The organism is Actinomadura opuntiae (assembly GCF_030283205.1).
Lineage (GTDB): Bacteria > Actinomycetota > Actinomycetes > Streptosporangiales > Streptosporangiaceae > Spirillospora.
Map to the genome: position 1 here is coordinate 1 of NZ_JASNWF010000015.1, position 115,343 is coordinate 115,343.

General features: G+C 69.3%; 103 protein-coding genes and 2 pseudogenes. 41 read left to right on the top strand and 64 right to left on the bottom strand.

Annotated features, from left to right (window positions below; genetic code table 11):
- From QP089_RS29730 to QP089_RS29760, 7 genes and pseudogenes are all read right to left on the bottom strand, one after another.
- Positions 1-417: pseudogene (locus QP089_RS29730) on the bottom strand (L-rhamnose isomerase); the annotation flags it as partial.
- Positions 418-655: 238 nt separating this feature from the next.
- Positions 656-1,933, bottom strand: a complete 1,278-nt coding sequence (locus QP089_RS29735) for a trehalase family glycosidase (RefSeq protein ID WP_285915911.1) — start codon at positions 1,931-1,933, stop codon at positions 656-658.
- A 68-nt stretch (positions 1,934-2,001) separates the two neighbouring features.
- Positions 2,002-3,039: a glycoside hydrolase family 71/99 protein gene (locus QP089_RS29740; protein WP_285915913.1), complete on the bottom strand. Its 1,038-nt coding sequence runs from the start codon at positions 3,037-3,039 to the stop codon at positions 2,002-2,004.
- A gap of 631 nt (positions 3,040-3,670) precedes the next feature.
- Positions 3,671-6,517 carry an AbfB domain-containing protein gene (locus tag QP089_RS29745; protein ID WP_285915914.1) on the bottom strand — a complete coding sequence of 949 codons (2,847 nt, stop codon included), beginning with the start codon at positions 6,515-6,517 and terminating at the stop codon, positions 3,671-3,673.
- A gap of 61 nt (positions 6,518-6,578) precedes the next feature.
- Positions 6,579-7,691: a galactose-1-phosphate uridylyltransferase gene (gene galT / locus QP089_RS29750; protein WP_285915915.1), complete on the bottom strand. Its 1,113-nt coding sequence runs from the start codon at positions 7,689-7,691 to the stop codon at positions 6,579-6,581.
- Entirely contained in the window at positions 7,688-8,842 is a 1,155-nt protein-coding gene (gene galK / locus QP089_RS29755; RefSeq protein WP_285915917.1) for a galactokinase, read from the bottom strand. Before galK ends, galT begins: the two co-directional genes overlap by 4 nt.
- A complete protein-coding gene (locus QP089_RS29760; RefSeq protein ID WP_285915918.1) occupies positions 8,839-9,015 on the bottom strand; it encodes a hypothetical protein in 177 nt (58 codons plus the stop codon). Before QP089_RS29760 ends, galK begins: the two co-directional genes overlap by 4 nt.
- A 209-nt stretch (positions 9,016-9,224) precedes the next feature.
- Here QP089_RS29760 and QP089_RS29765 point away from each other — a divergent pair, with 209 nt between their 5' ends.
- The 7 genes from QP089_RS29765 (at position 9,225) to QP089_RS29795 (ending at position 17,552) form a co-directional block, all read left to right on the top strand.
- Complete coding sequence (locus QP089_RS29765) at positions 9,225-10,238, top strand: LacI family DNA-binding transcriptional regulator (protein WP_285915919.1); 1,014 nt, start codon at positions 9,225-9,227, stop codon at positions 10,236-10,238.
- A 204-nt stretch (positions 10,239-10,442) separates the two neighbouring features.
- The gene (locus QP089_RS29770; protein ID WP_285915920.1) at positions 10,443-11,486 is read left to right on the top strand and encodes an ABC transporter substrate-binding protein; all 1,044 of its coding nucleotides are present in this window, start codon (positions 10,443-10,445) and stop codon (positions 11,484-11,486) included.
- A gap of 68 nt (positions 11,487-11,554) precedes the next feature.
- Positions 11,555-13,099: a sugar ABC transporter ATP-binding protein gene (locus QP089_RS29775; protein ID WP_285915922.1), complete on the top strand. Its 1,545-nt coding sequence runs from the start codon at positions 11,555-11,557 to the stop codon at positions 13,097-13,099.
- The gene (locus QP089_RS29780) at positions 13,092-14,060 is read left to right on the top strand and encodes an ABC transporter permease (RefSeq protein WP_285915923.1); all 969 of its coding nucleotides are present in this window, start codon (positions 13,092-13,094) and stop codon (positions 14,058-14,060) included. The genes QP089_RS29775 and QP089_RS29780 overlap by 8 nt, the downstream gene beginning before the upstream one ends.
- Entirely contained in the window at positions 14,057-15,067 is a 1,011-nt protein-coding gene (locus QP089_RS29785; protein WP_285915924.1) for an ABC transporter permease, read from the top strand. Before QP089_RS29780 ends, QP089_RS29785 begins: the two co-directional genes overlap by 4 nt.
- Positions 15,068-15,140: 73 nt before the next feature.
- The gene (locus tag QP089_RS29790; protein WP_446474097.1) at positions 15,141-15,947 is read left to right on the top strand and encodes a DeoR/GlpR family DNA-binding transcription regulator; all 807 of its coding nucleotides are present in this window, start codon (positions 15,141-15,143) and stop codon (positions 15,945-15,947) included.
- A gap of 102 nt (positions 15,948-16,049) precedes the next feature.
- Positions 16,050-17,552, top strand: a complete 1,503-nt coding sequence (locus QP089_RS29795) for a sugar ABC transporter ATP-binding protein (protein WP_285915926.1) — start codon at positions 16,050-16,052, stop codon at positions 17,550-17,552.
- A gap of 49 nt (positions 17,553-17,601) precedes the next feature.
- Here the strand turns inward: QP089_RS29795 and QP089_RS29800 are convergent, their stop codons facing one another.
- Together QP089_RS29800 and QP089_RS29805 are read right to left on the bottom strand one after the other, a co-directional pair.
- Positions 17,602-18,648: a LacI family DNA-binding transcriptional regulator gene (locus QP089_RS29800; RefSeq protein ID WP_285915928.1), complete on the bottom strand. Its 1,047-nt coding sequence runs from the start codon at positions 18,646-18,648 to the stop codon at positions 17,602-17,604.
- A 13-nt stretch (positions 18,649-18,661) separates the two neighbouring features.
- The gene (locus tag QP089_RS29805) at positions 18,662-20,989 is read right to left on the bottom strand and encodes a beta-glucosidase family protein (protein ID WP_285915930.1); all 2,328 of its coding nucleotides are present in this window, start codon (positions 20,987-20,989) and stop codon (positions 18,662-18,664) included.
- 451 nt (positions 20,990-21,440) lie between these two features.
- Between QP089_RS29805 and QP089_RS29810 the strand changes: the two genes are divergently transcribed.
- The 9 genes and pseudogenes from QP089_RS29810 to QP089_RS49065 all read left to right on the top strand — a co-directional run bounded on the left by QP089_RS29810 (position 21,441) and on the right by QP089_RS49065 (position 30,093).
- Positions 21,441-22,754 carry a substrate-binding domain-containing protein gene (locus QP089_RS29810; protein ID WP_285915932.1) on the top strand — a complete coding sequence of 438 codons (1,314 nt, stop codon included), beginning with the start codon at positions 21,441-21,443 and terminating at the stop codon, positions 22,752-22,754.
- Positions 22,751-23,677, top strand: a complete 927-nt coding sequence (locus QP089_RS29815; RefSeq protein ID WP_285915933.1) for a carbohydrate ABC transporter permease — start codon at positions 22,751-22,753, stop codon at positions 23,675-23,677. The genes QP089_RS29810 and QP089_RS29815 overlap by 4 nt, the downstream gene beginning before the upstream one ends.
- 43 nt (positions 23,678-23,720) lie before the next feature.
- Positions 23,721-24,572, top strand: a complete 852-nt coding sequence (locus tag QP089_RS29820) for a carbohydrate ABC transporter permease (protein WP_285915935.1) — start codon at positions 23,721-23,723, stop codon at positions 24,570-24,572.
- A 1,013-nt stretch (positions 24,573-25,585) separates the two neighbouring features.
- Entirely contained in the window at positions 25,586-25,771 is a 186-nt protein-coding gene (locus tag QP089_RS29825; protein WP_285915936.1) for a helix-turn-helix domain-containing protein, read from the top strand.
- Positions 25,772-26,063: 292 nt separating this feature from the next.
- Complete coding sequence (locus QP089_RS29830) at positions 26,064-27,548, top strand: glycoside hydrolase family protein (RefSeq protein ID WP_285915938.1); 1,485 nt, start codon at positions 26,064-26,066, stop codon at positions 27,546-27,548.
- Positions 27,549-27,660: 112 nt separating this feature from the next.
- Positions 27,661-27,720 (top strand): twin-arginine translocation signal domain-containing protein, encoded by a 60-nt coding sequence (locus QP089_RS48880; protein WP_353070645.1) that lies wholly within the window; start codon positions 27,661-27,663, stop codon positions 27,718-27,720.
- A gap of 6 nt (positions 27,721-27,726) precedes the next feature.
- Positions 27,727-28,824: a glycoside hydrolase family 95 protein gene (locus tag QP089_RS29835; protein WP_285915940.1), complete on the top strand. Its 1,098-nt coding sequence runs from the start codon at positions 27,727-27,729 to the stop codon at positions 28,822-28,824.
- Positions 28,766-29,724: pseudogene (locus tag QP089_RS29840) on the top strand (glycosyl hydrolase family 95 catalytic domain-containing protein); the annotation flags it as partial. The gene QP089_RS29835 and the pseudogene QP089_RS29840, both read left to right, overlap by 59 nt.
- Positions 29,725-29,778: 54 nt before the next feature.
- Complete coding sequence (locus QP089_RS49065) at positions 29,779-30,093, top strand: glycoside hydrolase family 95-like protein (RefSeq protein WP_446474100.1); 315 nt, start codon at positions 29,779-29,781, stop codon at positions 30,091-30,093.
- Between the two features lie 117 nt (positions 30,094-30,210).
- Here the strand turns inward: QP089_RS49065 and QP089_RS29845 are convergent, their stop codons facing one another.
- The 8 genes from QP089_RS29845 to QP089_RS29880 all read right to left on the bottom strand — a co-directional run bounded on the left by QP089_RS29845 (position 30,211) and on the right by QP089_RS29880 (position 42,324).
- Positions 30,211-32,241, bottom strand: a complete 2,031-nt coding sequence (locus QP089_RS29845; protein ID WP_285915942.1) for a hypothetical protein — start codon at positions 32,239-32,241, stop codon at positions 30,211-30,213.
- 112 nt (positions 32,242-32,353) lie between these two features.
- Positions 32,354-33,985, bottom strand: a complete 1,632-nt coding sequence (locus tag QP089_RS29850; protein ID WP_285915944.1) for a ricin-type beta-trefoil lectin domain protein — start codon at positions 33,983-33,985, stop codon at positions 32,354-32,356.
- Between the two features lie 185 nt (positions 33,986-34,170).
- Positions 34,171-36,030: a family 43 glycosylhydrolase gene (locus QP089_RS29855; protein WP_285915946.1), complete on the bottom strand. Its 1,860-nt coding sequence runs from the start codon at positions 36,028-36,030 to the stop codon at positions 34,171-34,173.
- Between the two features lie 799 nt (positions 36,031-36,829).
- Positions 36,830-37,579 (bottom strand): GntR family transcriptional regulator, encoded by a 750-nt coding sequence (locus QP089_RS29860; protein WP_285915948.1) that lies wholly within the window; start codon positions 37,577-37,579, stop codon positions 36,830-36,832.
- On the bottom strand, positions 37,576-39,180 hold the full coding sequence (locus QP089_RS29865) for a beta-N-acetylhexosaminidase (protein ID WP_285915950.1): 1,605 nt from the start codon (positions 39,178-39,180) through the stop codon (positions 37,576-37,578). The genes QP089_RS29860 and QP089_RS29865 overlap by 4 nt, the downstream gene beginning before the upstream one ends.
- 53 nt (positions 39,181-39,233) lie before the next feature.
- On the bottom strand, positions 39,234-40,067 hold the full coding sequence (locus tag QP089_RS29870; protein WP_285915951.1) for a carbohydrate ABC transporter permease: 834 nt from the start codon (positions 40,065-40,067) through the stop codon (positions 39,234-39,236).
- Positions 40,064-41,035: a carbohydrate ABC transporter permease gene (locus QP089_RS29875; RefSeq protein ID WP_285915952.1), complete on the bottom strand. Its 972-nt coding sequence runs from the start codon at positions 41,033-41,035 to the stop codon at positions 40,064-40,066. Before QP089_RS29875 ends, QP089_RS29870 begins: the two co-directional genes overlap by 4 nt.
- Positions 41,032-42,324 carry an extracellular solute-binding protein gene (locus tag QP089_RS29880; RefSeq protein ID WP_285915954.1) on the bottom strand — a complete coding sequence of 431 codons (1,293 nt, stop codon included), beginning with the start codon at positions 42,322-42,324 and terminating at the stop codon, positions 41,032-41,034. Before QP089_RS29880 ends, QP089_RS29875 begins: the two co-directional genes overlap by 4 nt.
- A 207-nt stretch (positions 42,325-42,531) precedes the next feature.
- Between QP089_RS29880 and QP089_RS29885 the strand changes: the two genes are divergently transcribed.
- Positions 42,532-43,962, top strand: coding sequence for a cellulose binding domain-containing protein (locus QP089_RS29885; protein WP_285915956.1), 1,431 nt, complete (start codon positions 42,532-42,534; stop codon positions 43,960-43,962).
- Positions 43,963-44,348: 386 nt separating this feature from the next.
- Here the strand turns inward: QP089_RS29885 and QP089_RS29890 are convergent, their stop codons facing one another.
- The 4 genes from QP089_RS29890 to QP089_RS29905 form a co-directional block, all read right to left on the bottom strand.
- The gene (locus QP089_RS29890) at positions 44,349-45,224 is read right to left on the bottom strand and encodes an aminoglycoside phosphotransferase family protein (protein ID WP_285915957.1); all 876 of its coding nucleotides are present in this window, start codon (positions 45,222-45,224) and stop codon (positions 44,349-44,351) included.
- A 62-nt stretch (positions 45,225-45,286) separates the two neighbouring features.
- Positions 45,287-46,339 (bottom strand): LacI family DNA-binding transcriptional regulator, encoded by a 1,053-nt coding sequence (locus tag QP089_RS29895; RefSeq protein ID WP_285915958.1) that lies wholly within the window; start codon positions 46,337-46,339, stop codon positions 45,287-45,289.
- Positions 46,340-46,826: 487 nt separating this feature from the next.
- Entirely contained in the window at positions 46,827-48,584 is a 1,758-nt protein-coding gene (locus QP089_RS29900) for a discoidin domain-containing protein (protein ID WP_285915959.1), read from the bottom strand.
- A gap of 51 nt (positions 48,585-48,635) precedes the next feature.
- Positions 48,636-49,760: a DUF1996 domain-containing protein gene (locus tag QP089_RS29905; protein WP_285915960.1), complete on the bottom strand. Its 1,125-nt coding sequence runs from the start codon at positions 49,758-49,760 to the stop codon at positions 48,636-48,638.
- Positions 49,761-50,182: 422 nt separating this feature from the next.
- Between QP089_RS29905 and QP089_RS29910 the strand changes: the two genes are divergently transcribed.
- The 8 genes from QP089_RS29910 to QP089_RS29945 all read left to right on the top strand — a co-directional run bounded on the left by QP089_RS29910 (position 50,183) and on the right by QP089_RS29945 (position 60,341).
- Entirely contained in the window at positions 50,183-51,964 is a 1,782-nt protein-coding gene (locus QP089_RS29910) for a pectate lyase-like domain-containing protein (protein WP_285915961.1), read from the top strand.
- Positions 51,965-52,231: 267 nt separating this feature from the next.
- Positions 52,232-53,536, top strand: coding sequence for an ABC transporter substrate-binding protein (locus QP089_RS29915; RefSeq protein ID WP_285915963.1), 1,305 nt, complete (start codon positions 52,232-52,234; stop codon positions 53,534-53,536).
- Positions 53,537-53,547: 11 nt separating this feature from the next.
- Complete coding sequence (locus QP089_RS29920; protein WP_285915965.1) at positions 53,548-54,549, top strand: carbohydrate ABC transporter permease; 1,002 nt, start codon at positions 53,548-53,550, stop codon at positions 54,547-54,549.
- Positions 54,550-54,703: 154 nt separating this feature from the next.
- Positions 54,704-55,486: a carbohydrate ABC transporter permease gene (locus tag QP089_RS29925; protein WP_285915966.1), complete on the top strand. Its 783-nt coding sequence runs from the start codon at positions 54,704-54,706 to the stop codon at positions 55,484-55,486.
- Between the two features lie 17 nt (positions 55,487-55,503).
- Positions 55,504-56,859 carry a GH1 family beta-glucosidase gene (locus QP089_RS29930; protein ID WP_285915967.1) on the top strand — a complete coding sequence of 452 codons (1,356 nt, stop codon included), beginning with the start codon at positions 55,504-55,506 and terminating at the stop codon, positions 56,857-56,859.
- Between the two features lie 197 nt (positions 56,860-57,056).
- On the top strand, positions 57,057-58,268 hold the full coding sequence (locus QP089_RS29935) for an ROK family transcriptional regulator (RefSeq protein WP_285915969.1): 1,212 nt from the start codon (positions 57,057-57,059) through the stop codon (positions 58,266-58,268).
- A gap of 929 nt (positions 58,269-59,197) precedes the next feature.
- Positions 59,198-59,761 carry a hypothetical protein gene (locus tag QP089_RS29940; protein WP_285915971.1) on the top strand — a complete coding sequence of 188 codons (564 nt, stop codon included), beginning with the start codon at positions 59,198-59,200 and terminating at the stop codon, positions 59,759-59,761.
- 109 nt (positions 59,762-59,870) lie between these two features.
- The gene (locus QP089_RS29945) at positions 59,871-60,341 is read left to right on the top strand and encodes a hypothetical protein (RefSeq protein WP_285915973.1); all 471 of its coding nucleotides are present in this window, start codon (positions 59,871-59,873) and stop codon (positions 60,339-60,341) included.
- Positions 60,342-60,391: 50 nt separating this feature from the next.
- On the opposite strand, the gene QP089_RS29950 is transcribed toward QP089_RS29945, so the two are convergent.
- From QP089_RS29950 to QP089_RS29985, 8 genes are all read right to left on the bottom strand, one after another.
- Positions 60,392-61,969 (bottom strand): FAD-dependent monooxygenase, encoded by a 1,578-nt coding sequence (locus QP089_RS29950; protein ID WP_285915975.1) that lies wholly within the window; start codon positions 61,967-61,969, stop codon positions 60,392-60,394.
- Between the two features lie 2 nt (positions 61,970-61,971).
- Entirely contained in the window at positions 61,972-62,928 is a 957-nt protein-coding gene (locus tag QP089_RS29955; protein ID WP_285915977.1) for an MBL fold metallo-hydrolase, read from the bottom strand.
- 58 nt (positions 62,929-62,986) lie between these two features.
- Positions 62,987-63,850: an alpha/beta fold hydrolase gene (locus tag QP089_RS29960; RefSeq protein ID WP_285915979.1), complete on the bottom strand. Its 864-nt coding sequence runs from the start codon at positions 63,848-63,850 to the stop codon at positions 62,987-62,989.
- Positions 63,851-63,864: 14 nt separating this feature from the next.
- Positions 63,865-64,647 carry an alpha/beta fold hydrolase gene (locus tag QP089_RS29965; RefSeq protein WP_285915981.1) on the bottom strand — a complete coding sequence of 261 codons (783 nt, stop codon included), beginning with the start codon at positions 64,645-64,647 and terminating at the stop codon, positions 63,865-63,867.
- Positions 64,644-65,504: an alpha/beta fold hydrolase gene (locus QP089_RS29970; RefSeq protein WP_285915983.1), complete on the bottom strand. Its 861-nt coding sequence runs from the start codon at positions 65,502-65,504 to the stop codon at positions 64,644-64,646. Before QP089_RS29970 ends, QP089_RS29965 begins: the two co-directional genes overlap by 4 nt.
- Entirely contained in the window at positions 65,501-66,457 is a 957-nt protein-coding gene (locus QP089_RS29975; RefSeq protein ID WP_285915985.1) for a DODA-type extradiol aromatic ring-opening family dioxygenase, read from the bottom strand. Before QP089_RS29975 ends, QP089_RS29970 begins: the two co-directional genes overlap by 4 nt.
- Entirely contained in the window at positions 66,447-67,742 is a 1,296-nt protein-coding gene (locus QP089_RS29980; protein WP_285915987.1) for a peptidase dimerization domain-containing protein, read from the bottom strand. The genes QP089_RS29975 and QP089_RS29980 overlap by 11 nt, the downstream gene beginning before the upstream one ends.
- A gap of 99 nt (positions 67,743-67,841) precedes the next feature.
- Positions 67,842-69,029, bottom strand: coding sequence for a Rieske 2Fe-2S domain-containing protein (locus tag QP089_RS29985; RefSeq protein ID WP_285915989.1), 1,188 nt, complete (start codon positions 69,027-69,029; stop codon positions 67,842-67,844).
- Positions 69,030-69,257: 228 nt separating this feature from the next.
- On the opposite strand from QP089_RS29985, the gene QP089_RS29990 reads away from it, so the two are divergent.
- Complete coding sequence (locus QP089_RS29990) at positions 69,258-69,686, top strand: hypothetical protein (RefSeq protein WP_353070636.1); 429 nt, start codon at positions 69,258-69,260, stop codon at positions 69,684-69,686.
- Between the two features lie 123 nt (positions 69,687-69,809).
- On the opposite strand, the gene QP089_RS29995 is transcribed toward QP089_RS29990, so the two are convergent.
- The 7 genes from QP089_RS29995 to QP089_RS30025 form a co-directional block, all read right to left on the bottom strand.
- On the bottom strand, positions 69,810-71,231 hold the full coding sequence (locus QP089_RS29995) for an amidohydrolase family protein (RefSeq protein ID WP_285915991.1): 1,422 nt from the start codon (positions 71,229-71,231) through the stop codon (positions 69,810-69,812).
- A 25-nt stretch (positions 71,232-71,256) separates the two neighbouring features.
- On the bottom strand, positions 71,257-72,207 hold the full coding sequence (locus QP089_RS30000) for an amidohydrolase family protein (protein ID WP_285915993.1): 951 nt from the start codon (positions 72,205-72,207) through the stop codon (positions 71,257-71,259).
- Complete coding sequence (locus QP089_RS30005) at positions 72,207-72,950, bottom strand: nuclear transport factor 2 family protein (RefSeq protein ID WP_285915995.1); 744 nt, start codon at positions 72,948-72,950, stop codon at positions 72,207-72,209. The genes QP089_RS30000 and QP089_RS30005 overlap by 1 nt, the downstream gene beginning before the upstream one ends.
- Before the next feature lie 51 nt (positions 72,951-73,001).
- Positions 73,002-75,011, bottom strand: coding sequence for an acetoacetate--CoA ligase (locus tag QP089_RS30010; RefSeq protein ID WP_285915997.1), 2,010 nt, complete (start codon positions 75,009-75,011; stop codon positions 73,002-73,004).
- A 29-nt stretch (positions 75,012-75,040) separates the two neighbouring features.
- Positions 75,041-75,958: a VOC family protein gene (locus tag QP089_RS30015; protein WP_285915999.1), complete on the bottom strand. Its 918-nt coding sequence runs from the start codon at positions 75,956-75,958 to the stop codon at positions 75,041-75,043.
- Positions 75,959-75,985: 27 nt separating this feature from the next.
- On the bottom strand, positions 75,986-76,888 hold the full coding sequence (locus QP089_RS30020) for a fumarylacetoacetate hydrolase family protein (RefSeq protein WP_285916001.1): 903 nt from the start codon (positions 76,886-76,888) through the stop codon (positions 75,986-75,988).
- A 62-nt stretch (positions 76,889-76,950) separates the two neighbouring features.
- Positions 76,951-78,156, bottom strand: coding sequence for an acyl-CoA dehydrogenase family protein (locus tag QP089_RS30025; RefSeq protein WP_285916003.1), 1,206 nt, complete (start codon positions 78,154-78,156; stop codon positions 76,951-76,953).
- A 304-nt stretch (positions 78,157-78,460) separates the two neighbouring features.
- On the opposite strand from QP089_RS30025, the gene QP089_RS30030 reads away from it, so the two are divergent.
- On the top strand, positions 78,461-79,012 hold the full coding sequence (locus QP089_RS30030) for a flavin reductase family protein (protein WP_285916005.1): 552 nt from the start codon (positions 78,461-78,463) through the stop codon (positions 79,010-79,012).
- Positions 79,006-80,328, top strand: coding sequence for a PucR family transcriptional regulator (locus QP089_RS30035; RefSeq protein ID WP_285916007.1), 1,323 nt, complete (start codon positions 79,006-79,008; stop codon positions 80,326-80,328). Before QP089_RS30030 ends, QP089_RS30035 begins: the two co-directional genes overlap by 7 nt.
- A gap of 241 nt (positions 80,329-80,569) precedes the next feature.
- Here QP089_RS30035 and QP089_RS30040 read toward each other — a convergent pair whose 3' ends face one another.
- The gene (locus QP089_RS30040; RefSeq protein ID WP_285916009.1) at positions 80,570-81,205 is read right to left on the bottom strand and encodes a TetR/AcrR family transcriptional regulator; all 636 of its coding nucleotides are present in this window, start codon (positions 81,203-81,205) and stop codon (positions 80,570-80,572) included.
- Between the two features lie 654 nt (positions 81,206-81,859).
- On the opposite strand from QP089_RS30040, the gene QP089_RS30045 reads away from it, so the two are divergent.
- The 4 genes from QP089_RS30045 (at position 81,860) to QP089_RS30060 (ending at position 85,165) form a co-directional block, all read left to right on the top strand.
- A complete protein-coding gene (locus QP089_RS30045; protein ID WP_285916310.1) occupies positions 81,860-83,233 on the top strand; it encodes an outer membrane protein assembly factor BamB family protein in 1,374 nt (457 codons plus the stop codon).
- Between the two features lie 130 nt (positions 83,234-83,363).
- Complete coding sequence (locus QP089_RS30050) at positions 83,364-84,638, top strand: PQQ-dependent sugar dehydrogenase (RefSeq protein WP_285916010.1); 1,275 nt, start codon at positions 83,364-83,366, stop codon at positions 84,636-84,638.
- Positions 84,639-84,674: 36 nt separating this feature from the next.
- Positions 84,675-84,959: a dehydroquinate synthase/iron-containing alcohol dehydrogenase family protein gene (locus QP089_RS30055; RefSeq protein ID WP_285916012.1), complete on the top strand. Its 285-nt coding sequence runs from the start codon at positions 84,675-84,677 to the stop codon at positions 84,957-84,959.
- Positions 84,956-85,165 (top strand): 3-dehydroquinate synthase family protein, encoded by a 210-nt coding sequence (locus QP089_RS30060; RefSeq protein WP_285916013.1) that lies wholly within the window; start codon positions 84,956-84,958, stop codon positions 85,163-85,165. The genes QP089_RS30055 and QP089_RS30060 overlap by 4 nt, the downstream gene beginning before the upstream one ends.
- Before the next feature lie 39 nt (positions 85,166-85,204).
- Here the strand turns inward: QP089_RS30060 and QP089_RS30065 are convergent, their stop codons facing one another.
- The 13 genes from QP089_RS30065 to QP089_RS30120 all read right to left on the bottom strand — a co-directional run bounded on the left by QP089_RS30065 (position 85,205) and on the right by QP089_RS30120 (position 95,936).
- Positions 85,205-85,600 (bottom strand): UbiA prenyltransferase family protein, encoded by a 396-nt coding sequence (locus tag QP089_RS30065; protein WP_285916015.1) that lies wholly within the window; start codon positions 85,598-85,600, stop codon positions 85,205-85,207.
- A 105-nt stretch (positions 85,601-85,705) separates the two neighbouring features.
- A complete protein-coding gene (locus QP089_RS48885; protein WP_353070637.1) occupies positions 85,706-86,446 on the bottom strand; it encodes a multicopper oxidase domain-containing protein in 741 nt (246 codons plus the stop codon).
- Positions 86,443-87,261: an IclR family transcriptional regulator gene (locus tag QP089_RS30070; protein ID WP_285916017.1), complete on the bottom strand. Its 819-nt coding sequence runs from the start codon at positions 87,259-87,261 to the stop codon at positions 86,443-86,445. The genes QP089_RS48885 and QP089_RS30070 overlap by 4 nt, the downstream gene beginning before the upstream one ends.
- On the bottom strand, positions 87,258-87,533 hold the full coding sequence (locus tag QP089_RS30075) for a NifU family protein (protein ID WP_285916019.1): 276 nt from the start codon (positions 87,531-87,533) through the stop codon (positions 87,258-87,260). The genes QP089_RS30070 and QP089_RS30075 overlap by 4 nt, the downstream gene beginning before the upstream one ends.
- Positions 87,520-88,533, bottom strand: a complete 1,014-nt coding sequence (locus tag QP089_RS30080; protein ID WP_285916021.1) for an amidohydrolase family protein — start codon at positions 88,531-88,533, stop codon at positions 87,520-87,522. Before QP089_RS30080 ends, QP089_RS30075 begins: the two co-directional genes overlap by 14 nt.
- The gene (locus QP089_RS30085; RefSeq protein WP_285916023.1) at positions 88,523-89,458 is read right to left on the bottom strand and encodes a quinone oxidoreductase family protein; all 936 of its coding nucleotides are present in this window, start codon (positions 89,456-89,458) and stop codon (positions 88,523-88,525) included. Before QP089_RS30085 ends, QP089_RS30080 begins: the two co-directional genes overlap by 11 nt.
- A gap of 5 nt (positions 89,459-89,463) precedes the next feature.
- Entirely contained in the window at positions 89,464-89,925 is a 462-nt protein-coding gene (locus QP089_RS30090) for an ester cyclase (RefSeq protein ID WP_285916025.1), read from the bottom strand.
- Positions 89,922-90,869 carry an LLM class flavin-dependent oxidoreductase gene (locus QP089_RS30095; RefSeq protein WP_285916027.1) on the bottom strand — a complete coding sequence of 316 codons (948 nt, stop codon included), beginning with the start codon at positions 90,867-90,869 and terminating at the stop codon, positions 89,922-89,924. Before QP089_RS30095 ends, QP089_RS30090 begins: the two co-directional genes overlap by 4 nt.
- A 12-nt stretch (positions 90,870-90,881) precedes the next feature.
- On the bottom strand, positions 90,882-91,802 hold the full coding sequence (locus QP089_RS30100) for a 2-hydroxyacid dehydrogenase (protein ID WP_285916029.1): 921 nt from the start codon (positions 91,800-91,802) through the stop codon (positions 90,882-90,884).
- A gap of 4 nt (positions 91,803-91,806) precedes the next feature.
- On the bottom strand, positions 91,807-92,934 hold the full coding sequence (locus QP089_RS30105; protein ID WP_285916030.1) for an LLM class flavin-dependent oxidoreductase: 1,128 nt from the start codon (positions 92,932-92,934) through the stop codon (positions 91,807-91,809).
- Positions 92,931-94,280: an LLM class flavin-dependent oxidoreductase gene (locus tag QP089_RS30110; protein ID WP_285916032.1), complete on the bottom strand. Its 1,350-nt coding sequence runs from the start codon at positions 94,278-94,280 to the stop codon at positions 92,931-92,933. The genes QP089_RS30105 and QP089_RS30110 overlap by 4 nt, the downstream gene beginning before the upstream one ends.
- Positions 94,273-95,091: an alpha/beta fold hydrolase gene (locus QP089_RS30115; RefSeq protein WP_285916034.1), complete on the bottom strand. Its 819-nt coding sequence runs from the start codon at positions 95,089-95,091 to the stop codon at positions 94,273-94,275. Before QP089_RS30115 ends, QP089_RS30110 begins: the two co-directional genes overlap by 8 nt.
- A complete protein-coding gene (locus QP089_RS30120) occupies positions 95,088-95,936 on the bottom strand; it encodes an alpha/beta fold hydrolase (RefSeq protein ID WP_285916036.1) in 849 nt (282 codons plus the stop codon). Before QP089_RS30120 ends, QP089_RS30115 begins: the two co-directional genes overlap by 4 nt.
- Positions 95,937-96,045: 109 nt before the next feature.
- On the opposite strand from QP089_RS30120, the gene QP089_RS30125 reads away from it, so the two are divergent.
- The 3 genes from QP089_RS30125 (at position 96,046) to QP089_RS30130 (ending at position 97,650) form a co-directional block, all read left to right on the top strand.
- Entirely contained in the window at positions 96,046-96,642 is a 597-nt protein-coding gene (locus tag QP089_RS30125) for a flavin reductase family protein (RefSeq protein ID WP_285916038.1), read from the top strand.
- Positions 96,643-96,893: 251 nt separating this feature from the next.
- On the top strand, positions 96,894-97,154 hold the full coding sequence (locus QP089_RS48890) for an AAA family ATPase (RefSeq protein WP_353070638.1): 261 nt from the start codon (positions 96,894-96,896) through the stop codon (positions 97,152-97,154).
- Between the two features lie 118 nt (positions 97,155-97,272).
- Positions 97,273-97,650 (top strand): STAS domain-containing protein, encoded by a 378-nt coding sequence (locus QP089_RS30130; protein ID WP_285916311.1) that lies wholly within the window; start codon positions 97,273-97,275, stop codon positions 97,648-97,650.
- Between the two features lie 125 nt (positions 97,651-97,775).
- On the opposite strand, the gene QP089_RS30135 is transcribed toward QP089_RS30130, so the two are convergent.
- From QP089_RS30135 to QP089_RS30200, 14 genes are all read right to left on the bottom strand, one after another.
- Positions 97,776-98,384, bottom strand: coding sequence for a hypothetical protein (locus tag QP089_RS30135; protein WP_285916040.1), 609 nt, complete (start codon positions 98,382-98,384; stop codon positions 97,776-97,778).
- Positions 98,385-98,429: 45 nt separating this feature from the next.
- Positions 98,430-98,915, bottom strand: a complete 486-nt coding sequence (locus QP089_RS30140) for an RICIN domain-containing protein (protein WP_285916042.1) — start codon at positions 98,913-98,915, stop codon at positions 98,430-98,432.
- Positions 98,916-99,280: 365 nt separating this feature from the next.
- Positions 99,281-101,350: a serine/threonine-protein kinase gene (locus QP089_RS30145; RefSeq protein ID WP_285916044.1), complete on the bottom strand. Its 2,070-nt coding sequence runs from the start codon at positions 101,348-101,350 to the stop codon at positions 99,281-99,283.
- Positions 101,351-101,568: 218 nt separating this feature from the next.
- Positions 101,569-102,144, bottom strand: a complete 576-nt coding sequence (locus tag QP089_RS30150) for a DUF3558 family protein (RefSeq protein ID WP_285916045.1) — start codon at positions 102,142-102,144, stop codon at positions 101,569-101,571.
- Between the two features lie 393 nt (positions 102,145-102,537).
- Entirely contained in the window at positions 102,538-103,026 is a 489-nt protein-coding gene (locus QP089_RS30155; protein WP_285916047.1) for a cupredoxin domain-containing protein, read from the bottom strand.
- 29 nt (positions 103,027-103,055) lie between these two features.
- Complete coding sequence (locus QP089_RS30160) at positions 103,056-103,898, bottom strand: ferritin-like domain-containing protein (protein WP_285916048.1); 843 nt, start codon at positions 103,896-103,898, stop codon at positions 103,056-103,058.
- Positions 103,895-104,686 carry a ferritin-like domain-containing protein gene (locus tag QP089_RS30165; RefSeq protein WP_285916050.1) on the bottom strand — a complete coding sequence of 264 codons (792 nt, stop codon included), beginning with the start codon at positions 104,684-104,686 and terminating at the stop codon, positions 103,895-103,897. The genes QP089_RS30160 and QP089_RS30165 overlap by 4 nt, the downstream gene beginning before the upstream one ends.
- A gap of 270 nt (positions 104,687-104,956) precedes the next feature.
- On the bottom strand, positions 104,957-105,514 hold the full coding sequence (locus QP089_RS30170) for an Asp23/Gls24 family envelope stress response protein (RefSeq protein ID WP_285916052.1): 558 nt from the start codon (positions 105,512-105,514) through the stop codon (positions 104,957-104,959).
- Positions 105,515-105,520: 6 nt separating this feature from the next.
- Positions 105,521-106,252, bottom strand: a complete 732-nt coding sequence (locus tag QP089_RS30175) for a DUF6286 domain-containing protein (RefSeq protein ID WP_285916053.1) — start codon at positions 106,250-106,252, stop codon at positions 105,521-105,523.
- Positions 106,249-106,704, bottom strand: a complete 456-nt coding sequence (locus QP089_RS30180; protein ID WP_285916054.1) for an Asp23/Gls24 family envelope stress response protein — start codon at positions 106,702-106,704, stop codon at positions 106,249-106,251. The genes QP089_RS30175 and QP089_RS30180 overlap by 4 nt, the downstream gene beginning before the upstream one ends.
- Positions 106,701-106,892 (bottom strand): hypothetical protein, encoded by a 192-nt coding sequence (locus QP089_RS30185; protein ID WP_285916056.1) that lies wholly within the window; start codon positions 106,890-106,892, stop codon positions 106,701-106,703. The genes QP089_RS30180 and QP089_RS30185 overlap by 4 nt, the downstream gene beginning before the upstream one ends.
- A gap of 37 nt (positions 106,893-106,929) precedes the next feature.
- Positions 106,930-107,178, bottom strand: coding sequence for a hypothetical protein (locus QP089_RS30190; RefSeq protein WP_285916058.1), 249 nt, complete (start codon positions 107,176-107,178; stop codon positions 106,930-106,932).
- Positions 107,179-107,182: 4 nt separating this feature from the next.
- A complete protein-coding gene (locus QP089_RS30195) occupies positions 107,183-107,476 on the bottom strand; it encodes a hypothetical protein (RefSeq protein WP_285916060.1) in 294 nt (97 codons plus the stop codon).
- Positions 107,473-108,006 (bottom strand): Asp23/Gls24 family envelope stress response protein, encoded by a 534-nt coding sequence (locus QP089_RS30200; RefSeq protein WP_285916062.1) that lies wholly within the window; start codon positions 108,004-108,006, stop codon positions 107,473-107,475. Before QP089_RS30200 ends, QP089_RS30195 begins: the two co-directional genes overlap by 4 nt.
- Before the next feature lie 148 nt (positions 108,007-108,154).
- On the opposite strand from QP089_RS30200, the gene QP089_RS30205 reads away from it, so the two are divergent.
- From QP089_RS30205 to QP089_RS30230, 6 genes are all read left to right on the top strand, one after another.
- On the top strand, positions 108,155-108,700 hold the full coding sequence (locus QP089_RS30205; RefSeq protein ID WP_285916063.1) for an RNA polymerase sigma factor: 546 nt from the start codon (positions 108,155-108,157) through the stop codon (positions 108,698-108,700).
- Entirely contained in the window at positions 108,691-109,239 is a 549-nt protein-coding gene (locus QP089_RS30210) for an Asp23/Gls24 family envelope stress response protein (protein WP_285916064.1), read from the top strand. Before QP089_RS30205 ends, QP089_RS30210 begins: the two co-directional genes overlap by 10 nt.
- A gap of 319 nt (positions 109,240-109,558) precedes the next feature.
- Entirely contained in the window at positions 109,559-110,914 is a 1,356-nt protein-coding gene (locus tag QP089_RS30215) for a tetratricopeptide repeat protein (protein WP_285916066.1), read from the top strand.
- Between the two features lie 95 nt (positions 110,915-111,009).
- Positions 111,010-112,533: a HoxN/HupN/NixA family nickel/cobalt transporter gene (locus tag QP089_RS30220; RefSeq protein WP_285916068.1), complete on the top strand. Its 1,524-nt coding sequence runs from the start codon at positions 111,010-111,012 to the stop codon at positions 112,531-112,533.
- 342 nt (positions 112,534-112,875) lie between these two features.
- Complete coding sequence (locus QP089_RS30225; RefSeq protein ID WP_285916069.1) at positions 112,876-114,456, top strand: DUF4331 domain-containing protein; 1,581 nt, start codon at positions 112,876-112,878, stop codon at positions 114,454-114,456.
- Positions 114,453-115,325, top strand: coding sequence for a class F sortase (locus tag QP089_RS30230; RefSeq protein ID WP_285916072.1), 873 nt, complete (start codon positions 114,453-114,455; stop codon positions 115,323-115,325). The genes QP089_RS30225 and QP089_RS30230 overlap by 4 nt, the downstream gene beginning before the upstream one ends.
- Positions 115,326-115,343: the final 18 nt, after the last annotated feature.

Below are 115,343 nucleotides of genomic sequence, written 5' to 3' on the forward strand. Positions count from 1 at the left end.
CCCGACCGCGTCCATGATGTCGACGCATTCGAGCAGGTGGTCCAGGGCCTTGCGGCGGACCTTCGGGTCGGGGTTGGTGACGCTGCCGAGCTTGTAGTCGTCGTCCTGGAACACGTTGGTGTTCACCGCGCCGATCCGCACGCCGCGCTCCTTGGCGTGCGCGGCCAGCGCGGCGTAGTCGTCCACCTTGTCCCACGGGATGTGGACGGCGACGCTGGGCGCGACGCCGGTGAAGCGGTGCACCTGCGCGGCGTCGTCGATCTTCTCCTGCGGGGTGCGCGGCACCCCCTGCTGGGCGAAGACCTTGAACCGGGTCCCCGAGTTGCCGTACGCCCACGAGGGAGTCTCGATCCGCTGAGCTTTCAGCGAAGCCTTCACCTCAGACAGGTCGGTCAAGGTTCCTCCAGGGGTAGGCATGCGAAAGGCTCTCGAACTCAGATCAGGGTCATCGCCCTGCGCGACCATTCGGGGCCGGCGCGGGCCACCGGACCAAGAGTAATGAATCGATTCACTCTCAAGGATAAGAGTGCGTCTCTGACTACGTCAAGGCGATCACCCGGACCCAAGAGGTACCACCCGTCCTCCGCACAGGCTGCTCAGCGGCCCCAGGTCCTCACCGGGCGCCACTCAAACCGGAGAATTGAAACAATTCATTTCAGTCGTTCTCGCTCGCGAATCTACGCTCTATGCCAGCAAGCAGCTCTTCAATGGGCGCGTCATGGTGGACGCGGCGGCCGAGCAGGACCGCGGCCGCCGATGTCCAGCCGTGCAGCCTGATGGTTCCGTACCGCTCGTTGGGGAGATTCAGGCCACCCGTGACCACGTTGTACTTCTCGTACAGCTCGCCCGTGGCCACGAAGTGACGCACCATCATCTCGACGAAACCCTGTGCCACGGAACGCCCGGCAACGCGCAGACCGTACCTGTCCAACCCCCAGGAGGCGATGATGACGAGTGGCGGCCAGCCCGCAGGATGCATCCATTGGAGATCACCGTCGGCCAGCTCAGGATGCGGATTGTCCAGCATCCGGTCGGTGACCGCCGGCCCATGGGGATGCTGGAACCGCTCCAGAGCGGCGGCCGCCCTGCGCGCCTGCGTTTCCGTGGCCGTGCCCGACCACAACGGCCAGTACCCGCACAAGCTCCAGTACGGCATTCGACGGTCGGCCACGTGGTCGAAATCGAAGAAGAAGCCTTGCTCTTCGTCCCAGCACAGGTCACGGATGAGAGCGCTCCGATCGGCGGCCTCGGCGCGCCACCGCCGCGCGTCGCCCGGCCGCCCGAGGAGATCCGCGAGATCGCCGAGCACCTCCGCATAACGTACGAGCGCACAATTGATGACCAGCGGCGCCACCCGGCGGGCATCACCCGCGTAGATCGGGGTCCAGTCCAGCCCGGTCTCGGCTTCCGCCGCCAAGCGCGGGTCCAGCGAAGGGTCACCGAGGTCTGCGCAGCGGGCGAGCCCGCAAGCGGTGCGGTGGTGATCGTCGTTCCAGTAGCCGGTGTACTCGGTCACCAGCGCCGGGTACGCGCGGTGCAGGAGCGCATCGTCGCCGGTCGCACGGACGTACCGCAGCACGCTGTCCGGGAATACCGGCGTCTGAGAACGGGTGCGCAAAGCAACCTGGTTGGCGTTGGGCATGAAGCCGAAACGCTCCACCATCGACAGATAGTCGACCACATGCGCCCGGACGAGGTCCTTGCGGTCGTGAACGAGCAGGGCAAGGTTGCTGAACCAGGTGTCCCAGGCGAACATCGACCGGTACCAAGCGGGCCCGACCCGGCCTCCGCCGGAGGCATAGGGCTCCGGCAGGAAGAGCACGTTCTCATCGGCGCGGACGCTCGCCTCCTGGGCGGTGACAACGTCCTCGTCCCACCAACCGCGGATGGCTCGATCGAGGCGTTCCCAATGGACGGCAGCGCTGACGTTCATTCTTGCGACGATCCTTCGAAATCCAGGGGCGGCGGGGAGTGCAGCGCCCATCAAGGCGAGGTGATAGGTCACCCTGTGGTCTTGAAGCGGCTGATCTGCTGCTTGAGCAGGTCAAGGTACTGCGTGCCCAGTTCAACACTGGGTTCGATGTCGTTGCTGAACTCCGGGCTCATCTCCTCACCGGGCCTGGCGGGGCATCCGGTCCACTCGTTGAACGACTGCACCAGCACGACCTGGGGCCGGATGGCGACCGCACGGTCCCACTTCGAGACGAAGGTCTGCCCGTTGTTACGACCCTCGCGCTTGTCGGCGCTGGCCCAGCCGTTGGGGTCGCCGCGCACGCCCGCGGTGACCATCATGGCCTCGGGTACGCCGTCGACGACCGGGTAGGTCTGCTCGCCGCGGTCTTCCCAGGACCAGTAGCCGTACTTGCTCACGCGCCCGGCCAGCAGGTTGGGCTGCTCGGAGACGAACCCGGTCATGTGCCGCACGGTGAACCGCCCGTCGTCCCACGGCGGAAGGCCATTGGGGAACAGCGCGGGGGTGCCGGCGTAGTCGACCAGCAACGGCTTGCCGCGGAAGGTCTGATACAGCGCGCCGAATGCCGGGTCGGCAACGAAAGTGCGGTACACCTGGTCGGCCTTGGCCTGGATCCGCCCGTTGCCGTAGTCCTCAGCGTGGGAAGTGCCGATCAGGATGGCGATGTTGGGTCGCGCGGACATCTGCGCGAAGGTGGCGAAGACGGCGGCCGTGGCGTCCTCGATCGCTTTGATATCGGTGCGGGACGGGTCGCCGGGGTAGTCGATGTCGTTCGACCAGTCGATCAGGATGAAGTCGATGCCGGCATCGGCGAGCCAGGCGCCGTGCTGACGGATGGTCGCGGGATCGGCGGAGTCATACGCGCCCAGCTTCGGCGTGCCCCAGGTGCAGCCCCCGTTGCTCGACCAGACGGTCGGGGGGAACCAGGTGGAGTACGTGATGCCCACCAGGCCCCCGGGCGCGGCATGCGCCCGGGACGTTCTGGCCAGGAGACCGGCGGCGCCCAGCGCCGCAGCGGCGCCCCCCGCGAGCACCGATCGCCGGCTCGGAGACGGTACTGCGTTCATTGAACCCCTCTACGAAGAGTGAATCGATTCGGCCGAAATGCAGCGATCCCCCGAGAGGCACGCCAGAGGCTCGGCCGCGCTCTGCTCAAGCCCGGAGGCACTATGAAAGGATTCAGCCTCTGATGACTACAGCACGCACGGCCGGACTTGTCCAGGGGGTGGGTCGTTCAGATGTCTGCGGCGATCGCTCCGACCCGCCGTCGACACCTTGGCTGCAGAGCATTAAGGCAGGTAAAGAGCCTGATGTCAGATCGAGCAAGGATCAGAGAACGAACCCGCAGTACGGCCGTGAACACGAGGAATCAGCGTGAGGACGCGGACATTCGTTGACCGGAATCTGAATCGTTACAATCACCTGCAGGTTGCGAGCGACCGCTCCCTAGGGAGCAAGCTCAACGTCGCCACCAGGCCGGGCGATGAACGGCTCGCCTCCAGATCGCCTGCCAGACTTGGACCGCCCGACGTCGCCGATTCCAACCGCGCCGGCGGCTTTGAACTCCTCGGCGAGTGCGAGCATGCGGGTGCCCGCCCGATGACTACCGTCGCTCTCGCCGGCGATGAAGCCGAGTTCGGCCGCCCGTGGCACCCACTCGGGCGCCACGGACGGCCCGCTCGGCGGGCAGGTAACGGATCAGGGCGTCCAGGGAGCGGCGAGGTGCCAGGTGACATCCGGATCGTAAGACGACGGCGAATCGCAGGGGGACGGCCCGCCGTTGCTCGCGACCCACACCTGCGCCGCGTAGTGCCGGATGTTGTGACCGATCTCGTTGTAGGAGGCGAGCGTCACGTCACCGGAGCCGTAGCGGCCGGGCTGGGCGCAGAATGTCGCATCCTGGTCGAACAGCGCGGAGCCGTCGCGTGGGTCTTTGCGGATGCGGAAGTTCTGGTGCCGCAGGTAGTGGCCGCTGTAGTTGCGGGATTCGAAGGAATAGCAACTGGAGTCGGCGAGACCGGCTCGGATGATGAAGGTGGCGTCGCCCTTGAGCCCGGCGTCGGCTGCGGCGTTGACGACGTCGGTGTAGCCGAGGCCGTCCTTGTGCCTCAAGTAACGATCGGTGTAGCCGGGCGTGACGACCTGCAGCGACTTGGCCTGCCCGGTCGGCAGGTCGGCACCGCTGCGCCACCAGGGTGTGGTGGGCGACCAGGTCGCGTCGGCGGCGAAGCCGGCAGGGGCGTCCCAGGCGTTGGCGCCGCTGTCGTCAGAGATGTAGACCTCGGAGTTGATGTGCCGCAGATAGCGGCCGCGGTAGTTGTACGACTCCAGGGAACTGCCGCCGCCCGACAGCCCGGAACGCACGCAGAAGGTCGCGTCCTGCGCGAACTGCGACGATCCGTCGTTGGCGTCGCGGCGGGCCCGGTAGCCGAAGTGGCGCAGGAACTGGCCGGGCGCGCCACGCGATTCGAGCGAGACGCAGGAGGGGTCGGCCAGGCCCGATCGTACCCAGAAGGTCGCGTCCCGCCGTGCCGCTTCCGAGCTCGCGGTGTTAACGACTGCCGTGATCCCGAGACCACCGGACAGGCTCAGCGATCGGTCGGTGTACCCGGGCGTGGTGACCTTGAACGACGTCAGCGAGCCGATGGGCAAGTACTGGCCCTGAGCGGCGGTTTTGACGGAGTTGTTGACCGCCAGCACCTGCGCGAAGTCCATCTTCTGGACTCTGCGGTCGTAGGTGTAGAACCCGTTGACCTCGTTCTCCACATCGGTGGGCTCGGTGTAGACCGATGCCGACAGACCCCGGGTGGTGATCAGATCGCGCAGTTGCCCGGTGATGGCGACATAGCGCTGGGTGAGCGTCGCCGAGTCCGGCTCCATCTCGTAGCTGAACCCGTTGCCCGGGGACCATTCATGGCCGCTGACACGCAGGCCGAGGCCGCCGTACTCGCCGAGAACGGCGACCCGGCTGGAGGTGGGCAGGTGGGTCTGGCCCGGTCCGACGTAGATGTGGTCGTCGACGACGTCGCCGTTGCCGCCGTCGGTGCCGCAGCAGTTGGAACCCGAGTTGTTGTCCACCAGGCGGCTGGGGTCCCAGCTCTTGACCAGGTCGGCGATACGGGCCGAGTCGTACTCCCCCCAGCCCTCGTTGAAGGGGATCCACTGCACGATCGAGGTGATGCCCTTGAGTTGGTCGACGACGCGGTGCAGTTCGGACTCGAAGTTGGCCCGGTCCGCACTCGACGGGTCCGTGCCGGTGCGCATGGCGGGCATGTCCTGCCACACCATCAGCCCGAGCTTGTCGGCCCAGTAGAACCAGCGGGCAGGCTCGACCTTGATGTGTTTGCGGACCATGTTGAATCCGAGCGCCTTCTCCTGCTGCAGATCGAACTTCAAGGCGTCGTCAGTGGGAGCGGTGTAGATGCCGTCCGGCCAGTACCCCTGATCGAGCGTGCCCATCTGGAAGACGAACTTGCCGTTGATGACCGGCCGCAGGACGCCGCCGACAACGGCCTTGCCGATCGAGCGCATGCCGACGTATCCACCGACCACATCACCGCCGCCGGTGCCGGTGAGACTCACCCGCAGGTCGTAGAGGTAAGGGTCATCGGGGCTCCACAGGTGCGCGTTGGGCACGGGGATCCGCAGGTGCGATCCGGGCGAGCCGTCCGCGGAACCGACCACCTTTCCACCCGCGATCACCTCGGCATGGACGTTCTGGGCGTTGCCGCCGCCGACGTGCGCGACGACGTCCAGCGCCCTGGCCGGAACGTCGGGCGTGGTGTCGAGGCGGGTGATGTGGGCAGGGGTGGTGGGTTCCAGCCAGACGGTCTGCCAGATACCGCTGGAGGCGGTGTAGAAGATGCCGCTGGGGTTCAGTCGCTGCTTGCCGATGGGGTTGCCGGCCGCGTCCACCGGCGAGTAGACGCCGACGATGATTTCGTTGTCGCCGCTGTGCAGCGCATCGGTGATGTCGAAGCTGAACGCGTCGTAACCGCCGCTGTGTGTGCCGACGTCGACGCCGTTGACCCAGACGTTGGCGCGCCAGGTGACGGCGCCGAAATTGAGCTGTATCCGCTTGCCGGACCAGGCGGCCGGGACCGTGAAGGTACGCCGGTACCACATGTTGTTCTCGTGCCGCATGATGCCCGACAACGCCGACTCGATCGGGTACGGCACCAGGACGGTTTCGGCGAGGTTCTGGCCGACCGGAGGGCTGGTGATGGCCTCCGTGGCGGCGAACTGCCACTGCCCGTTGAGACTCTGCCAGTCCGGGCGGGTCAACTGGGGGCGCGGGTACTCGGGGAGCGGGTCGGTCCGGGAGACCTGACTCGTCCAGGGGGTCGTCAACGGCGGCGTCTTGGGAATGTGGTCCGCTTGGGCCGTCGCGGCGCCGACCAGCATGGCCCCGAGCATGATGAGGGCAACGCTAAGGGCCGTCAGGGCTCTGAAGGCCGCGTTGCCGGATTGGGCCCATGCGCCTGAGGCCGTGGCGTGGCCGGGCATGGCACGGCCGGCCATGCCGCGGTGGGGTGGGATGTTCATCGCTCGTCCTCACTAACGGGGGATGGTCGGATGCGAGTGATGGCGGAGCAGGGTGGCGCGATCAGAGGCCCGCATTGATCGGTCGCCGGGCGGACGGCGCCGGGGCGGGCAGGGTCACCGATCGAAGCCGGTGGGCGGCCTCCTCGGGGAGGACGTCGCTGACGAAGGCCCCCATGGCGGCTTCGGAGCCGGCCAGGTACTTCAGCTTTCCGGGGGCGCGGCGGTTGGTGAACAGTTGCAGGTGCAGGTAGCCCAGATCACGGTCGATCCGGGTCGGGGCCTGATGCCAGGCGGAGATGTAGGGGGCCGGCGCGTCGAACAGTGCGTCGAGCCGGGCCAGCATGTCCAGGTACAGGACGGCGAACTCGGCGCGTTCTTCGCTGTCGAGCGCCGCGAGGTCGGGGACCTTGCGGTGCGGGTAGAGGTGGACCTCGTAGGGCCAACGGGCGGCGGCGGGCACGAACGCGGTCCAGTGTCGGCCGCTGGCCACGACCCGATCGCCGGCCTCCCGCTCGGCGGCGAGGTTCTCGGCGAACAGGTCACGGCCGGTGCGGTCGCGGTGGGCACCGGCGGAGGCGAGCATGCGGGAGGTCCGCGGGGTGATGAAGGGATAGGCGTAGATCTGGCCGTGCGGGTGCGACAGGGTGACGCCGATCTCCTCGCCTCGGTTCTCGAAGCAGAAGACCTGCTGGACGTAGGGAAGGGCGGAAAGCTCGGTGGTGCGGTCCGCCCAGGCCTCCATGACGGTCTGAACCCGGGCGGGGGTGAGATCGCGGAAAGACGCGGAGTGGTCGGGGGTGAAGCAGACCACCTCGCAGTGGCCGGGAAGTTGTGAGCCGCCCGACCCGGCTCCGCCGCCGGCGAGGCGGTGGCTGTAGGCGGGGAAGCGGTTGTCGAAGACCACCACCTCGTAGTCCGCCGCGGGGATCTCGGTGTACCTGCCCGGCGAGCTGGGACACAGCGGGCAGCCGTCGGCCGGGGGCAGGTGGGTGCGGTCCTGGCGATGCGCTGCATAGGTGACCCACTCGTCGAGCAACGGATCATGACGGACCTGCGAGCCGGAGGCCGGCGCGGTCGGGTTCCTCCGGTCCGGTGCGCTGCGGTCGGCGTCGTGTCGCTGATCGAAATACCGGAGCGTGCGGCCGTCGGCCAGCCGTATCACGGTGCGCTTCATGCGACTCGCTCCCGCAAGCCGGTCACCCGGTGCGCGCCCGCCGACGGGTCGGCGGCCAGGAAGGCGGGCGCTGCCCACCCCCGCCGCGCGAAATCCGCCTCGACCGCCGCGCGTACGCCCGGAAGACGCCGGTCTTCGACGAGCGCGAGGACCGAGCCGCCGAATCCGCCGCCGAGCATGCGGGCGCCGGCCGCGCCCGCGCGCACCGCCGCGTCGACGGCGGCGTCGGCCTCGGGCCAGGACACCTCGAAGTCGTCACGCAGCGACCGGTGCGACGCGTTCAGCAAGGCGCCCACCTCGGCGCCGCGGTCTGCGGCGAGCAGGTCCACGGCGATGCCGACGCGCTCGTTCTCGGTGACAACGTGGCGGACGAGGCGGCGCAACCCCCGTTCTGCCAGCCGCTCCGCCGCCTTTGCCGGATCCGGCAGGTCCCGGAGCGTACGCACCCCCAGCAACCTCGCGGCCCGTTCGCACTCCGACCGCCGGGAGGCGTAGGCGCCGTCGAGGAGCTCATGTTGCGCGCGAGTGTCGATGACGAGCAGGGTGAGGCCGTTCAGAGCGACCGGGATGTGCACGGCCGTCCAGGTGCGGCAGTCCAGGAGCAGGGCGTTGCCCGCGGTGCAGAGCATGGCCGCCGACTGGTCCAGGACGCCGCACGGGACGCCGACGAACTCGTTCTCGGCCTGCTGCGCGATCCGTACGAGTTCCGTGCGGGTGAGCGGCAATCCGTAAAGATCCCGCAGCGCCAGCGCGATCGCGCACTCGAGCGCGGCAGAGGAGGCCAGCCCGGCGCCCTGCGGAAGATCGGAATCGACCAGCATCGCAGCACCGCCCACAGGATGACCGGCCTTGTGGAATGCCTGCCAGATCCCGGCGCCGTAGGCGGCCCAGCCCGTCACGGCCCGGACTCCGATCTCCGAAAGGTCGACCACGAACGGTGCGTCCGGCACCTGCCGGGAGCGCAGCTCCAGCACGCCCTCCCGCGGCGCCGCCGCGACGCGCACCCCCTGGCCGAGGGCGAACGGCAGGGCTAGCCCGTCGTTGTAGTCGGTGTGCTCGCCTATGAGATTGACCCGGCCGGGCGCGTGCCACACCCCGACGGGCGGCCGCCCGTAGCACCCGGCGAACTCTGCAGTGATCGGGCCTGTCATGTCGCCGGCCACCCGTCGCCTTCCGCGGGAGCGAAGGCGCCGGCGGTGAGCCGGATGCCGGTGTAATGCCGCTGGTCTCCGATCGGGCGGGCACCGACGATGTTCTCCAGTGCCTCCGTCACGGTGACCAGGCTCGGTCTCGGGTTCAGACGGATCAACGGATAACGCAGCACTCGCCTGTCTCCTCGGATTCGCAGTGAAAGGTCGTCATCGGCGGTCCGCGGGAACCGGCCCGATGCGGCTGTCGGGGGTGGGGCTGGAACATGGACCGCCCCTCCGGTCCGGACGCTTGAGGAAGTTTTACAACGTTGGAACAACGTTGTAAATGACTTCGCTCGCTAGGATTCGGGCAACTGGTGGAGACCGCGGAGGGTGGGACACGGTGGCGGCAACGCTCAAGGACGTCGCGGCGCTGGCAGGCGTCTCGGTGAAGACGGTCTCCAACGTGGTCAACGGCTACGCCTTCGTCAAACCGGAGAATCGCCGCCGGGTGGAGGACGCGCTGGCCGCCACCGGCTACCGGCCCAACCTGGGCGCGCGGAACCTGCGCCGCGGCAGGACCGGATTCATCGCTCTGGTGGTGCCCGAGCTGAGCATCCCCTACTTCGGCGAACTCGCGGGGCTGGTCATCACCGCGGCGCGCCGCCATCACTGGAACGTGCTCATCGAGCAGACGCAAGGCGCGCGCGATCGCGAGCGTTCCGCCCTGGCGGCGATGGGCCCGCACATGATCGACGGCGCGATCCTCAGCCCTCAGGCGCTGGCCGCCGAGGACTTCGGCGCATTCGACCTCGCCGTCCCACTGGTCCTGGTGGGCGAGCACTCCGTCGAGGTGCCCTTCGACCGCGTGGCGATCGACAACGTGCAGGCCGCCCAGAGGGCGGTGGCCCATCTGGCCGCCCTCGGCCGCCGGCGGATCGCGGCCATCGGCCAGCACCCGTGGCGTGGCACCGCCGCCCTCCGGATGGAGGGCTACCGGGCGGCCCTGCATTCGGCCGGCCTCCCGGAGACGGGCGAACTGATCGTGCCCGCCCTCGAATACCACCGGCGGGAAGGCGCGCAGGCCATGCGACGGCTGCTCGAACTGCCCCACCCGCCCGATGCGGTGTTCTGTTTCAACGACCTGCTGGCCATAGGCGCGTTGCGCACGGCCGCCGAACACGGCCTGCGCGTCCCGGACGATGTGGCGATAATCGGGTTCGACAACACCGAGGAAAGCGCGTACAGCATCCCGTCCCTGACCACCATCGCGCCCGACAAGGCCGCCATCGCCACGACCGCGGTCGACCTCATTCGCCGCCGGGTGGACGCCAGGGACGCCTTCGCCGTCCAGGACGTGCAGATCCCGTACTCGCTGGAGATTCGGGAGAGCACCGTCGGCCGCGCGGCACAGTGACCTGGACCGATCGAACCTGCGCACTCCAGATCGTTTCCATCCACGATCCCAGCCAACTTCGTCCAGTTCACCGCCTGAATTGCGGGCGTCTGATCGGTATTGACAAAAAGCGATCGCTGGTGGCTCAATTAGGCCACTCGACCCGCCCCGTGGGAGGAACCACCGATGATCGTGCCTGCGAGAAGTCATGCGTATCGAGCCGCGTTGCTCGCGTCACTCGTCCTGGTCATCGCCGGATGCGGCAAGTCCGAGGACTCCGGCTCCGGCTCCGGCTCCGCCGAGAACACGGCGGGTCAGCAGGCGGTCCAGACGCCCACGGGCAACGCCGGCCCGTCATGCACCATCGACAAGTTCGGGGCCACCAAGTTCGATCTGAAGTCCTCGGTCGTCGGTTTCTCCCAGTCGGAGAAGGAGGCCAACCCGTTCCGGATCGCCGAGACAAAGTCGATCAAGGACGAGGCGTCCAAGCTGGGCCTGACCGGCCTGAAGACGACCAATGGCCAGTCGCTGTTCAACAAGCAGATCAGCGACGTCCAGCAGCTCATCGCGCAGGGCGCCAAGGCTCTGGTGATCGCGCCGCTCAACTCCGACGGCTGGGAGCCGGTGCTCCAGCAGGCGACGGCCAAGCACATCCCGATCATCACCGTCGACCGCAAGATCAACGCAACCGCCTGCAAGGACTACCTGACCTTCATCGGGTCGGACTTCACCACTCAGGGCAGGCGCGCGGCCGACCAGATGATCAAGGCGCTGGGCGGCAAGGGGAAGGTGGCGATCCTGCTCGGCGCGTCCGGAAACAACGTCACCACCGAGCGCACCAACGGCTTCAAGCAGGAGATCCAGGCCAAGGCCCCGAATATCCAGATCACCTTCGAGCAGACCGGTGAGTTCACTCGGGAGAAGGGCCAGCAGGTCACCGAGCAGATGATCCAGAGCAACCCCGACGTCAACGCCATCTACGCCGAGAACGACGAGATGGCGCTGGGGGCGGTCACCGCGCTGAAGGGTGCGGGCAAGAAGAAGGGCGACATCAAGATCGTCTCAGTGGACGGGACACGCAACGCGGTCCAGGGCATCGTGGACGGCTGGATCTACGCCGTGGTGGAGTCCAACCCGCGGTTCGGCCCGCTGGCGTTCCAGACCCTGCAGAAGTTCGTCGCCGGTGAGCCCATCCCCGACAAAGTCATCATCTCCGATCGGGAGTACGACGCGTCCAACGCCAAGCAGTCACTGTCCGGCGCGTACTGACCAGGCCCGCGTGCCCGTGCGACCAGGCCGCGACCGGAGGAACCGCACGGCCGTGCGAGAGGAGTTACGTGACCGACAGCGAGCCTCTGCTGGAAGTCCGCGGCGTCGTCAAGCGCTTCCCGGGCGTGGTGGCGCTTGACAACGTCTTCGTGGAAATGATGCCGGGCGAGGTGCACGCTCTCGTAGGGGAGAACGGCGCCGGAAAGTCCACCCTGATCAAGGTGATGACCGGGGTCTACAGGCCGGATGCCGGGACGCTCCGGTTCGCCGGCCGGGACACCGCGTTCGCCTCTCCCGTCGACGCCCAGCACGCCGGCGTCCAGGCCATCCACCAGGAGATCGGGCTGGTGCCGTCCATGAGCGTGGCACGCAACCTGCTGCTGGGCCGGGAACCGCGTACCAGGCTCGGGCTGATCGACCATGGCGCCATGCGGCGGGCCGCCGCCGCGGCGCTCGAGTCCTACGGCGTCGACATCGACGTACGGCGGCCGCTGCGGTCGCTCGGGGTCGGAGCGCAGCAGATGGTCGCGCTGGCCCGGGCCGTCTCGGTCAAGGCCCGGCTCGTGGTGATGGACGAGCCCACCTCCTCGCTGGAGCCCAAGGAGGTGGCCACCCTGTTCGACGTCATCGGGCGCCTCCGCGAGCAGGGCATCGCAGTGATCTACGTCAGCCACAGGTTGGACGAGCTCTACCGGATCTGCGACCGGGTCACCGTTCTGCGGGACGGCCGAGTCGTCCACGGCGGGCCGCTCGCTGGACTGGATCGGTTGAAGCTGGTCTCGCTGATGCTCGGACGCGACATGGCCGAGGTGAAGGCCGAGGGGATGACCAAGTTCTCCGGGGCGCACGATACCGCCGGCGTCCAGCCGGTGGTCGAGGCGCGGGGGCTCAGCCGCCGCCATGTGCTGGACGGAGTGTCGGTGAGCATCCGGCCGGGCGAGGTGGTGGGCCTGGGCGGACTGCTCGGCGCCGGCCGCACCGAGACGGCCAAGGCCATCGCCGGCGCCCTGCCGCTGGACGACGGCCGGATCACCGTGGCGGGAACACCGATCCGGCGTGGCTCCCCCGCCGCCGCGGTCCGGGCGGGCGTCGCCATGCTCCCCGAGGACCGCAAGGCCGAGGGCATCGTCGCGGGGTTGTCGATCAGAGAGAACATCGCACTGGCCGCGCTGCCCCGGCTGTCGCGTGCCGGGGTCGTGTCCGAGGCGCGGATCGACCGCGTCGTCGAGACGTTCATGAAACGGCTGCGCATCAAGGCGACCGGCCCCACCCAGCGCGTCGCCGAACTGTCGGGCGGCAACCAGCAGAAGGTGCTGCTCGCCCGATGGCTGGCGACAGAGCCGAAGGTGCTGCTGCTGGACGAGCCGACCCGGGGCATCGATGTCGGCGCCAAGGCCGAGGTCCAAGCACTGGTCGACGAGCTGGCCGAAGAGGGGCTGGGAGTGTTGCTCATCTCCTCCGATCTGGAGGAGCTGGTCGAAGGGTCGGACCGGGTGACCCTGCTGCGGGACGGCACCGTGGTGGGAGAACTGCGGGGCGACGAGGTCACCGAGCACGGCGTGATGAGCGCCATCGCCGGACAGCATGAAGCCGAGGAGGCAGTCGATGGCTGAGGCCACCGCCGCTGCGGCCCGTAGCATCGATCGCGGCCGAGCCCTGGCCTGGTTGCAGGACTACGGCGTGTACGCCGCGATCGCGCTGCTGGTGGCCGTCAACGCGGTCATCACCCCGCACTTCTTGAGCACCGAGAACCTGCGCACCCAGCTCATCCAGGTGGCGCCGGTGGTCATCGTCTCGCTGGGGATGGCTCTGGTGATCGGGACGGAGGGCGTGGACCTGTCCGTGGGCTCGGTGATGGCGCTCGCGGCGGCGCTGCTGCCGCTGTACCTGGGGTACGGGGCGGTACCGGCCATCGTGGCCGCGCTCGCCGGCGGTCTCGTCGTCGGGCTCGTCAACGGATCGCTGGTCGCGTTCGTCGGTGTGCAGCCGATCGTCGCCACGCTCGCGCTGTTCGTGGGTGGGCGGGGGCTGGCACTGGTGATCGCGGGCGGGCGGCTCAAGGACATCCGCAACCCCGATCTCCTGGGACTGGGCTCCGGCGGCGTGGCCGGTGTCCCGGTACCGGTCCTGATCGCGGCCGTCCTCACCGTCCTGGTGATGGCGACGGTAAGGCGCACCACGTTCGGCCGGAGGGTGGTCGCCGTCGGCGGCAACCGGACGGCCAGCGAGCTGGCCGGCCTGCCGGTCAAGCGGATCCTTCTGCTGGTGTACGTCATCGCCGGGATCCTGGCGGCGGTGGCCGGCACGCTGGCGACGGCCCGCCTGCAGGCCAGCGATCCCTCTTCGCTGGGTCTGCTGATGGAGCTCTCCGCGATCACCGCGGTGGTGGTCGGCGGCACGCCGCTGAGCGGCGGCCAGGTCCGGGTGCTCGGCACCGTCGCCGGGGCGCTGCTCATCCAGCTCGTGCGGGCCACATTGATCAAACATGACATGCCGGACTCGATGGCACAGATGGTTCAGGCGGCGATCATCCTGGTGGCGGTGTACGCCGCCCGGGGACGGGGCGGGCGATGAACGTGACCGTGGCAAGTGCTCCTGAGGCGGCGATCTCGGCCGCCCGTCCGGACCGCCGCGAGCGCGTCTCCGGGCTGATCCAGCGGCACGGCGCGGCCGCCGTCCTGGTCCTGCTGGTGACGGCCGGATCGCTGCTGTTCGACAGTTTCCCCACGCACCAGAACCTCGGGAACATCGCCATCACCTCGGCGTTCCTGGCGATCGTCGCCCTGGGCATGACCTTCGTGATCATTTCGGGCGGCATCGACCTGTCGGTCGGCTCGGTGTTCGCCCTCGGCGGCGTGCTGGCCGCCTACGGTTCGCGCTGGGGGTCGGTGCCCGCGCTGCTCCTGGCTCTGGGGGTCTGCGGCGGGATCGGCCTTCTGCAGGGGGTGCTGATCGCTCGCGCTCGGATGGCGCCCTTCATCGTCACTCTGGCGGGCCTCCTCGGCGCTCGCGGCCTGTTGTTGTCGATCTCGAACGAGGGCGCCAAGACCTACCTCATCCCGCACGGGTCCGTGCTGGCCAAGGTGGGCCAGGGCGAGTTCTTCGGCCTGGGCTACCCGGTGTACGTCATGGCCGGGCTCTTCCTGGCCGGTGGAGTCGTTCTGCAGCGCACCGGGTTCGGCCAGGCGGTGTACGCGATCGGCGGGGCCGAGGACGCGGCCGGGCTGATGGGCGTCCGGGTGGCCCGCACGAAGATGATCGTTTACACCGCGTCCGGGCTGCTCGCCGGGCTCGCCGGGGCGCTGAACGCGGCCCGGTTGTCGTCCGGGGTGACGATCCTCGGCACCGGGATGGAGCTGGACGCGATCGCCGCGGTGGTGATCGGCGGAACCCTGCTGACCGGAGGTGTGGGCTACCTCAGCGGCACCGTGGCCGGTGTCCTGCTGCTCGGCGTGATCCAGAACATCATCAACCAGGTCGGCGACCTGAGCTCCTCCTACCAGCAGGTGGTCAGCGGGGCCTTTCTCGCCGTCGTGGTAGTGCTGCAGACCTATCTGAGCCGGCTCAACCGGTTGCGATGAGGCCGAGGCCGGGGGCGCACACGACCGACTATGATCGGTCATGTCCGGTTGCCGTCGCGTGGGCTGGGGAGACGTGAGCGACGTCCTGGGGTCCGACAGCCGCAAACCGGTCTTCGGCGCCGAGCGCCGCAAGCGGATCCTCGAGCTGCTACAGGCCAACGGCACGCTGTCGCTGCGCGAGCTCGCGGAGGCCGTTCAGTCCTCCGAGGTGACCGTGCGCCGCGACGTCCGCGTGCTGGAGGCCGACGGCCTGCTGGAACGCCATCACGGCGGGGCGTCGCTGCCAGGAGAACTGTCGTCGCGCGAACCCACCTACCTGCAGAAGTCACAGGTAGCCAGGGACGAGAAGACCGCCATTGCGGACCTGGCCGCCGCGCTGGTCCAAGACGGCGATGCCATCGTCATCGGGCCGGGGACCACGGCCCAGGCGCTGGCCCAGCGGCTGACCAACCACGGCGAGCTGGCCGTGGTGACCAACTCGCTGCTGGTGGCCCAGGCCCTGAGCGGCTCGCCGCGCATCGAGGTCGTCCTGACGGGCGGCACGCTGCGCGGCTCGATCCAGGCGCTGGTCGGCAGCGCCGCCGAACACGCCCTCGCCGAACTGCGCGTCCGCAGGGCGTTCATCTCCGGCAACGGGCTGACCGCGGAGCGCGGACTGTCCACCCCCAACCTCCAGGTCGCCAGCATCGACAAGGCGCTCGCGGCGGCCGCCGAGGAGGTGGTCGTGCTCGCCGACCACACCAAGATCGGAGTGGACGCCATGGTGCAGACCGTTCCCCCCGAACGCATCGACCATCTGGTCACCGGGGAGGACGCCTCACCGGAGGAACTCCATGAATTCAGTTCGCGGGGCGTCCGCGTCCACGTCGCGCGCGTATAGGCCCCGGCATGCCTCCCGGCAGCGGCCCGCCATCTGTTACCGACGGCGCCGTCGTGGTATTACCGGTGCGGTGACCGGCTCGGACCCACTGGGAGGTGCGTCGTGACGGAGAAGGTGCTCGACGCCGCCGGGATCGTCAAGTCCTTCGGGGGCACGGTCGCGCTCGACCATGTCTCCATCACGCTCGCCCGCGGCGAGATCCATGCCCTGGTCGGCGAGAACGGATCCGGCAAGTCCACCCTGGTCAAGGTGCTGTCGGGCGTCTTCCCCCCCGACGCCGGACTGCTGCGCAGCGGCGGGCGGCAGATGACGTTCGCCGATCCGTCCGACGCCCAGCGGGCCGGGATTCGCGCCGTCTACCAGGAAGACGACCTGATCGCTTCGCTGAGCCTGTCCCGCAACCTGTTCCTGGGCCGGGCGCCGCGTAACCGCCTCGGCCTGATTCAGCACTCGCGGATGAAGGAACGGGCCGCAGAGATCCTGCCGGCGTTCGGGGTCCACAGCGACGTTCGCCGGCCGCTCGGAGCGCTGGACGACGGCGCGCGCAAGCTGGTCGCGGTCGCCCGCGCGATCATCGCCGGCGCCCAGCTCGTCATCATGGACGAACCGACCGCATCGATGGGGCCCACGGACATCGAGTCGCTGTTCGCCGCGATCGACGCCTACCGCGCCGAGGGCGGCTCGGTGCTGCTCGTAAGTCACCGCCTCCCCGAACTGGAAGAGCTGTCGGACCGGATCACGGTCCTGCGTGAGGGCCGGGTCGCCCACACCGGGCCGGCGGACCGGATCGACCGGCGGACCCTGATCTCGGTCATGCTGGGCCGACGGCCGACGCTGGCCGTCCCAGCCCCGGCCGGCCCTCCGGAAACACCCACCGCCCCGCCGTACCTGCGCGCCATCGGGCTCACCCGGCGGCACGCGCTCAGCGATGTGTCGATCGAGCTGCGTGAGGGCGAGGTCGTCGGGCTCGGGGGGCTCCTCGGAGCGGGCCGCACCGAGACCGCCAAGGCGATCGCCGGCGCGCTCCCCCTGGACTCCGGGGAGGTGACGGTGGCCGGAGCACCGCTGCGGAAACGGTCGATCACCGGTGCCATCCGGGCAGGAGTCGGCCTCCTACCGGAGAACCGGACGGCTGAGGGCATCGTCCCGACACTGTCGGTCCGGGACAACATCGCGCTCGCCGCTCTGCCGCGCCTGTCCACTTTCGGCGTGCTCTCCAACGCCCGGATCGACCAGGTGGTGGACACCTTCATGCGGCGCCTGCAGATCAAGGCGCACTCGCCGCACCAGAAGGCCGGGGAGCTGTCCGGCGGCAACCAGCAGAAGGTGCTGCTCGCCCGCTGGCTGGCCACGCACCCGAAGGTGCTGCTGCTGGACGAGCCCACCCGCGGCGTCGACATCGGCGCCAAAGCCGAGCTCGCGGACCTATTGGACGAGCTGGCGGTCAACGGGCTGGCCATCCTGCTCATCTCCTCCGACCTGGAGGAACTGGTCAACAGCTGCGACCGGGTTGTGGTGCTTCGTGACGGCGCCGTCATCACCGAGCTGATCGGACGCGGAATCACCGAAGAGGGCATCATCTCCGCCATGGTGTCCGCCGGATGACCCTTCGCGGCACCGGGCCCCGGTGGTGAGTCCGCGAAGCCCCAGACCGTCAGAGCCCGGACGGTGGAGGGGCGGTCGAGCGCCGAACGACCAACTCGGTGGCGAGCTCGACGTGGCGGGACTCGAGCTCCTCGCCGGCGGCCAGGCGCAGCGCGGTCCGCAACGCGACACCCCCCATCTCCCGAAGGGGCTGGCGCACCGTGGTCAACGGCGGCGACGCGAGCCGGGCCACCTCGGTGTCGTCGAACCCCACCACACTCAGGTCCTGAGGGATGCGCAGCCCGCGGTCCCGGGCGGCCTCGATGACTCCCGCGGCGGTCTCGTCGCTTCCGGCGAACACGGCTGTCGGAGGTTGCGCCAGGTCGAGGAGTCCGGCTCCATGGGCGATCCCGTCCTGGTATGTGAAGTGCCCCGTTCGCACATAGTCGTCGGGGGCCGGCGCCTCGACCGCCTCCATGGCGGCGCGGTAGCCGTGCATCCGCGCCTGGTTGCATCCTGCGGTCGCCGGTCCGCCTATGTAGGCGATGCGACGGTGGCCGAGGGAGAGCAGGTGCTGCGTCGCGGCCATACCGCCGGCAAAGTTGGTCGACCCGACACTGGTCACACGCATGGGGGGCAGATTGAGCGGATCGATGACGACGAGCGGCAGACGCGCCCGCGCCAGAGCCGCGAGTTCCGCGCTCGTCAGCTCGCTCACCACGGCGATGACCGCTTCGCGGCCGCCCGCAGCCAGATCGCGGGCCCACTCGCGCGGGCGCTCCGCCCCGCCCCGCCCGCTCTCGGAACGCATGCTGACGGCGATCGCCACCCCGGCCCGTGCACCGGATTCCAGAACCCCCTGGAGGATTTCGGTGGCGTAGGCGTTGAGGTCACCGGCGAACATCAGCTCGACCCTCGCTGTCGCCGGGGACCGTCCGGCCGACCGGGGCCGCCGTCGAACGTAGGCGTGCTGCTGGAGGTACGACTCGACGAGCGCCCGGGTCTCCGGCCCCACATCGGCCCGGCCGTTCACCACCTTCGACACCGTGGCCACGGAGACACCCGCGGAGGCGGCGACCGTCGCCAGCGTGGCACGCTCGTCCTTGGGCGGCGGCATACGAACCCCTCTCCTATGCGCCGGCACTGACGGGGGCCGGGACGACGTCCACCGGTGTGACCAGCCGGCGGTCGGAGCCCACCACGCGCAACGGGCCGGTCAGCCGAACTGTACCGCGACAGGGCAGCTCGGCCGCCGAGGTCCCGGCGAGCACCTCCAGCTCTCCTGGCTCGACGACACGCGTGAAATCCCGGCCGGTGAACGCGGTCCGGTCGGCGTGCAGGTGGAACCGCACTCGCACCTCGTCACCGGGATCCAGCCGCACCCGCGTGAAACCCGCCAGCTGCCGTACGGGCCTCACGACCTGGGCAAGGGCATCCCGCAGATAGAGCTGGACGATCTCCTCGCCCGGCCTCGATCCGGTGTTCCGAACCCGCACGGAGATCGTCACCTCGCCGTCGGTGGGCACCTCGGTGTCGCTGATCCACAGATCGTTCACCTCGAAGCTGGTGTAGGAGGCCCCGTGGCCGAACGGGAACAGCGGAGTCGGGTCGAGGGAGCTGATGTCGGTGTTCCCGGCGCCGAGCCGCGGTTGGAGATAGGTCCCCGGCTGGCCTCCCGGGTTCCGAGGGATCTGTACAGGAAGCTTGCCGCTCGGCTGGACACGGCCGGAGAGAACGCCGGCGATCGCGGCACCGCCCTCCTCCCCCGGCATGAACGCCTGGACCAGGCCGGCGGCCCGGGCGTGCACGCCCCCGAGCGCGTAGGGGCGACCGGTCACGACGACGACCACCACCGGCGTTCCTGTTCCCAGCAGCTCGGTGAGCAGATCCTCCTGGACCCCGGGCAGCCGGAGGTCTTCGGCGTCGCAGCCCTCGCCCGATGAGCCCTGTCCGAACAGGCCCGCGAGGTCGCCGACGAAGGCCACGCACAGGTCGGCCGACCGGGCCGTGGCCACGGCCGCTGCGAAGCCGGACCGGTCTGCGCCGCGCACCTGGCAGCCCTGCTCGTAGACGATCTCCGTATCCGGCAGCTCCGCGCGCAGGGCGTCGCTGGCGGTCCGCACCTCGATGCCGAGGCCACGGCCGGGGAAGTGCGGCAGGACGTGGTTGGGGAAGGAATAGCAGCCCATGAACGTCCTCGGGTCCGCTGCACAGGGCCCGATGACGGCCAGGCGGCCGAGAGCGGGACGGTCTGGTCCGGCCAGCGGCAGCGCCGAACCGGCGTCGAGAAGGATTACGGACCGCTCTGCCACCTCCAGGGCAAGAGCACGGTTGGCGGGAGAGTCGAGGTCGGTGCTCGCCGCGCCGGCCACCGAACGCTCCGGCGTCCAGTCCGGATCGAGCAGCCCGAGTCGCGCCTTCTGGGTGAGCAGGCGCCGGGCGGCCCTGTCGACGAGGTCCTCAGGCACCTCACCGCGCCGCACCCTCTCCACCAGCCCGGAACCGTACCCGAGGGTGTCGGGAAGCTCCACGTCGACGCCCGCGGCGAGGGCCTGGGCGGCGGCGGCGTCGAGGTCGGCTGCGGTGCCGTGCATGGTCGCCAGGAAGGGTACGGCCCAGTAGTCGGACACGACCGTCCCGGTGAACCCCCACTCTTCCCGCAGCAACTCGGTGAGCAGCCAGGAGTCCGCGACCGCGGGCACCCCGTCCACGTCGGCATAGGAGTTCATCACCGAGTCGGCACCGGCGACCCGCACGGCCGTCTCGAACGGCGGCAGCACGATGTCCATCAGCTCGCGCCTGCCCATCGACACGGGCCCGTGGTTGCGCGCCGCCCGTGAGGCGGAGTACCCGGCGAAGTGCTTCAGGGTGGCGATCACTCCTGCGCTCTGCAGGCCCTGGACATAGGCCGCACCGAGCATCGAGACCAGGTAGGGGTCCTCGCCCATGGTCTCCTCGACGCGACCCCAGCGGTAGTCACGCACCACGTCCAGTACCGGCGACAGGCCCTGGTGCACGCCCACCGCGGCCATGTCCCGTCCGATCGCGGCGGCCATCCGCTCGATCAGGTCGGGGTCGAACGTCGCCCCCCAGGCGATCGCCGCCGGATACACCGTCGCGCCATAGGTGGTGAAGCCGGTGAGGCATTCCTCGTGCACGATGGCCGGGATGGGCAGACGCGAGCCCTCCAGGACGATCCGCTGCTGCCGGACCAGCTCCGCGGCGCCCCCGGTGACAGTGACCGGAACGCCGCCGTAGACCCGAGTGAGGTGGCCGAGCCCGTGGCGGCTCGCATCCTCCAGCGGGACCGCGCCTGATGCCGCGAAGATGTCCTGCATCGGCGCAACGTTGGCGTCTCGCCCGGTCCCGGTGGCGTCCTCGGTAACGGCGTCGGCGTCCTGCATCTGGTTGCGAACCCACCGGCTGCCGAGCTGGGCCACCTTCTCCTCAAGGGTCATCTGCCGCAGAAGGACTTCGACTCTGTCGGAGATCGGAAGCGCCGTGTCCTGCCACGGCGGCGTTTCCGGTCTCGCTGAGGGGTTCTGGTCAAGTGTCGCCACAGAGGGCCTCCCTACGAAAACTGCACGAAATTTTCGCGACCCGATCGCCAGTTGTTTCGAGTCGAGCTTGAACGCGTCGGCTCTGCCTCCACCCAGGAGCTGCCAGGCAGCGTTGCGGCTCTTACCCTGACCCAACGCCTGGGAACACCGCAACCCCTTGACACGGCACCTTCGCACTTCTACGTTGGCCGACAATTCTTCGTGAACTTGCGAAACATCGGCCGAAAATCGTGCAGCCAGACGCGAGACCGCCCGGGCACGCGGTCGGCCATCTGTTTCAGACGATCGACTCGCCGCGGGAACCGCCGCGGCTCCCCGAGTGCGGGAGGTCAGCGTGGATCGCACCACGATGTCTCGACGGAACTTCCTCAACCTGGCCGCGGGCGCGACCGCCGGGGCGGTGCTCTCCGGCTGCGGCAGCTCCGGCCCGAAAGGCACGGGCGGTGGTCCCGGCGCGGCCAGCTACTGGTACCTCAGCGGCCAACCCGACGAGGGCGTCCGCACACACACCCTGGAGCGCTTCAACAAGGCCAATCCCAAGACCCAGATCAAGGGCACGACGTTCGAGAACGACGCCTACAAGACGAAGATCAAGACGGCCATCGGCGCCGGGCAGGCCCCGACCATCATCTGGGGCTGGGGCGGCGGCGGGCTGAAGAGCTGGGTACAGGCCGGTCAGGTCGAGGACCTCACCTCCTGGTTCGCCCAGAACCCCGCCGTCAAGAACCGCCTGCTGGACTCCGCCTTCGCCGCCGCGACGGTCGGCGGCAAGATCTACGCGATGCCCGCCGAGCAGGTCCAGCCCGTCGTGCTCTACTACAACAAGAAGACCTTCGAGAAGATCGGTGCCCAGCCCCCGCAGTCCTGGGGCGACATCATGAACCTGGTACCCAGGTTCAACGCCCGGAACATCGCGCCGTTCTCGCTGGGCGGTCAGTCGCGGTGGACCAACATGATGTGGGTCGAGTACCTCTTCGACCGCATCGGTGGCAGCGAGGTGTTCCAAGGGGTCCTCGACGGCACCAGGAACGCCTGGTCGCACCCGGCCGCCATCGAGGCACTCACCAAGGTGCAGGAGCTGGTCAAGGCCCACGGCTTCGTCAAGGGCTTCTCCTCCATCACCGCCGACACCAACGCCGACCAGGCCCTGCTGTACACCGGCAAGGCCGCGATGATGCTGCACGGCTCGTGGACCCACGCGAGCATGGCCACCGACGGAGGCGACTTCGTCTCCGGCGGCCATCTCGGCTACATGAGGTTCCCGGCCGTCGAGGGCGGCAAGGGCGACCTGAGCGTCGCGATCGGCAACCCCGCCCAGTACCTGTCGGTCTCGTCGAAGGCCACCGCCGCGCAGAAGGACATCGCCAAGAAGTTCTTCGCCACCGCGGTGCTCTCCGACGCGGAGGTCAAGGAGTGGATCGGCAACGGATCGGTGCCGATCGTGAAGGGCATCCAGAGCCAGTTCGCCTCCTCCAAGGACCCCGGTTTCCTGAAGTTCGTCTACGACACCAGCAGCAACGCCAAGACCTTCGTGCAGTCCTGGGACCAGGTGCTGAGCCCCGCGGCCGCCGAGAAGCTGCTGGACAACATCGCCAGGCTCTTCCAGCTGTCGATCTCGCCCCAGCAGTTCGCCTCGAACATGAACCGGGCCATCGGGCAATGACCACGGTCGCTCCGCACGCCGCGCGCAGCACGTCCTCCGCCCGTTCCCGTGCCGGGCAGGGCCGGTCGGTGGCCTGGATGGCGCTGCCCGCGCTTGCGGTCTTCGTCGTGTTCGCCGTCGTCCCGCTGCTCGGGGTGCTGCTGCTCAGCTTCACCTCGTGGGACGGGATCGGGGCGATCCACATGGCCGGCCTGTCCAGCTGGCGCGCCGTCCTCACCGACCCCGGACTGCCGCACGCCCTGTGGGTGACCTTCCTGGTCATGGCGATGTCGTGGGCGGTACAGACGCCGCTGAGCGTCCTCATCGGTGTGTTCCTGGCAGGCCGCCAGCGCTACCGCGGGTTCCTGGCGGTGCTGTACTTCCTCCCGCTCCTGCTGAGCTCGGCGGCCATCGCCATCGTCTACAAGGCGCTGCTGGACCCCAATTTCGGTGTCGGTCCGGGGCTGGGCATCCCGCTGCTGGCACAGGACTGGCTGGGCCGGAGCAACCTGGCCTTCGGTGTTGTCATCTTCGTGGTGTCGTGGCAGTTCATCCCGTTCCACTCGCTCATCTACCAGGCCGGGGTGCGGCAGATACCGGTCTCGATGTACGAGGCGGCGCAGATCGACGGGGCAGGCCGGCTACGGCAGTTCTTCAGCATCACCCTGCCGCAACTGAAGTACACGATCATCACGTCGTCGACGCTGATGGTCGTCGGGTCGCTGACGTTCTTCGACCTCATCTTCGTGCTCACCGAGGGCGGCCCGGGCGATGCCACCCGCGTGCTCGCGCTCGACATGTACAAGCGCGGTTTCCAGGCCGACCTGATGGGACCGGCGAGCGCGATCGCGGTCATCCTGGTGCTCGTCGGCCTCGCGCTGGCTCTGCTCCTGCGGCGGCTGGGCGGCCGCGGCGCGCGCACCAGCCTGCTGGAAGGGGCATGACATGGTGACGAAACAGGCCACCCGTCCCAGGGAGGGAGCGCACGTGCGGACACGGCGACGGCCCGCCCGGCGCGGTCACGATCGGCCGAACTGGCTGGGTGGTGCGGCCGGATGGCTCTGGCTCGCCGTCGTCGTGCTCCCCATTTACTGGGTCGTCATCACCAGCTTCAAGACACAGAGCACCTTTTTCGACACCAACCCGCTGGCGCCGCCCGACCACGCCACCCTGGAGAACTACCGGCTCGTCCTCAGATCGCAGTTCCCCCGCTACTTCCTCAACAGCGTCATCGTCGCCCTGGGCACGGTCGTGCCGGCCGTCCTGGTCTCCTTCATGGCGGGCTACGCCATCGTGCGAGGCGGCCGGGGGCTGTTCCTGCGGTCGGTCAACACGCTGTTCCTGGCCGGCCTGGCGATCCCGCTGCAGGCGACGGTCATCCCCATCTACCTCCTCATCATCCGGCTGCACCTCTACGACACTCTGCTGGCGATCATCCTGCCGTCGATCGCCTTCGCCATCCCGCTGTCGGTCCTGGTCCTGTCCAGCTTCATCAGCGACATCCCCCGCGCTCTCTTCGAGTCGATGCGGGTGGACGGCGCCACCGAGTGGCGCATCCTGTGGAGCCTGGCGTTCCCCCTGACCCGGCCGGCCATGGTCACCGTGGCCGTCTACAACGGACTCACGGTCTGGAACGGATTCCTGCTGCCACTGATCCTCACCCAGAGCCCCGCCCAGCGCACGCTGCCGCTGGCGTTGTGGACGTTCCAGAGCCAGTACGACGTCAACGTGCCGGCGATCCTGGTGGCGGTCGTCCTGTCGACGCTGCCGATTCTCGTTCTGTACGCGATGGGCCGCCGCCAGTTGCTGAGCGGGTTGACCGCGGGATTCAGCAGATGAGAGCCGGGCCGGCACGCCACCGGAAGACCCGCTGGTCTTTCGCCGACGCGGCCTCCGGTTTACTCCTTCACCGGCCGTTCGCTCGCGCGCACCACCCGCGAGTGGATTGAGATCGTTGAACCGACGCAGGCCATCCGTGCGTGGCGGTATGGGTGGCCTTCAACGAGAGCTGGGGCGTCCCGCACGTCGCGCATTCCGCCGCGCAACGCAACGCCGCACACCTTGTACCACCTGCTCAAGACCCTGGATCCGGCGCGGCACGTGCTCGAAAGCGACGGTGTGAGTACGTGTCTGGCGACCTGCTGGGAATCCGCCCTCGACGCCACCCGCCCACCGTGCCGGTTCTGCTCAGCGGGTTCGGAGGCGTCGCCCACGCACCCGGCCGTCCCGCCGCCTGGGCCGGCTACAAGGACCATCAGCACGCCCGAGCAGCTCCCTGAACGGCTCGAGGCGCTGCTCACCACCGTGCATGCTGCCGATGGCCTGGCCGGGTCCGCTATGCCCAGCTCACCCGACACCGCCCAGTAACGCAATGGACTGCTCACCGAGGACCGCAAACCCAAGGCCGACCCGGACCTGATCGCGCGCATCATGAGCGGCCGGAACGGATCGCGGGCGTGACCGCGACCCCGGGTCTTCCGGATCAGCGGGAACAGCTCGGCCACCCGCGCGTGCCGGTCGGACACGGGCCGGGTCACGCGCACTACCCGGCCGACCAGCGTCGGCGTCATGGTGGGTGAAAGGATTCAATAACACTCTTTTGATCAGCCACGTAGAAGGCGTGATTTACGAGGGACGACGGCTCCGTGACTCCGTTCCTCTATTGAAACGGCTCAACTAGGATGCCTCAACGATCGCTTCTCGGTGCGGGCATCCGCGCGATGCCCAGGGTGGATTCCACGATGGGTGAGCACTTCGTATCGCAGCGAACGAGCGGCCAGGGCCGACGGCGGCCCGTGACGGGAATCCGGCGGCCGTGCGACTGCTCCCGGCACCCCGCCGCGGCGTCCCTGATGAATCCGGACGAGTTGCGGATGATCGCACTGTTCGCCGAAGGTCTGCCCATCGACGCCATCGCGCGGCGGATGGACGTCTCCGAGCGCACGATCCGACGACGGATGCGCAGAATCTGCGACCGCCTTGACGTTCAGGCCGGAATCCAGGTCGCCATCTGGGCCGTCCGGCACGGCCTGATCTGAGTCCCCGCGGAGGAGGGACCGGAACCCGCCCGAGCGGGTCGACCGACCCGAGCAGCGCTCACGCGACCACGTGGACCAGGCGGCTGAAATGTTTCACTCAGCGCCCGCCCGAGTGGGAGCGTATGCGCCAGCGGTGTCGACATCGAAGGTGGCTGTACACGGGCGATAGAGCACTCACGACGGTGTCCGAGAACGGACATTCGCCTTGAACCCATTCAGTCTGCGGCTTATGAAGGGAGCACCGTTCACCTCGATCGGGTTCTCCCACGAACCCCCGCCCCCGAGAGAGAAGATGGACATGCGCCCGCCCAGACGTCTGATCGGTGCCCGTTCCGGGCTGGCACTGCTGGCCTTGCTCGCCATCGCCGTGGTCGTGCCCGGCGCCGTCACGCATGCGGACACCTCGGACACCGGCATCACGGTCTCCCACCTCGACAACGGCGCCAATGCGTACGACTACACGCCGACAGTGATCCAGCAGGGATCGGTCCAGCGCATCTGGTGGTGCGGCCAGAATGCCAACCCCAATCCCCCTGGCCAGCAGACCGACACGATCCTCTACGCCACCCATGACACCCGCACCGGCGCGCAGAGCGATCCGGTCACGGTGCTCGGCCCCACCGCCGGGGCCTGGGACCAGGTCTTCACCTGCAACCCGGGCGTGGTGGGCGGCGTGTTCAACAACCCACTCGGCGATGGTGTCACCTACACCCTCGCGATGTACTACGTGGGCACCGCGCAAGGCGACGGGAGCGCCAACTCGATCGGTGTCGCCTTCTCCAATGACGGAATCACCTGGAAGAAGGACCCGACCCCCGTCATTACCGCCGCCAACCCTGCGCCCGGCGCCTACGGCGTCGCCCAGCCGACCCCCTACAACGGCGACGGCCGAGCCGGCATCCACCTGGTGTTCTGGGACACCACCGCCGGGCACTACTACCGCGTCACCTCCTCAGACGGCGTGCACTTCGGCGCCCGTGGCCAGGTCAGTGAGAACGGCTGGCCGTACCCGAGCAACGGCACCTTCGCCTACGACTCGCAGACCGGCTTCTGGTACACGGCCATGGAGATCGATCTCCGCGCGAAGGCCACCACCGGGGGCGTGGCAGAGCGGGAGGCCTACTCCTACACCCTGTACCGCATCCCCGCCGCGGGCTTCACCAGCGGCGGCACCTGGACCCAGCTGACCACGGTCGACACCGACCGTACCGGTTACGAGCTTAATTTCATCCCGTCGATGGTCCGAGACGGCTACGGCAACATCAACACCGGCGACTACCCGAACGTCACGATGTACTACGGCGCCAGCAACCCGCGCACCGCGCCCGATGCCTCCCCCGCCCAGGCCGGAACCAGTGCCGATCCAAACCAATGGGACCTCAAGGCCATCACCTGGCGTCCGGGCCACCCAGAACTTCCGCTGGTGCGGTACTACAGCGCCGCGCTGCACACGCACGTGGTCAGCACCGGTTGGGTGGCTACAAGCACATTCCGGGCGGAGGCGCGGCTTGCCTCGCTGTACGAGGCCCCACAGCCGCAGGCTGGTCGCGCCTTGTACGCCTGCAAATCCGGTTCGACCGACTACTTCCTTTCCCCCGACCCGGCCTGCGAGGGCCAGCGTCAGCTCGGCCTGGACGGATACGCCGCGGCGAGCCCGTCGTCTGGTGTGACGGTGCCGTTGTACCGCTGTTTCTCCGGAGTCGACCACTTCGTCAGCACCTCCGCGGACTGCGAAGGGAGCAGGCGGGAGTCGCTGCTCGGCTATGGGGCAGGCTGAGCCCGCTTTGCCGCCACCGTGCCATGCCTGCTGGACCGGTGATCCGCGTGGTCAAGCAACCCGATGATGCCCGACGCCCGCCGGTGCGGGAGGTGCGAACCGAATCATGGAGATGTCCGAACTCAGCCGACGCGACCTACTCAAGATCAGCGCGGGCGTGACCGCCGGGTAGGCCGCGATGAGCTTCCCGGACGCTGGGGCCGTTCAAGCGTCCCTGCCGCTGGGAGGTCCAAGGGCGGCCGATGACGCGCTCAAGCTCTGGTACGAGCAGCCCGCGGCGCAGTGGCTGGAAGCGCTGCCGATCGGGAACGGACGGCTGGGCGCGATGGCGTTCGGCGGCACCGATAAAGAGACCCTCCAGCTCGACGAGCACAGTGTGTGGGCAGGCCGGCCCCTTGTCTACGACAACCCCGACGGTCTTGCCGCGCTGCCGGAGATCCGCAGGCTGGTGTTCGGCGGGCAGTGGTCGCAGGCCCAGCAACTGGTCGATCAGCGCTTCATCGGGCTTCCGGCGGGCCAGATGCCCTACCAGCCGGTTGGGAACCTCACCCTCACCTTCCCGTTCTCGGGCGACGTGAGCCGCTACCGCCGCGAACTCGATCTCGAGACCGCCATCGCCCGCACCACGTATGCGCGCGACGGCGTGCGCCACACTCGAGAGATCTTCGCCAGCGCTCCCGACCAGGTCATCGTCATCAGGCTGGGCACCGACCGTTCGGGGGCGCTGTCGTTCACCGCCGCCTTCGACAGCCCGCAGCAGTCCGGCAGCAGCGCGATCGACGACCGTACGATCGCGCTCGACGGTGTCAGCGGCACCGCGAAAGGCATCGAGGGCGGCGTCCGGTTCCGCGCCCTGGTCCGCGCCATCAACGAGAACGGCCACGTGACGACGGACGGCGGTGCCCTCCGCGTCCAGGGCGCGACCACGGTCACCCTGCTCGTGTCGATCGGCACCAGCTATCGCAACTACCACGACCTGAGCGGCGACCCGGCAGCTCAGGCCGGTGGTCACCTCGCGGCCGCCACCGCGCGGCCGTACGACGGGTTGCGCGGAGATCACGTCACCGATCACCAGCACCTGTTCCGCCGGGTGGAGCTCGATCTCGGCACCTTGGACGCCGCGGTGCTGCCTACCGATCAGCGGGTCGCGGGTTTCGCGTCCGGCAACGATCCGGCGCTGGTCGCCCTGCACTTACCAGTTCGGGCGGTACCTGCTCATCGCCTCGTCCCGGCCGGGCGGTGGCCAGCCGGCGAATCTGCAGGGCCTGTGGAATGACTCGATGAGTCCGCCGTGGGACTCCAAGTTCACCGCCAACATCAACCTCGAGATGAACACTGGCCGACCGCACCGGCCAACCTGATCGAGTGCTACGAGCCGCTGTTCGACCTGATCTCAGACCTGTCGGTGACCGGCGCCCGGACCGCACGGACGCAGTACGGCGCCGACGGCTGGGTCTGTCACCACAACACCGATGGCTGGCGGGGCACCGCACCGGTCGACTTCTCCCTTTCCGGAATGTGGCCGAGCGGTGGAGCCTGGTTGTGCCGGAGCCTGTGGGACCACTACGAGTTCACCGGAGACAAGGAGGCGCTGGGAAGGCACTATCCGCTCATGAAGGGCGCCGCCCAGTTCTTCCTGGACACGCTGGTCACCGAACCGACGCACAACTGGCTGGTCACCAATCCGTCGGTGTCCCCCGAGGTCGCGCACCACGCCGCCGAAGGCGCCTACATCTGCGCGGGCCCTACGCTAGACATGGAACTGCTGCGCGACCTGTTCGACGCCTGCGTCCAGGCCTCCGAGATCTTGCAGGTGGACGCGGCCTTCCGCGACCAGGTCGAGGCCGCTCGCGCGCGCCTGGCTCCGCTGCAGATCGGCCACTTGGGCCAGCTCCAGGAATGGCTGGAGGACTGGGACGCCTCCGCCGATCTGCACAACCGGCATGTCTCCCACCTCTACGCGCTGTTTCCCAGCGACCAGATCACCCCCGGAGGGACGCCGGACCTGTGGAAGGCCGCGCGCACCTCGCTGGAGATGCGCGGCGACGACGGGACCGGATGGTCGCTGGCGTGGAAGATCAACCTCTGGGCGAGGCTGCTCGACGGCGAGCACGCCTACCGGCTGCTGGCCGGCTTGCTGACGCCCGACCACACGGCGCCCAACCTGTTCGACCTGCACCCGCCGTTCCAGATCGACGGCAACTTAGGGGCGGTGTCCGGTGTCACCGAGATGCTGCTGCAGAGCCACGCCGGAAGGATCCGCCTGCTGCCCGCGCTGCCCGCGGCGTGGCCCAGTGGCCGGTTCCGGGGCCTGCGGGCCCGTGGCGGGCTCAGCATCGACGCGTCCTGGCACGATGGCCGGGCGACGGAGTTCTGCTTCTCGGCCGCCCATGGCAGGTCCGTGAAGCTGCAGAGCCCGATGTTCTCCGGCCGGTTCGAGGTGGTCGACACCACCGGCGGGCGCGTCACCGTGCGCGGGGAGGGCGCCGATCGCATCGAGATCGACCTGCTGGCCGGCCACTGCTACCGCGCCCACCCGGTGTAGGCGCGGTCCCCCGATGAGCGGGTCGGCGCGAACATCACTGTGCGGTACTTGCACGGAATCACCTCGACGATCCCGATCAAGATCACCGACTGAGTGAAGGCGTGCGAGCCGAAGGAGTCAACGGGCAGGGTATTCGCGGCCCCGGACGATCTGGTCGGACACGTTGACCAGGAAGTGGCCGAACAGGCCGGAGACCGGATCGCCGTCACCGTCCATCGACAGCTGGATGAACCGCGTGCGGTTCCCCGGCAGCGGCACCGGCAACACCATGGGGTGCGGGATCCAGCCGCTCGGGTGCGGGGCGTCGAGGGTCCCGACGAGCCGGGTGTCGAGGCCGTACACGCGATAGTCGGTTCCGCTACTGGTCAGGATGTACCAACGGGTGCCGATCCGGCATACCTTCGTTCCCTCGTAGTACACCCCGCCGTTGTCGTTGGCGCCGACCGGCACCGGTTCGGCGAACGCGTCGTCGGTGAAACGGTAGGCGGTGGTACGGCCGCCGTCGGACACGGCGAGCCACCAGGTGCCGTCGATGCGGACCGGGTATGGGTCGATGCCTCGTGCCACAGGGCGGGACGGGACGATGTGGACGCCGTGCAGCACGTCCGAGCGTGCGGCCGCGTAGCCGGTCACCCCCTCGTTGAAGATGTCGTAGTCGCCGAACGTGACCGCCATGACGCGGGATCCCTCGGCCGGGTCGTGGATGACGCGTCCCGCATGGTCGCCGAGCACCTCCTGGTCACGTGCGACGAAGATCTTGCCGACCTCCTCCAGGTTCCGGTAGTCGGCGAGGTCCATCCGGAACACGCCCATGTGCGCGGCCGGGATGCCGCCGGCGAGCCCGCTGTTGGTGAGCGTGAAGTAGAGCTTGCCGCCCCGGATGTAGGGGGCGCCGTCCGGGGCGGACACGATGACCGGGTCCCGGATGCCGGCCTGCCCGAAGTAGCCGGCCTCCACCCGGCCGAGGGTGATCGTGCCGCGGTCCGCCCGCACGCCGATCGTGTTGCGGTAGGCCGCCAGCAACTCCGCCGCGGTCTCCGCCGCGGGGAACCGCACCCGGATCGTGCGGTCCCCTTCGGCGGGGGCGCCGTTCCGGTACGCCCGGCCCCACGAGATCGCATCGGTGCTGCTGCTCCACCATGCGACGGGGCCGTCCGGCTCGGACTGCTCCAGGTAGTAGGTACCGGGCGGAAGCGGGGTGTCGGCGGTGAGGAACTGCCAGGCGTTGTCCGGGATCCCGGTCAGCCGGCGCCGGGTGATCAGGGCGCCGTCGGGACCGTCCCGGTACAGCGACAGCGTGACCGACGAGTCGGTGGTCTGGTAGGTGGGGAACATGCCGCCGACGCCGGTGAAGGGCCGGTCGACGGTGAACAGCTGGCCCAGCGTCCCGCCGGCCGGCACCTTGGGGGCGGTGTCGAAGGTGGTGTTCGCGATGCTAGGGCCGATTCCCCGCAGGTCGAGCGCGTCGGCGGTGACCGCTCCGGTGAGCACCCGCCAGCCGCTGCCCTCGTCGGCGAGAACGTTGCTGCCGGGGCCGGTCATGGTGAACGCCAGCCGGAACGGTGGGGCGAGTTTCACCTTCACCCGACCGAACGTCCGCACCGTTCCGTTCGCGGAGACGTCGAGGCCCGCCTCGCCGGACGCGTGGTCGTACCAGCCCATGATGTAGTCGCCCGCGTCACGTGCGAGCCCGGCCAGCACGGTGTCGTGATCGGTGCTGCCCGACAGCGAGCGGACGTCGGCGATCACACCGGTGTAGGGCGCCCGCTGTCCGGTGTCGGAACGGAGCAGGGTGAAGAAGGCGGTGTCCGCGCCGGCCGTCAGGGAGCCATCGCCGATCCGCACCGATGCCGCGGCCAGGTCCGGGTCCGGTTGCAGCATCTGGTAGCGGCGCTCGTCCCGACGGAAGTGGTCGTCGAGCTGCCGCAGGTTCGGCGAGACGATCGAGTACGGCGCCATCTTCGCGGCAGGCGAGAACGTCAGGTCGGCCGGGCGCAGGGTCGCCACGTCCAGTTGACCCGGGGGCGCCGCGGACGCCCGGCCGCCGGTCAGGGCCGAGCCGGCCGCCGCCCCGGCACCGGCGGCCATCGCCCGCAGCACGCTTCGGCGGCTCGGCGCGCGCCGGGCATGGAAACTCTCGTCGTTCATCGGATCCTCCCACCGGCCGAAGGCCGTCGTGAATGGCCGTTGGCGGCCCGCCGAAGCCGGTCAACCGAACAGTCCGGAATCGGACGCCGCCCGCGATGCCGCGGAAGCTCGATCAACCGGTCAGGCCGGTGCACGAGTCGGTGGTGACCAGGACCGCGGCTCTGGGATCGAGGTTGCGGACGTCGAGGGTGACCGAGGTGCCCGTCGTGGTCGCGCTCACCCGGTCCTGGGCACCGATGGGGGCGCATTCCGCGGCGCCGGTGGCCCGGTCGAAGACGGTCAGGACGTTGAGCGGCGCTCCCGCGGTGAGGCTGGTGTTCGGGACCGTGCGGGTCTGCCCGGTGAGGGCGCTGCCGCTGTCGTTCCACAGCAGGGCGGCGAATCGGCCTTGGCCGTTGTCGCCCGCCGCCAGGTCGGGGTGCGCCGGGTCGAGGTAGGCGTTGGTGGACACGTTGCCCAGAGCCTGGTAGGCGGTCAGGGCGCGCAGCTGACCGGAGAAGCCGTAGTGGTCGCCTTCGTTCTGGCCGGCGTTGATCATGTGCTGGAGGTCGACGTAGAAGAGCTGCCTGATGGCGCCGGACAGTTTGCCGTTGCGCTCGGCGTTCCACAGGTCGGCGAGAACGTGGCCGGGCGAGCGCTCCACCTCGTCGGAGACGTTGTCGTCTCCGTACTCGGTGACCCACGTGCCGGCCTTGCCGCCCACGTCGGTGAGCGACCGCCAGCCGCCGTAGGTGTGGTAGGACGCCTGCTGGATCTGCGGGCGGCCGACGGTGTTCTGCCAGATCTGCGAGGTGCGGAAGGCCGTCGCCGGGCCCATCAGGACGCTGGTGTCGTTGCCCACGGCGGCGTAGAGCCGGTCCATGTAGTGGTTCCAGGCGGGCACGTCGTCGGGGTCGGCCACGAACCAGGCGGTGTCGGCTTCGTTGATGGTCTCGATGTATCGGACGTTGGGGTACGTGCGGCGCGTGCGGTCGGCGAAGGCCAGGTAGGGGCCGTCGGCGATCTGTCCGATCGACACGACCGGCTGGCTGCCGCCTCGCGCCCACCAGTTGTCGTAGCCGTCGGTGCAGCAGGCAGCAATGATCATCGGGATGCCGGCCTGGTTGGCCTGGGCGATGAAGCCTTCGACCGCGCCGGGCGTGTTGCGATAGTGGCCGGTCTCGTTGTCCCAGCGGATCCATGCGCTGGGCAGCAGGTCGTGCAGGCGTCGCAGCGAGGCCAGGGTCCGGCCGGCATCGCCGTAGGACAGGTCGGGAATGGCGTAGAGGCCGAGCTTGTCGGGATGGATGGTGGTGTTGCCGAACTGCCCGCCGACGGTGGGCAACTGCCACGACTGGGGCCACTGGCCGTTGCAGTCCCACAGCTGCAGCTGGACGCCGTTGGTCAGGTTTCCCGAGGGCAGGTCCAGACAGCGGCCCGAGGCCGGGTTGAGCAGGACACCGCCCGGCTGCGGCCGCCAGATCTGGTTGCCTCCGCCGTGGCAGTCCCACAGGTGGACCTTGCTTCCGTTCGCGGTGCCGTAGCCCTCGACGTCCATGCACTTGCCCATGGTGCGGATGGTGCCGTCGCCCGCCACGGTCCAGGACTGGTCCGCCACGCCCAGGCAGTTCCAGATCTGGACGGGCGCGCCGGTGGCTCCGGTGTCGTCGCCGGCGACGTCGATGCACCGGCCCGCGCTGCCCGGTCCGCGGATCGGCCCGGCCGCCTCGGCGGCCAAGGCGCTGACCGGGGGGAACGCTGCCATCGGCAGGGCGACGGTTAGGCAGCCGGCGATTCGCCGCAGCCCTGACCGGGCGCGGGGGCGGGAACCGGGGCCGTGCGGGCGCCCGGGCGGGGTGGGAGTGAACATCCGGAGTCCTTTCGCCGGTCGGACGCCGTGCAGGCGTCGGCCGGCGGTCGGTCGTGCCTGCACGGCGTGCTGGAAGGGGCTCAGTAGACCTCGGCGCGGTCGAAGCCGATGTAGGTGGCTTGCGACGCCGAGCTCTTGGTACCGGTGTTGCGGATCCGCAGGACATGCGTGCCCGCGCCGAGTTGCGGGCTGACCCACAGGACCCGCTCGCCGTCGCGGACCGGGCCGTAGTAGTCGACGGTGACCTCGGGCCCGTTGTCGATCGACAGGGCGGCGATGCCGTTGCCGACGTCGCGCACGCCGAGCAACGCGATCTTGGTGCCGGTGAAGGTGATCGTGGCGGCGGCCCCGCTTTGATCGGTGTAGTGGTCGTTCCCCCGGTAGCACTGGACCCCGCACGAGGTGCCCGCGCTCCAGTTCCCGGAGTACCGCACCGAGCCGGTGCCGCCGCCGGCGGGCAGGTGCCAGCTCTGCGGCCACTGGTTGTTGCAGTCGTAGATCTGCAGTTGCGTCCCGTTGGCGGTGTTGCCGGCGTTGAGGTCGAGGCAGCGTCCAGACGCCGGGTTCTTCAGCGACCCGTTGGACTGGGCCTGCCAGATCTGGTTCGTGCCGCCGTGGCAGTCCCACAGATGGATCTTGCTGAAGTTGGCGGTGCCGTAGCCCTCGACGTCCATGCACTTGCCCATGGACCGGATCGTGCCGTCGCCCATGAGGGTCCACTGCTGGTCCCGGGAGCCCTGGCAGTCCCACAACTGCACCGCTGCTCCGGTGGCGGCGGTGTCGTCCCCGCTGACGTCGATGCACTTGCCGGCGTCCCCCGGCCCCCGGATCGGGCCGGTCGGCGCGCCACCACCGATGTCGGTGTCGTTGATGACCTTGGGTGCGGGGCCGGGGTCGCCGGAGGGCAGTGCCAGATCAGCGCCCTTGGCTACGGGCGCGCCGAAGTTGGGGGTGCCATCGGCGTTCCAGGTGAACCGCTGGGCCCGGGTGTCGCGACCGGCGTAGGTGTTGTCGCCGCTGGCGCCGGTGTTCTTGGCCTGGTAGACGATCCAGTCCTCGGTGCCGTCCGGCGAGGTGAAGAAGCCGTTGCTCCCCACGCTCCAGACACCGGCGTCGGGATTGCTGGCGAATACGGTGCCGTGGTTGCGCCAGCTCCCGCTGTTCATCGGGTCGTCGCCGTCGGCGATGGACAGCATCTTGATCTGATAGTCCGGCTTGCCGGTGTCGCATACGGAGTAGGTGAGGAAGGTGCGGCCGTTGCGGTGGATCGTCGCCGGCGCCTCGGCGACGGTGTCGCACAGGTCGACCGGCATCTCATAGCTCGCTCCGGTCAGGGTCCACGGGTTGGCCATCGGGGCGATCCGCAGCCGGTCGAAGCCGCAGCAGTGGCCCGACGCCCAGACGAAGTACAGCGATCCGTTGTGCGTGAACGGCACGCCGTCGATCCCGAAGTAGCTGCTGCTGGGATCGTTGAGCTGCGCCTTGTAGTGGTACGGGCCTGTGGGGCGCGCGCCCTGGGAGACCAGCCCGTCGGACTCCAGCACCTGCATGTGGTGCTTGAAGATGTCTCCGTCGTCACCGGTCCAGTAGACGTACCAGTGGTCGTTGAGGTCGGCGAAGGCCGGTGCCCAGATGTCGTGGTTGCGACTGGGGTCGTTCTCGGTCCAGATGACGTTGGCCGGCGCCGCCAGCAACCGGCCGAGGCTGTCGGCGTCGCGCATCCGGATCGTGTTGTCACCGGCCACTTCGACGGCGTAGTAGCGCCCCTTGTACTGGGTGATGAACGGGTCCGGGGCCGGGCTCAGCGGATTGCGGAACGTGTTGGCCGGCGCCGCCGCAGCGCTCTGCGGCGGAGCGGCGACGGCGACCAGCGACGCGGCGGCGACGACGGCGAGCAGGCAGCGCCAGAGCCAGGAGGGTCGGCGATGGTGTCTGACCATCGAGTTACCTTTCGTGAGGCCGTACGGCGAGGGCTGCGGCGTGGGCCGTCGGATGGCCGCACGCAGAAGCGCAGGCGAGGGCACGGCATGGAAGCGCTCCCATGATGGGCAGCAAGAGACGAAGAGGAACAAGGACGAGATAGGCACAGCGGTTGCCGATCTCTGACCGACACCTCCGGATCGGCGCCAGGGAGGCCACCGAGGGGTCAGTCGCACCGGCGCATGCAGGCTCACACCTATGGCTCGCCACACCGCCTGGTCGAGACAGCAGAGCTCGCAGCGGACACGACGGCGAAAACCTTAAGCGGAGACTGGCGAGGGAGAGTCAGGCGATCGGCTCATACACACTCCTTGGGCGTTGATCGACCCCCGAGAGCAGCGATCTCCAGCCTGGACCACATTTGACCATAATTGCAAGTTTTAGATCAGTTTGGTTATCGGTCCGGGCGCAACGGCACTCCTGGGGCCAGGTCAGTTCGCCTGGTGCAGGGGCCTGGACGAAGCGCCCCGGCCGGGTGAGGGCTCGTTCTCCTGAGCCGATCGAATCACGGCACGTCGGTTCCCCTATCCCCTGAGCTGTGCGGGCGCGCGGTCCGCACAGTCCGAGACGGCGCGCGGCTGGGTGCGTCGGGCCGAGACCGACGCTGGCGCCCGTCCAGGAGCCGCGACCAAGGGATCGGCCGCGCGCGACCGGCCAGAGACAGAAACTGACCGCGGTCATCGACGCGTTCCACAAGGTCGTTCGGGGGTGGAGCGGATCTGCCGGGTGCCGCCTGAGCACAGCACCAAGATCGCACCGTCAGCCGGAGGTGGCGTCGAAGCGGAGTTTGGAGGTGATGCGGTAGCGGTCTCCGCGGTAGATGGAGCGGACGTGTTCGACGATGCGACCGGTGGCGTCTTTGGTGGTGCGTTCGATGCTGAGGGCGGGGGTGTAGACGGGGACGTCGAGCAGGTCGGCTTGGTCGGGATTGGTGACGGTCGGCTCGATGGTCTGTATCGCGTCGGTGACCAGGATGCCGTAGCGGTCGCGGAGCAGGTGGTAGAAGTTGCCGGCTTCCATGTCGTGGGGCTGCAGGCCGGGCAGCAGGTCGGCGGGGAGTTGGAGGTGTTCGATGGCGATGGGTTCGTCGTCGACGAACCGGACCCGGACGATCCGCAGTATGGGGGCGTCGGCGGCGACGTGGAGCCGCGTCGCGCGGGTGGGTCCGGCGGGGGCGGTGGTGAATTCGACGACGTGGCTGGTCCACTTGCCTTCGGCCGGGGGGACGCCCAGCGCGTTGGTGGCGTTGGCGGCGAGTTCCTGGGTGACCTTGTGGGGGCTGGTGAAGGTGCCGCGGCCGTAGTGGCGGGTCAGCAGGCCGGTGCGGGTCAGTTCTTCGATGGCGGCGCGCACGGTGGGCCGGGAGACGCCCAGGTCCGCCGCGAGCTGCCGTTCGGAGGGCAGCCCGGTGCCGGGGCCGGCGTCGTCGATGATGTCGAGTAGGTGCCGCATGACCAGGTCGCGTTTGGCGGTGGCGGGCTTTCGTGCGCTGCGGTCGGCGGGGCTCACGGGTTCATCGTCTCAGTGCGTCCGGACGCGGGAGTGTCCGGCCACCAGGTGCGCGGCCGGGGTATCGCCCCGAGTGCCTGTAGTCGTTGCAGGTGAGGGGCGAGGCGCGTACGGAAGTCGTCGAGGTCGTGGGGGCCGTTGGTCCAGACGACTTCGGCGAAGGCGCACAGGCGTGGGTAGGCGAGGTGCAGGACGTGGTCGGAGGTCGGGGCGAACTCGGTCCAGATCTGCGCTTGGGCCCCCAGCACGCTGGGACGGTGCCCGTTGCCGGCGCGGGCAGCCGGTAGACCGCCGGCCAGGGGGTCGTAGGCGTAGACGTCGGCGAGGGTGGTGATCAGGTCGGGGTGCCCGGGTGGTTCGTGGGCGGCGGTGCTCTGCCGGTAGTCGAGGTAGGTCCAGCGGTGCGGAGCCATGATGACCTGATGTTTTCGTCCCAGAGCGAGGGCTCCGTGGCCGGGGTCGCGCCATGCGGTCAGCACCATGTCTTCGGGCAGTCGGTCGGTGAGTTCGCCGGTCTCGTCCCAGCAGACCGCGGTGCGGCCGCGGGCGGCCAGGAAGTCGCGCATCTCGGTGAGGAACCATCCGTGCAGGCTGGAGACGTCGTCCAGCCCTAGCTGCGCGGCGCGTTTCACCGCGTCGTGGTTGTGCTCCCATTGGACGGTGGGGCACTCCTCGCCGCCGATGTGAATGTGCTGTGACGGGAAGATCTCCATTGTGGCGTCCAGCACCCGGCGGCAGAAGTCCAGTGCCGCGTCGTGCACGCCGAAGATGTTTTCGTTGATCCCCCAGCTCGTCCAGACCGGGAGGCGCGCGTCGGGGTGGTTGCCCAGGTGCGGGTAGGCGGCCAGGGCCGCCTGCGCGTGGCCGGGCATCTCGATTTCGGGCATGATCGTCACGCCGCGTTCGGCGGCGTGGGCGACGAGGCGGCGGAGTTGGCCACGGGTGTAGTAGCCGCCGTGGGGGGTGCCGTCGAAGCGGGTGCTGCCGGACCGCCCGATCATGGACTCGCCGCGCCAGGCGCCGACGCGGGTGAGCTCGGGCAGTTCCTCGATCTCGATGCGCCATCCCTGGTCGTCGGTCAGGTGCAGGTGCAGGACGTTCAGGTGGTGGAGCGCGAGTTGGTCGATGAACTCATGGAGGAATTCCACAGGCATGAAGTGGCGGGCCACGTCCAGCATCACTCCGCGCCATGGCAACCGGGGTTGATCGTGGATGTGCAGGCAGGGCCACCGCCAGTCGCCCGGCGGCCCTGCGGTGCGCGCGCCTGCGTCCCGCGCCGCCAGTGCGGTGGACGGCAGCAGTTGTCTCAGGGTCTGGACGCCGTTGCGCAGTCCGTCGACGCCGGTCGCGGTGAGTGTGACCTGGTCGGGGGCGATGCTGAGGTCGTAGCCGCCGGGCGACCGGTCCTCGCGGCCCGGTGCCGGGAGGAGTTCCAGGTGGATGCGCGGCCCGGTCCCGGTGCGCGGCCGGGATCCGCCGAGGTATCCGGAGAGGAGCTCTGCGGACTGTTCGGCGCCGGGGCCGGCGGTCAAGTGCAGTTCCGGCGGGATGAAGAACCAGCCGGGTTCGCGGGTGAGCTGTGCGGGACGAGGGATGATCACGTGGGTCCTTTACGCAGGCAGCACGGACGGCGAGTGCGCTGGGGGTGGCGCGGTCAGCCTTTGACGGCGCCGGAGGTCATGCCGGCCACCAGGCGTCTCTGCAGGATCATGAAAAAGATCACGACCGGGAGCGCGAACAGCGTCGAGCCGGCGATGAGGCCGCCGTAGTCGGTGCCGCCACTGGTGTGGAAGGAAGCCAGCCAGACGGGCAGGGTGTAGCGGGTCTGGTCCTTCATGATCACGTAGGCGAAGATGTAGTCGTTCCAGGCGGTGATCAGTGCGAAGACGCTGGTGGCGATGATGCCGGGCATGACCAGGGGCAGCAGGATGCGGCGGATGACGGTGGCCCGTCCGGCGCCGTCGACCATGGCGGCCTCTTCGAGCTCCGGAGGGATGCCGTGCAGGAAGCCGCGTAGCGTCCAGGTGGTGAACGGCAGGACGAACGCCACGTAGGTCAGGGTCAGGCCGATGAGACTGTTGAGCATGTTCAGGCTCTGCAGGCCGAGGAAGATCGGGATCACCAGGGCGGGCTGCGGCACCATCTGGGCCAGCAGGATGGTGATGAGGAATCCGCGGCGTCCGGGGAAGCGGAACCGGGTGAGCGCGACCGCGGCCAGGAAAGCCACGGAGATGGAGATCGCGACGACCGAGGCGGCAACGATCAGGCTGTTGCGCAGGTAGTCGAGGAAATGGGGTCTGGTGACCGCGTCGGCGAAGTTGTGCAGGGTGAGCGGATAGGGCAGGAACTTCGGAGTCGAGGACTGGATGTCGGCGGCGGGTTTGAAGGCGGTGTTGACCATCCAGTAGACCGGGAACGCCCAGATCAGGCAGAACAGGGTCGCGATGCCGTTGAGCAGCACCCGGCGGGGGCGGACGGCGGTGGTCACGAAGTCTCCTCCCCGAGCCTGACCAGCCGGGTCAGGTGGCGGATGGTCAGGCCTATGAGCAGCACGACGGCGATGACGGCGATCGCCGCGCCGCGGCCGAAGGCGTTGGCGCTGAAGGCCTTGGCGAAGCCCCAGACGACGATCGTCGTGGTGGCGGTGCCGGGGCCGCCGTGGGTGAGGATCCAGATCTGGGTGAAGACGTTGAAGTCCCAGATGATCGACATGATCGTCACCAGCAGCAGGATCGGCCGCAGGAACGGCAGGGTGATCGCCCGGAACGCGCTGACCGGGCCGGCGCCGTCGATCGCGGCCGCCTCGTAGTACTCGCGCGGGATCTGGCTGAGCCCCGCGTACAGCGTCAACGCCACGAAGGGCACCGCCTGCCAGACCACCAGCAGCCACACCACCAGCAGCGCCGACCATGACCTGGCCGTCCAGTCGTACTGGTGCAGGTCCCCGAACAATCCGGTGGCGGTCAGGGACCAGTTCGCCACCCCGTACATCGGCTGGAACAGCCACTGCCAGACCAGGGTCGCCGCGACGGTCGGCATGGCCCATGCGGTGATGAGGCACAGCGCCACGGTGGTGCGCATGCGGCGGCCGAGCCGCGTCATCATCACCGCGACGCCCAGGCCGATGACCAGCGTCCCCGCCACCAGCGTGGCGCACAGCAGCACGGTCCGCGCCAGTACCGGCCACAGTTGCCCGTCGGTCAGCACGGCCCGGTAGTTGGCCCATCCGATCCAGCCACTGTGGCCGGAGAACAGCGCGCGCAGCCCGTAGTCCTGGCCGGAGATGACCACCAGGCGGACCAGCGGGTATCCCAGCACGGCGGAGAACAGGACCGCGGCGGGTGCCACCAGCCCGTAGGGGAATGCCCGGCGTGCCCAGCGCCGCCGGGCACGCCTTGTCCCGGCGGCCTGGCCGGGGGCGATCCCGATGACCGGTGGACGGGTGGACGTCGTCATTGGCCTGAGGTGTTCAGGGCCTGGTCGAGGTGGCCGTCGAAGCTCCTGGCCGCCTCGGCGGTGGACGTGCGGCCGGTGGCGATGTCGGCGAAGAACCCGTTGATCGACTTGTCGGTCTCCACGGTCGCCCAGCCGGGGGTGGCGGGCGTCGCGACGCTGTTCGCTGCCGCGGTGAGGAACGCGGCGGCGGTGGGCGCGAGGCCGCCGCGGGTCTGGTCGATCAGCTGGGTGGAGATCGGGGTCCAGCCGTCCACCCCGACGATGTCGTTCTTCTGGATGCCCGGGCTGGTGGCGGCCTTGAGCCAGGCCAGCGCGAGCGCCTGGTTGCGGCTCTTGGCGGCGATGGCCAGGTCCGAACCGCCCAGGAACACGGGCTGGGACTTGCCCGGTGTCGCGCTGGGGAACGGGAAGGTGCCGATCCGGTTCTTCATCGTCGGGTGCGCCTTGACGATCTGGGAGATGGAGGTGTCGACGATCGCGGCGGCCCTGCCCTGCCCGAACAGGGCCCGCTGATCGGGCGTCACGTTGTCGACGTTGCGGGAGGCCGGCACCGAGTAGCTGTTCTGGAAGTTCTTCCACGCCTGCAGGCCGCGCTGTGCCTGCGCCGACTCCAGCGCGCCCTGCCAGCGTCCCCCGGATTGGGAGGCCAACTGCCCACCGGCGTCCCAGACGAACTGGACCGCCGAATGCCATTCGCGGCCGGGCAGGTAGAGGGCGGAGAAGTCCGCGGCACCGTCCCCGTGCGCCTTCTTGATCTTGTCGAGGTCGGCGGCGAACTCGGTGAGCGTCGCGGGCGGCCGGGTCACCCCGGCCTTGGCCCAGATGTCCTTGTTGTAGATGACCGCCCGGTTGCCGGCGAACAGGGGCGCCGCGTACGTCTTGCCATCCACCGTCGCGGGGCCGACCAGCCCCGGCAGCCACGTCTGCCCACCCGACAACTCGGCTCGGTGCCGGGTGAGGTCGCTCAGCCCGCCGTTGGCCGCGAACAGCGGCACATCGGTGTTGCCGAGGTCGAGCACGTCCGGCGGATCGCTCTGCGCCAGCGCCGTGGTGATCTTGGTGTTGATGTCATCCCACTGCTGGATCTGCACGTTCACCCTGGCGCCGGTGGCCTGGGTGAACGCCTTGTTGATGGCGGCGACCGTCGTGTCGGTCAGATCGCCGTCCATCAGCCAGACGGTCAGCGTCCGGTCGGCGGACGGCTTGTCCTGCGCGTCCGATCCGCCGCCGCACGCGGTGGCGGTGATGGCGAGCGCGGCCAGCGGCACGGCGAGGTGATGCACCTTCATAGATCCTCCCGGGTCGTTCGACCCACGAAGCCCCTGTGGCGTTGCGCAGACCTTCTCACTTGACCACTGGTAAGGCAAGGCCTCACCGCTCGCCTATTTTTGGGGCCTTGACAACGAGAAGGACAGCATCCACCTTGTCATTTGGCTGCACTTCAGTTGACCAGTGGTCAGATATTGGTTCGGGGGACCGTCTTCTGAGGAGAGAAGATGTCGCTAGGCAACCCGCTCCGAAGTTCGCTGCGCGGCTCCCTGCGGAGCCCGCTGGGCCGCGGCCTGACGGCCGGGGGGTCCGCCCTCACGCTCGCCCTCGCCGCGGCCGCCGCCTACCCGGCGGTGCGGGCCGCACACGCCGACGCCGCACCCCCGATCACGGTGCGATACAAGACCGGCCAGACCAGCGGCAGCGCCGGTGAGATCGAGCCGTGGCTGGAGATCGTCAACACCTCCACCGCACCGATCCCGCTCAGCGCCATCAAGGTGCGCTACTACTTCACCGCCGACGCCCCGGTCCCCTACACCTTCGCCTGCGCCTGGGCTCGGCCCGGTTGCGCCAACCTCAGCGCGTCCGTCGCGGCGATCAGCAACCCCGCCTCCACCGCCGACCATTACCTGCAGATCGGCTTCGCCGCCGGCGCGGGCACCCTCGCGCCCGGTGCCGATACCGGTGACCTGCAACTGCGGCTCTACCGCAGCGACTGGCAGAACGTCGACCAGTCCAACGACTACTCCTTCAACGGCGCCGACACCGCGTACACCGCCAACGACCACGTCACCGCCTATGACGATGGCGCACTCGTATGGGGCACCGACCCCACCGGCGCCAGTCCACCGACCTCCCCACCGCCCACCTCGCCGCCCAGCGGCCAAGCCCTGTTCGACGACTTCTCCTACGCCGGTCCGAGCGACTCCGGGCTGGCCGCCCACGGGTGGAGCGTGCGCACGGGCGGCGGTGGACCCGGCATCGCGGGCACCTGGTCGGCCAACGCGATCAGCTTCCCGGCCGACTCCACCGCCCAAGGCGGGAAGGTCATGCAACTTCAGGCCACCACCGACGGCACCATGGCCGGCACCACCCAGGCCGAGATCGACACCAGCCAGCGTAAGTTCTTCGAAGGCACCTACGCCGCCCGCGTCTACTTCAATGACGCGCCTACCACTGGGCAGGACGGCGACCACGTCAACCAGACTTTCTACACCATCACCCCCGACGACTCCCTCTACAGCGAGCTGGACAACGAGTACCTGCCCAACGGTGGCTGGGGCGCGCCCGGCCCGACCCTCTACACCACCACTTGGTACAGCGCCGACGCCATGGACCGGCAGACCCACAACGTCATCAACAGCCTGCAGGGATGGCACACGCTCCAGATGACTGTCAACGCCGGAACCGTCACCTACTACGTCGACGGCCAGCCCTACTTCAGCACCACCGGCAAGTACTACCCCCGCGAAAAGATGACCATCGACTTCAACGAATGGTTCATCGACCTACCCTTCACCGGCGCACGAACCTGGAATGAAAAGGTCAACTGGGTCTACTTCAACGCCGGCACCCTCACCCCCGGCCAGGTCACCACGGCCGTCAACGGCTACTACGCCAACGGCACCCACTTCACCGACACCGTCCCCAACGGCTGACCACGACCCGCGCGGCAGCATCCCGAGTTGGACGCCCGTCCCACGACCGCCCGCCACGCACCGCGCGGTGGGCGGTCTCCAGGCGACCCCCCGGTGCCGGCACCTCGTTCCGGACGCCGCGGCTTGATGGTGCCGGAAGATCGACAACGTATGGTCACCGGTGACGCAACGGACGACGAACTCTCCTCCGACTACCAACTCGTCGAGATCACCGGCCGTCCGCGACGCCATACAAGCCGTCCCCACCGGCACCGAGTTCAAGGCGATGCCCGGTGCGGTGATCATCAAATCGGCTTACCATTGCCGACGCTATCAATTTTTTCCAACCGTTCTGAGGCCGCGCCAAAGGCCAGGACAGCGACCCAGACGCGCGAACCGGCCGGGGATCAACTACCGTGATCGCGGTCCGCCAAGATTTCATCGATCACGCGGAGGTTGACCGCAGTTCGCTTCCTGTCCCTGTCGATATCTTCGACCAAGCCGATCAACGCCTTCCATAGCGCCCATCCGCGGGCTCCCGCCCAGATGTCGCGATCCTGACCGACAGCGCTACGAAATGCCACGCGACTGTCGCCGAAGAACATCGTCCAGGAGATCACCAGATCACACGCAGGATCACCGACCCCCGATGTCCCAAAATCGATGACCGCAGCCAGCCTTCCGTCCCGAACCAGCAGATTTCCACTGGCGAGATCGCCGTGGAACCACACCGGCCGTTCCGTCCAGGCCGACGCCAAAGCGGCGTCCCACATCGCCGACACCCGGTCTGTGACGATACGCCCCTTCAGCCTGGCGATGCAGCGGCGGGTCTCCTCGTCATAATAAGCTGGCGACGTGCCCCGATAGAAGCTGTGGGCACCCGCCGCCGGTCCGTCCGTTGCATCAACGTCCTGCAGGGCGAGAATGAATCCTGCGACCGACACCGCGAACTCGGACAAGTCTTCGATGCGGTCGAGCGCCGCAATTTGTCCTTTTACCCAACGGCGAATCGACCAGCTGAACGGGTAGCCGTGCCCCGGGGATCCCTTGACCAGCGGCGCCGGAATCACAACCGGCAACTTTGGCGCGAGAATAGGCAGCCATCGATGCTCCTTCTCGATCGCCGGAGCGTAGTGCGCTGCGGTCGGAAGGCGCACCGACATCTCTTGGCCAAGACGGTAAGTACGGTTGTCCCAACCGTCGATCTCAACCGGCATCACTTTCCCCACGGCGCAACGGATTTTCGCACCGCCGATCTCGCCGAGCCGGACAACGGTGCGCATTCGCAGGGTACGGTGCAGGCACGGAAGGCGGGGACCGCGAGCGGAGCCGCTAAGGACCCCGCTCAAGAGGACTGTCGCACCACGAGGGTCGGATCGAAGACGACGGAGGTCACCCGGCCGGAGGGTCGCTCGAGCTGGTTGAGCAGCAGGTCGACCATCTCCCCCACCATTTCCTCCACGGGCTGGCGGACGGTGGTGAGCTGCGGCCGGCCGGCCAGCGCCGCACTGCTGTCGTCGTAACCGACCACGGCCACGTCCTCCGGCACCCGGCGGCCATGGTCGCGCAGCACCAGCACCGCACCGTGGGCCATCAGGTCATTGGCGGCGAAGACGCCGTCCACATCCGGGCATTCGCGTAGCAGCCTCTCCATCGCCGCCTGGCCGCCGGCTTGGGTGAAATCACTCTCAACGAAGCCGACGCATGGAAGGTCGTGCCGAACCAGCGCCTCCTGAAAGCCGACCAGGCGTTCCTGCGCAGCAGGAACATCGAGAGGGCCGGCGATGGCGGCGATTCTTGTCCGCCCCCGTGACACCAGGTGATCGGCTGCCAGTTTCGCCCCGTCGCGGTGCGCGCAGTCGACATAGCTGGTGCGAACCGGCTGTGTCGGTTTGGCGAACAAGACGGTGGGCTGCCCGGCGTCGACCAGCATTCGCGGCAGCGGATCACTGCCTCGCATGGACACGACCAGCGCTCCGTCGCAACTGCCCTCTCGCAGACGCGCCACCACCTCGGAACGAGCTCCCGGGCTGTCGGCCAGCATGAGGACCAGTTGGCTGCCCCGAGACCGCAAGGAACCCAATGCTCCTGCGACCACGCGCCCGAAGAAGGGGTCCTCGAACAGCGCGGGCGCAGGCTCCTCTCGGCTCTCTTCTTCACCGACTCCGGAGATGATCAAAGCCACTGTGCCGGTGCGCCGCGTCACCAGCGAGCGGGCTGCTCGGTTGGGCGCATACCCCGTGGTGGCCACGGCCTTCCAGACGGCCTCCTGAATCTCGGGGCTGACATTGCGTATCCCGTTGACCACTCGCGAGACCGTGGCCCGTGACACGCCGGCCACCCGAGCGACATCTTCCAAGGTGGGCGTCCCCTGTGCGCTCCGGCCCCCGTTGCTCATGATGGCTTTATAGCAGGCTGGGAGAGCGTTCTCCAAGAGGTCTTCGGCTCTTCGATGCTCAAGCGCGCGGATGGCGAGTCCACTGTGAGCCGGGCAAGGGGCAGGTTAACCCGCTGCCCACCTCGCGAAGGTTCTCACGAGCGAGTTTCTCGAGGCATGTCGAATCGACCGTTCTCCCGGCGTGAGCATGGTGCCTCGGAGCCGGAACCCCGACGGGCGCAGGGTTGCTTTCTCCCGCGACCCCCTACAACTCGCGATTAGGGTGCTGCCATTCTCCAGCGGGAGCGCTCTTTCCCTAACTACTGGGATTCCATGGGGTCGGTGCTCTTGCCGAGGGGCCGGGGGGCTGGCACGCGCTTGCGGAGCTCGTGCGCTGGCAGGGGCGGCCGCTGCGGTCCGGGGATCGCCCGAACCGCAGCGGCTCGTCAGCCCGTCACCCATGGCCAGTCCGTATTCCCAACGACATGGGCTGGGGCAAGCGTGTGTCTCAGTTGTAAATACCGAACTCGTAGAGGGAGTAGCCGTACGCGGTGCCGCGGGCGGTGCCATTTATGCGGACGTAGCGGCCGCTGCCGTTGACATCGAAGTCGTCAATGCCGCCGTTGCCGTCGGTCACCTGGTGGATGGTCTGCCAGTTCGTTCCGTCGTCGGAGGTCTGGATGGTGTAGGCCTTGGCGTAGGAGGTCTCCCAGTTGAGCTGGATGTGCCGGAACGATTGGATGGAGCCGAGGTCGACCTGGAGCCACTGCGGATCGCTCCAGTCACTGGCCCAGCGGGTCTGGGAATTGCCGTCGACGGCGCCGGCGGCGGTGCAGGGGCAGTCACCACCGCCGGTCTGGTAGGAGGAGGCCGTGGCGGTCTTGCCCAGGGCGATGTCGGTGCCATCGACGGGGGGCGCCACCACACGCACGGAGCGGCTCTCGATGCCCATGTTGCCATTGCCGTCGGTGACCTTGAGGTAGATCTTCCAGGCACCGGTCTTGTCCGGGGCGGTGACCTTGAAATGGCCGGAGCCTTCGTCGGTGGACTGCAGCGGCGTCAGGTCCTTGCCCTTGTCGACGTACATGCTGTTGCCCAGGACCTGGTAGGACAGGGCGTCCCCGTCGGGGTCGGTGACCTTGGTGGTGAGGGTGAGGTCGCCGCCGGCGGGGACCATGGAGGCGTCGCCGTCGATGCTCATCGCCGAGATGACGGGCGGGGTGTTGTCGTGGGAGGTGTCGCCGCCGTAGGCCTTCTTCACGGCGTAGTACGACAGCCGCTTGAGATCGGCGGGCCGGAGGTTGAACCAGATGCCGCCGAAGTCGTTCTCGGTGCCGTAGTGGAACATCGTGGCGCCGAGCGCGACGCCCTTATGGCCGGTGATACAGCCCCATGCCTTGGTGTACCCGTCGGCTTTGCCCTGATCGGTGGGCTCGTCGGGGATGCCGTTGGCGTCGTTGGGCACCTCCCACTCGCCGGCCGGCCCTGTTTCGGTGACGATGTACGGCTTGGTGTAGCCCCCTTGTTCCCAGGCGGCCTTGACATCGCACACCGCCCGGTAGGCGTTGACGGCGTACAGGTCGAGGTCGGGGGCGTTCTTCTTGAAGTAGGGCCAGGCGCCGACCCATGCGTCGGTGGAGGTGACGGGGTGGTCGGGGTCGATGGAGTGGATCTCCTTGGCGATGTCGTCGACGAAGGAGGTGTAGGCGTCGCGCTGTTTCTCCAGTTCGTCCCCGCTGTAGCAGTTCTGCAGGCCGAGCACCGACTCGTTGCCGACGTCCCACATCAGCACGCCCGGGTTGTCCTTGTAGGTCTGGACCCACTTGGGGAATTCCTCGAGCATCTGGTTCTTGTAGGCGGTGTCGGTGACGTAGTTGACGCAGCCGCCGCTGCCTGGGCCGCCGCCGGGCTGCAGCCAGAAGCCGGCGATGACCTTGATGCCGTGAGCGGCCGCCGAGTCGAAGAGGGGCTTGCTGGTGGCGTCGGTGCCCCACGTGCGGATCGTGTTGACGCCCATGGACTGCAGATCGGGCATGTACTTGTCGGCGTCCGCGATGGACGGCCCCCAGGTCAGGCCCTTGATCTCGTACGGGGAGCCGTTCACCGAGAGCTGCCAGTCGCCCTGTGAACCGGTCACTTTCACGACGTCGCCGGCAGCCTTGGCCTGCTGGGCGGGGAGCGCGATCATCCCCGCGGCGAGCAGGCCCGCGGCGAGCGAGGCGGCCACGCGCCCGGATGACGGGCGGTGCGTGCGAAGCGTGTTCATGCGGATACCTCCTACGGGGTGGGAGTGATGGAGGTGAGCAGCGATTCGGCTTTAGGTTGCGGACGGTCGGGGCAGCTCGTAGTTCTCGTCGAGCGCCGCACCCGCCTCCGGGTGGGTCTGGTCGTAGCCGCGGGCGTCGCACTGCAGGCCCCCGACGATGCAGTGGTCGACCAGCGCCTTGAGCGTCGCGTCGTCCCATGCGTTGAAGAAGTCGTAGTGGAAGGAGTAGCTCGGTCCACTGGCCAGCCGTAGCCGGGCGAGGTCTCCGTTGACCGGGAACGCCATTTTGAACTCGATCATCGGCAGCGCGACCGGATGGTCAGCCGGGCAGACGTTGTCGTTGGTACCGGGCTTGACCTGGGGGTAGGCCATGTGGCTCTTGTGGTCCGGCGTGTCCAGGTATTTTCCGTCCCAGCAACTGGGGGCCTGGAAGCGGATGTTGAGCTGGACGTCTGCGGTGCTGGGGCAGTCGGTGGGGAAGGCGACGTTGAAGTAGCTGTTGCCGCATTCCCAGCCTTCGACGAAACCGGGGCTGTTGCGGAATTCGTCGGCCGTCTGCATGGGACTGCCCACGACGAACCGGAGGCCTTTGGGGAAGGGCCGGACGCTGGTGTAGTCGGTGACGCCGGCCTTGTAGTAGATCGTCTGCGGGCCGACCGGAAGCACCGGTGTGTCGCCGTTGAACAGGGTGGGCATCCAGTAGCCGGACTTGTCCCCGGGGGCCTTGCAGGTCGTGGTGCCCGCGTCGAGCGACGCCGTTGTGCTGTAGGCGTCGGTGGTGGTGTTGCCCATGAACGTGTGATCATGGGATTTGCCGGGCTGCTGCGGGAAGACGATGGGGTCGTCGGGCCTGGTGTGACTCACCGAGCAGTTGGCCTGGAACTCGTGGAAGTAGCGGTGGGGCGGGTCCTGGGTGGAGGGTGTGACGCCCGTGACCGGCGGATTCACGGGAATGTAGCCGTCGCCGTCAGGGTCGTCGGGTGAGGAGGCCGTTGACGCCGGCATGGCGTGCACCTGACGCATCACCTGCCCGTGATGCGGCGCCATCTGGGCGTTCATGGGCACGGTCGCGGCATTGGCGCTGAGGGCGTGCACGCCCAAGCCGATCGAGGTCAGAACCAGCGTGCCGGACACGAGCAGGCGGGCTATGGGGATGAATTTCGATCTCCGCAGCATGGAGACCTCCTGTCACGTCAGTGCGGACAGTGGCGGGGAGGTTGCGGGGACACGGCATTGTGAAACGACGCCGCGTCACAGACGACCCCGCAGAACGCCGACACTTGCGAGATGGGAGAGCGCTCTCCCGCTGGGAGTGTTCCTCTCGCACTGAACCATGTCAATAGGAGGCGAGCATCTCCCTTTCCGGCACCAGCCCACGGCTGGCACCCTCGCAGACATCCCCCACCAGAGGCGCTCCCAGGTAGTTGCTGCTATGGGCTGCTGATTCTCGAGTCCTGGACAGCGGCGAGGAGAACGAAGTCGCCCAATCAGCCCACGTACGGCCCTTGACGCGTCCGCCACTTGGATGAACCATCTCGAGTCAGGAGAGCGCTCCCTCAGGATTCCATCGTTCAGTTACCTGAACCAGGAGAACCGCAATGCCCACCCCTCTCTCACGCCGTAGCGTTCTCGGCGGGATCGCCGCATCGGCGGCCGCCGCGACGGGGCTCGTGTCGATGTCCGCACCGGCTTCGGCGCGCGCCTCGGCGTCCCCCGCGCAAGCCCGCCGCCGCCTGGCCGGCGGTGGCGACCTCGGCCCCAACGTCATCGTGTTCGGCCCGGACAGCGCCGGCATCCAGAACAAGCTCGACGAGATCTTCAAGCAGCAGGAATCGGCTCAGTTCGGCACCGGCCGCTACGCGCTGCTGTTCAAACCCGGAACCTACAGCGGGCTCAACGCCCAGATCGGCTTCTACACCTCGATCGCCGGGCTGGGCCTGTCCCCCGACGACACCACCATCAACGGCGACGTCACAGTCGATGCGGGCTGGTTCAACGGCAACGCCACGCAGAATTTCTGGCGTTCGGCGGAGAACCTCGCGCTCGTGCCGGTGAACGGCACCGATCGGTGGGCCGTCGCTCAGGCCGCGCCGTTCCGCCGCATGCACGTGCGCGGCAATCTCAACCTCGCTCCCAACGGCTACGGCTGGGCCAGCGGCGGCTACATCGCCGACAGCAAGATCGACGGCAGTGTGGGCCCGTACTCGCAGCAACAGTGGTACACGCGTGACAGTTCGGTCGGCGGATGGGTCAACGGCGTCTGGAACATGGTGTTCTCCGGCGTCGAGGGCGCGCCCGCGCAGAGCTTCCCCGACCCGCCCTACACCACGCTGGACACCACACCCGTCTCGCGCGAGAAGCCGTTCCTGTACGTCGACGGCGCCGACTACAAGGTGTTCCTCCCCGAAAAGAGGACCGCCGCACGAGGCACGACCTGGGGCAGCGGTACTCCGCGCGGCACGTCCGTGCCACTCACCCAGTTCTACGTCGCCCAACCCGGCGTCAGCGCGGCCACCCTCAACGCCGCGCTCGCGCAGGGGCTCGATCTTCTTCTGACCCCGGGCATCTACCATCTGGACGCCCCGATCCAGGTCGATCGCGCGGGCGCGGTGGTGCTCGGCCTCGGCTATGCCACGCTCGTCCCGGACGGCGGAGTGAGCGCACTGAAGGTCGGCGACGTCAGCGGGGTACGCCTGGCCGGCTTCCTCATCGACGCCGGCACCGTCAACTCGCCCACGCTGCTGGAAGTCGGTCCGCAGGGCGCTGCCGCGGACCACTCGGCCGATCCGATCACCGTGCAGGACGTGTTCATCCGGATCGGCGGCGCCGGCCCGGGCCTCGCCACCACCAGCATGGTGATCAACGCCCGGCACACCATCGTCGACCACACGTGGGTATGGCGCGCCGACCATGGCGCGGGCGTCGGCTGGGAGACCAACCGGGCCGACTACGGCGTTCAGGTCAACGGCGACGACGTCCTGATGACCGGCTTGTTCGTGGAGCACTTCAACAAGTACGACGTGCGATGGTCCGGTGAGCGCGGACGCACGATCTTCTTCCAGAACGAGAAGGCCTACGACGCGCCGAACCAGGCCGCGGTCCAGGACGGCGACGTCAGAGGCTATGCCGCCTACAAGGTCGACGGCACCGTGACCGACCACGAGGGCTGGGGGCTGGGTTCCTACTGCAACTACAGCACGGACCCGACCATCCGCCAGGACCATGGCTTCGCCGCCCCGGAAACCCCGGGTGTGAAGTTCCACGACCTGCTGGTGGTGTCGCTCGGGGGCAACGGCCAGTACGAGCACGTCATCAACGACACCGGCGCCGCGACCTCCGGCACCGCGACCAAGCCGTCCACGGTGGTCTCCTACCCCTGAGACATCCGGTCGCGATGCCACGAGCGCCGCCCCGCCGCCCGCAGAGGGCGATATCGGGCGGCGCTCGTGCTGTACGGGGCCGGCACGGCACGCGGGAAGGGGGTCAGACCAACTGGTCGCGCCCACCAGCACTTCAGCGCCGAAACGTCGGCCGAACCCGTCGTTCATGGCGGCAGGGGTTGACCAGACCTTGTAACACGTCTTAAATCATGGCCTAAACCTCTTGTGCCCAGAGGTCGGCCGTCCCCCCATAGAGAGGCCACGATCGTGTCCAAGCTACGTACGACCGCAACCGCGGCTGTCACCGCAGTCGCCCTCGGGGTCCTCGCCGGCTGCGGCGGCGGCTCCGGCGGCGGCAACAGCGACCCGAAGACGCTCACCTACTGGGCGAGCAACCAGGGCGCCGACCTCTCGGTCGACAAGAAGGTCCTCGAGCCGGAGATCCGCAAGTTCGAGCAGCAGACCGGGATCAAAGTGAAGTGGGAGGTCGTCCCCTGGACCGACCTGCTCAAGCGCATCCTGGGCGCCGCCACCTCCGGCCAGGGCCCGGACGTGCTCAACATCGGCAACACCTGGTCGGCCTCCCTCCAGGCGACCGGCGCGCTGCTTCCGTTCGACGACGGCACCTTCGCCAAGGTCGGAGGCAAGGACCGGTTCCTGCCGTCCGCGCTCGCCTCCACCGGAGCCCAGGGCAAGCCCCCGGCCGCCGTCCCGCTCTACTCCCTGGCGTACGGGCTCTACTACAACAAGAAGCGGTTCAAGGAGGCCGGCATCACCAAGCCTCCCGCCACCTGGACGGAACTGGTGGCGACCGCCCAGAAGCTCACCGGGGGCGGTCGTTACGGCCTGGCGGTCGAGGGCGCCAACAACGCCGAGAACGCCCACCACGCGTTCGTGTTCGCCAAGCAGCACGGCGGCGAGTTCTTCGACGCCGCCGGCAAGCCGACCTTCGCCACTCCCCAGACGGTCGCGGGCGTCCTGCAGTACGTCGGCTTCATGGGCAACGACAAGATCGCCGCACCCGGCGACGCCGAGTACGTCCAGAACGAGTCCGTGCGGGACCTGGCCACTGGCAAAGCCGCGATGCTGCTCTGGCAGGCCGCTGGGCAGGCGCTGCAGGCACGCGGAATGAAGCCGGGCGACTACGGGGTCGCGCCCGTTCCGGTGCAGTCAGGCGTCCCCGGGCCCGGCACCAACGTCGACTCCATGGTCGCCGGCATCAATATGGCGGTGTTCAAGGACACCGACAACCTGGACGGCGCGTTGAAGTTCGTGAAGTTCATGACCGGCGACCAGGAGCAGAAGACGCTCAATACCGCCTACGGATCCCTTCCGCCGGTCAAAACGGTCCTGAACGACCCCACCTTCTCCTCGCCGGAGCTGGCCGTTCTGCGTAAGACGCTCAGTGAGAGCGCCGCGCCGCTCCCCCAGGTCCCCAACGAGTCGCAGTTCGAGGAACTGGTCGGCACGGCGATGAAGAAGCTGTTCGCCGATGCCGCGGCCGGCCACCCGATCACCGCCGACTCGGTCCGCAAGCGCCTGGTCGAGGCGCAGCAGCAGATGCCCAAGTGAGGACCTCGCCCGTGACGACGAGCACCTCACTCCATCGGGCGTCCCGCGGCGGCGGGCATGCCGCCGCGGGACGGGACCGCAGGCGGCGCCCGGGTCGGCTTCGCCGCCGGGTCCGCAATGCCGGGGTGCCGTACCTGCTGCTGCTGCCCGCGCTCTTACTGGAACTGCTCATCCATCTCGTGCCGATGGTCGTCGGGATCGTGATGAGCTTCAAGGAGCTGACCCAGTTCTACATCCGCGACTGGGGCCGCGCACCGTGGACCGCGCTGAACAACTACCACCTCGCCGTGGACTTCAACGCCCCCGTCGGGGAGTCATTGTTGCGCTCCTTCGCCGTCACCTGCGCGTTCACCGTGCTGGCCGTGGGGCTGTCCTGGCTGATAGGGACGACCGCGGCGATCGTGATGCAGGACCGCTTCCGCGGCCGTGGCGCCCTCCGCGCACTGTTCCTTACCCCGTACGCACTGCCGGTATACGCGACGGTGATCGTGTGGGCGTTCATGTTCCAGCACGACAACGGGCTGGTGAACCATGTGATCCATGACCAGCTCGGGCTGACGGCGAGTCGGCCGTTCTGGCTCATCGGGAACAACAGCTTCGTCGCGCTGCTGACGGTTTCGGTGTGGCGAACCTGGCCGTTCGCGTTCCTGATCCTGACCGCGGGGCTGCAGAACATCCCGGCGGAACTGTACGAGGCGTCCTCGATCGACGGCGCCGGAATCTGGCAGCAGATCCGGTTGATCACGCTGCCGTCACTGCGGGCGGTCAACCAGGTGCTGGTGCTGGTGCTGTTCCTCTGGACCTTCAACGATTTCAACGTGCCGTACGTGCTGTTCGGCAAGTCGGCACCCGAGGCGGGCGATCTGGTCTCGGTGCACATCTACCAGTCGTCGTTCGTCACCTGGAACTTCGGCACCGGCTCGGCGATGTCGGTCCTGCTGCTGCTGTTCCTGCTCCTGGTGACGGCGATCTATCTGCCGCTGACGTCACGTGCCAGGAGGAGCCTTGGCTAGCAACGCCGCTCACCGACCCGGCAGGCCGAGTTCCTCCGGCAGTCCGGCCTCGCGCCGGAGAGCCCGCCACGGTCCGGTCCGCGCCACCCGGTCTCCGCTGGCGCCACCGCGGTCGTTCGTTCTGACCCGATGCATCGTCCTGGCGCTGCTCACGTTGTTCACCGCACTGCCGGTGTACGTCATGCTGTCCAGCTCGCTCAAGCCGTTGCAGGACGTATCGGGCAAGTGGCGGTGGATTCCAAGCGGCCTCACCATCCGCCCCTACCTCGACATCTGGCGGACAGTCCCGCTCGGCCGCTACTTCCTGAACTCCATGATCGTGTCCGGCGCCGCGACCATTCTCTCGGTGGTGGTCGCGGTGTTCGCCGCGTACGCCGTCAGCCGCTACCGGTTCCGGGGCAGGCGGCTCTTCACGGTCACGGTGCTGTCGACCCAGATGTTCCCCGGCATCCTGTTCCTGCTGCCGCTGTTTCTGATTTTCGTGAACATCGGCAATACGACCGGGATCGTGCTGTACGGCTCACGCACCGGCCTCATCCTCACCTACCTGACTTTCTCCTTGCCGTTTTCGATCTGGATGCTCGTCGGCTACTTCGATTCCATCCCCAAGGGCCTGGACGAAGCCGCCCTCGTGGATGGCTGTGGGGCGCTGGGCGCGCTCTTCCGGATCGTCATCCCGGCTGCGGTTCCCGGCATCGTCGCGGTCGCCATCTACGCGTTCATGACCGCGTGGGGCGAGGTGCTGTTCGCCTCGGTCATGACCAACGACACCACGCGCACCCTCTCGATCGGCCTTCAGGGCTACTCCACCCAGAACGACACCTATTGGAACCAGGTCATGGCCGCCTCTCTGGTCGTGAGCGTTCCCGTGGTCGCCGGGTTCCTGCTCCTCCAGCGCTACCTCATCACCGGCCTCACCGCCGGCGCCGTCAAGTGATCCCAGAAAGGCATTTCATGAACGAGCTCGATGCCCTGCCCGCCGACTTCACCTGGGGCGTGGCCACTTCCGCGTACCAGATCGAGGGCGCGATCACCGAGGACGGGCGGTCCCCGTCCATCTGGGACACCTTTTCCCACACTCCCGGCCGGATCGATGGCGGCGACAACGGCGATGTGGCCTGCGACCACTACCATCGCTGGCAAGAGGACGTGGAGATCATGAAGCGGCTCGGCGTCGACGCCTACCGCTTCTCCATCGCCTGGCCCCGTGTCGTCCCCGACGGACGGGATACGCCGAATCCGGCCGGGCTGGCGTTCTACGACCGTCTTGTCGACGCCCTGCTGGAGGCCGGGATCACCCCCTACCCGACCCTCTACCACTGGGACTTGCCGCAGGTCCTCCAGGATCACGGCGGCTGGGCGGACCGGCGGACGGCCGAGCATTTCGCGGCGTACGCCGAGTACGTCGCCGCGGCCCTCGGCGACCGGGTCACCCATTGGGCCACATTGAACGAGCCGATGTGCGCCGCCTGGATCGGGCATCTCGAGGGCCGGCACGCCCCCGGTCTGACGGACACGGCCGTGGCCGTACCCGCGTCCTACCACCTGTTGCTGGGCCACGGATTGGCGACCCAGGCGATCCGCGCGGTCGCGGCAGGCTCCCGCGTCGGCATCGTCAACCTGCTCAATCCGGCCGAACCGGCCAGCGACAGCGACGCCGACGTACACGCGGCACGTCGCTTCGACGGACACGCCAACCGCTGGTGGCTCGATCCCATCCACGGACTCGGCTTCCCGCAGGACATGATCGAGGTCTATGGCGTGGACCTGCCCGAGCACCCGGGCGACTTGGAGACCATCGCGACACCCACCGACTGGCTGGGCATCAACTACTACAACCCCACTGTGGTCGCCGACGCTCCCGACGGCCCAGCCCCCTACACCAAATTGACCGGCCGGCCTGGGACACGGCAGACGATGCTCGGCTGGGAGATCCGTGCCGAAGGGCTTGAACGGACCCTCCTGCGCGCGACCGACGACTATGGCCCCGGCGAAGTCTACGTCACCGAGAACGGCTCGGCCTGGGCCGACGCAGTCGGGCCCGACGGACAGGTCGCCGACCCTGAGCGCGAACGCTACCTGCGCGAGCATCTGGCGGCCTGCGCCCGCGCCGTTGTGCAGGGCGTCCCGCTGGCCGGCTACTTCGCCTGGTCCCTGCTCGACAATTTCGAATGGGCATACGGCTACGAGGCCCGCTTCGGGCTCGTCCACGTCGACTACGCGACTCAGAAGCGCACTATCAAGGGGAGCGGCCACCGCTACGCCGACATCATCCGCCGACACCGCAACCGCAACCGCCGGGTGGCCTGACCTCGCGCGGAGTCTGGCCGAAGCGCCGCGCTCATCGCCCCTCTCGGCTCCCAGCCTCAGGAGACCTGTGGCTGGGAGCCGGGCCCGGACACCTCGTCTCTCCGGCCTCGCGCCATGGCCGGGCACCGGCCGTCGAACGCGAGACCACTCCGAGTATGCTTTTGTTCTTGTAATAAGAACTAAACGAGGAGGCGGCGATGCGGCGAAGGCGGTCGACCGTTCGCGACCTGCGCCGGGACAACCGGTCCGTGGTCCTGTGGTCGCTCTACTTCGATCAGCCACGCACCCGACAGGAACTCAGCCGGGCAACCGGCCTGAGTCCCGCCTCCATCAGCAACGTCACCCGTGACCTGATCGAGGAAGGCATCGTGGTCGAGGCGGGTTCCCAAGACTCCGACGGTGGGCGCCCTCGCGCCCTGCTGCGGGTCGACCCGTCCTACGGCCACGTCATCGGTGTGGACGTCGGCGAAACGCGCATCCGCGTCGAGTTGTTCGACCTGATGATGGTGGAACGCGCCAAGGCCGAGTTTCCGTTGAACCCCAGAGATCACGGCACGGACGTGGTCGTCGAGCGCATCCTCGCCGGGCTTGACGGGGTGATCGCCCAAGCCGGCATCAGCGCAAGTGAGGTCGTCGGCGTCGGCATTGGCGTACCCGGGGTGGTCGAACAAGGGACCGAAGTTCTCGTCCATGCGCAAACCTACGGCTGGGATGCAGTGCCCCTGCAACAATTGCTGCAATCCGGCACGCACCTTCCCTTGTACATCGACAACGGCGCCAAGACGATGGGACAGGCGGAACTCTGGTTCGGGGCCGGGCAGCGAACCCAGCACGCCGTGATCGCCCTCATCGGTTCCGGGCTCGGCGCGAGTATCATTTCCGATGGGACCACCTACAGGGGCTATACGTCCAGCGCGGGGGAATGGGGACACACAACAGTCGTTGTCGGTGGGCGACGATGCCGCTGTGGAGCACGTGGCTGCCTCGAAGCCTACGTCGGCGCCGAAGCAATACTCGATCGATACGGACACCCGCTCCCCGGCAAAGACCAGGAGGAGCAACTCGGTGCGCTGCTCGACGCCGCCCCGAGTTCGCCCGCCGCGGCTGAAGTGCTGAACGCCACCGCTCGTTATCTGGGTGCGGGCATCGCCAGCCTGATCAATTTGCTCAACCCCGAGCGCATCATCCTCGGCGGCTGGGCGGGGCTGCTTCTGGGAGACAGAATGCTCCCGGCCATCTACGACGCGGCCAGAGAGCATTCGCTCGGGCATCCCTTCACCCAGACGTCGATCGAACTCGGTCAGTTCGGCCCGGATGCCGTCGCCCTCGGCGCCGCCACCCTCCCGATTGAACAAGTCCTCAATGGCACCACCGCTCCCCTGGCGCTCGAAGGCCGCACAGAACCCTGACCCCCGTTCCGCAATCGTCGGGACGGTGAAGAGGGGCGCCAGTGCCCACAGCCGCAGTGCCCCCGTGGACGTCCCGGCGGGTGCCGCGGTGGCCAGGGCGATCGTCAGCGGCGCCGCGCAGTAGGTAAGTTGCGTCCAGGTGACCGCGCGGCTCGCGGAGATCCGCGAGACGATGTCGGGGTAGGCAGCGGAGATCACGACCCGCAGGAGTGCCGGGATCAGCCGTGGTACGGTCCCCCACCGGGACGCCGCCGCGCCCACCGGCGGGCCCGTAGGGCGGCCATGACGTCCCGGCCCGGCGGAGAAGAGCACGATGAGGCCGAGGGCCAGTTCGGCTAGTTGGTCTCCATGTCCGGGCGCGGGCGGGGTGCGGCCCTCGGTCAGCGCCAGCAGGCCCTGCAGCGTACTTGCTGAGCGAGGCCACCCGCATCGGCGTGCCGGCCCATTACGGGACAACCATTTGGGCGAAGCATTTCTCCCGTACCTGCCGAACGGAACCCGCGACGCGTGGGCCGACGGGCCGCTGAGCCCGCGCAGCACCGACGAGCAGGCCGCAGCCCTTCTCACCGCCGCGGGATTCACATGCGTCCAGACCATCACCCGACGACTCGACACCCGGTTCGCCACGGTCGGACTGTGGGAGGCGTTCTCCTGGCCTACCGGCCAGCGTGCGATGTGGCTAGCGGTATCCGAAGCCGACCGCCCCGCACTCCGCGCGGAACCATATCTCTTGCGACCCGAGATCCTCTAGAGCGCCATGACGCTTGCAGGCCGGACCAATCGCATGGGCAAGACGGTGACGGTGCAGGACTTCGAGTCGGTCGCAGGCAGCCTGGCGAGAGATCGGTGAGCGAAACGAATGGATTGCTCGCGGGTATGGCGCCGATCGACGTTGGGGTATTCCATTCCCTCTGCGTAAGGAGGCGTCCATGCGACGCGGTATTGCGATGGCCGCAGCGGTCATCGGACTGTTGCTGCTGGGAGGAACAGCCCCGGCGCTCGCCGGTGAGCGGCCCACGGCCGACGAGGTGGAGACGGCGTGGGTCGCAGGCCGGTTCATCACCCTGTACGTCGACACGCCCGACTCGGCGGGCTCGGGCCCGAGCGAAGCGCGGCCGGACGCCGACGTGTTCCTGGTCGCGCCGATGGACCCGGACCACCCGCTCGATCCTGGCGCGGTCATCCCCTCGCCGCCGGCTCCGGCACCGATCGTCGTCCCGGTGCACGACACGGTGCTGGACCGTCCGACGCCGCCGTCGGACTGCTTCGGTGTGCAGGTGCTCCCGGCGCCGGGCGCCGGCGAGCGGGTACTGACGCGTCCCGACCCCAATGGCGGTGCGGTGCTGGCATGGGCCGTGGTCGTCGACGGGCATCGCGTGAAGCTCACCAGCGGACCGGTCATCCGATGGGCGGCCGCCTCGGGCTTGGTCGTCCTGGACCGGTCCTGGCCCGGGTACGGCGGTATCTGCTGGACCGGCGCTTGGCGGCGCTGACCTCGCGGTATCGGTGGGCGAACCACGCACCTTTGACCGGCGTCCGCGCCGGTCGACGATGAGGCCGCTGCGCAGCGATCATTTCCCCCTCTCCACTCCAGGAGGACAAGTGCGCAAGGTGCTCATCACATTCGCGATGGCGCTAGCCGGCGTCGGCGTCGCAGTGTCCCCGGCCGCCGCGGCGACCACCAACGTCTACTACGAGACCGTCGCGGACGGGGACACCCAGTTCATCCCCGCCTGCACGCCCGGCCCGGACAACCCGACCTGCGACCCGCGCGGCGCGGGCAGCAGGCTCATCTCGACCGGCTCACTCTCCTACACCCGAGGCGGAGAGACCGTCGGGTCGGTGCACACCGATTGCACAACGACCCGGAAGGTGGGCAACGACTACTACGGTGTCTGCACCGACACCCTCACCACCCCGCAGGGGAACTCGGTCGCGGTCGGTGAGATCAACGAGAGCGCGCTCGAGCGCTACGAGGCCCAGAACCTGACGCTCACGGGCGCCCGCGGCTGCCTCACCGTGCAGCAGGTCGTGTACCCGAACGTCTTCAAGCTGACCGTCAAGCGGTCCTGATCCGGATGAGGGCGGCCGGGTCTGCGATGGCCCGGCCGCCCTCGCCTATGTCAGCGGTGACCGATGGCCCGCCGGACCGCGCGGGCCAGCGCGCCGGGGTCGAAGCCCGGGAGGACGGCGGCGAGGTGTCCGTCGGGCCGGACGAGGTGGACGGTGTCCGGACCGGCCTCCAGCGCGGCGCGGAGGACGCCGTCGGCGTCGATGGCGTCTAGAAAGTAGGTCCGGACGGGCAGGCCCTGCAACCGTTCTGCGAGCTCGTCGCCGCGCTTCTCGTTGCCCATCAGCACGATGAGATCGGTGCCGAGCAGCCGGCGGAGCCTCGTCTTGTACCCGTTGATCACGCAGGGCCCGTCGGGGCAGAGGACGCCGGGGATCGGTGGCCGGACGGCTCCGGCCGCACGGGGGAAGTCCTCGACCGGCCCGGCGGGGGTGGTGAGCGGCGAGTCCAGGTACCAGTAGGGTTCGGCGAGCTTCCCCGAGTCGATCTGGGCACGGGCTTCGGGGTCGGTGAGCGCGGCCTCCAGCGCGGCCAGCCGGCGTTCCTTTTCCTCGTCGGTGTGCGGGACGAGGAACTCCATGGTGCGGGTGGTGACCGCCAGGTTTTCGCCAGAGGCCGCGCGCCGCTCGATGTCGTAGCTCGCGAGCAGGTCTTCCGGAGCCTGGCCGCGGCGGACGAATGCGAGTTTCCAGGCGAGGTTCTCGGCGTCCTGGACGCCGGAGTTCAGCCCGCGCGCTCCGAACGGCGCGTACAGGTGCGCCGCGTCGCCCGCCAGGAACACGCGTCCACGGGAGAAGGTCTCGGCGCGGCGCTGGTGGAACCGGTAGGCCGAAAGCCAGACGATCTCGTACGGGGCGGCGCCGGTGATCTTCTGGATGCGGGCGTCGAGCGCGCCCGATGCCCGTTCGGCTTCGAGGTCGTAGTCGGCGGGCACCTGCCAGTCGATGCGCCAGGTGCGGTCGGGGCACTGGTGCACCAGGACCTGGCGGCCGGGGTTCCATGCGGGGTCGAAGTAGAAGCGGCGCTCGTTCGGGAACGGCAGGTCGGCGCGGATGTCGCAGATGAGGAACTGGTCGCTGAACGAGCGGCCGGGGAATCCGATGCCCATGAGCTGCCTGATCGTGCTCTTGGAGCCGTCCGCGCCGACGAGGTGGCTGCCCTGGACGACGACCCTGGCGGTCGCGGTGGCCGTGTCGACCTCGATCCCGGTCTCGTCCTGGTGGACGCCGATGACGGGGTGCCCGTATCGGATATCGATGAGTGGTTCCCCGGCGGCGAGGTCGAGGAGGTACCGCTCCAGCTCGGCCTGCGAGATGTTGATCCATGGAGGTACGGTGCTGCGTCCCGCGGCCGGGAACGTGACCGCGAACAGTTCGGTGCCGCGGTAGTAGGTGCGGCCGGTCGTCCAGGTGACGCCGCGCGCGATCATCCTCTCCGCGCAGCCGACGCGGTCGAGGACGTCCAGGACGTCGCGCTGAAAGCAGATCGCCTTGGACCCGGCCGGATCCCGCCGGGCGGCGGCCTCCAGCACGATCGTGGGAATCTCGAAGCGGGCCAGTAACAGGGCCGTCACCAGCCCGACCGGGCCAGCGCCGACGATGACGACCGGTTCGGTCTCCTTCCTTTTCATCGTCACCCCTGAAGCTCGTCCCAGACCGCCCGGTCGCGCTCGGCGGTCCAGATGGCCGGGCGTCCGATGCCCGACAGCTCGTCCCACAACCGGGACACGTCGAACGGCAGGCAGTGCTCGAAGATCGGCCACCGTCCGTATTCCGGTTCCAGCTCGGTGTGGACCGCCTCGAACGCCTCCTTCAACGTCCCTCCGCGTCCCTGCACGGCCGTCACCTCGCGGATCATCACTTGCAAGAAATGCCGCGTCTGGCCGATCGCCGCGTCCACCGCCTCCCGGCCGGCCGCGACCGCGCCGCGTCCGCCGACCAGTGCTTCGGCGCCCAGCGCCGCGACGCGGTCCAAGGTGCCCGACGCCCACTCACGGTGGAAGGCGTCGCCGGTATAAAGCGCCGCCTGCGCTTCGACCAGGTCACCGGCGAACAGCACCCTCTGCCGCGGCAACCACGCCACGATGTCGCCCTCGGTGTGCCCGCGGCCGCAATAGCGCAGCACCAGCTCGCCCCGGTCGCCGCCCAACTGGATGGTGAACCGGTCGCTGAACGTCGCCGTCGGCCACGTCAGACCCGGAATCGACTCCGGCTCCTTGAACAGCCGCGGCATCCGCCCGAACTCCGACTCCCAGTCCTGCTTCCCGCGTTCGGCGACCAGTTCGCGCGTCTTCTCGTGCGCCACGATGACATCGGCATCGAATGCGCTCGCCCCCAGCACCCGCACCGCGTGATAGTGCGACAGCACCAGATACCGGACGGGCTTGTCGGTGTACTCGCGCAGCATCGACAGCCATTCACGCGCCGCCACCGGCGTCGCCAGCGCCTCGAAACAGACGACGAAATCCTCGCCCTCGACCGCCCCGACATTCGGATCGCCTTCGGCGGTCAGCGCATAGACGCCGTCCGCCAGCACCTCCAGGCTCCGCTCCTTCTCCACCAGATCGGCCGACGACGCGAACGGTTTCATTCCATTTCTCCAATTCGATCGTTGAGTTTCGCCTGGACGGGGCCGCCATTTCTGCGGTTCACCCGTGCTCCTGTGCGAGGAAACCGTTGACCACGGCGTGGTAGTCGTGCGGGCGCTCCTCCTGCAGGTGGTGCGCTGCCCGGTCCATGACGTAGAGCTGTCCGCGCGGAACCATCCGGGCGAGCATCAGCGGGTAGTCCGGGGTGAGGAACGCGTCCTGCATGCCCCAGCAGAAGAGGACGGGCGCTTGGATGCGGCCCAGTTCGGCGGTGAGGTCCTGCCAGTCGCCTCGCGGGCTGTCGGACCGTGCCGCCAGTTCCATCTCTTCGGGGTCGATGCTCTGCGCGTATCGCATTTCGACGGTGGAGGCAGGAATGGCGTCGGGGTCGTACCATTCGAGCCTCGTTATGAGGTCGCGCATCTTCTCCGGGCTCGGGCCGCCTCCGCCGTAGTAGGCGTCGCGGGCGTTCCGACCGCGTCTTCCGCCTTCCGGGAGGGGGGCCAGCGGGCCGTAGAAGACCGGCATCGAACCGGTGACGACGAGCGACCGGGCCCGGTCCGGGTAATTCGCCGCGAGGTTCAGGGCGATGGTGCCGCCCCAGGAGTTGCAGACGAAGTCGGCCCGCTCGATACCGACCGCGTCCATCAGCGCGACGGTCTTGGCGGCGTGGAAGTCCCACATCGGGCCCTCGATCACACATTTCTCGGATTTGCCGTACTGCAGGATGTCCACGAGCAGGCACCGCCTGTTGCGGGCGAACAGCGGCGCGACGGGGCCGAAGTCGCTCCAGGCTGTGCAGCCGGGTCCGCCGCCGTGCAGGAATATCGTCGGTGCGCCCTGCCCGAGGTCCATGTAGTGGTAAGTGACGCCGTCGGCCTTGATGAAGGTTCCGGCGGACGCGGGGGTCGTCTCGGTTGGCATGCTCGTCGTTCCTTTCACCTCCGGCCGAGGAATTCCGCGGTCAGGCGGGCGAACTCCGCGGCCTGGAACTCCAGGGGGACGGCCCCGCCCTCGATGACAGCGGTCTCGGCGTGCGGGATGCGTTCGGTGAGCGGTCCGAGTTCAGGGAAGGCATATAGGTCCGCTGAGGCGCCGATGCACAGCACCGGGCACGCGATGAGCCCGATCCGTTCTTCCATCCGGTACGCGCTCACCGCGGCGTGCCCGTGCTCGACGTCCGGCCAGACCTGCAGTGCGTCCCGGACGAAACGCGTGAGCAGGTCCGGGCGGCCCTCGGGGTAGAACGCCGCGCGGCGCTGCCACAGTTCGGTGAGGTGCGAACCATCTGGCCGCTCGTCCACCGCGTCGATCGCCGGGCGGGACGCGCGGCGCTTCCGCGCCCCTTCGTCGATGTACGGGGTCGACGACAGGACGAGCTTGCGCACCCGCTCCGGAGCTCGCGCGGCGATCTCGGCCGCGACGACCCCGCCGGTGTGATGGCCGGCCAGGTCGAACTCGTTCACGCCCAGTGCGTCGAGAAGGCCGAGGATTCCGGCTGCGTAGGCCTCGATCGAGTGCTCGGGAATCCGCGCGGACGCTCCGAAGCCGCACGTGTCCGGCGCGATGACCCGGCGGCCGCCGGCGAGCAGCGGTACCGCCTCGCGGAACTCGTCCCACGATCGCGGGGTCTGGTGTAGCAGGACCAGCGGCCGACCGCTCCCGCACTCGGCGTAGTGCACCTGCCCGGCGGGCGTGTCGGCGTAGCCGAAGCGGATCATGACGCGCCCTTCAGGAACTCCAGCGAGAGCGGGTTGTACAGGTCGGCGCGCTCGTGCTGGGGCCAGTGGCCGCACTCGGCGAACAGCTCCAGCCGCGCCCCGGAGATCGCTTCGTGCATCGCCTGCGCCTCGGGCACCTCGCCGAACGGGTTCTGGCGACCCCACACGATCAAGGTCGGCGCGGTGATGCGCGCCATCCGGTCGGGCCGCAGCAGGTTCCGCTGCCGGGTCTCCATGTCCTGCAGACACAGAAGGTTGTGGACGTTCGCCACGAAGTCCGGCTGGTGGTAGATGTGGTGACGGATCTCGACCAGTTCTTCGGAGACGTCCTTGGCCGGGTCGTGCATCAGCAGGTGCAGCCGCTTGCGGGTGAGGTCGATGTCGTCGGTCCGCACCGCGTTGAGCGTGGAGGTGCGGATCCGTTCCATGATCTTCGGGTCGGCCTTGGTGCCGCCGGCCGCGAGCAGCTGGAGCGACGCGACCCGGCCGGGGTCCTCGCTCGCCAGCCAGGCGGCCACCCAGCCACCGAGCGACTCGCCGACGAGGTGGACGCGGTCCGCGCCGATCGCGTCGAGGTAGGCGGTCAGGTGCTCGACGTACCGCGGGATCTCGTACGGGTGGTCGGGCTTGCCGGTGTAGCCGTGGCCGAGCATGTCGATGGCGTGGCACCGGTAGCCGGCCGCGGCGTGGACGGGGATGTTCCTGACGAACGCCTCCAGGTGTCCGCTGGTGCCGTGCAGGAACACCAGCGGTGGGCCGTCCTCGGGGCCGGCGATGAGCGCGCGGGTCCGCACGCCTCCCGCGTCGACGTAGGCCAACTGGTGGTCCACGCCGGTGAGGTCGGTCCAGATCGTCATGTGGTGGGCTCCTTCTGCGCGGTCGGGTCGAGGACGGCCACGGCCATCCCGGTCAGCCAGTCGTCGATGGGCTCGTAGGCGAGCCGGCGGCCGGGCGCGTATCCGAGAGCGGCGGCCATGACCAGCCACGTGCGGATCTCCTGCGCGCCGTTGCCCGCGACCCGCTCCAGCTCATCGGTGGTGAAGGCGCACATCCGGTCCGCTTGGCCGGTCTCGATCAGGTCGAGGAACTCCCGGTCGAACCGGGGGTTGACGATGCTCGGCGCGGCCCGGATGATCTGCCGCCGGCGGGCGTCGTAGCGGGACCAGTCGCCGCGCCCGTTCATCCAGGCGGCGACCATGAACTCCTCGTCGTCACCGTGCGGATCCCGCCAGTCCGGCCACGGCAGCCGGTGCGACAGGCCGCCTGATCCGATGACCGCGACGCGCCGGTCGCTCGGGAAGGCCTGCACGGCCGCGCGCAGCGCCTCACCGAGAGCGGCGCAGCGCGCCGTGGTCGGCAGCGGTGGCGCGAACACGTTCACCACGAGCGGGACGATGTCGACGTCCAGACCGTTCAGCAGGTACTGGACGGCGTGCGTCTGGCCGTGGTCGATCTGCAACCGAGCCGAGAACGCCGGGTCGAAGTCGCCCTCCACCAGCGAGGAGGCGATGTGCCGGGCCAGTGGCACGTCCACCGGCAGCGGGCCCTTGGGGGTGCCGGACTCGCCGCTGGCGATGCACTCCCCCACGCCGATCGTGAAGGCGGGGACAAGGTCGAGCCAGAAGCCCCGGAAGTGGTTCGAGCCGACGATCACCACGGTGTCCGGGCGGGCCTCGGCGAGCAGGTCCCGGGCCTGGTGGAGCGCGTCGCGGAACCGGGTGGCCTCGGCCTTCTGCGCGGTCTCCTCCCAGTGGGTGTTCATCAGCGTGCTGTGGGACGCGCCGACGCCGAGCACGATCTCAGCCGGCATCGTGCACTCCGATCACGTCGATCGCGACCCGGATCAGCAGGCGGGTGAGCCGCTCCATCTCGCGCAGGTCCACGGTGTTCATCCCCATCTGGAAGTCGGCGGAGGGGTCGATGCCCAGCCCGCCGGTGCTCGCCTTCGGCATCCCGACCCGGACGGTCGGCACGCCGCGCGACCGCAGGATGTTGGCGTCGGTCGCTCCGGAGTTGCCGAGGATCGGCACGTGCGGGCCGCCCTCGACCTCCTGGAACGCGGCGACGGCGGCGGTGACCACGGGGTCGGACGGGGCGGTGCGCGTGCCGGGGATGGCCAGCACCGTCTCCCAGGTGATCTCCGCTCCTGTCTTGGCGGCGATCTCTTCGATGGCCGCCGCGAACTCGCGCTTGGCCGCCGCCGGAGTCAGATCCGGCGGGAGCCTCAAGTCGCAGCGGAACCGGCAGGCCGCCGGAGTGACGGCGGCCATCCGCATCCAGCCACCCTCGATCGCGCTCACCACTCCCTGGGGCGCCACCGTTCCGGCGGTGTGCCGGGCGGCGTACTCCTCGAACCATGCCTCCAGCCCGGCGACCACCTCGCCCGCCAGGGTGATCGGGTTGCGGTACGGGAGCCGGTGCCTGCTGCCGACGTAGGTGTGCGTGCCGTGCACGGTCACCTCGAACCAGGCCAGTCCGACCTCTTCATGCGAGACGGTCCAGCCCGGTTTGGCGATAACGGCGTGGTCCGGCCAGAACCCCTGCTCGAGCAGGAAGGCGCAGCCGACGCCCTGGCCGGTGTGGCGGCGGACGTCATCGTCCAGGCGGGGCGAGTTCGTGGGCATGCCGCCCGCACCGAGCCCCACCAGTAGGTCGCCCGCCAGCGGCACCCCGGCCGCGGCGACCGCCTCCGCCGCGGCGATCACGCAGGCCGCATGCCCTTTCGGGTTGCCCGCTCCGAGCCCGACCACGTAGTCCCCGTGGACGACCGGCTCGGCACGCATGTCGGCACGTAGCTCCGGGCCGATCCACGGGACGTCCTCATCGGGGCGTCCGATGGTCAGCGTGTCGACGGGCGCGTACAGCATCAGGTCACGGCCGCCGCCCGTGCCCGGCAGCCGCGCCCAGGCGCACGCCTGCCGGTCGTCCAGCGGCAGCGTCCCTGACCGCAGCCCGCCGGCCGCCAGTTGCGCCGCCGCGTACTCGGCCAGCGGCCCCTCGTCGCCCGTCGGGCTGGGAATCGCGACCAGTCCCGTGACCAGTTCCAGCAGCCGCGCGCGGCGCACGTTCGCGCGGGCCCGCTCGACCCAGTTCACTGGTTGATCCGGTGGATTTGGGTCCGGCTCGTCCGCCGCAACCGCCAGGCGAGCACCACCAGGGCCGCTAGCACGGTCATCACCAGGGCGCGTCGCATCTCAGTCGTCCTCCTTCCGGACCGCGGCGAGCTTGGCCTTGAACTCCTTCTCGGCCAGGCCCCGCCAGGCCGTCAGCGAGACGTCGGGCCGGTACAGCTGCTCAGGAGGCGCGTCGGTCACGTCGACCATCCACGCGTCCTGGCCGGAGAACTGGCCGTGGAACAGCCAGCGGATCCAGCCCAGGTACTTGGCGTAGAACTTCAACGTCGCCGGACCGCGGAGGAAGTTGACCATCACGCCGACGTACAGATGCCGGTCGGCGTCCACCGGGACGTAGAACTCGTAGTGGATGAACTTGGGGTAGGCGATGCGCAGAACGCCGGGCATCGACACCGACGCGAAACCAGGGAAGTTCTGCGCGGCGATGACCGGGTCGACCTTGGCCGCCGCTCCGGTGTTGCCGATGTTGGACGGCGTGCTCCCCGCCTTCGCGGCGGGCGGGTTGAGCTTCCACCAGCGCTTGTTCGTCCAGCGGCCGAGCCCCGGGAAGTCCGCCTCCCAGAACTGCTCTTCCTGCTTGCGGTAGATCCAGCGGCCCTGCGGGACGATGCGTGTCACGTTCCACGTCGGCATCGCCTTGAACAGCCGCCACAGCGACGTGCGATGCAGGTATTTGGCGTGCCCCTCGTCATAGCCGTTCTCGCAGGCGAAGCGCCAATTGCCGGCGCGGTCGTCCATGCGGCCGCCCATGACGAACGGGTTCTCGACCAGTTCCTCGGGCAACTGATCGTCGATCGGGTGCGGGACCTCGTCGGCGATGGGCACGTACACCCAAACCATTCCGAGGCGCTCGGCCACCGGGTACGTCGCGACGCGGGCCTTCCCGCAGATCGGCGACTGCGGCCCATCGGTGATCGCCGCGACGAGCTCGCCGTCCTTCAGGTCATAGGTCCACCCGTGATACGGGCAGCTCAGAGTCCCGGGGAACTCGCGGCGGCCCAGCGAGAGAGGCACGCCCCGGTGCGGGCAGCGGTCATGCAACGCGTACGCGGTCCCCCGATCCCGGACCAGCGCGATCTTGTCTCCGCACAGCGTGATGCCCGTCGGCTTCCCGGTCACCTGGTTCGACCAGGCGACGGGGTACCAGTAGCCGCGGAATCCCGCCGCGGCCGCGTCATAGTGCGGCCACGTGGACCAGTCCCGGCGTCCGCGCGCTCCCCGCTGCGTCTGTGAATCGGCTCCTGTCACGCCTCGATGTTGGTGCGGAACGCCAGGTGAGCCCAAGCAACGGGGTCCGCCCAACGAACCACGCCACCTTGGCCCACGACCTGCCCGGGGCATCGTGGTGCCCATGGTGCGGTCGGCGAAGACGTACGCGCGATCATCGACGCCCTGACGTTCCCACCCCGCGGCAAGCGCGGACTGTGCCCGGCGCTGCGCGTCCCCGGCTACACCATCACCGGATTCAACGACTACATGCGCGCCAGCGACGATGACCTCCTCATCATCCCGATGATCGAAACCGTCGAAGCGGTGGAGAACATCGAGGAGATCTGCGCGCTCGACCAGGTCGCCATACTGACCTTCGTCGCCGGCGAATTCGCCTCGCCATGGGCGAGGGCGCCACCATGCGCACCATCGCCAAGATGCGTCAAGCGCAGGAAAAGGTGCCGCGGCCGGGCAAAGGCACAGCGTCGCCTGATCGGCGGACTGATCCTCGACCCCTCCAAGGGCAGTTGCGCCGCGGCGCTCGACAGCGGCATCTCGGTGCTGTGCGTCGGCCTGGACGCGCTGCGTTCCGTCGACTCTGCGAGACCACCGTGGCCGCCGCCAAGCCGCACTCAAGGCCAGCCCACACCACACCCGGCCCCCGCTCCACCAAGCGGCTTCCCAGTCTCCTACTGACCGCCCGGGACAGCGCTGCTCCCGGGGCGGCCAGCAGGCCTGGCGAGAAGAAAGAGGCCTGCACACAGCCGCCGGCGGCGGCCAGGCAGGCGGGTGCCGTTGCGCGGGGATTGCTTCTGGGGTTCAGTTGACGGCTGGGGCGGCGGCGAGCCCTTCTTTGATCGCGTCAAGGTCGGCCGCTGAGTAGTGGCGTCCGGCTCGCACGACCGCGGTGATGCGGTGCAGGTTGGCGACGCTTTCGACAGGATTGCCGGCCAGCAGGACGAGATCGGCGTTCTTACCGGGGGCGACGGTGCCCATGGTGTCGGTGGCATCGAGGAACTGCGCGGCTCGCAGAGTGGTCATCTGCAGGACGCGCAGCGGCGTCAGGCCGGCGTGGCCGAGTTCGTCGAACTCGTGGTGCAGTGCCGCTCCGGGCACCTCCCAGACGGCTCCGGAGGAGTCGCTGCCCGCGAGCATCGGTACCCCTGCCTCGTCGAACAGCTCGGTCAGCTCGAGCTGGCGGCGGTAGGCGGCCTGGAACGTCGCGCGGGCCGGGCCGGGGAAGCGAGAGTACTTCTCGGCGGCCGCCGTCCACTCCTTGAGGGTGGCCGGACCCATGTAGCGCAGGTCGGGGTCAGCGGCGAAGGCTGGGTCGTCGCACAGCTGACTGGTCTTCAGCCGGATCAGGGTGGGCACCTGCCAGGTGCCGTCGGCGGCCAAGCGCCGGGCGAGAGAGCGGGCCAGGTCGTCGTCGAAGGACCTGACCGTATGATCGAGAAGCCGGACGTCGGCGGGTCTGCTGCGATTGGCCGGGTTGACGATCATCTTCCGGAGGGCCTTGCCCAGGATCGGCTCCAGGAAGGGGATCTTGAAAGGCGGGAGCTTCGGCCGGCGTTGTTCCGCGATCACGTCCTCGATGTGAGTGTGCTCTTTGGAACAGCAGGCGAACAGCGCGACGCCCGGGCCGAGGTGTTCGACGGATTTCACGCCGATGCGCGACGCTCTGCGCACGTCGATGCCCGGCGGAAGGTGCCCGGCGATGGGCAGGCCGAGGCGAAGCGCCTCGGCTTGGGCGGCGAAGAACACCTCTGGGCTGACCATGCCGACCTTGATGAAGTCGGCTCCCGCCCGGTGCTGCTCGCGGACGGTGGCGGCAGCCATGGCCGGAGTGGCGGCGTTGGCCGGGGTCAGGAGGGGCCCGGGCGTAGCCAGCAGGGCGGGTGAGGCCGTGGGGAAGGCGAGCGTGCCCGCGGAGCGTGCGCGCAGCAGACCGCGCGTTCCTGACATCTGACGGAAACCGGTGATGCCGTGCGCCAGCATCAGCCGCAGCGCACCGCTGTGATCGCCGTTGCCCAGCGGGTGCGCGTGCATGTCGTTGTAGCCGGGCACGACGTAGGTGCCATCGACGTCGACGGTGACGGATCTGAGACCGTCCGGTACCGCGATGCCGGGGCGGACCTGGAGGATGCGGCCGTCGTGCATGAGCACGTCGGTGCCCGGTGTCAGCGTTCCGTCGCGGGTATCGACGACGGTTGCGGACTTCAGCAGCAAAGCGGCGGTCATGAAGAAGGCCCCCTGGCGGCGTGGTTCAGGTGAGGTGGGGGAAGAGTTCGCGGGCGTTGCGGGTGGTCAGTGTGCGCCAGGTCTGCCCGTCGGGCTGCTCGGCGGTGTCGAGCGCGGAGATCTGGGCGGTGGTCAGCGCGGCGGGCGTCCAGCAGTAGTCGCTGCCGTACAGGAGCCTCTCGCCGCCGAAGGCGTCGACCATGGCGGGGATCTGGCGGGGGAAGGGGGTGCCGGCCATGTCGAACCACAGCCGCGCCAGTTGGTGCCGGACGTTCGTCGCGCGCGTGCCCTGGCCGAAGGAGGCGCGGAACATCTCCAGCCGGTCGGCCAGCAGCGGCAGCACGCCGCCGCCGTGGGTGAAGATCCATCGGATGCGCGGATGGCGGGCCAGGACCCCGGACAGCACCAGGTCCGTCGCGGCGCGGGCGGAGTCGAAGAGGAACTCCAGCATGGGGCGGGGCCAGCCCAGGCTCACGGCCTCGCAACCGGGTGGCGAGGTCGGGTGGACGAAGACCACCGCCGCTCGTTCGTCCAGTTCCCGCCACAGCGGGGCGAAGGCGGGATCAGCCGGGTAACGGCCGCCGGCGTTGGTCTCGACCACCACGCCGTCGCTGCGCAGCACGTCCAGTGCGTAGCAGGCTTCCTCCAGGGCGCCCGGCACGTCGGGCAGCGGCAGAGAGGCGAAATGGCCGAACCGGCCGGGATGAGCACGGGCGATGGCGGCGCCGGCCTCGTTGACGTCCCTGGCCAGAGTGCGCGCGGCCCTGTCGTCGCCGAAGTGCACGCCGGGTGAGGAGATCGACAGCATTGCCGTGCGCACCCTCCACCGGTCCATCAGCTCCAGATGGGTGGCGGCGTCCCAGGACGGCCAGCCGGGCATGCCGTCCGGTCGCTGATGTCCGGCCTGCCGGGCGAGGTCGCGGTAGGTGTCGGTGACGAAGTGCGCGTGCACGTCCACCAGCGGTCCGTCGGTCATCAGCGCCGCCGCCCACGGGCGAGCCAGGCACTGTTGGCCGCGTAGAGCTTCTTGATCGTCCCGGGCCGGTCGACGCCGGCGAGATCGTCGCGGACGGCGGCGGCGCCACGGGTCTCCTCGACCCAGTACGACAGCGCCGCGTAAGACGGCCGGTAGCGGGCGAGCCGATCGGCGTCGATGCGCACGGTCGCGTCGGGATCCTGCGGGGTCAGATAATCGAACTGGTAGATGCACTTCAGTTCGCTGATGCGCCAGTCGCTGCCACGTTTCTCCAGCCGCTCGACAATGCGGCTGTAGGCGGTAAGGCAGACGTCGACGCCGCCCACGCTGATCTGCCCTGCGATGATCGCGCCCGTGTCGGCGGTGGCGCGGTCGCCGTTGACCTGGATCAACACCGGACTGAGGACGTGGCAACTGCGTCCACCGGCCTCGAAGCTCTGACGTGAGAGCCTGACGAACTCCGGTCCGCTGGTCTGGATCCACGAGATGTCGACCAGCGAGTCCGGATGGAACTGCTCGGCCATCACGTCCCACTGCGCCATGTCGCGTGCCCACCGCTCGGTGAGCACTACGCTCTCCACTTCCTTCTGCCCGGCGAGGTCCATCGGGCGCCTGCCAGAATCGGGCGATCCGGCTGCGGCCGCGGCCGGAAGCGCGTAGTACCCCGACACGCCGATGCCCACGCCGCCTGCGAGCAAGGAGCGGCGGAGCAGGGCTCGAGGGACGTCATCGCGGTGTGGCATCGGATCTTCCTTCGTGGTGGCTGGCCGGTGGACATGGGAGTGGGCGGTGCGTCATGGGCGGATGCCGTCGTCGTACGGGTGCGCCTCGGTCGGCTCGACCGGTGGTCCGGCATCGGTCTGCCAGCGCTTGGCGAGCGCGGTGTAGTAGGCGATGAGATCGGGCCGGTCGATGGCTCCGTCGCTCACGACCCGGTGCGCCGCCGCTCCCTGCAGGATCCGCTTGAGCGGCACCTCGAGCTTCTTGCCGGTCTTGGTGTGCGGGATGGCCTCGACGACGTGCATCTCGTCCGGGACGTGGCGCGGGGAGCCCCCGCGGCGCAGCAGGTCGGCAAGCCGCCGCAGGTCGGCGTCGTCGAGGCGATGACCGGGCGCGGCGACCAGGAACATCGGCATCCGGTAGGAGCCGTCGGCGAGCTCGACGCCGAGCACCAGGGCCTCGGCCACCGCGGGGTCCCTCTCCACGATCTGGTAGATGTCGGAGGACCCGATCCGGACTCCGTTGCGGTTCAGCGTCGAGTCCGAGCGCCCGTGGACGATGAAGGTTCCGCGACCGGTGTGGGTGGCCCAGTCGCCCTGTCTCCATACGCCGGGGTAGGTGGCGAAGTAGGCCTGGTGGTACTTCTCCCCGTCCGGGTCGTCCCAGAACCGCAGCGGCATCGACGGGTACGGTGCGGTGACCACCAGCTCACCGACACGGTCCCGTACGGCACGGCCCTGCTCGTCGAAGGCTGCGGCGGCGACGCCCAGCAGCGGTCCGGAGATCTCGCCGGGGTGAACGGGCAGGTTCGGGGCGCCTCCTAGGAAGGCGCTCACCACGTCGGTGCCGCCGCAGGTGGAGACCAGCGGGATCGTCTCGTCCACGTGTTCGCGGACCCAGTCGTTCAGGGCGGCGGGCACGGGTGCGCCGGTGGCCGCGATCTGAGCCAGTGAGCCGAGGTCGTGGGTGGCACCGGGAGCGAGCCCGACGGTCTTGCTGTGCTGGAGGTGTCCCGGGCTTGTACCGAACATGGTGACCCGCTCGCGTTCCACGATCCGCCACAGCCGATCGGTGGTGGGATGGGTCGGGCTTCCCTCAAAGGTCACCGTGGTCGCTCCGACCAGGAGGGCCGACACGACCACGTTCCAGAGCATCCAGTTGGTCGTGGTGTACCAGAAGAGCGTGTCGTCCGCCCCAAGGTCATGCTGCAGTCCGAGAAGAGCGAGATGTGCCGCCAAGACGCCGGCGTGCCCGTGGACGATGCCCTTGGGGACACCCGTGGTGCCGGACGAGAACAGCACCCACAGCGGGTGGTCCGCCGGCACCTGCTCGACGTGCGCGTCGGAACCCGGGGTGGTGATCGCGTCGTTCCACCGCACCACGCGGGCTTGGGAGAGGTGGCCGGGTTCGATCGAGAGCCCGGATCGTTCGACGGCGATGACGGCTCCGACGCCCAATGCGGCGGCCAGGTCGGCCACCACGCCGCGCCGGTCATGGGTCTCGCCTGCCCAGTCGTAGGCGGTCACGGCCACCAGGACGGCGGGCTGGAGTTGCCGCAACCGGTCCGTGGCCGCGGCCGCGCCGTAATCGGGCGCGCACCCGGCCCAGACACCTCCGACCGCCGCGCAGCCCAGGAACGCGATGATCGCCTCGACCGAGTTGGTGAGGTATCCCACGACCCGCTCCCCCGGACGGACACCGAGCACGCGCAGCCCGCGGGCGAAGGCCGCGACCTGGTGCGCCAGTTCGCTCCAGCCGAGCTCGGTGCGCGTGTCGTCCTCGGCGATCGACACCACGGCCGGTCCGGGCCGGTCGCGGTGCCGGAGGACCTGGTCGACGTAGTTGAGCCGAGCGCCGTCGAACCAGCGCCGCCCCGGCATCGGGCCGTCGCTCAGTACCCGGTCGTACGGCCGGGAGGAAGGCACGTCGAAGTACTCCCACACCAGGGCCCAGAACCGCTCGGGGTCTTCGACCGACCAGCGATGCAGGTCCCAGTAGTCGTCGACGGTGACGCCGAAGCGGGTTGCGGCCGCTGCGGCGAATCGGTCGATCCGGGTGGCCGGGGCGGAGGGGAGCCCGGTCATCGGGCTCGTTGTGGCCGAGTCCATGGTGTTCAGGACGAGTGCGCACCGGTCATGAGACCGGCGAGGTCCTCGGGGGCCAGGAAGGACGGGGGCGGGGGCGGGCCCCAGTTGTACAAGCCCTTGGCGCCTTCCCAGACTCCGGGCGTCCACAGGGCGTCGTCGACGATGCAGTCGAGGTCGGAGTAGTATTCGGAGAAATTGCCGGCCGGGTCCTTGAGATACCAGAAGAAGTTCGACCCGACGTGATGGCGGCCCAGGCCCCACACGTGCCGCTCGGGGTCCTTCTCCAGCATCGCGGTGGCGCCGCGACCGATCTCGTCGACGTCCTCGACCTGCCACGAGGTGTGGTGCAGGAAGTTCACCGGAGCTTGCTGGACCAGCACGTTGTGGTGGTCGGTCGAGCATCGCATGAACGCGGCCAGGGACGGGACGGTGTCGCTGACCTTGAACCCGATGCCCTCCACGAAGAAGCGCTGGGTGGCCTCCTGGTCGGTGGACCCGATCACGACGTGGCCGAGCTTGCGCGGCCTGACCGGCCCTTCACGCCCTACCCCGGGGGCCCGCCCGTCGCGCTCGACGCGTCCGGGCCCGTTGTAGAGCACGGGTTCGCAGCGCGGCTGCTCCAGGCGCGGACTGACGGTGAGGCTGGCCCGGAACCCGGCGATGGGTTCGCGGGTCTCCAGGGTGTCGCCCTCGCGCTCGGCGGTGAGGCCGAGGCGTCCGAGCCGCGTCGCGATCCTGTCCAGGTCGTCAGGGTCGTCGACGCCGATGCCGATGCCGAGCAGCCGGCGGACCGGTGAAGCCGCGATGCGGAGTTGCCGCCCGCCGTCGACGGTGCTGAAGCTTCCGTCGCCGTGGGAGACGAGGCCGAAGTCGTCGTAGTAGGCGGCGGTCTCCTCGACGTTGGGGACGCCGATCGTGATGGAGGTGAGCCGGTGCAGTGCCATGGGATCGCCTTACTTCCGCAGAGCCTGTCAAGGCCGGGTGTCGGTGGTGTCGGCGGCGGCCGCGCCGGACACGAAGTGCTGGTGTTGTTCTCCCAGGCCCTCGATCCAGCTGTGCAGCCGGTCGCCGCTCTGGAGGAAGCGCTGAGGCCGCCGCGCCGCTCCCACGCCGTCCGGTGTCCCGGTGAAGACCAGGTCGCCGGGAAGCAGCGTGATCGTGTGGGACAGGACTGACACGAGGCGAGCGACCGGGTGGATCAGGTCGCGGGTGCGGCCGTCCTGCATGACCTCGCCGTTGACCGAACAGCCCAGCGCGAGGTCGTCGGGGTCGGGGACGTCCTCGGGGGTGACCAGCCACGGTCCGACCGGCGCGAAGCGCGGGAACGACTTGCCGAGGCTGAACTGAGGTGCCGGTCCGGCGAGCTGGGCGACCCGCTCGGAGATGTCCTGGCCGATGGTGAGGCCGGCCACGTGCCCCCAGGCGTCGGCCTCGGAGACCGCCCTGGCGGTCCGGCCGATCACCACTACGAGCTCGACCTCCCAGTCGGTGTTGCCGCCCGGGGGGAGCGTCACTTCGGCGTCGGGCCCGGTCAGGCTGCTGACGAACTTGGTGAACGTCGGCGGGAGCCCGGTGGGCGCCTCGAAGCCCGACTCCGCGGCATGGGTGTGGTAGTTGAGGCCGATCGCCACGATCTGGCGAGGCGCCGGCGACGGGCTGCGCAGCTGCGCGCGGGTGAACGACACCCGCGGTCGGGACCCGGCGGACGTCGCGGTGGCCTCCTGGGCGTCCGCCCAGGAACAGAACCCGTCCCACTCCTGGTAGATGACGGGGAGGTCCGGGCCGAACCTCCCGGCGCTGGCCTCGGCCACGTCGATGCCGTCGGTGTCGCTGGTGAGGAGAACGGCGCGGCCGTCCACGTTGGCGAGTCTCATGTCCTGCCTGTCCTGAACTGGTGCGTTCGTGTGGTCGGTCCTCAGATCAGGGCGGTGATCTGCTACTCCACGCCGAGGACGGCGCGACCGTAGAGCTCGTAGCCGATCTCTGGGTTGACCACCGCGTGGCGTCCGCCGGTCTCCAGGTCGCGCCAGACCCGCTGGAGCGGGTTGGCCTCCGCGAAGCTGCCGGCGCCGTGCACGTTGAGCAGCAGGTCGACCGCCTCGCGGCACCTCCGCACGACCGTGGCGACATCGGCCCGGACGCGGGCGCGGGTGAGGAAGTCGAGGTACTCCCCAGAGGCGGCCGCCTCGTCTATGTCGGTGGCGGCCCGGAGCATGTGCAGCTCGGCGGTGTCGATCAGCTGGGCCGCCTGAGCGATCTGGAGCTGGGTGGTGGGAGCCAGTACCGACTTGTCGTAGAAGGTGTAGCTGATGCCCTTCCCCTTCGCGAGAGACGCCTCCACGAGCTCCAGGGCCTGCTTGGCCAGGCCGAGTTGAGGAGCGACGAGGACCAGCGCGAGGACCGGCACCAGCGCGGAGCGGTAGAGCGGCTCGCCGGTGTGCTCGGTGGGGTAGTCGCCGCCGATGGCGCGAGAAACGGACATGATGCGGTGGTCGGGGACGAACACCCGGTCGGCGACCAGCGTGTTGCTGCCGGTGCCGCGCATGCCCGCGACATACCAGGTGTCCTCGATGCTCAGGTCGCTCATCGGGATGAGGGCCAAGCCCTGGTCGATCTGCTCGCCGTCGGCGTTCATGACCGGAACACCGACGCCGGCCCACTGCGAGTGCAGGCACCCGGATGCGAACCCCCACTTCCCGGTGACGATCTGGCCGCCTTCGGTGTGGACGCTGGTGGCGGTGGGCGCGAGAACGCCGCATACACGGGCGTCCGGGTCCTCGCCCCACACTTCGCGCTGAGCGCGGTCGGGGAACAGGCCGGCCATCCACGCACAGACGTTCATCAACGTGCTGGCCCATGCGGCCGACCCGTCACCACGGCCGAGCTCCACGCTCACGCGTAGCGAGGTTCGCAGGTCGGTCTCGAGTCCGCCGAACCGCGCCGGGACGGCGAGACGGTAGAGGCCGGCCGCCGCGATCGCCTCGATGCTCGCCTCCACCACGCGACGGTTCTCCTCCGTGGCGGCGGCGTTGGCGCGAAGCAACGGCACCAGGTCAGCGGCGCGGGCGACGAGGTCCTCGCTGTCGAACCGGGCCTCAGCCGGGGCTTGCGTCGACGGACGGGCGGTAGTGGTGGTGGTCATGGCGTGCTCCTACGATCTGGAGCCGCTCGCCGGAGCGGTCAGAGACGAAAATGGGTATGTCCCCCACGATGCGGGACCGTCAGAGCCGGCCGCTTGCGCTGCCAGTCCACAAAATCGAGCCACCCTTGGACTGCGCTGTGACAACCGTCACGGCATCCCGGGCGAGTTCAACGAGCCGCACGAGCATTGGACCCCAGGACCAAAACACGCACCGGAGTGGCGTGCTTCACTCGATGTGGTCGGAGGCGTCGCCCACCGCGACGGCTCCGGGCACCGATCCGTCCCAGGACCACCGGAGGATCCCATGACAGCGACGGCCTTGCCGCCACGGTCCGACCCGGCGACGTTCCGGCGCGCGCTGGGTCACGTGCCCACCTCGGTGTGCGTGGTGACCACGTCCGATCAGAACGGACCGACAGGCATGACGGTCGGGAGCTTCACGTCGATCTCCTTGGACCCCGCGCTGGTGGGCTTCTTCGCCGACTCCGCCTCCACGACCCTGCTGCGGCTGCGCCACGCCGGGCACTTCACCGTGAACATCCTCAGCGACGCCCAAGGAGCGATATGCCAGGCCTTCGCCCGCAAGCACGGTGACCGACTCGCCGATGTGCCGCTGGTATCCGGCGAACACCCGGCCCCACGGGTGGCCGGCGCCATCGGATGGATCGACTGCGGTCTGGAGTCCGTCGTCACCGTCGGCGACCACGAGCTGGTCGTCGGCCGAGTGCTCGACCTCGACGTACCATCCGTACCGTCCGGCCCGCTGGTGTTCTTCCGAGGCGCCCTGTGCCAGCTCGACACACGCACCGTGCCGAGCAGAGGCACCTGGCAGCGCGACCACTACGCCGAATGGTGAACTCCGCCCACCAGGCCGATCGCGGCGGACGCTGGCTGCGCACGCTCACCGGTTCCGGCGTCCACGCCCCGGCCAGTCACCCACCGCTGATCGCCCAGTCGATCGACGCGTTCGGCCCGGGCGCGTTCGACTGGGCGGTCGACCTCGGACACCGGATGGCGGTGACGATCATCGCCGAGATCCCCGAGTTCGGCGGGGGCGAGGAAGCCTTCCAGACCCTGCGCATGGGCACCGAGTCCGCCATTCTGCGCGCCATGCTGCTGCTGGTCTCCGAGGACAGCGCCGCCATCACCGGCGCCGGCCGCGAGGCGCTGGAGGGCGATCGCGACTTCGTCCGGCGCGGCATCCCCCTGGATCTCGTCCTGCGCGGCATCCGGATCGGGCACGCGATGATGTCGCGCGCGCTTCTCGGCGCCGCGGCCATCAGCGTGGAGGAGCCGTTGCGGACCTCGGAGATACAACGCGTCTCCGAGTTGCTGTTCGAGTACATCGATCACTTCTCCTCCAGCATGGCCACCGAGTACCTGACCGAGCACGACCGGTGGGTGACCAGCGCCGCAGCCGAACGAGCCGAGCTGGTCCGGACCATCCTCGACGGCCACGCGGTCGCAGTCGATCAGGCATCCCGCACCCTCGGCTACCCGCTCGCCCGGTACCACCTGGCGCTCGTGCTCTGGCACGCCCCCGGCAGTCCAGCGACCCCCAGTCACCTGCAACGCACGGCGTCCCACATGCTGGCGGACAGTGGATGCGGCGCCACCCTCGTCGTTCCCCATGGCGCCTCCTCCCTGTGGGCTTGGGCATCCTGGCGCTCGAAACCGGCCCAACTGCCGAAGCTCGCCGTACCGACAGAGCCGGGCACCCACGTCATGGCGGGAACCCTCGCCACTGGAATGGCCGGATTCCGGCAATCCCACCGCGAGGCACAACGGGCCGCCGAGATGGTACGGTCCACCGCAACCTCTGAAATGACCGGCGCAACGGTGACCTGGTACGCCGATGTGGAGCTTGCCGTCCTGCTCGGCCAGGATCTCGAGCTCGCCCGAATGTTCGTCGCGCGCGAGCTCGGCACCCTGTCTTTCGACACCCCCTCCGCCGCCGAACTGCGGGAGACCCTCGCGGTCTACCTCTCCTGTGACCGAAGCCTCGCCAAGGCCGCCGAGATACTCCACGTCGCCCGCAACACGGTCGCCTACCGCGTCAAGAAGGTCGAGAACAGTACAGGACGTGATCTTCGCGATCGGCGCCTCGAACTCGAATGCGCCCTCCGCCTCGCAGCGACGTTGGGGCCTCAAGTATTGACGCGCGAGGAATAACTCCGCCGGCTCAACCGTCACCAGGCCGACCAACCTGGCGAATGCGCGGCCCGGTACTGGGGCGCCGACATCGCAAGCCTGATCAACCCGTTCGACCTGGGACGCGGCATCCTCGCCGGCTGAGCCGGTTCCCGCCGCGGTTGCTCAGACGGGACAAGCCACATGAGCGGGGTCAAGGAGACCGGGAGTCCCGTCGCCGCGTCCCTCGCACCTGATCAATTCCTGCGCTGCCGCAGGCGCGTCACTCCGCTGTCGACAGGCCTGCGACCTCGAACGAAGCGGTCAGCATCGTGGCGATCGTGGCCCCTGCCTGCTCGGGGGCCAGCCGCAGGTCGACGCGCAGCGAGTCCCAGAACGGCCAGAGCGTTACCGCCAGCAGCGACTCCAGCAGTCGTCGCCGGGGCACCGGGGCAAGGCGGTTGAGCTCCGGTGCGAAGAGGGTCGCCAGTTCTGCCTGTCCCAGCCAGACCATGCGCTCCCTGCTGCGCCGAAGCCCTTCGGAGAAGGGTTCCTGCAGCCGGGCCGCCCGCCACCCGGGGACCATCCGCTCGAAGATGAGGACCCGCTGTTCGACCAGCCAGGAGATCCGCTCGGCGAGAGGACGACCGGTGTCGGTCGGACTCACCAGTTGCAGTACGAGTTCCACGTCGCGGCGCGCGGCTGCGATCAGAAGGGCTTCCAGGTCGTCGAAGTGCTGCCAGACCGTGCGCAGGGAGACTCCGGCCCGCTCGGCGATCTTCTTGGCGGTCGGGTGCAGGTCGCCTTCGGTGTGCAGCTCGCGGAGCGCTTCGATGATCGATCGCTGTGACCGGTGCGAGCGTGCCGCCCGGCCGTCCGGCGATGGCTCGCCCGAGAGCAGGCCGATCAGCTCGTTCATGCGTTCGGCCCCCAGCGCAGGCGCGATCCACTCCAGGAACCGGGAGCTCGACCGCCCGGTGTGCGCCCCGCCACGGCCGCTGTTGTCCCTCAAGCGCAACCGCTCCTCCGCTGGATGCGACCTGTCTGCCACGATCCTATGGTCCCTGTCGCGGCGGTGGCGAAGAGGCATTGGCGGCGCGCGCATCGGTTCGGGTATTGACGGCCGCCCAAAGATATAGCACTCTGAGTGCAACATCTTCGCCGAGCGGAACTCCCACCCATTCGACATCATGAGCCTCCGCCCATGACACGCCGCCGACAAATTGCCATGGACCTGGCAGCGAAGAACCGGATGGCGGCGGCCACGCGCGGCGCTGCTCATAAATCCCTCATTCGGCCGACCAGATATGCCTTGCTCTGGCAGGCGAACCTCCGCCCGGCACCGGCTCGTTTTCTCGATGCCAAACCCAAGCCTCGCCATCCCCCGTTTGGGCATGCCCGTTCACACCACTCGGGGACCCCGGCAAAAAAGGACGGTGATGCCGCTTCGCCGGATGCGCTTGCGCAGCGAGACCACCACCCCCTCCGGTGCATTCCAAAGCCCATGAAGGAGCGCCAGCAGATGTCAAGGAGAAAATCGACCGCCGTGGCCGCCGCGGTGGCCTTCGCCGTAATGGGACTGAGCGGACCGGCGACTGCGGCACCGGCCGCCGCCGATGCCGCGGCTCCCCCGACTCCGACCAATTGGCCGACGTTCGGACACGATCTGGACAATACTCGCAGCGCCACCGAATGGCTTCTCAACCCGTCGAATGTCGGGCGCCTCAAGCAGAGGTGGAGTGCGGCAGGTGCGGCGGTCACCAGCACACCCGCCGTGGTGGACGGGATCGTCTACTACTCCGACTTCGCGGGGAGCCTGACCGCGCGTGTCGCGGCGACCGGGACTACGCTGTGGCAGACAAGCCTGGAGCCGGGCGGACAGCTTCCCGGCTCACCGAGCGTGTCGAACGGCACCGTGTACATCGCGGGCGCGGGCGGCATGGTCTTCGCGGTCGACCAGTACACCGGTGCGCCGAAGTGGGCCACCGACATCGAGCCCACCCCGAACTCGCTGACCTGGTCGTCACCGGTCGTCGCGGACGGCACACTGATCATCGGCAGCGCCTCCTACCAGGTCTTCTCACCAGCCGATCCGCCCTTCCAGGGCAGCGTCCTCGGCCTGGACCCCACCACCGGCAAGATCAAGTGGCGGACACCGGTGTGCACCGGCTCGTGCACCGGAGTGTCGGTGTGGTCCTCGGCGGCCGTCGACACCGGCCTGCACCTGGCCTACATCGGCACCGGCCAGTCCTACACCGCGCCAGCCGGTCCAATGTCGGACTCGCTGATCGCACTGGACTACCGGACCGGCAAGATCGCCTGGTACCACCAGTACACCGCCGGCGACGTCTTCTCCGATGCCGCACCCTACGGCAAGGACTCCGACCTGGGCGCCGCTCCCAACTTGTTCACCGTGAACGGCCGCAGGCTCGTCGGCTGCGGCGACAAGGGCGGCCACTACAAGGCGTTCGACGCCCAGACCGGCGAACAGGTGTGGGCCGACCAACTGGTGGCGGGCACCCAGCTCGGCGGGATCGAGGAGACCACCGCCTACGCCGACGGGACGATCTACGCGGTCGGCAACACCGAGGAGACCGCCACCAGCCGCCAGGACGCCCGCCCGACCAAGGCGGACCTGCTCGCGGTCAACGCCGCCGACGGCACGATCAAGTACCGGGTGCCGCTGCCCGCGGGCGGCTTCGGCGGCGTCGCGGTCGCAGGCGGGGTGCTGTACTTCACCACCTGGGACGGCACTCTGCGGGCGCACGACGCTCAGACCGGCAAGACGCTGTTCACCGAGTACATCGGCGACCCCGATGCGACCGGTGTCGTGGAGAAGGGCGCCGCCGGCGGCCCGACGGTGTCCAACGGCATCGTCTACGTCGGCTACGGCTGGACGTGGGGCGCCACCGCGACCGGTGGCATCAGAGCATTCGGCGCGTACTGATCGAGAGGGAGCGGGTCGCCCGCAGGGAACCGCCGGCAGGGGCGGCCCGAACCCTCCACCCCCTCATCTGGCTCTCCGACAGCACTTTCCGGCCCGGATCCACCGAGCTTCTCGTCCTTAGGGAGCACATATGGCGATCGACGCAACCGAGTCGCGTACCGGACGCCCGGACGCGTTCCTCTTCGAACGGTTCGCGGATGACTTCCACTTCCCCACCAGCCTCACCTTCGACGAGCACGGGCGCTGCTACGTCGCCGAATCGGGACTGCCCTTCGCGGGGGCGCCGCCCGGCGGCCGCATCTGGCGGATCGACGGCCACAACCGCGCCCTGCTCGCCGACGGATTGCGCCCGCCGGTGAACGGGCTCACCTACCATCGCGGCGCGCTCTTCATCTCCGAGGGCGGCCACCCCGGCCGGATCTTGCGGCTCGGTCCGGACGGCGGTAAGCCCGAAACAGTGGTCGACGGCCTTCCCGGCGGTGGGAACTACCAGACCAACATGGTCGCCTTCGGCCCGGACGGCAAGATGTACTTCAGCCAAGGCGCCCTGACCAACACCGGTATCGTCGGGCTGGACGCACTCGATCTGGGATGGCTGAAGAAGCTGCCGCATGAGCTCGACATCCCAGGGCTCGATATCGAGTTGCGCCACGTCACCGTCGAGACGGACGACCCCTTCACCAAGGGAGCACGCCTTTCCACGGGACCGTTCGCGCCGTTCGGTACCGCTCACGCGGCGGGAACACGCATTGCCGCGCGGTCGCCGTGCACGTCGGCGGTGATGCGCTGCGACCCGGACGGCACAGGGCTGGAGCTGGTGGCGTGGGGGCTGCGTAATGCGTTCGGGCTGCTGTTCCTGCCCGACGGGCGCCTGCTGGCCACCGACCAGGGAGCCGACGACCGCGGCAGCAGGCCCGTCGGACAGGCTCCCGAGTTCCTCTACCAGGTTCGTAAGGGCGCCTGGTACGGCTGGCCCGACTTCATCGGCGGCATTCCCATCAGCGATCCGCGCTTCGCCCCCCAGAACGGTGAGCTGCAGCAGTTCATCCTGGCCAATCACCATGAGATGCCGCCCCCCGAGCCGCCGCTGCTGAGTTTCGAGCCGCACGCGGCAGCCGTCAAGATGGACCTCGTCCCGGACGGCCGGATCGTGGTGGCCCTTTTCGGGGACGAGATCCCGATGACCGCCCCGTCCGGCCCGCGAGCCGGCCGGGCATTGGCCATCGTGGATCCGGATGGCTGGAGCGCGGTCACCGTCTCTGTCCCGCAGATCAGAAGGCCGATCGACGTGCGGTTCGGGCCGGACGATCACCTGTACGTTCTCGACTTCGGGCATTTCGAACCGGGGAAGGGAAGCCTGGACGCCGCTGCCGGAAGCGGCGGCGTGTGGAGGATGCCATGGTGAACGCCGCCCGGGGAGAAGCTCCGGGTCGGCTCTACAGTGCCGTACGACTACACCGTCCACTTCACCGCGGACGCCCTGGCCTCGGGGAACCACCTTCTCGCCGAGGCCGTCGCGGAAGGCGGCGCCGCGCGGGTGCTTCCGGTGCTGGTCGTCCTACCAGGCGGCGGGCAGGTCAAAGACGGGATGCGGTACGTCAACGCCGTGCATGCGGCCATCGCGCAGTGCCGCCTCGACCGGCATTCTCTTGTGCCCATCGGCGGTGGTGCGGTGCTGGACGCAGTGGGCTTCGCCGCTGCGACCCGCACCGTGGTGGCCGGTTGATCCGGCTGCCGACCACGGTGCTGGCGCAGAACAATGCCGGTGTGGGTGTCAAGAACCAGCAGATCGCGGGCGGCGGCGATCCTTCCGAGAGCGGATCAGGCCGGCTGGATTTCGGGCATTGGACGGCGTACACGTTCGAGCGCTTGTCGCGGCACCGGCTGCGGCACGGTGAGGCGGTCGCGCTGGGCGTCGCGCACCTCGGGTGAGGCCTGCCGACTCGCTGCGAGCAGCACGTCGAGGGCACGTCAGGCCGCCGTCCCCTTCGCCACGAGGTCATGAGTCCAGATCGCTCCGGCGAGCGATGCGGCCCTGCCGGCCGTCAGGCGACCTCCTGCCGCCGCGGCCAGGCCGATTCCGACAGTGGTAAGCGCGCACGCGGCGCCGAGGTCCTGCGTGCGGCTGATCGACCCGCCGGATATGGGACGTTCCGGGCGCTCCATGGAGTCCAGCGCCGCGTCCGCCCAGTACAGCGCCGCAGATACCGGGGGCAGCAGCCTTCTGCCGAGCAGCAGATCACCTGCGGCGACGCCAGCCACAATGTCCGCGAGGACGGTCAGCAGGAGCGCGGGTTTCCACAGGTCCGTTCGCGCAGTTCGGCATGTCGCACCCGGCAGGGGCGCGAAAAGCGGCACGGCTGCCATGCACGTTGGTGGTGATGCGCTGCCGACTGAACGGCATCGGCCTCGAGCTGATGGCATGGGGGATGCGCAATGCGTTCGGGCTGAGCAGCGTCGTTCTCCTTCTCGTCAGTGGCCCAGGTGGGCGGTGTGCGGCTGCGCGTGCGGCGTGTCCGACGTGTCCGGCTGTGGGCCGTATCCGAGCGTCGCCATCATGCCGAGCTCGGAGTGGCGAAGGTTGTGGCGGTGCAACATCCACACTCCGGGGTGGTCGGCGTCAAGGTCCACGTTGATCGTTTCGTTCCGCCAGATGACCGGATGCCAGATCTGTGTGGCATCCGTGAAGGCCAGCCGGCCCTGCCGCCCTTGGTCGACCCGTACGCACAGCGATCCGGTCGGGGTGCCGCCGGGCGAGGTGCTGATCGACCGCTTCGGGGGTCTTGCCGTTGACGAGGTGGTAGGGGCAGGGCACGTTGCCGGCGAGCCCGCCGAGCGCGTTGCTGTACCTGGGCGGGGTGTTGAGCGCCCGGCGTGCCGCTTGGCCGCGGATCGCCGGGTCCGGGAATCGCGTCGGCGAAACGCTATGTCGACAGGGACCGGCCGCCGATGTCGACGCTTCCGAGAGATGGTTCGAGGGATTGAAAGGTGTCGGCGGCCAGCGCGGACGGTGCCGTCAGCCCGCGTAAGGCGAGGCCGGCGGCGCCGGTGAGGCCGATCGCGGCTCCGCTCTGCAGGAGCCTGCGGCGGGTGAGGGCGGGGCGGCCTGGCGTGGGACCTCCAGGCGGGCGGGGACCGACGCCCGGAGCGTGCGGGTTCGTGGGAGGTTGTGGAGCCTGGGCGTTCTGGCGAGCGGACCCAGCTGCTGATCACGGGCTCTCCTGGTCCAGTTCGTACTCGATGAAGGTCTCGGAGATGCGCCCGGCCGTGGTGAGAACGGCGGGGACGAGCCTGGCGAGCTGGGTCCGCGACGTCGGCGCGGCCACAGAGATGGCCCCGGCCACCCGTCCGCGCGCCGCGCGGACGGGTGCGGCGACCGACAGGAAGCCGACGCGCGCCTCCTCGCTCTCCACGGCGTATCCGGCGCTGCGGATGCGCTCGAGTTCCATTCTCAGCAGCCTCGGTGCGATCACGGTGTGGCCGGTCAGGCGGCGCAGCGGCCGGGCGAGCAGTTCCTCCACGACGCGGGAGGGCGCATGGGCAAGCAGGACCTTGCCGGTGGCCGTGCAGTGCAGTGGCATACGGCCGCCGGTGCGCGACGGGCGGGTGACGCTTCTGTGCCCGCCGAGCTTCTCGACGTAGAGAACATCACCGCCGTCGCGGACCGCGCAGTGCACCGTCTCCTGTGTGCTCTGGGCGAGCTCTTCCAGGAAGGGCAGGGCGATGTCGCGCAGGATCCGCTGGCGCGGCGCGAGCAGACCGAGCTCGAACAGCCGCAGGCCGACCCGGTAGCCGACTCCCGCGCGCTCGAGGGCGCCCCAGGCGACGAGTTCCTGGCTGAGCCGGTACACGGTCGCCTTGCGCAGCCCGGTCCGGCGGACGAGTTCGGCGAGCGAGAGTCCCTCGTCGTCCGGGCGGAAGGCCTCCAGGATGAGGCGGACCTTCGACAGGACGGTGTCGGTCTCCCCCTGAACGGTGTCTCCCTGGCCGGGGTCGATGGGGGTGAGTGCGGCAGCGGCAGTGATCATCGTGGGCCTCCCTCGCCTCCGGTGAACTGCTGGAGTCTGGCGCGCGCGACGGGGTCGACGCGGGTGCCGGGGGCGTCGACGCCGCGCACGCCTGGCACCGCGAGCAGCACGGGCGCGACGAGCCCCTCGTGGCAGGCGGGACGGCCGGGGCATCCGGCGCACATCCCGGTGTACCGGACGGTGGGCACGGTCCCGTCCGCGACGAGTTCGAGTCCGCCGCCGTGCCCGCGTAGCGTGCGCGACAGGGCCTGGACCGCGTCAGGAACGTTCATCGCCGGCCCCGCTGCAGGAATGAGGGACGTCCACACCGAAGAGCCGGGCGGCGTTCAGCCCCAGGATCTTGCGTTTGTCATCCTTGGTGATCTGCGGGTAGCCGTACCCTTCCCGCAGGTCATCGGGGATCTCCAGGGCCATGAACGCCTCCAGGTAGGGGCGCGGCGGGCCGGCGAGCGCGGCCTCCGATCCCCACAGCAGGCGGTCGGCACCGACGGTGGCGAGCAGTTCGCCGACCTGCCGCTGGATCAGCCGGGGCCGGACGGGGGTGAAGTTCACGGTCGCCGACAGGGCGAGATGGATGTTGGGGAACCGGGCGGCGATGTTGACGCACTCGTCGAAGTACGGCATCGCCAGGTGATGGATGACGAAGGTCAGATCGGGGAAGTCGCGGGCGGCGCGCTGCAGGTCGCCGGGATGCAGCTGTTCGAGGTTCTCGGTGCCGAACGGGTTGCCCTTGTGGAATTGCAGGACGTCGATACCGAGGTCGCGGGCGCGTTCGTAGAGCGGATAGGCGAGCTTCTCGTCGTCGCATCGCCAGCCGCGGTCCACGTGCCCGTTGTAGAACTTCAGCGACACGGCGCCACGGTCGATGACCTGCCAGTCGAGGTGTTCCAGCGCCGATTCCACACCGCGGAAGCCCGGGTCGACGCCGCCGCAGAACAGGGCCCGGTCAGGGTAGGCGCGGGCGAACTCCGCTTGGAGATCGACGGGCGCCCACCAGTCGTCGTACCAGTCGAAGACGGGGACGACCTGCGCCATCGCGATGTCGGTGGGTTCGGTGCCGGGCGGGTCGCCGAAGACCATCCGCCCCATCGTCTCGGCGGACAGCCTGCGGTCGAAGCTCTCCGGATCGCCGTGCAGGGGCCGCAGCGCCTCGCCCAGTCCGAGGGACATGCTCCTGACATGCCTCGCCCAGGGTGCGCCGGCGAGCAGGTTCGCCTCGCTCATGTCGTGCAGGTGCACGACGAGGTCGAAGACGAAGACGTCATCGATCACCGGCCACCTCCAGGACCACGCGGCCGTGCGCGCGACCCGCGCCGAGCGCTTCCCAGGCGAGGGAGGCGGCGGCGAGCGCGTGCCGCTCGGTCCGCAGGGTCAGCTCTCCCGCCGACAGCCGGACGAGCAGCTCGTCGGCGAGCGCGAATGCCTGCGGCGCCCGCCGGATCATGTTGAGGAACCGAAGGTCGACGTCGTGGGCGCAGCGGGACGGCAGGTCCAGTTCGACGCGGGCGCCCGCCGTGTACCCGACGATGACGGCGACGCCGCCGGGGCGCACCGCGTCCAGCCGTCCGGTGAGGCCCGGGCCGCCGACCGTCTCGATCAGCACGTCGTAGGGGCCGGAGTCGACGGCCCCGACGAGCGTCCGGACACCGCCGGGCACCAGGGCCGCCCGTTCCGCCCGGGAGACCAGTGCGGTTACGTCCGCGCCCGCCTGCACGGCGATCTGCGCGGCGAGCGAACCGACCGCCCCGGCGGCACCGGTCACCAGGACGCGCTGCCCCTCCTTCACCGCGGCCAGGTCGTGCACCGAGATCCACGCCGAGGTCGCCGGGGAGAAGAAGCAGGACGCCAGGACCGGGTCGGCGCCCTCCGGCGCGAGATGCACCGCCTCGTCGGGCACGGCGGCGTACTCGGCGGCGACGCCGTCCCGGGCCACGCCGAGCCCGCCGCCGCGCAGCCACACCAGCGCGCCGCGCGGGAACCGGCCGGACTCCTCGACCCAGCCGGCACCGTCACCGCAGGGGGTGTAGGGCAGCGGCGGGTGGTGCGGGAACGTCCCGGACGCGACGCTGCGGTCGAGGTGGCCCAGCGCCGCCGCGGCGACCCGCACCAGCGTCGTCCCGTCACCGGCCTCGGGAACGGTGAGGTCCGAGGCGAGCGCCGGCGGCCTGCCGAACTCGGTGATCCGCAGCCCGTGCATCGCATTCACTCCCCTGCGCCCAGCTGCTCGGCGACGGCGGCGTGGTCGTAGTAGACCGTCTCGTTGATCATGGTGTCGCTGCGGAACCGGAACACGATGACGCCCTCGATGTCCATCACCCGTCCCTTGGACGGGATACCGGCCCAGTCGGCGTGCTGGGTTCCGCGGGTGCGGCCCTCGATGATGACCGCGTTCGCGGCGTGGTGGACGAGCTCGGGGATGAGTTGCAGGTCGGGAAAGGCGCCGAGGAGATCGGTCAGCAGTTCCCGGACCTGGTCGTCGCCCGCGTGGGCGCGCCGCAGCGGCATGATCCGGTAGTGCGCGCCGTCCGGCATGGTGGCCAGGCAGGCGTCCAGGTCGCCGGCCATCTCGGTGGTGAGGTGCTCGATGACGACCGCCTCCCGCCGGGCGCGCAGGCCGGCGTCCGGCAGGGGGTGATCGGCACCGGGAAGCTCGACCGCCGTCATGTGTGCCGTCCCTTCATGCTGGGGCCGCTCTCGAAGAGCGAGAAGTCGGGGGCCGGCTCGCCGCGCTCGACGAAGGGCAGGTCGTCGACGACGCCGGCGAGCCATTCGAGCTCGGCGGGATCGTCCAGCAGCGGGAAGAACAGCACCTCGTCGGCGCCCTGCGCGCGGTAGGCGCGGAACGCGGCCTCGATGCCGTCGCGGCCGCGCGCGATACCGGAGATGACGTGCTCGGGCGGGCCGCCGTTCTTCAGGTAGGAGTCCAGCCGGGCATCGGCGAGGTCGCCGGGCTTCTCGCTGGAGGCATACCACATGCTCGCCACCAGGCGCGGCCGGCCGGGCTTGCCGGCGCCCTCCCACGCCTTCGCCGCGGCGAACGCCTCGAACGCGAACACCTCCGGCTTGAGGCCACCGCTGACCAGCCCGTCGCCGTGCTCGACCAGCCGGCGCAGCGCCGGGTCGGACGCCCCGCCGATCAGCAGCTCGATCTCGCCGAGCTCGGGCCCGACGGTGTTCTCCTCGCCCTTGAGGTCGCGAATCTCCGCCAGGGCCCGCAGCTGCTCGTCCATGATCCGGCCGCGTCGCTCCCACGCGATATCAGCGGCGGCGTAGTCGTTGACGCGGTTCCCGATGGCGACACCGAGCGAGAGCCGGCCGGGGGCCAGCGCGGCGAGCGTGGCGACCTGCTTGGCGAACAGCGGTGTCGGCCGCAGCGGTCCGAGGAACGCCGCCGACATCAGCCGGACGCGGCGGGTCATGGCGGCGGCCGCCGCCATCGTCATCATGATCTCGTGGTTGACGTAGACGTAGCGGTCGGCGACGCCGAGCGAGGAGAACGGCCCGTCCTCGATTTCCCGGATCCAGGTGCGCAGGGTGTCCCCGGTACAGCCCGGCACCCCGTTGGGCAGCAGGACGCCGATCCGGTTGGTCTCCGCTTCGTGCGGCATGCGTTCTCCCGATCAGTAACCGTGGCGGCGGACGTTGACGAGCGGCTCCCCGTGGGCGTAGCGGCGCAACTGGTCGCCGGCGAGCCGGTAGGCGCGGTCGCGCCAATGCGCGGACGACCCCGCGACGTGCGGGGTCACCAGCACGCCGGGCGCGGAGAACAGCGGATGGCCGGGCGGGAGCGGCTCGGGGTCGGTGGTGTCGAGAGCGGCACGCACCCTGCCCTCTCGGAGCGCGTCCAGCAGCGCCGGGGTCTGGACGAGGGTGCCGCGCGCGGCGTTGACCAGCAGCGCGCCCGGCCGCATCCGCGCGAGGAACGCCGCGTCCACCATGCCTCTGGTCTCGTCGGTCGCGGGCGCGAGCAGGACGACGACGTCGGCGTCCGGCAGCAGGCCGGGCAGGTCCTCAGGGCCATGGACGCCGTCGCGCGGATGGCGTGCGATCCCGGTCACCCGCGTCCCGAACGGTGCCAGCCGCCACTGCAGCGCCTGTCCGATCGAGCCGTGGCCCACGATGAGGACGTGCTGCTCCGACAGGTCCCGTGCACCTTCGGCGCCGGAGAACGCGGTGTTGCCGGAGGTGTCCCACTTCCCGGCGATCTGCCGCTCCACATAGCGCGGCAGGTCCTTGTTCATCGCGAGGATCGCTCCGACGATCCATTCCGCGACGGGACCATCGTGCACGCCGCTGGCATTGCACAGCGTCACCCCGTCCGGCAGCTTCGGGACGCGGTCGATGCCCGCACTGAGAGCCTGCACGACCTTCAGCGCGGTCAGCCTGGGCAGGATCTCCTCGAAGCGGTCGCGCGCCGGCGGGTCCAGGACGCAGAACTCGACGCCCTCGGGGAGGGTGTCCCCGAACACCGCCAGCTCCACGCCGTCCGGCAGCGGCCCCATCGCCTCGATCCGCGCATCGGCCGGAACCAGAGCGATCACGCGCTCACCCCTCCCTCAGCCCGGCCTCGACGAGCCGGGGACGCAGTTCCCGGGCGTACTGATCGATCCCGGCCTGGTAATCCAGCCACGACAGCGCCAGCCCGTCGAGTCCCGCGTCGGCGAGTTCGCTCATCTGCCGGACGACCGAGTCGGGTGTTCCGACCAGTGGCAACGCGAAGAATCCGGCGATCGCGGACGCGGCCATTCCCTCGGCGTCGAAGTCGGCGCTGCCCGAGTTCGGGATGAGCAGGCGGATCGCGTTCGCGGCGGCGTCATGGTCACCGACCTCGTCGACCATGCGCCCGTACTCGCGGCGCGCGGCGTCCTCGGTGGCCGCGCACACGATGTGGGCGCCGGCGAACACCATCAGCTTGCGGTCGTGGCGCTCCTGAACGTCCGCTTTCAAGCCGGGGACGATGCGGGCGGCGGCCGCTGCGTCGGGGACCATCGCGAACGTCAGGTCGGCGTGCTTGGCCGCGAAGTCCCGGCCGGCGGGGCTGAACCCGGCGTTCATCACGACCGGACGGCCGCGCTGCACGGGTTTCGGCTCCGACAGCACGCTGCGGGCCTTGAAGAAGCGGCCGTCGAAGTCGAACTCCTCTTCCGCCGCCCAGATCCGGCCGAGGAAGCTCATCCATTCGTCCGCGACCGCGTAACGGTCGTCGTGCTCGCGCTGCTCCAACCCGAACATGCGGAACTCGTCCTCGTTCCAACCGGCGACCACGTTCACCGCGAACCGTCCGCCCGCGATGTGGTCGACCGTGGCGATCTGCTTGGCGGCGCTCACCGGATGCACGACCGGGATGTGGAACGTGGCGAAGACCTGGATCCGCTCGGTGACCGCCGCGATCCCCGCCGCCCAGCTGAACGACTCGAACGAGCGGTGCGCGTCGCGGCGCGCCGGGTCGGCCATGCCGCGCCAGCGCGCGACCGGGATCAGGGCCTCGAAACCGGCCGCCTCGGCGGCCCGCGCGATCTCGACGCTCTCGGGCCATGTGGCGCGGGGCGCCTCGGGCGCGAAGGTGAGGTTCGCGCCGCCCGCCATGTTCGCCGAGAACACCGCCAGCTTCAGCCGGTTCGGGCTGCCGAGCAGCGGCCCGGCCGACCGGTCGGTGACGGCGCCGGCGCTCACGGCCGCCTCGCGGGCGGGCTGGTGTCGGCGCCGGCGGCGACCTCCGGGATGTGCCCGACCGGCGTCGGCAGGTCGCGTCCGTCGGCGAGCCGGACGACGGGGGACAGTTTCGGCGCCCCGTGCAGCGCCGCCATCTCGGCGTTGGTCTCCGGCGCCGGACGGGCCGCGCGCAGATGGTCGGGCCTGCCGTCGGGCTCGCGGAAGTGCGGGACGACCTCCTCGGCCATGATCTGGAGGTTCTTCATCACCATCCAGTGCGGCATCGAGCCGAGCGGGCCGCCCGCGCTGATCGCCATCCCGAGGCCGTACTCCTCGATCATCTGCTCGTACTTCTCGATGACGGTCTGCGGGGAGCCGACGACGATGTACCCCTGGTCGATCAGCTCGTCGTAGGACATTTCCCAGAAGTCCTTGACGCCGGCGGCCTGCCGTCCCTTGATCGTGCGGAGGATCGAGTCGGCGGTGTTGTAGCCGGGCGGCATGAGGTGGTGCATCGGGATCTTCAGACCGGTGCGGAAGAACCACATCACGTGCGGCATGAACTCGCGGCGCGCCTGCTCGTCGGTCTCGGCGACGTAGGTGGGGATGACGCGTCCGAGCTGCGCCGGGTCGGGCTCGTACCCGTACTTGTCGCGACAGATCTCCCGGAACAGCGCGAACGACTTCTTGGTCACCCAGTTCGACGTGGTCGTCTGCATGTAGGAGAACCGCCGCTTGGCGACCTCGTCGATGGTGTCGGTCGACCCGGTCCCGGGCATCCACACCGGCGGATGCGGGTCCTGCAGCGGGCGCGGCCACGGGTTGACGTGCTCGATGTCGTAGTGCTCGCCCTGCCAGGCGAACGGCCCCGGCTCCGTCCACGCCTTGACGATGAGGTCGTGCGCCTCCCAGAACCGGGCCTTGGACGTCGTCGGGTTCATGCCCGACGAGTGGTACTCCGCACCCATCCCGCGCACGTGCCCGGAAATGATCCGGCCGCCCGACACGATGTCGAGCATCGCGATCTCCTCGGCGACCCGCAGCGGGTTCTGGTGCAGCGGCAGCGCGTTGCCGATCACGCCGATCCGGATCCGGCTGGTGCGCGCGGCGAGGTAGGCGGCCCACACGTTCGGCGCGTTGATGGTGCCGAACGCGTTCTGGTGGTGCTCGTTGACGATGATGCCGTCGAACCCGAGCCGTTCGCAGGCGACGAGCTGCTCGAGGTTGTCGGTGTAGAGCCGGTGCGCGACCTGCGGCTCGAAGTAGGTGTTCGGCAGCGTCACCCACGTCGATTCCAGGTCCTCGCCCGGCGGGATGAACGGGTAGGGCATCAGGTGGAAGACGTGGAACTGCAGGCGGTTAGCCATGAGAGACCCCCGAGACGAACGTGGTGATGAGCGCGGCCGTCTCGTCCGGCCGCTGGATCGGAAAGGCGTGACCGCCAGGGACGTTCTTCACGCCGGTGCCGAGCAGTTCGGCCCAGCGGGCCGGATGCTCGGCCGGGACGATCCGGTCGTCCTCACCGGCGACGACCAGTGCGGGCAGGCCGAGCGGGGGTAGCCGATGCTCCAGCTTCAGGTCGTAGCGGAAGTCCCAGATGAGCCGGGCCGCCGCCCCCATGTCGCCGTACCGCGCCGCGAACCCCTCGGCACCGCCCTGCGTCGGCGTCCCCGGCCCGGGCACGACGCCCTCGACGGGGTCGCCGTTGAAGTACATGTCGTCGTAGTCGGCCGGGTTCATGATGAACACGTCCGCGATCGGTCGGCCCGGAACGCGCAACCCGAACGGCGCGAGCAGCGACAGGCTCCGGACCCGGTGCGGGTTGAACACCGCGAAATCGGCCGCGAGCCACCCGCCGAGCCCGTATCCGGCGACGTGCACGCCGTCGAGTCCGAGGGCGTCCAGCAGACTCCGGTACAGCAGGACGACGTCGTCCCGCCCGGTGACCCAGGAGGGGCAGGGCGTGTCACCGAAGCCCGGCGCCTCGGGCGCGATCAGGTCGGCGCGTTCCGCCATGGCCGCGTGCAACGGGCTCCAGCAGCGGGTGAGCCAGTGCCCGTGGAAGAACAGCACGGGCTCGCCCGAACCGTCCCGGCGGTAGGCGATCTCCGCGCCGTCCACCTCGATGCGGTCGGGCCCGGTGCGCCAGCGCACCCCGGCCTCCAGAACGTCGCTCACAGTGTCTCCTTGTCCAGAAAGGCCAGGACCGCCGTGTTCCAGGCGGTGGCCGCCTCCAGCTGCGGGCAGTGGCCGCAGCCGGGGAAGATCTCCAGTCGTGCTTCCGGGATGGCGCGCGCGACCTCCTCGGCGAACCCGGCCGGCTTGAGCCGGTCGCGGTCCCCCGCCGTCACGAGCGTCGGCACCCGCACCCGCGCGTAGTCGAACGGGTCGCCGAGCGGCGGCGGGACGGCACCGGGCGCGCGCAGGCCGAGCGAGGCGAACGCCTCGTAGGAGCCGGGCGCCAGCGCCGCCTCCATCCGCGCGGCGACCATCTCCTCGTCCTGCGCCCACGCCGAGTCGGCGAAGGCCAGCCGAATCTGGTCGCGCATCGATTCGACCGTCCCGTCGAAGGCCATGAGCGCCTCGCGCGCCACCCCGCCGACGGGTGGACCGCCCGCGCTGACGAGCACCATCCGGCGCACGTCCAGCAGCGGGGCCTCGGACGTCTGGTCGCGCAGCAGGTGGGAGCCGCCCATCGACAGTCCCACCACGTCGGCCTCGCCGACGCCGAGGTCCTCCAGCAGCCGCGCCAGATGGGCGAGCATCCGCCCGGCGCGGTCCGCGAAGTCGACGATCTTCGCGGTGCCGCCGAAGCCGAGCCAGTCGGGAGCGATCACCCGGTGCCCGGCCGCGGCCAGTTCCGGGAGGGCCGCCGGCCAGGCGGTCCGGGCACACTCGCCCCAGGCCCCGCCGTGCAGCAGCACCACCGGCCGCCCCTCGCCCGCCTCCAGCAGGTGGGTGCGCACACCGTCCACATCGAGCGTCCGAGACCTGATCCCGCTCACCGACCCCTCTTCGTTCACGTGACGGTCGTAACGACGATAACCAAGCACCGAGTGACGGGGAAGCCCCGGTCCGGTGAGCGATACCAGGCAATTTCCGAAGTCCAGGCCATGCGGTTCCATGACGATCGTGACTGAACAACTGGATGCGGCGAGGTTCCGCAGGGTGCTCGGCTGCTACCCGACCGGCGTGGTCGTGGTGGCGGCGATGGTGGGCGGCGAGCCGGAGGGCCTGGCGGTGAACTCCTTCACGTCGGTCTCCCTCGACCCGCCGCTGATCGCGTTCTGCGCGGCGGCCACGTCCTCGACCTGGCCCCGGCTGCGCCGCGCGGACGGTTTCGCGATCACGCTGCTCGGCGCCGCGCAGCAGGACGCGTGTCGGACCTTCGCCAGCAAGGGCGCCGACCGCTTTTCGGCCGTCTCCTGGTCGATGTCGCCCGGCGGCCACCCCCTACTGGACGGCGCGCTCGCCTGGCTCGACGTCGTCCCGCACTCGATGCAGCAGGCCGGCGACCACGAACTGGTCCTGGCCCGAGTGACCGGCCTGGACGCGGCGACCGACGACCACCCGCTCGTCTTCTTCCGCGGCGCCTTCACCGCCCTGTCCCGACCGGAGACCGCCGCGCCGTCGCCCGGCCCGGACGTCTCCGCCGCGCCCCACGGGCTGGACGCCGAATCCCCCTTCTTCGACGTCCTCGCGGCGAAACTCGACGCCACCGCACCTTGAGCCGGTTCCAGAACCGGGAACCCGCCGTTCGGTGACCTCGACGGGGTGCTGGTCCAGCGGCTTCGTGTTCTTGGTCTGGTCCGACACGATCGCGGTCGCACGTTGCCACAGCACCGCGTACAGGCATTCGTCCAGTGACCGCACGAAGCGGGACGGCGCATCGTCGCAGGGCTGTCAAGACGCGCGCCCCGCCTGCGTCCTCCTTGTTCCCCGTCCCGGTTGGTAGGGTGCCCTGTCAGTAGCGTGTCGGGATGCTCACCACGCTCGCGGTAGAGAATTACCGCTCGCTGCGGCAACTGGTGCTGCCGCTCACCCAGCTGAACAGGGTGACCGGGGCGAACGGAACCGGGAAGTCCAGCCTGTACCGGGCCCTCAGGGTGCTGGCCAATGCTTCCGGGAACGGGGTTGTAGCAGCGGTCGCCCGTGACGTGGCGGACTGCCGGCCACGCTCTGGGCCAGCCCCGAAAAGACGGGGCTGGCGCGCCGGCCTGTGCGGGGCGGGGCGCATTTGAAGCCGGTCGCGCTGCGACTTGGGTTCGCAATAAACGGGTGAGACGCCGCCGGTCCTTGGGCGTAGCCTGGCGTTGACAGGGCGTGTTCTGGCGACCGTGGAGTGTGGGCGAGGTGACCATGACACCGGACGGCTCGTTGCCCGGGCTGAAGTTAATCGTGGATGCCAAGCCGGCTGGGCCGTGGGTGGTGGTCGAGCTGGGCGGGGAACTGGATGTGGCCACCGCTCCGGCGGTGATAGACCAGGTCAGCAGGCTGCTGACGATGGTTAGCCCGCCGCGGATCGCGCTGGATCTGACGCAGGTGACCTTCTGCGATTCCTCAGGGCTCAACGCCTTCGTCCGGCTGTGGAAGCGTGCCGCGGCCGCCGGCGGGGAGCTGGTGCTGCTGCGTCCCCGCCTGCGAGTGGCCGAACTGCTGACCCGGACCAGGGTGGACGGTCATGTGCGCGTCTGCGAAGAACTCCCGAATGTCTCAGAGACCGAGCCGGGCCCGTGAGCCGATCCAGGCGGCCAACCTGCCGGGCGGTATCGCTTCGCCGCCGAGGGGCCTGGTAACCGCGGACCTTCGGGAGGGTCTGTGTTCCACCACCGGTCGGTGGTGGAACACAGACCCTCCGTGTCTCAGCCGTGTTTGAGATGCAGGACGCGGCCTTGACGGGTACCGAGCCAGATCCGGTGGTCGTCGTCGGTGCCGTACAGACGGGGGTTCGTGTAGACCGTCTGGGATGGTCGGTCGGGGTTGACGGTGACGGTGGCGTCTTCCAGCAGCCAGTCCGGCTCGTCTCCGTCCGGTTCCAGGCGCAGGTAGGCCGGGAAGTCCTCCAGGTCTCCATGGGTGAGCTGCGGGCGGCGTGGATCGTTGACGTCGGCGTCCTGGACGTCGGCGTCTTCACCGAGGTTGAAGAAGGTGGTGGCGCCGCGCTGGAAGTCGCCTGCGTCACCGTCCGGCGGGTCGCTGTGCTGGAGCCGGAATTCGCGGCCGGCCAGGCCCAGGTAGAGCCGGGAGCGGGTGTCGGCGTTGGGGGCGTCCACGGTCCGCAATGCCACCCGGATGCGATCGATCGGCTCGTCGCGGTCGGCGGCGAGCGGCCGTCCGCTCGTATCCGGCGCGCCCTTCGCGGCGCCGGTGCTGCCGGCGGCTTCTTCGCCGGTGCTGGTCGCCGTTGCCGCGGCGGTGTCGCTGCCGGCTCTCGCGGGCTTGCGGGAGGGCAGTTTGACGATGCTCGTCAAGCGAGGTTCCTCCTTCGGCGTTGGAATGGCGCCGGTGTCCGGGGATCAGGAGTCGGGAGCGTCGGCGATGATCCACGCCTGGGAGAGGGTCGGCTCGCCGGCCCACATCCTGATCGGCTTCACGTACTGGTTGTTGGCCTGGTAGTTGCCCTCGATCCCCAGTGCGTAATCGGGATAGAGCTGCGGGATGATCGCGAAGTCGCTGCTGCCGAGCACCGACCTCAGGTGCCACCGCTGGCGCGGGGCGACGGACTTGCTGCGCTCCTGCAGTACCGGGTGGGCGCCGGCGGTGGTTCCGGCGGTCAGGCAGTAGCGGTGAACACCGCTCTCGATCCGGTAGATGTCACCGCCTTCAGGGGCGAAGTACCAGCGGTGGCCCGCCTTGTCACCCGTCGGCAGCGGGTCCTCGTTCCAGGTCTGCACATCGTCGTTGAGGTAGTCGTACCAGTTGTCCATGAACAGGTACGTCCCCGTGACCTCGTGAACTGCGATCTTGACGCCGTCGGAGACCTCGTGGGGGATGGTCGGCATGGGGCTTCTCCCTGGAGTTGCGCGAGTGTCCGATGCGACGCGGGACGCCGCCGTCAGATCATCACCCTCCGCTGACCGCCAGTAACGAGACCAGCCACTCGACCTATGTATCCAGCCGCACCAGGAAAGTAACTCTCTGCAACTTGATGCTGGTGAGGTACACGAACCGGCGCCGCCGGGCGCCCTGCTGAGCGGCGCGGGCGAGGTCGCGTCCGGCCCTCCAGCGCGGTCTGGGCGGAGCGGAGCACCGCGACTCGCCTACTCGTGATCGTCGAGGGGTTAGGGGAACCCGAGCGCGGGCGCCGTCCGCTGGCCGTGCGAGCCGGGCCTGGCCGTCTGGTCGCACATGGTACGGCCACTTCTCTTCAGCGGGGTTCCGGCCCGCCGCTGGGGTGCTCCCGCTCGGCTTCGGCGGCACGCCGATACCAGCGCTCCGCTTTCCTGCGCTGACCGGACCTTTCCAGCAATGAGCCGAGGCTGGCCATCGCGCCGATGTGACCTGCTTCCGCTGCGCGCAGGTACCAGCGTTCGGCTTCCCGCGGCTCGGTGTTCTCCAGTAGCACTCCCAGGTTGTTCATGGCGTCCGCGTCGCCGGCCTCAGCGGCGGCCCGAAGCCAGTCGGCGGCTTCGTCGGTCCTGCCAGACTCCGCTAGTAGGCGCCCAAGGTTGGCCATGGCACTCGACCGGCCATCTTCCTCCGAATCCTCGGCCTCGGCCGCGTGCCGGTACCAGCGCATGGCCTCCTGCGGGTCGGTCTCTTCCACCAGGACGCCCAGGTTGTTCATGGCTGATGTGCTGCCGGCGCTGATGGCTCGGCGATACCACTGCTCGGCTTCTTCGCGTCGGCCCGAATGCCGGAGTAGAAGCCCCAGGCTGTTCATGGCGTCTGGATCACCGGCTTCACCGCCGCGGCGGTACCAGTGTTCGGCCTCCTGAGGTCGGGTTTCCTCCAGCGCGAGGCCTAGGTTGTACATCGCCTTGGTCGAACCCGCCTCGGCGGCGCGCCGGTACCAGAGGGCGGCTTCCTCGCCGTGTCCGCAGTCCTCCAATAGGCCGCCGAGATTGGTCATGGCCTGTACGTCGCCCGCGTCGGCTGCCCGGCGATACCAATGCACGGCTTCCTGCGGCTTGTTCTCGTGCAGGACGAGGGCGAGGTTGAACATCGCGCCGACGTGGCCGGCCTCGGCGGCACGCCGATACCATCGCAGGCCTTCTTTCCCATGCCCGGAGCTTCGGAGGAGCACTCCCAGATTGCTCATTGCGGCTGGGTGGCCGGCATTGGCGGCACGGCGGTACCATTGCTCCGCCTCGCGCGGGTCCGCCTCCTCGACTATGACTCCCAAATTGTACATCGCGTCGAGGTCACCGGCACTGGCTGCGGCTCGGCACCAGTACGCCGCCTCCTGTGGATTTTTTCTCTGGAGTATGATACCCAGGTTGTACATCGCCGCGATGTCGCCGGCATTGGCGGCACGGCGGTACATATATTCTTCTTCCGGGGAGGTGGCGCTCTCGGTAATCCTTCTCGGATTGTCCGTCCCCTTCGGCGAGACATACGAGTATTGCGCTTGGCCCATGCCCATCGCCGGAAGGGGCGCCGAGCGAGCCGGGGACCGCAGAAGATCGAGAAGGGTTGCCGCGTCGGCCGGCCGGTCCGCCGCGTTCTTCGCCAACAAGGCCATGGTCAGGGCGTTGAGGTGCTCGGGGATGTCGGCCCGGTGCACCAGGGGTGGATCAGGGGGCTGGTTGATGTGGGCGTGCAGGATTGCGGCGACCTGTGCGGCCGCACTCGTCCAACGCCTTCCCGTCAGCAGCTCGTAAAGCACGCAGCCCAGTGCGTACAGGTCCGTCCGCTGGTCGACGAACTCGTTCTGGACCTGCTCGGGCGCCATGTAGTGCGGCGTGCCGGTGATCCCGGTAGAGGTGATCCGCGTGGCGCCCGAAAGGTGGGCTATGCCGAAATCGCAGACCTTCACTTCGCCGTCATCGCACAGGAAGAGGTTGGCGGGTTTGATGTCCCGATGCACCACGCCGGCTTGATGTGCTCGCTGCAAAGCGGCGGCGATCTGCTCGACCAGGTCGGTTACCTGCTCAATCGGCAATCCTGTGGGGTGATCATTGATGACCTGGCGGAAATCATTCCCCCGGAGCAGTTCCATCACCAGGAACTGCATTTCCTCACGGCCTTCGCGGTGCTGACCGATGTCGAAGACGGTGGTGAGCCCTCGATGCTGCAGCGAGGCCGTGACCTCGGCTTCTCGCCGGAATCGGACCAGCGCGCTCTCGTTGCCCTGAGCCAGGTCCGGCAGGAGGACTTTCACCGCGACAGGGCGGCGTAGTTGAAGGTCGACGCCGCGCCAGACTTCCCCCATCCCGCCCCGGCCGAGCAGCTCCTCTAACCGGTACCGTCCCGCCAGCGCAACCCCGCTTTGCAAGGACTGCCCACCTCCGCCCCCTGCCGATGACGACGTCTATCGCATTGCAGCAGGACTGCGTCCAACTGTCCAGATCAACGGAATGTCACGTGGTCGGCTCAACGCCGCTGGAGACGGGCGGTGCCGATCCTCAAGTTGACACACCCCTGGTAGGAGATCGTGCAGCTGGCGGGACCGCCACATCGGTCCGACGCACGCCACTTGCCCTGCGGCGAGGCTCATTCGACGTGGGTCAGGGCGGCGGCGGCGACCGAGGCTCCGGCTTGGCAGGCCCCTTCTTGCGGGGCGCCGAGTTCGGGAATGGTCGTGGTCCCGACCGGGTGTTCGGGGTCGTTGACCGCGACGAAGATGAAGCAGATGTGCTGGAATTCGGACTGGACGGCGGTGTGGTGCCCGACGGGCACCTGCGAGACGCGCCCGTGCTTGGTCATCGTCTTGGCATACGACAGCGGGACGTCCAGATCGAGCGTGACGTTCTGACCGGCGAGTTTCCACAGGCAAGACTTCCCACTCCGGCCCGATTCCTCTTTGCCCTGGCCGGCGGCGCCGAGTGCTGCCAGGTCGCGCGCATCGAGCGAAAGACACGGCTGCTGCTTGAGCTGATCGAGGGGGTACCTGCGCAGTTGCGGCCCGGAGGGCGATACCGGCGGAGAGGACGACGGCGTCGATGACGATGCCCGCGGTGAGTTGTGCCCGTCCGAGCATCCGGCACCGAACATGCTGACGGCGAGAACGACGTAGCCGGCGATGACCAGGGCAGACCGAGACCGTCGGAGAGGATCAAACGGCATCATGCCCGCACCGTAATGAGTGGCGGCTGGGAGGGGTCCCGAGGAGGGTGCACAAACGCCTCGGTCGCGTTGCTGTGGTGGCGCCAGCCGCGACGTAGGCTCAGCCCCGCGGGTAGGGCGATTGAGCCCTCCGGTGACCTTGCCGCTGGCGAGCGGCCGAGGTGCACCAGCCAATGCGGCCTGCCCCGATGGCGAGGCTGAAACACTGCTGCGGCGGCTCCGCGCCTTGGCCGAGGACGACAGATCGGCAAGCTGGTCGGCCTCTCCCAGTTGCACGTGTGCCGGCTCCTCAACGACAGCCTCAAGCAGTTGCGCACCGCATGGCTCACCGAATAATCAGCCGACCCGCGAGGAGGCCGACGACCGACTGCTCCGATCTCGGGGGCTCGGTGCCCGTCATCTGACGATCAGCGTCGCCTGCATGAACGGGTGGATGGCGCAGATGTAGGGGTAGCGGCCGGGCTCGGCCGGTGCGGTGAAAGTGGCAGCTTTGCCGGGTGCGATGTGGCCGGTGTCGAACTTGCCCGTGTCGGTCACGGTGTGGGCCGTGCTGTCGTTGTTCACCACGGTCACCTTGGTGCCGCGCCCGACCGTGAGCGACGACGGCGCGAACGTGAAGTTCTTGATCGTGATGGCGATGGCGCTCGACGCATCTTGGCCACTGGAGCCCTTGGACACCGGGGACTGCGACGATGCGCCACAGCCGGTGACCGTGGCGGTCGCGCAACAGACCACCGCCGTGATGACCGCGCGTGCTGAGCGCACGCCCATGCAGCCGATGCCGCCGGGTTCACTGCCCCGCCCCCTCGTCGGCGCCCTGCGCTGACCGCGGTGACGCCCGCTCGGGCAGGGCCCGAAGTACTCCTTCGGGTCCTGCCCGAGCATGCCCCGGTGGTGGTTCGGGCGGTGGCGCATCAGGCGGTGAGTTGGCTGGGTTTGGCGGCCTTGCCGGTGCCGATGAAGTCGTCGGGTACCGGGTACTGGCCGAGGATGAAGCGCAGGATCGCCGAGTGCATCGCTTCGACGGGCGCGATCGTCGCGGCCATCGCGATGCCGGTCTTGGAGGTGACGCCGGTCATCGCCGTCAGGTAGGTCTGGGCGGCCTGATCCTCCAGTTGCAGGGCCAGCTTGGCGACTGCGGTCACGTCGGTGACCTTGCCGAGCGCGTCGGTCACCGTCTTCTGATCCTTGAGCGGCGTGCCGGTGACGGGCTTCTTGCCGGCCTTCTGCAGGACGCTGTTCCAGGCTTTGGCGTGATCGGCATGCTGGCCCATGGCCGTCTTGACGAAGGTGGACACCGCGGGCGGCACCGTCCCGAGCTTGCCGGCCTGCGCGGCGTTGAGCGCCGCCTGGTAGGCGCCGACCGCCTGGTTCTCCAGAGCGGCGGCCAGCGCGACGACCTTGAAGTCCCCGGTGTACCCGCCGGCTGACGGGGACGCGGGGCCTGAGGTGCGGTCCGATGCCGTCTTGGCGTTCTTGTCACCACCGCCGCAGGCCGCCAGGCCGAAGGCGAGTGCGGTGCCGCCCGCCACGGTCAGGAACATCCGCCGCGCCACCGGCATCGCCGGTTCCCGTTCGACCAGCGGTTCCGGCCGCGCTGTCGGTTCCGGCCGCGGGGATTCGATGAGCTCGTCCGACAGGTCGCATGCTTGGGCCGTCATCTGCGCGAGCGTGTCGTTGTGCGCGGCGGCCAGGTCGCGGGTCATGGCGTTCAGCTGGGTTTCGGTGACGGGCAGGTGCCCGGGCTCGCGGGTCATTTCACCGCCCCTTCGCTGATCGGTGAGGCTTTGCTGGTCGGGTAGTAGGTGTCGGGGATGCCGACACTGCCGGCCGCCGCGGGCAGTTTCGCCGCGTCGGTGGGGATGGCGATCAGCTGGGAGGCGTTGCCGGCCAGCAGCGCCTGCACGGCCAGCAGCACCGACCGGTGCTGCGCCTCGACCGGCGCGATGCTGCCGAACAGCTGGCGCAGGTGGGCGTTGCTGACCTGGCTGACGTTCTTGGTGTAGGTCTGCGCGGCGACGTCTTCCAGGGTGATGGCCAGCTTCACCACGTCCGCGGGGGTCTTCAGCCCCGGCTCGGCCTTCTTGACCACGGCCGCGTACTTGGGGTCGGGCGCATTCTGCTGCTTGCCGCCCGCGTGCTTGGCCGCGCTGTTGAACGCCGCGGCGTGCGCCTTGTGCTGCTGGGTGGTCTTGGCGATGAACGCCACGATCGTCTTGTTGCCGTTCTTGATGAACGGCAGACCCGCCGCGGTGGTGTAGACCGCCACCGCCAGATTCTCGATCGAGGCGGCCGTCTGCAACGCCATCACATCGGCAGACGCCGCTGCGGCCTCGCCCGCCCCCCACAGCGTCCCGGCCCCCGCCAGCGCGCCCACGGCGCCGAACCGCGATCGCCGGCGCGCCTTCCGCGCGTTCCGTTCGCGGGCGTCCTCGGCGAACTGCCCCAACGCCTCCCGGGTGATGCGCACCGCATCACTGTCGAGGTCTTGTGACTGCTCGGTCAGCTCCGCCAACAGGCGGGCATCGACCTGGTCCCTGCTCACTCCACACCTCCACACGCCACCGTCAGCTACATACCGTAATCGATCGCGTGCAAACAGCGATGCAGCGGCCTTGGCCGGGCGATTCGAGCGTGAACGAGTGCCGCAGAGCCGGAGAGTCGCCTTGCTGTGCCCGATATGCGCACGGTCGGCGTCCAGATGCGGCCAGATGCCGTCTTCGCCTTCACCAGGTCGGTCGCGTTCAGCCGCGGTCGGCCTGATGTGTCGCCTCTGGGCGATACCGTGCGCGGGGCTCGCCCGGTCAGCGGCCGGTCAGCGGGCGGTGCGGAGCCGGACGATAGCGTGCAGGTCGCTGGTTTCCAGTGCCTGCGCTGCGTGTTCCAGCGCGTCCTTGACAGCGTGTTTGGCAGCGGCCGGGTCGGCGGAGGGTTCCAGTGTCACGGTGAGCCGCAGGCGGGGGTGCGCGGCGGTGCCGGACAGGACGGCGTCGGCCCGGCGGATGTCCAGGCCGCCGGACAGGTCGTCTTCCAGCGCCGCGGTGACGGCTCGTCCGGGCAGGGTGGTGGTGCCGCGTGTGGGGTCGAGCTCCAGGCGGACGTCGCGGACGGCGTTGGGGCGTGCTTGGACCGCGAGCCAGCGCAATGCGAGCAGCCCGACGGTCACGGTGGCGGCTGCGACGGCGGGCCAGAACCAGCTGTGGCCGTCGGCGAAGTCGCGGGCGGCGCGGTCGGTGACCGGTGCCCCGGATGCTCCGAGCAGCCCGGGGGCGGCACCGAGGCCGCGCGCGAGGGCGGCTGCGCCGGCGGCGGCGAGCGCGAGCCCGGTGAGGATCAGGCCGAGGCGGTTGCCCCGGGCGGTGCGGCGGTTCATGGCCGGTCAGTTCTCTCTGTGTCGGATGGTGACGCGGACTCTTGGAGGGCGCAGCGGTGCGAGTTCGCCGACACACTGCCCGACCGCTTCGCGCACCTGGCCGCCCAGGCCGCCGGCGTCGCGGAGCGGGCTGGTGGCGCGGACCCGGATCCGCCGTCGCCTGATCTTGATTTTGGTGGTGGCGACGCCGTCCACCGATGCGGCGGCATGGGCGATGCAGCGGCGCATTCCCCGGCGGGTGATGCCGAGCACCACGCGCGGGTCGCCGGTGGCCAGCGGGATGGTCCGGGAGCGGCCGGGCACGGCGCCGAGCAGGATCAGCAGCCCCCCGACGGCGACGGCGGCACCCGCGGCCGTCACCGCGAGCGAGTCGTCCCAGCGTGTGTCGCGGCCGAGCCGGGCCAGGTCCGACACGGGCAGCAGGTGCGGCGGGTGCCCGGCCAGCGCGCCGATCACCTCGGTGGCCGTCAGCAGCGCGGCCGCGGCCAGCGCGGCGGCGGTGAGCACGGCGGGCAGCCTGCGGCCGGTGCGGAACGCGCGCGCGGCGCGGCGGCGTGTCGGCCGATCGGCCAGGATGCCCGTCGCCCCAGGCCCCGTCGCCCTGGGCACGGCGCCGCCCGTGTCCGGGCCGAGACCGCCCTTGCTCAGCGCGGCACCGCCGACGCCGGTGCCGACGCCGGTGCCCGGGGCGGTGTCGCCGCTGCTCGGGTCCGTGTCGCCGATTTCCAGGATCCTCACAGCACCTGCCTCCCGTTCCGTTCGGGCCGGGTGAGCTGGGCGACGCGGATGTCGACCTGCCGCACCTGCAGGCCGGTCAGCGCGGCGACGCGTGCGGTGACGTGGTCGCGCAGCCTCCGAGTGACCTCTCGCACGGGCGCGGGATAGGCGACCGACACGGTCATCCGCAGGATCGCCAACCCGCCGTCCACCTGAGCGGCGACCTGCGGCGCGGCGCGTTCACCGGTGCGGCCGAGCGGGACGCCCAGCACCCGCCGGGCCGCGCCGCCCGCCGCTACGACTTCGGTCAGCGCATGTGCGGCGATCTTCTCCAGCACCCGGTCGGCGATCTCTGTGCGTCCGCGCTCCTCCGCAGGCGCCCGCGCCGCAACCGGCGTCGATACGGTCCGCGCTGACGCCTCCGGTGTCGCCGTGGGCGGGGTACCCGCAGCGGCCGGGACGGCCGGGCTCACGGCCGCCTCCGGCGGCCCAGCAGCTCGCCGAGATCGAGCTCGCCGGTCAGCGCGCGTCCGGCCAGGAAGCCGACCACCCCGAGGACCAGCACGATCACAAAGGCGCCGAATCCGCCGAACGCCCCGGCGAAGCCCAGCGCGGCGCCGAACGCCAGTCCGACGACCGGCCACGAGGTCATCTCACCCATATCGGTTCACCTCTTCCCTGCTTGTTGCGGCTCGCACTCACACGACCCGGCGCTCGGTACGGGCGTGCCGCTTCCACCAGCGCCGCACCTGCCACAGGCCGCCGCGCGAGCGGAACACGATGATCTGTCCGCCCGGCCGCGGCGGCCCTGGGCGCCGCTCGGTGTCGCGCCAGCGCCGCAGACCTTCGGTGAACGCCTGCCGATCGCCGCCGGCATCGGGATGATGGGCCCGCACCCAGGCGCGGAACGCCTGCCGCGAACCGCGCTCCGGCCGCCACTGGTCCACTCCTTCACCCCTCCGGCAAGTCGATGTCGTCGATCGCCACCTCGACGCGCCGGCCGGGCGCGGCCCCCTCGGCCGCCGCACGGACCCGTTCGGCGATCCCGGCGAGCGGCCGGCCGTACCGGACGATGACCGCGACCCGCACGCACGGGCCGTCCACGCTCACCCCGTGGACGACGCGTCCGGGCAGATAGGTCGCCTCCGGTCCCGTGGCCAGCCGCGCCACCTCCGGGCAGGCGACAACGGCGGCGGCGACCGCGTCGGCGAGCGACCCGAGATCGGGTGCGCCGGCCGGCGTCACTGGACCCGCGGCTCGGCCGGAGCGCCCGACTCCTCGCCGGGGATGTGGACGTCGCCGACGACGATGTTGACCTCGGTGACCTCCAGCCCGCACATCTGCTCGACCGAGGAGATCACGTTGCGGCGGATCCCCGCCGCGAGATGGGGAATGGACACGCCGTGCTCGACGATCACGTCCAGGTCGATGGCGGCCTGGCGCTCCCCCACCTCCACCGCGACGCCCTGGGTGACGTTCGGGCCGGCGACGCCGGGGATCCGGTCGCGGACCGCGCCCAGCGCCCGGGTCAGCCCGGCGCCCATCGCATAGACCCCCGGCACCTCCCGCGCCGCCAGCCCGGCGATCTTGGCGACCACCGCGTCGGCGATCGCCGTCTTCCCATGCTCGCTGACCAGCTCCGTGCGCGCACGGGTGGTCAGGTTCCCCGCAGTCGGCCCGGCGGTCCCCTGCCCGGTCGAGTGCCCGGTCGCGTGCCCGGTCGAATGCTCGGCTGCGCTGTGGTCCACCGTGGTCTCCTTCGCCGGTGTGGTCATGGTGCGCCCCCTCCGTGGACTTCCGTGGACCGCGGTCCCGCACGCGGAGCGCGGGCCGCATGGACACGAACACACAGAGGATGCGGGCCGTGGCCACAACCTCACGGCGAGGTCGATGTGACCTGCCTCACATCCCCCGGAGCGTGTGATGAGCGGTGACGACGCCGCCCTGGTCTTACGCGCCCAGGGCGGCGACACCACGGCGTTCGAACGCCTCGTCCGGCGCTACTCCGGGCCCGTCTACCGAATCGCGCTGAGAATACTCAACGACGCCCAGGCCGCCGAGGACGTCGCGCAGGAGGCGTTCGTGACCGCGTGGCGGCGCCTGTCCGACCTGCGCGACGGACAGGCGTTCGCCGCCTGGCTGTACCGGATCGCCACCACCCGCGCCCTGGCCGCTGCGCGGCAACGCACGCCCGATCCCGGACTGGAATCGGTCGGCGGCGAGCCCGGTCCCGCTCCGGCCGCCGCCGATCCCGAGCAGCACGCGCTGGCCGGCGATCTGCTCGGCGCGTTGTGGCGGGCGCTTGCGCGGCTCACTGCGCAGCAGCGGGCATGCTGGGTGCTGAAGGAGTTGGAAGGGTTGTCCTATGACGAGATCGCCGAGGTCACCCGGACCGGCCCGGACGCGGTCCGCGGCCGGATCCACCGTGCCCGCGTCCGGCTCGCCGAGGAGCTGAGCGCATGGCGATGAACGAGCCGGCCATCCTGCCCTGCGGACATTCGGCCGCGACCGTCTACGAACACACCCTCGACGGGGCACTGGACGAGCACGAGCGGCACTGCCCGCACTGCCGCCAGACCGCCGCACAGGTGGCACCCCTGCGCCGCGCGCTCGCGCTGGCCGAGGAGACCACGCACCAGCCGCCGCGCGGTTTCACCGAGGCGGTGATGGGCCGCATCCGCGCCGAGGCGGGACCGGGCAACCAGATCACACTGCCGGCCGAGCCGCCGCTGCGGTTGTCGATCAGCCAGCGGGCAGCGGTGGCGGTGCTGTCGGCCGCCGCCGACACCGTCGCAGACGTCACCGCCCGCGGCTGCCGGTTCCCCGACCCAGCCGCCCCGTCCCGGGTGGTGATCAACATCAGCGTCCGATACGGAACACCAGCACCCGCAGCCGCCGACCGGGTCCGCCAAGCTGTGCGCGACGCCGCACGCACACAACTCGGCCTCGAACTGACCGACGTCACGGTCAGTGTGGACGACATCGACGTCCGGCCGACCCGGCCCTGACCCGGCCGACCCGACGTCGAGCAGACAGCGAGCGCATCCCGGCCGGACTCATGGCCGCGGACTGTTCGCCACTTCTTCAAAAAGCCGCCAAGCCTGAATCTCATGGCGACCGTCGAGGAATTCCCTTAACCGGGGAAGGGTAGGTTGCCGAATCCGAGGAGGGGCAGCCCTTAAAGCGGGCCCCGGCTCGCATTCTCGACATTCCACGCGGCAATAATTCAGGCGAAATGCCACATCTTTCCCTTCGGGAAAGTGGCCTGCCGGCCTGTCGAGGCGCACTGCGGGGCGGACCGGCGCGGCCCCCCTCCTGCTGCGTCAGGTGAAGGAGGGCGAGGGGACTGTGGGTTTTGTTGCCAGTCGGCGCGGCGGCCGTGCTACCGGCTCGTCCAGGCGACTGCGACTGCGCCTGGCCGGGCTGGTGCTGCTCGCCCTCGCCGTCGCGGTGACGGCGATGGTGGTCGTCGGGATCGTCCGCACGAGACCACCCTCTTCCGGTTCGGACACCGTAGCGGCTCCGGCGGGGCAAGGGGGCGCCGATGCTATCTACCATTACCAGCAGCGGTTGCGCGAAGTCCCCGGTGATTATCAGACCTGGGCCGCGCTGGGCGGGGCCTACATCGAACAGGCGCGGATCAGCGCGGACCCCACCTACTACCCCAAGGCCGAAGGGGCGCTGCGACGTTCCCTGGCTCTGCGCCGCACCGACAATGACGCGGCGATGGTCGGGATGGGCGCGCTGGCCAACGCCCGGCACGACTTTCGCGCTGCGGCGCACTGGGGCGAGGAGGCCAAGAAGATCAACCCCTCCAGCCCGGGAGTGTTCGGGGTGCTGACCGACGCCTACACCCAGCTAGGGAACTACGCTGCCGCCACCGCGGCAGTCGGCCGCATGACAAGGCTGGCGCCGGGCGTGTCGTCGTTCACCCGAGCGTCCTACGAGTTGGAGATGCACGGTAACCGGGCCGGGGCCCGCACCCTCTTGCTTCAGGCGCTGCAGGCCGCCTACGTGCCCTCCGACATCGCCTACTGCCGCTACTACCTCGGTGAACTGGCCTTTCATGCGGGCGATTTCCCCCAAGCCGCTCACCAATATCGCCTTGCCTACAACGCTGACAAGTCCTACACCCCCGCGCTTGAGGGGATCGCGAAGACCGCGGTGCGGCGCGGCGACCACGACCGGGCGGTCAAGGCGTATCAGGAGGTCGTGGGCCGGATGCCGCAGCCGCAGTACATCATGGAATACCTCGAGCTGCTGAACTCCCTGGGACGCAAGGACCAGGCCGCTCAGCAGAGCCGGCTGCTGGACAGCACTCAACGCCTGATGGCCGCGGGCGGTGTGGCCGACAACCTGTCGGCCGCCGAGTACGCCGCCGACACCGGTGACGCCCGCCGGGCCTTGGACCAGGCGCGCGCCGAGTGGCGCCGCCGCCACAGTGTGATCGTCGCCGACGCCCTTGCCTGGGCTCTGCATCTGAACGGCAAGGACCGCCAAGCGCTGGGTTTCGCGGAGAAGGCGACCCGGCTCGGCTGGCAGAACGCCCAGTTCTACCAGCACAAAGCCGCCATCGAAACAGCGCTCGGCGACCACGACGCCGCCCGCCGCGACCTCGCCCGGGCCACCCGCGCCAACCCGCACCTGGACCAGAAGATCCCCGCGCTGGGAAGAGTCACATGAAGCGCTCGCCGCGCCGCCTGCTGCTCCCCGCACCGGGCTCACCACGGGCGGGTACCGCATCGGTGGGCGTCGCATCGACTGGAACTCTGCTCGCGGTGCCGCTCGCGCTGGTCCTGCTAACGGCGGTCCTGATGGTGGTCAGTGCCGGACCGGCCTCAGCCGCAACGACTCATCCGCTGGGCAACTTCACCATCAACCACTATGACGGGCTGACGCTGCGCAGCGACCGGGTCGACGACCTGGCGATCGTGGACGCCGCGGAGATCCCCACCCTGCAGGAACGAGATACCGTCGACGCCGACCACGACGGCACGGTCACCTCCGCCGAGACGGCCGCCTACGCACACCGGCAGTGCGGCGTCCTCGCCCGCGCGCTGTCGGCGAAGGTGCAGGGAAAGCCGCTGGCCTGGCGGGTGCGGACATCCTCGTTCGTCTACATTCCGGGCGCGGCTGGTTTGCAGACCAGCCACACCACCTGCGCCCTGACCGCGGCGACGTCGCTCACCCCGGGGTCACAAGTGGCCTTCAGCGACGGCTTCCGCAGCGACCGCATCGGCTGGCGCGAGATCACCGCGGTCGGCGACGGAGTCCAGCTCGACCACCCGCCGGTACCGCGCCGCAGCGTCAGCCGGCAGCTACGGCACTACCCCGGGGACCTTCTCACCTCGCCCCTGGACGTCCGCTCGGTCACGCTGCGGATCGGAAACGGGTCCGGATCCTCGGTGGGGGTGCTGCCTCACGTGCCCTCAGCAGGCATGTTCGCCCGGGCGGTCAACCAGCTCAACAGCCGCTTCGACGCGCTCGTCGCCGCCCGTGAACTGACTCTGCCCGTCGGTCTTCTCGCGCTGTGCCTGGCGCTGGTCCTCGGCGCGTCCCATGCCGCGATGCCCGGCCACGGAAAGACCGTCATGGCGGCCTATCTGGTGGGCCGCCGCGGCGGTCTGCGCGACGCCGTCATCGTCGCCGCCACCGTAACCCTCACCCACACCGCCGGCGTCCTGGTCCTCGGGCTGCTGGTCAGCGGCTCAGCAGCCCTGGCCGGGGAATCGCTGCTGAAGACTCTCGGCGTCGTGAGCGGACTCCTGGTGACCGCGATCGGGATCGGGCTGCTGCGCAGCGCATGGCGAGCCCGCCGAAACCCCAACCCCACCACCGACGCTTCCCAAGACGCCGCCGTACCGGTGGCAGCCATGGCCGTCCACTCCCCAACATCCCATCCCGAACACGACCACGGGCACGGCCACCACGGGCACGGGCACGGCCACGGCCACGGGCATGAACAAGGGCGGGATGGGCGCTCGCGCCGCAGTTGGCTGCTCGGATTGGGGGTCGCCGGGGGGCTGGTGCCCAGCCCGTCGGCGCTGGTGGTGCTGCTGGGGGCGATCGCGCTCGGCCGCACCGGGTTCGGGGTGGCGCTGGTCCTGGGGTACGGGGCGGGCATGGCCGCCACGCTGACGGCCACCGGGCTGCTGCTGGCCCGCCTCAGCCACCTGCTGCATCGGGTGCCGCTCCGGCAACGCGCGTGGGACCTGGCCGGCTACACCCGGATCATGACCGCCGGACTAGTGATCATCGTGGGCGCCGGACTGGCCTTGCGCAGCCTCAACGGCTCAGTCTGAACCGGTCGCGGGGACACCCCAACCAGGGACACCGCTCACCAGGGACACCGCACCGTACTCCGCTGACCGTCTCGGCCTTCACGGGGCGCGATGCCCGAGCCGCGCCGCAACCCGGCACGCCGCCCTCGCTCGTGGTGCAGGGTCGCAGCCAGGACAGGCATGCGCGGTCACCCTGACCTCACTCCACTGAGGATGATCCTTCAAGCGCTGATCAAATCAGATTCCAGAGTTCCCCTGATGACGCATTTCCGGCCGTGGAGGGGTAGGAGGCGATCCAGTGATCAACTGCGGAAAGGGGCGTTCAGTGTCCGGGTCCGCGCCCAGTCGAAGGAGACAACTGGAATGCGTCAATTGTGTGAGCGGCTGCGCGCAAAGCGCACGGTAGTCGCGGCTGCGACGGCGGGGACGCTCGGCGTGGTCAGCATGCTGGCCACGCTGGGGCCGGGGACGAGCACGGCTTCCAGCCACCGCGAGGCGCCCCTCATCGCCAACGACCCCCAAGCCGACAACACCGACGTGTACGCCTTTACCAGCCCCGACTCCCCCGACACCGTCTCGATCGCCGCGAACTGGATTCCGTTCGAAGAACCCAACGGGGGCCCGAACTTCTATCCGTTCGCCACCAACACGCACTACAACATCAAAATAGATAACAATGGCGACGGGTACGCCGATATCACCTACCGGTGGACATTCCGCAACGAGGATCGCAGGGACAACAACACGTTCCTGTACAACAACGGGCCAGTGAAGTCGCTTCGCGATTCGACGCTGCTGTTCCGGCAGCACTACTCGCTGACCGAGAACACCAAGAATCGGACGCGGACGCTGGTGAAGGACGCGATCGCCGCGCCGTCGTTCGTCGGCAAGGCCTCGATGCCCAACTACGCCGCGCTCCGCCAGCAGGCCATCACCCCCGTGTCGGGCGGCGGCAAGACCTACGTCGGGCAGGCCGACGACCCGTTCTTCCTGGACCTGCGGATCTTCGACCTGCTCTACGGCGGCGACCTCAGCGAAACCGGCACCGACACCCTCAAGGGCTACAACGTCAACAACATCACCCTGCAGGTCCCCAAGTCCGACCTCGCGCTCAAGGGCAATCCCGCCCGCAACCCCGTGCTCGGGGTATGGGCCACCACCGACCGCAAGGGACCGGGCGTCAACATCGACAAGGCACCGGCGGGCACCTACCAGCAGGTCTCCCGGCTGGGGAACCCACTGGTCAACGAGGTGATCTCCCCAGCCGGGCTCAAGGACGCCTTCAACCGGCTCGACCCCTCCCAGGACCACACCGTCCAACCGCTGGTGAACCGCGTCCTGGACCCCGAGGTCCCGCAGCTGATCCAGAAGATCTACAAGATCAAAGCCCCGGCCACGCCGCGCAAGGACCTGCAGGAGATCTTCCTGACCGGCATCTCCAAGAACTCCGGCGGACCGATCAAGGCCGACCTGAACTCCCAGCTGCTGAACAAGGACGTCGACCCCAAGCGGTTCACCCCGGCCGAGGAACTGCGGCTGAACATGGCCGTCCCCCAGACCGCCAAACCCAACCGGCTCGGAGTCCTGGCCGGTGACCTGCAAGGCTTCCCCAACGGACGCCGGCTCACCGACGACGTCGTCGACATCGAACTGCAAGCACTCGAAGGCGCCGCGCAGACCGGCAAACTCGTCCCGGCCCTGGCCAAGGGCGACCGCGTCGACCACAACGACAAGCAGTTCGGCCGCACCTTCCCCTACCTCGCCCTCCCGCACAACAGCGGATCGGGCAAGGCCATGCCCAACGGCGCAGCCGCCACCGGAGGCGGATCCACCTCCGGCCTGCAGCACACCGGCCTGCTCGGCCTGGGCGGCGCGCTGCTGGCCGCAGCCGCCGGAGCCCTGGTGATCCAACGGCGCAAGCGCACCATCACACCCGCTGAATGATCCGGCGGGCCGCAGCGCATCTGCACAGCGCACCGAGCGCTGTGCGGGCCGCGCTGCGGTCCGCTGTGCAGGCCGCGACCGGCCGCCGTAACCACGCCGTCCCGGCGACCGCAGCGGCACTGGCCACCACCGGCGCCGCCGTCATCGCCTACACCCTCACCTCCCAGCAGCACGCGCCGCAGCCGCCGCTGACCGACGGCGCCCCCCTGCGGGCACAAGCCGGCGCAGCCGGCCCCATCGCAGTGCCTTCCGCTTCTCCGCTGTCCTACGCCGTCCCCACCCGTATCGACATTCCCGCGATCAAAGTGAGCGCGGCGATTATCACACTCGGGCTCAACGACGACGGGACCCTCCAGGTCCCCCCGCCCGGACCCGACTACGACAAGGCCGCCTGGTACACCGGCTCAGCCGCCCCCGGCCAACCCGGAACCGCCGTCATCGAAGGACACCTCGACTCCGCCCGCGACGGCCCCTCGGTCTTCTACCGGCTCGGAGCCGCTCGCCCCGGCGACCTGGTCACCATCACCCGCACCGACCACCACAACGCGACCTACCGCGTCGACACCATCAAGCGCTACCGCAAAACCGCCTTCCCCACCGACACCGTCTTCCGCGACACCGACACCCCGTCACTCCGGCTGATCACCTGCGGCGGCCACTTCGACACCCGCAGCCACCACTACACCGACAACACCGTCGTGTTCGCCACCCTCGCCACGCCCCCCAGCACGCCCCCCAGCACGCCCCCACGACGCGCCCACACCATCGCAGGCGTGGAGGCTGCTGAAGGCACGGTGACCGCAGACAGAGGAGAGCCTGGCAAGGCGGCGATGGGCGGCCATCGCGTTCACTTAGTGGTCGGCGGGTGAGAGCCGCCGTGGCAGGAC

Coding starts and splice junctions, on each gene's coding strand:
- QP089_RS29735 (WP_285915911.1), bottom strand. CDS start 1,933: ATGAACGTCAGCGCTGCCGTCCATTGGGAACGCCTCGATCGAGCCATC.
- QP089_RS29740 (WP_285915913.1), bottom strand. CDS start 3,039: ATGAACGCAGTACCGTCTCCGAGCCGGCGATCGGTGCTCGCGGGGGGC.
- QP089_RS29745 (WP_285915914.1), bottom strand. CDS start 6,517: ATGAACATCCCACCCCACCGCGGCATGGCCGGCCGTGCCATGCCCGGC.
- galT (WP_285915915.1), bottom strand. CDS start 7,691: ATGAAGCGCACCGTGATACGGCTGGCCGACGGCCGCACGCTCCGGTAT.
- galK (WP_285915917.1), bottom strand. CDS start 8,842: ATGACAGGCCCGATCACTGCAGAGTTCGCCGGGTGCTACGGGCGGCCG.
- QP089_RS29780 (WP_285915923.1), top strand. CDS start 13,092: ATGGCTGAGGCCACCGCCGCTGCGGCCCGTAGCATCGATCGCGGCCGA.
- QP089_RS29785 (WP_285915924.1), top strand. CDS start 14,057: ATGAACGTGACCGTGGCAAGTGCTCCTGAGGCGGCGATCTCGGCCGCC.
- QP089_RS29800 (WP_285915928.1), bottom strand. CDS start 18,648: ATGCCGCCGCCCAAGGACGAGCGTGCCACGCTGGCGACGGTCGCCGCC.
- QP089_RS29805 (WP_285915930.1), bottom strand. CDS start 20,989: ATGACCCTTGAGGAGAAGGTGGCCCAGCTCGGCAGCCGGTGGGTTCGC.
- QP089_RS29810 (WP_285915932.1), top strand. CDS start 21,441: ATGTCTCGACGGAACTTCCTCAACCTGGCCGCGGGCGCGACCGCCGGG.
- QP089_RS29815 (WP_285915933.1), top strand. CDS start 22,751: ATGACCACGGTCGCTCCGCACGCCGCGCGCAGCACGTCCTCCGCCCGT.
- QP089_RS29825 (WP_285915936.1), top strand. CDS start 25,586: ATGAATCCGGACGAGTTGCGGATGATCGCACTGTTCGCCGAAGGTCTG.
- QP089_RS29830 (WP_285915938.1), top strand. CDS start 26,064: ATGGACATGCGCCCGCCCAGACGTCTGATCGGTGCCCGTTCCGGGCTG.
- QP089_RS29835 (WP_285915940.1), top strand. CDS start 27,727: ATGAGCTTCCCGGACGCTGGGGCCGTTCAAGCGTCCCTGCCGCTGGGA.
- QP089_RS49065 (WP_446474100.1), top strand. CDS start 29,779: ATGCTGCTGCAGAGCCACGCCGGAAGGATCCGCCTGCTGCCCGCGCTG.
- QP089_RS29845 (WP_285915942.1), bottom strand. CDS start 32,241: ATGAACGACGAGAGTTTCCATGCCCGGCGCGCGCCGAGCCGCCGAAGC.
- QP089_RS29850 (WP_285915944.1), bottom strand. CDS start 33,985: ATGGCAGCGTTCCCCCCGGTCAGCGCCTTGGCCGCCGAGGCGGCCGGG.
- QP089_RS29855 (WP_285915946.1), bottom strand. CDS start 36,030: ATGGTCAGACACCATCGCCGACCCTCCTGGCTCTGGCGCTGCCTGCTC.
- QP089_RS29875 (WP_285915952.1), bottom strand. CDS start 41,035: ATGACGACGTCCACCCGTCCACCGGTCATCGGGATCGCCCCCGGCCAG.
- QP089_RS29880 (WP_285915954.1), bottom strand. CDS start 42,324: ATGAAGGTGCATCACCTCGCCGTGCCGCTGGCCGCGCTCGCCATCACC.
- QP089_RS29885 (WP_285915956.1), top strand. CDS start 42,532: ATGTCGCTAGGCAACCCGCTCCGAAGTTCGCTGCGCGGCTCCCTGCGG.
- QP089_RS29890 (WP_285915957.1), bottom strand. CDS start 45,224: ATGCGCACCGTTGTCCGGCTCGGCGAGATCGGCGGTGCGAAAATCCGT.
- QP089_RS29895 (WP_285915958.1), bottom strand. CDS start 46,339: ATGAGCAACGGGGGCCGGAGCGCACAGGGGACGCCCACCTTGGAAGAT.
- QP089_RS29900 (WP_285915959.1), bottom strand. CDS start 48,584: ATGAACACGCTTCGCACGCACCGCCCGTCATCCGGGCGCGTGGCCGCC.
- QP089_RS29905 (WP_285915960.1), bottom strand. CDS start 49,760: ATGCTGCGGAGATCGAAATTCATCCCCATAGCCCGCCTGCTCGTGTCC.
- QP089_RS29910 (WP_285915961.1), top strand. CDS start 50,183: ATGCCCACCCCTCTCTCACGCCGTAGCGTTCTCGGCGGGATCGCCGCA.
- QP089_RS29930 (WP_285915967.1), top strand. CDS start 55,504: ATGAACGAGCTCGATGCCCTGCCCGCCGACTTCACCTGGGGCGTGGCC.
- QP089_RS29935 (WP_285915969.1), top strand. CDS start 57,057: ATGCGGCGAAGGCGGTCGACCGTTCGCGACCTGCGCCGGGACAACCGG.
- QP089_RS29940 (WP_285915971.1), top strand. CDS start 59,198: ATGCGACGCGGTATTGCGATGGCCGCAGCGGTCATCGGACTGTTGCTG.
- QP089_RS29950 (WP_285915975.1), bottom strand. CDS start 61,969: ATGAAAAGGAAGGAGACCGAACCGGTCGTCATCGTCGGCGCTGGCCCG.
- QP089_RS29955 (WP_285915977.1), bottom strand. CDS start 62,928: ATGAAACCGTTCGCGTCGTCGGCCGATCTGGTGGAGAAGGAGCGGAGC.
- QP089_RS29960 (WP_285915979.1), bottom strand. CDS start 63,850: ATGCCAACCGAGACGACCCCCGCGTCCGCCGGAACCTTCATCAAGGCC.
- QP089_RS29965 (WP_285915981.1), bottom strand. CDS start 64,647: ATGATCCGCTTCGGCTACGCCGACACGCCCGCCGGGCAGGTGCACTAC.
- QP089_RS29970 (WP_285915983.1), bottom strand. CDS start 65,504: ATGACGATCTGGACCGACCTCACCGGCGTGGACCACCAGTTGGCCTAC.
- QP089_RS29975 (WP_285915985.1), bottom strand. CDS start 66,457: ATGCCGGCTGAGATCGTGCTCGGCGTCGGCGCGTCCCACAGCACGCTG.
- QP089_RS29990 (WP_353070636.1), top strand. CDS start 69,258: ATGCGCGCCAGCGACGATGACCTCCTCATCATCCCGATGATCGAAACC.
- QP089_RS29995 (WP_285915991.1), bottom strand. CDS start 71,231: ATGACCGCCGCTTTGCTGCTGAAGTCCGCAACCGTCGTCGATACCCGC.
- QP089_RS30000 (WP_285915993.1), bottom strand. CDS start 72,207: ATGACCGACGGACCGCTGGTGGACGTGCACGCGCACTTCGTCACCGAC.
- QP089_RS30005 (WP_285915995.1), bottom strand. CDS start 72,950: ATGCCACACCGCGATGACGTCCCTCGAGCCCTGCTCCGCCGCTCCTTG.
- QP089_RS30010 (WP_285915997.1), bottom strand. CDS start 75,011: ATGACCGGGCTCCCCTCCGCCCCGGCCACCCGGATCGACCGATTCGCC.
- QP089_RS30015 (WP_285915999.1), bottom strand. CDS start 75,958: ATGGCACTGCACCGGCTCACCTCCATCACGATCGGCGTCCCCAACGTC.
- QP089_RS30020 (WP_285916001.1), bottom strand. CDS start 76,888: ATGAGACTCGCCAACGTGGACGGCCGCGCCGTTCTCCTCACCAGCGAC.
- QP089_RS30025 (WP_285916003.1), bottom strand. CDS start 78,156: ATGACCACCACCACTACCGCCCGTCCGTCGACGCAAGCCCCGGCTGAG.
- QP089_RS30030 (WP_285916005.1), top strand. CDS start 78,461: ATGACAGCGACGGCCTTGCCGCCACGGTCCGACCCGGCGACGTTCCGG.
- QP089_RS30035 (WP_285916007.1), top strand. CDS start 79,006: ATGGTGAACTCCGCCCACCAGGCCGATCGCGGCGGACGCTGGCTGCGC.
- QP089_RS30040 (WP_285916009.1), bottom strand. CDS start 81,205: ATGAACGAGCTGATCGGCCTGCTCTCGGGCGAGCCATCGCCGGACGGC.
- QP089_RS30045 (WP_285916310.1), top strand. CDS start 81,860: ATGGGACTGAGCGGACCGGCGACTGCGGCACCGGCCGCCGCCGATGCC.
- QP089_RS30050 (WP_285916010.1), top strand. CDS start 83,364: ATGGCGATCGACGCAACCGAGTCGCGTACCGGACGCCCGGACGCGTTC.
- QP089_RS30065 (WP_285916015.1), bottom strand. CDS start 85,600: ATGGCAGCCGTGCCGCTTTTCGCGCCCCTGCCGGGTGCGACATGCCGA.
- QP089_RS30070 (WP_285916017.1), bottom strand. CDS start 87,261: ATGATCACTGCCGCTGCCGCACTCACCCCCATCGACCCCGGCCAGGGA.
- QP089_RS30075 (WP_285916019.1), bottom strand. CDS start 87,533: ATGAACGTTCCTGACGCGGTCCAGGCCCTGTCGCGCACGCTACGCGGG.
- QP089_RS30085 (WP_285916023.1), bottom strand. CDS start 89,458: ATGCACGGGCTGCGGATCACCGAGTTCGGCAGGCCGCCGGCGCTCGCC.
- QP089_RS30090 (WP_285916025.1), bottom strand. CDS start 89,925: ATGACGGCGGTCGAGCTTCCCGGTGCCGATCACCCCCTGCCGGACGCC.
- QP089_RS30095 (WP_285916027.1), bottom strand. CDS start 90,869: ATGCCGCACGAAGCGGAGACCAACCGGATCGGCGTCCTGCTGCCCAAC.
- QP089_RS30110 (WP_285916032.1), bottom strand. CDS start 94,280: ATGGCTAACCGCCTGCAGTTCCACGTCTTCCACCTGATGCCCTACCCG.
- QP089_RS48890 (WP_353070638.1), top strand. CDS start 96,894: ATGCTCACCACGCTCGCGGTAGAGAATTACCGCTCGCTGCGGCAACTG.
- QP089_RS30130 (WP_285916311.1), top strand. CDS start 97,273: ATGACACCGGACGGCTCGTTGCCCGGGCTGAAGTTAATCGTGGATGCC.
- QP089_RS30140 (WP_285916042.1), bottom strand. CDS start 98,915: ATGCCGACCATCCCCCACGAGGTCTCCGACGGCGTCAAGATCGCAGTT.
- QP089_RS30150 (WP_285916045.1), bottom strand. CDS start 102,144: ATGATGCCGTTTGATCCTCTCCGACGGTCTCGGTCTGCCCTGGTCATC.
- QP089_RS30155 (WP_285916047.1), bottom strand. CDS start 103,026: ATGCTCGGGCAGGACCCGAAGGAGTACTTCGGGCCCTGCCCGAGCGGG.
- QP089_RS30160 (WP_285916048.1), bottom strand. CDS start 103,898: ATGACCCGCGAGCCCGGGCACCTGCCCGTCACCGAAACCCAGCTGAAC.
- QP089_RS30170 (WP_285916052.1), bottom strand. CDS start 105,514: ATGAACCGCCGCACCGCCCGGGGCAACCGCCTCGGCCTGATCCTCACC.
- QP089_RS30185 (WP_285916056.1), bottom strand. CDS start 106,892: ATGGGTGAGATGACCTCGTGGCCGGTCGTCGGACTGGCGTTCGGCGCC.
- QP089_RS30200 (WP_285916062.1), bottom strand. CDS start 108,006: ATGACCACACCGGCGAAGGAGACCACGGTGGACCACAGCGCAGCCGAG.
- QP089_RS30205 (WP_285916063.1), top strand. CDS start 108,155: ATGAGCGGTGACGACGCCGCCCTGGTCTTACGCGCCCAGGGCGGCGAC.
- QP089_RS30210 (WP_285916064.1), top strand. CDS start 108,691: ATGGCGATGAACGAGCCGGCCATCCTGCCCTGCGGACATTCGGCCGCG.
- QP089_RS30225 (WP_285916069.1), top strand. CDS start 112,876: ATGCGTCAATTGTGTGAGCGGCTGCGCGCAAAGCGCACGGTAGTCGCG.
- QP089_RS30230 (WP_285916072.1), top strand. CDS start 114,453: ATGATCCGGCGGGCCGCAGCGCATCTGCACAGCGCACCGAGCGCTGTG.